Genomic DNA, 112,592 nt, shown 5'->3' on the forward strand with positions numbered 1-112,592 from the left:
CCGATGGTACTGCAGGGGGGACCCTGTGGGAGAGTAGGACACCGCCGGACTCCTTTTAGACAAAATGGCCACCCATCGATGGGTGGCCATTTTGCGTTTACACGAATAGAACAGGGAGCATCATGCCAGAAGAGGAAGAGCGCCGTCCGCGTCGCAACGACGACAGCGGATCGCGCGGTAATCGCGCTTCTGGCGGACGCCCCGGAAACAGCCGTGATGGTGGCGCCCCGCGTCGCGAGGGTGGCTACAACCGTGATGGTGCAGCTCCGCGCCGTGAGGGCGGTGGCTACAACCGTGACGGTGGTGCCCCGCGTCGCGAGGGTGGCTACAACCGTGACGGTGGTGCCCCGCGCCGTGAGGGCGGTGGCGGGTACAACCGTGAGGGTGCTGCTCCCCGTCGTGAGGGTGGCGGGTACGGCCGTGATGGTGCAGCCCCGCGCCGTGAGGGTGGCGGGTACAACCGTGACGGTGCAGCTCCCCGTCGTGAGGGTGGGTACAACCGTGATGGTGGAGCCCCGCGTCGTGAAGGTGGCGGGTACAACCGTGATGGTGGTGCCCCGCGCCGTGAAGGTGGTGGCTACAACCGTGACGGTGCCCCCCGTCGTGAGGGTGGCGGGTACAACCGTGATGGTGGTGCCCCGCGTCGCGAAGGTGGCTACAACCGTGATGGTGGTGCCCCGCGTCGCGAAGGTGGCTACAACCGTGATGGTGGTGCCCCGCGCCGTGAGGGCGGTGGCTACAACCGTGATGGTGGTGCCCCGCGTCGCGAAGGTGGCTATAACCGTGATGGTGGTGCCCCGCGTCGCGAAGGTGGCTACAACCGTGATGGTGGTGCCCCGCGCCGTGAGGGCGGTGGCTACAACCGGGATGGTGCCCCCCGTCGTGAGGGTGGCGGGTACAACCGTGATGGTGCAGCTCCGCGTCGTGAGGGCGGTGGGTACAACCGTGATGGTGCAGCTCCGCGTCGTGAGGGCGGTGGGTACAACCGTGACGGTGCAGCTCCGCGTCGTGAGGGCGGTGGGTACAACCGTGACGGTGGTGCCCCGCGTCGTGAGGGTGGTGGGTACAACCGTGACGGTGGTGCCCCGCGCCGCGATTCGGCGCCCCGCCGTGACGGTGGTGATCGCGACAAGTCCCGCTCGTTCCCGCAGCGCGGAGGCGCCGGTCGGGAGCGTCCGGCTCAGGCGGCGAATGAGCGTCCGCGGTTCGATGAGCCGCAGATTCCCGACGAGATCACTGCGCGCGACCTCAACGGGGGCGCTCGCAACGAGCTCAAGACCCTGAGCAAGGAGAACGCCGAGCACGTCGCGCGTCACCTGGCGATGGCGTCGAAGCTCATCGACGAGGACCCCGCGCTTGCGCACGAGCACGCGCTGGCGGCGTCTCGACGCGCCGGCCGTATCGCGATCGTCCGCGAGACTCTCGGCATCACCGCTTACGCGACGGGTGACTTCGCCCTTGCTCTCCGCGAACTCCGCACCTACCGACGCATCTCGGGCAAGGACGATCAGATCGCGCTGATGGTCGACAGCGAGCGTGGCATCGGACGTTCCGATCGCGCGCTCGAGACCGGCCGCGCTGTCGACCGGTCGGCCCTCGAGACTCCCGTGCGTGTCGCACTGGCGATCGCGATGTCGGGTGCTCGTCTGGATCAGGGCGATCTGGAGCTTGCGCTCGGCGAGCTCGAGATCCCCGAGCTCGACCCGGATCGGGCTTTCGAATGGAGCCCTGCTCTGTTCGCCGCTCGTGCCGCTGTTCTCGAAGACCTCGGACGCACCGAGGAAGCAGCGTTCTGGGCACACCGTGCCGAGGTCGCTGCCGAGGCACTCGGGATCGACGAGGCCGGTGACGAGGAGATCTTCATCGAGGACAGCATGATCGAGGGCGAGTTCCTCGACGACGAGGTCGCCGAACCGGCCGATGAAGCAGACGAGGCTGACGTCGTCGAGCCTGCTGCAGACTCCGACGAGTCGGAAGACGAAGCGGACGAGGAAGTGTCTGAAGAGCCCGCTGCGGACTCCGACGAGACCGACGCCGAAGAGCCCACGGTCGAGGACGAGGTCCGCGAGCTCCTGGGTGAGGACGAGACCGACGACGCGGACCCGGAGGCGTAGTGGCGCTGTTCTCACGCAAGCGCGCTCTGCGCACCCCCGTCGACGGGGTCGATACGATCCTCGCTGATCTCGACGGCGTGGTGTACGCAGGCCCCGGCGCATTGCCGCATGCGGTCGACAGCCTCAATGAGGCCGCGAAGTCGGCGCGACTCGGTTACATCACCAACAACGCGGCCCGCACTGACGCATCCGTCGCGGAGCACCTCAGCAGCCTGGGGCTCCGCGTCGATGCGGCCGATGTGGTCACGAGCCCGCAGGCGGCGATGCGGCTGCTGGCGAAGATCGTGCCCGCGCCGGCGACAATCCTCGTCGTCGGCGGCGACGGCCTCGTCGACGAGGTGCAGAAGGCCGGCTACACGGTCACGCGCAGCGCCGAGGATTCGCCGAGCGCCGTCGTCCAGGGGTTCGCCCCGGAGGTGGCGTGGACCGACCTCGCTGAAGCCGCATTCGCCCTCAAACTTCCCGAAGACGAGGGTGGGATCCCATGGATCGCCACGAACACGGATTGGACGATCCCGCGTGAGCGCGGTGTCGCACCGGGTAACGGCACTCTCGTCTCCGCGGTGCACACGGCCATCGGTCGGTTGGCTACCGTCGCCGGCAAGCCGGAGGCTCCCATCTTCGAAGAGGCGCTCGCCCGGTTCGGCGCACAGAAGGCGCTGTTCATCGGCGACCGGCTCGACACGGACATCATGGGTGCGAGCCGGGTCGGGATCGACTCAGTGCTCGTCCTCACCGGAATCGATCGACCCAAGCATGTGCTGGCGGCGCCCGAGGGATCGCGCCCGACGTACATCCTCGGCGACCTGCGTGAGCTGCATGTTCCGTATCCGGAGGTCACGGAACGGGACGGCGTGTTCGACGTGAACGGCGCCGCCGTGCGGGTCGTGGGGGCGGACGTCGAGATCGTGGCGGAGTCCGGATCGCAGATCGACCTGCTGCGCGCCGGCGCGGCCGCGATCTGGGCATCGGGGACACCCGTGTTCGTGCTGCGCGTTCCCGAGCGCCTCTACGACGACCCCTTCCACCGGCCCTGAGGCAGCTCGCGTCGCTCCGGCCGCCGTCGGAGGCGCCGCGTACAGTGGAACCGTGAGCGAAGAGACGACGAGTGCGCCGACCGATGGCCTGTGGAGTCGTCTGCGTCTGATCGAGGGGCAGCCCCTTCCGGCGAGAGCCGATGCGTACGCGAGCCTGCACGACGAGCTCTCCCGACGCCTCGAGAGCGGCGCGAAGCTCGACCAACGGGAGACTCCGGGATCCCGATGACGCGACTCGATGCTGCCCTCGCCGCCCGAGGACTCGCCCGTTCGCGCAGCCACGCCGCCACGCTCATCGCCGAAGGGCTCGTGAGCATCGATGGCCGCCAGGCGGTGAAGGCTTCGACCGCCGTCGACGATGAGGCGCAGATCACGATCGCGGGTGCCGACCACTATGTCGGCCGCGCGGCCCACAAGCTCATCGCCGGGCTCGACGGATTCGCGATCCCCGTCGAGGGGCGGCTCGCACTGGACATGGGGGCCTCCACGGGAGGTTTCACGCAGGTGCTCCGCGAGCGCGGCGCACGAAAGGTCCTGGCGGTCGACGTCGGGCACGGACAGCTCGCCGCGTCGATCGCGGCCGACCCCGGCGTCGTCGCCGTCGAGGGCTACAACGTGCGGCACATGACGCGTGAGAACCTCGCGGAGGCGACCGGCGAGAGCGACGCGCCCGACCTCATCGTCGGGGACCTGTCGTTCATCTCGCTAGAGCTCGTTCTGCCCGCAGTGGCGGTCATCGCCGAGCCGGGATCCGACGTCCTGCTGCTCGTGAAGCCGCAGTTCGAGGTCGGGCGAACCGCGGTGCGCGGCGGTCTGGTGACCGACCCCGCCACGCGTGCGGACGCCGTCGCCCGCACGGTGTGGACCGCCTGGGATCTCGGGTTCGGGATGCTCGGCATCCTGCCCTCCCCGATCCTCGGAACGCACGGGAATGCCGAGTATCTGGTGCACCTCGCGCCGGGTCGGGGCAGCAATCCGACAGAATGGTTGGACACCATCAACCGACTGGCAGGAGGACGATGAACGAGCGCAGCATCCTGGTCGTCGCCCACGCCGGCCGAGTGGACACGGTCGACGCGGCCCGTCGGGTGATCGGGGCGCTTCGCGAGGCCGGAGCCCGGCCGGTGCTGGCCGCCGACGACCATGAGGCCCTCGTCGCCGTGGACGAGTTCTTCGCCGACACCGAGGTGCTCGGCGTATCCGTCGATCCGGCCGACCTCGAACTGGCGATCGTGCTGGGTGGGGACGGGACCATCCTTCGTGCGGCCGAGCTCGTCCGTGACAGCGGCGCACCTGTGCTGGGCATCAACATGGGCCACGTCGGCTTCCTCGCCGAGATCGACCGCGACGACATGGACAAGGCCGTCCGCCGCGTGATCGATCGTGACTACGAGGTCGAGGAACGGCTCGCGCTTTCCGTGCGGGTGAAGGATGCCGCAGGGGCCGTCGTGTACGAGACCTGGGCCCTCAACGAGGCCACGGTCGAGAAGGCGAGCCGGGAGCGGATGATCGAAGTCGTCCTCGAGATCGACGGTCGCCCGCTGTCGAGCTTCGGCTGCGACGGCATGGTCATCTCCACTCCCACGGGCTCGACCGCCTACAACTTCTCCGCCGGGGGACCGGTCATCTGGCCCAGCGTCGAGGCGATCGCCGTGGTGCCGCTGTCGGCGCACGCGCTCTTCGCCAAACCCCTGGTCGTGAGCCCTGATGCCGCAGTCGCCATCGAGATGCTCGAGCGCACCGACGGCTCCGGCATCCTGTGGTGCGACGGGCGACGCTCGCACGACCTGCCTCCCGGCGCACGCGTCGTCGTCCGGCGGTCCTCACGCCCGGTCCGCCTCGCGCGGCTGCACCCCACGGCGTTCACGGATCGTCTCGTGCGCAAGTTCCAGCTGCCCGTCGAAGGATGGCGCGGTCAGACCCCGGGGGCGCCGTCATGATCGAGGAGATGCGGATGCAGGGCCTCGGCGTGATCGCCGACGCCGTGCTGCCCCTCGGTCCGGGATTCACGGCGATCACCGGCGAGACCGGTGCCGGCAAGACGATGGTGGTCACGGGACTCGGGCTGCTGCTGGGTCAGCGCGCCGATTCCGGCGCGGTGCGCGCCGGCGCTGCCCAGGCTTCGGTGGCAGGAGTCTGGATCGTCCCCGAGAGCGGCGACGTGGCCGAGATCGTCGCGGACGCCGGGGGAGAGCTGGAGCCCGCAGGGGCAGGCAACGCCGAACTCTACGTCTCGCGCACGCTGAGCGCCGAGGGCCGCAGCCGCGCGAGCGTCGGTGGCCGCGCGGCACCGGCAGGCGTGCTCTCGGCTCTGGCCGAGGAACTCGTCGTGGTCCACGGACAGTCCGAGCAGCTGCGTCTGCGCTCCGCGGCTGCGCAGCGCGACGCGCTCGACCGCTTCGGCGGTGCGCCGATCGCGAAGGCGCTCGAGGCGTACGCCGGCTCCTTCGTCCGGTGGCGGACACTCGACGCCGAGATCTCCGAGATCACCGAGAACCGCGACCGCCGTGCGGAAGAGGCAGCTCGACTGTGCGAAGCCCTCGCGCTGATCGAGGCGACCGCACCGGAACCCGGGGAGGATCAGGAGCTCGCCGAACGTGCCGAGCGGCTTGCGAACGCCGAAGAGCTGCGCCTCGCGGCCTCTCTCGCGCATGGCGCGCTCTCGAGCGAAGACGGTGAACCCGACGCATCGGCCCTCGTCGCCGAGGCGCGTCGCCTGCTCGAGCGCACCGCCGATGCGAAGCTCACCGAGATCGGCGAGAGCATCGCCGACATCGGATACCGGATCGCCGACACCGCTGGGCTTCTGTCCGCGTACCTGGCCGACCTCGACGAGACGGGCCCCCACGAGCTCGCCGCCGTCGAAGAGCGTCGAGCGGCGCTCGGAACACTGATCCGCGCGCATGGATCCCTCGACGAGGCTCTCGCGCTGTGGCAGACGGGTTCCGCGCGCCTGGCCGAACTCGACGACGACGGCGATCGCATCGAACGTCTCATCGCCGAACGTGACGCCGCACGCGCCGAACTCGATGCGCATGCCGCCGCGCTGACCGCGTCGCGCACCGACGCCGCCGTCCGTCTCGGCGAAGCCGTGACCGACGAGCTGCACGCCCTCGCGATGCCGGATGCGCGCCTCGAGGTCGCCGTCTCCGAGGGGGCCGAGAGCACCCACGGTCGAGATGACGTCGCCATCCTCCTCGCCCCGCATCCTGGTGCGGAGCCCCGCTCCGTCTCCAAGGGCGCCTCCGGCGGCGAGCTGTCTCGCGTGATGCTCGCGATCGAGGTCGTCATCGCGGCGACCGACCCGGTCCCGACGTTCGTCTTCGATGAGGTCGACGCCGGTATCGGAGGTGCGGCGGCCATCGAAGTGGGGCGGCGACTCGCCCGGCTCGCAGAGAAATCGCAAGTCATCGCGGTGACGCACCTCGCGCAGGTCGCAGCGTTCGCGAACAATCACCTGTCGGTCGTGAAGGCCAATGATGGCGCGGTCACGGCCTCGAGCGTGCGGCGTCTCGAGGGCGAAGACCGAGAGGCCGAGATGGCCCGTCTGCTGTCCGGACTCACCGATTCCGACGCCGCGCTGACCCATGCGCGTGAACTTCTCAGCCTCCGCGTCCCCACCGCCTGATAGGATCGAAGCCCGTGATGAACTCTTCTTCCGCGGCACCCAAGAACGACACGACCAAGCACATCTTCGTGACTGGTGGTGTCGTTTCGTCTTTGGGTAAGGGACTGACGGCGGCCAGCCTCGGCAACCTCCTCACGGCCCGCGGTCTGCGCGTCGTGATGCAGAAGCTCGACCCTTATCTGAACGTCGATCCCGGCACGATGAACCCGTTCCAGCACGGTGAGGTCTTCGTCACGGACGACGGCGCCGAGACCGACCTCGACATCGGCCACTACGAGCGGTTCCTCGACATCAACCTGTCCGAGGCCGCGAACGTCACCACCGGCCAGATCTACTCGCAGGTGATCGCGCGCGAGCGCCGCGGCGAGTACCTCGGCGACACGGTGCAGGTCATCCCGCACATCACCGACGAGATCAAGCGCCGCATGCGTCTTCAGGCCTCGGAGGACCCGCGCCCCGATGTGATCATCACTGAGGTCGGAGGCACGGTCGGCGACATCGAGTCGCAGCCCTTCCTCGAGTCCGCCCGCCAGCTGCGCCACGAGCTCGGCCGCGACAGCGTGTTCTTCGTGCACGTCTCGCTCGTCCCGTTCATGGGTGCGTCGGGGGAGCAGAAGACCAAGCCCACGCAGCACTCCGTCGCGGCGCTCCGTCAGGTGGGTATCCAGCCCGACGCGCTCGTGCTCCGCAGCGATCGCCCCGTGAGCGCGAGCAACCGCAACAAGATCGCCCTCATGTGCGACGTCGACGTCGAAGGCGTCATCAACACGGTCGACCTGCCGAGCATCTACGACATCCCGTCGACGCTCAACGACCAGGGTCTCGACTCGTACATCGTGCGCCGCCTCGGCCTCGACCAGAAGGCCGCGGAAGAGGTCGATTGGACGCGCTGGAGCAAGGTGCTGCATGCCGTGCACAACCCCAAGCACGAGGTCACGATCGGCCTGGTCGGCAAGTACATCGACCTGCCCGACGCGTACCTCTCCGTGACCGAGGCCCTCAAGGCCGGCGGTTTCGCGCAGGAGACCAAGGTCAACATCCGCTGGATCCCCTCGGACCTCTGCGAGACGCCGGAAGGCGCCCAGGAGCAGCTGGCCGAGCTCGACGGCATCTGCGTGCCCGGCGGCTTCGGCATCCGCGGCATCGAGGGCAAGCTCGGCGCGCTCAAGTTCGCACGTGAGCAGGGCATCCCGACGCTCGGCCTGTGCCTCGGCCTGCAGTGCATGGTCATCGAGTACGCACGCGATGTGGCCGGCATCGTCGGCGCCTCGTCGAGCGAGTTCGACCCGGAGACCGCCGAGCCCGTCATCGCCACGATGGCCGAGCAGATCGACATCCTCGACGGAGGCGACCTCGGCGGCACGATGCGCCTCGGTCTGTACCAGGCGACCCTCGCCGAAGGATCGCTCGCTCGTGAGCTGTACGGCGCGCCGGAGGCCTCCGAGCGGCACCGCCACCGCTACGAGGTCAACAACGCCTACCGCGACCGTCTGACGGACGCCGGCCTGGTCTTCTCGGGCCTCAACCCCGAGCTCGACCTGGTCGAGTACGTCGAGCTGCCGCGCGACGTGCACCCGTACTACATCGCCACGCAGGCGCACCCGGAACTGCGCTCGCGCCCGACCGCGCCGCACCCGCTGTTCCGCGGGCTCGTCGGCGCCGCGATCGAGCGTCACCGTGCGAGCGAACTGTTCGACGTGAGCGATGACGTCACGGCCGATGCCTGAGCCGATCGAGCCCCTCCGGGACGAGCCGTTCGAGCCGGAGGTGCTCCAGAGCGACCTCGTCTACGAAGGCAGGGTCTGGGACGTGCGCTCCGACCGCGTGCGCTACGGCGACGGCGAGATCGTGCGGCAGTACGTCGACCACACGGGCGCCGTGGCTATCCTCGCGCTCGACGACGACGGGCGTGTCCTGCTGATCCAGCAGTACCGGCATCCGATCCGTCATCGGGATTGGGAGCTGCCCGCGGGTCTGCTCGACGTCGAAGGGGAGGAGCCGCTCGCGGCCGCCCAGCGCGAGCTCGCGGAGGAGGCGGACCTGGTGGCCACCCACTGGGAGCCGCTGGTCTCCTCGTGGACCACCCCCGGCGGCAACGACGAGACGATCCACATCTTCCTCGCGACGGGCATCGCCTCGGCCGAGCGCCCGCACGACCGTGAGGACGAGGAAGCCGACATCCGCGTCGAGTGGGTGCCGCTGGACGATGCGGTGGAGGCCGTTCTCGGCGGCCGCATGCACAACGGCATCCTCACGATCGGCGTGCTGGCCGCGGCGCAGAGGCTCCGCGATCGGGGCTGAGGGATGCTGCTCGAGCGCGCCCGCGACGCGTACCTGCGTCATGTCACGATCGAGCGCGGTCTGAGCGAGCACACGATCGCCGCGTATCGGCGCGACCTCGGGGTCTACACGGAGTGGCTGGCGGCCGAAGGCATCACCGACACGTCGGCGGTCACGGCGGCGGTGATCGACCGCTTCATCGCGGAACGCGCCTCGGCCGAGCCGGCCCCGGCGTCGTCGAGTCTCGCGCGGCTGCAATCGTCGGTGCGGGGCTGGCATCGATTCCTCGCTCGGGAAGGAATCGAGATCGATGACCCGAGCGGACGGCTGCGTCCCCCCAAGGCCCCGCGTCGACTCCCGAAGGCGCTGACGATCGATCAGGTCGAGCGGCTGCTCGGTGCTCCGTCACCGGAGGATCCGATCGGCGTGCGCGACCGCGCGCTCCTGGAGCTTCTCTATGCCACGGGTGCCCGCGTGTCCGAGGCGATCGGGCTCGACGTCGACGACCTGGCACACGGCGATGTGCTGCGGCTGCGGGGCAAGGGGTCGAAGGAGCGCATCGTGCCGATCGGATCGTTCGCGCGCGCAGCCGTCGATGCGTATCTCACGCGCGTGCGTCCGGCGCTCGCGGCGAAGGGGCACGCGTCGGCCCGGCTCTTCCTCGGTGCACGCGGAGCACCGTTGTCGCGGCAGAGCGCCTGGCTCGTGATCCGGGCGGCCGCCGAGAAGGCGCAGATCACCTCCGAGGTATCGCCGCACACGCTGCGGCACTCCTTCGCGACGCATCTGCTGCAGGGCGGAGCCGACGTGCGCGTGGTGCAGGAGCTGCTCGGGCACTCGTCGGTCGCGACGACGCAGATCTACACGCACGTCTCGGTGGACACGCTGCGGGACATCTACGCCACCTCGCACCCGCGCGCGCGGTGACGTCCGCCGATGCGGGACAGGCGCCGTGCCGCGTGCCGAGGCGGCTGAGGAACGGGCCGACCGGTACAATCGACCAAGCACGAAGGAGCAGGAGAATCGGTGGCTGAGAAAGTGGCGAAGTCCAGGGCGAAGGCGCAGAAGGCCGACGAGACCCCCATGGGACCCACCGGCCGTCCGTATCACGGGTTCGCGATCCCGGAACCGCTGAAGTCCCACGGCCCTGCACGCATCATCGCGCTGTGCAATCAGAAGGGCGGCGTCGGCAAGACGACGACCTCCATCAACCTGGCCGCAGCTCTCGCGGAGTACGGCCGGAAGGTGCTCGCCGTCGACTTCGACCCGCAGGGCGCACTGTCCGCCGGTCTCGGCATCCCGACGCACGACGTGCCGACGATCTACGACCTCCTGCTCGACACGAAGCGCGACGCGCATGACGCGATCGTGCACTCCAGCGTCGAGGGCCTCGACGTGATGCCCGCGAACATCGACCTGTCGGCCGCCGAGGTGCACCTCGTCAACGAGGTCGCCCGCGAGACGATCCTCGCCCGGGTCCTGCGCCAGGTCGCGGGGGAGTACGACGTCATCCTCATCGACTGCCAGCCCTCGCTCGGCATCCTCACAGTCAACGCCCTGACGGCCGCACACGGCGTGATCATCCCGCTCGAGTGCGAGTTCTTCGCCCTGCGCGGTGTGGCACTGCTCATCGAGACGATCGACAAGGTGCGCGACCGGCTGAACCCCTCCATCACGATGGACGGTCTGCTGGCGACGATGTACGACCCGCGAACCCTGCACTCCCGCGAGGTCCTCGAGCGCGTGGTCGAGGCCTTCGGAGACGATGTGCTGGAGACCGTGATCGGCCGTACCGTGAAGTTCCCCGATGCCTCGGTGTCGGGTGTGCCCATCACCGAGTTCGCCCCCGAGCACGCGGCCGCTCAGGCATACCTGCGGCTGGCGCGGGAGCTGGTCGCCCGTGGCGCTGTCGCCTAGCGAGGGATCCGTCGACGCGACGCTCGAAGAGAGCGCGGGCGATACGGCCGAGCCGGGCTTCCGGGTCTCGCTGTCCAACTTCGACGGCCCGTTCGATCTGCTCCTGAACCTCATCTCGAAGCATGAGATGGACATCACCGAGGTCTCGCTGAGCGCGGTCACGAACGAGTTCATCGCCTACCTCGGTCAGCTCGAGAACGAGGAGGAGCTGGACCAGGCGTCCGAGTTCCTCGTCGTCGCGGCGACGCTCCTCGACATGAAGGTGGCCGGGCTTCTCCCGCAGGGCGAATTGGTGGATGCCGAGGCCGTCGCGCTGCTCGAGGCGCGCGACCTGCTGTTCGCCCGCCTGCTGCAGTACCGGGCCTTCAAGGAGGTCTCGGCGTGGTTCTCCCGCTGTCTGCAGCGTGAGGACCGTCGGCACGTGCGCGCGGCACGCCTCGACGAGAAGCACCGTAAACAGACGCCCGAGCTCGTGTGGTCCTTGACCGTCGACGACTTCGCGGCACTCGCGCTCCTGGCGTTCGCGCCCAAGGAGATCCCGCACGTCGGCCTCGATCATCTGCACGCGCCGCTGGTCAGCATCCGCGAGCAGGCGGCGATCGTCGTCACGTTGCTGCGCGGCACGGAGTCGCTGAGCTTCCGCGAGCTCGTCTCGGGGGTGAGCGAGCCCGGCATCGTCGTCGCGCGCTTCATCTCTGTGCTGGAGCTGTACCGCCACGCGGCCCTGTCCTTCGAACAACTGGAACCGCTCGGCGAGCTCACGCTGCGCTGGGCAGCCGACTCCTGGTCGGACGAGACTCTTGCGACCCTGGGGGCCGACTATGACCGATGACATGACCGAGACCGTCGACGAGGCGACCGAGGCGACCGAGATCCCGCTGTCCGAGCGCATCGAGGCCATCCTCCTCATCGTCGACGAGCCGCTCGGGCTGGTGGCGCTGGCCGCCGCGGTCGGCTCCCCGGTACCCGCCGTGCGGCAGACGCTCGAGATGCTGGTCGACGACTACGACGGGAAGGGCAAGGGCCCGCGCCGTGGTTTCGAGCTCCGCGAGGTCGGCGGCGGCTGGCGTCTCTATGTGCGCGAGGACCTCGATTCGCTGGTCGCCGAGTTCGTCGGCGGACAGGCTCCGGCTCGACTCTCGCAGGCGGCGCTCGAGACGTTGGCGGTCATCGCGTACAAGCAGCCGGTGACGCGCAGTCAGGTCGCCTCCATCCGTGCGGTGAACGTGGACTCCGTCGTGCGCACCCTCCTCGCCCGTGGTCTCATCACCGAGCTGTTCGCCGACTCCGAGACCGGCGCGATCAACTACGGCACCACCGACGCACTCCTGCAGCACCTGGGCATCAACTCGCTGGACGAGCTGCCCCCGATCTCCCCTCTGCTCGATGACGGTGCAGACGGTTTCGACGAAGGGACCATCCGATGAGCGGCTTCGAGGCCTCCACCGACTCCGAGGGCGCCCCCGAGGGCATCCGTCTGCAGAAGGTGCTCGCCGGCGCCGGGGTGGCTTCGCGCCGCGTCGTCGAGCAGTACATCACCGAGGGGCGCATCCGCGTCAACGGCATCGTCGTCTCGGAGCTCGGCCGGCGCATCGACCCGGAGCACGACCTCGTCGACGTCGACGGCACCGCCGTGCAGCTGGACGTCTCCAAGCGCTACGTCATGCTCAACAAGCCCACCGGCGTCGTCAGCAGCATGAAGGACGAGAGCGGTCGTCCCGACCTCCGTCGCTTCACCGAAGACTACGAGGAGCGTCTCTACAACGTGGGCCGCCTCGACGCGGAGACCAGCGGTCTGCTGATCCTCACCAACGACGGCGCGCTCGCGCACGTGCTCGCCCACCCGTCCTTCGGGGTGACCAAGGTCTACATCGCCAAGGTCGAGGGTACGGTGCTGGCCCAGACGATCTCGAAGCTCACGAAGGGCATCGAGCTCGAGGACGGTCCGATCGCGGCCGACAAGGCGCGCCTGCTGGACACCTCGCGCGGGTCGAGCCTGGTCGAGCTGACCCTGCACTCCGGGCGCAACCGCATCGTGCGCCGGATGCTCGCCGCGGTCGGCCACCCGGTCACCGAACTGGTGCGTCGGCAGTTCGGACCGCTCCACCTGGGAACCCTCCCGGCCGGGAAGACGCGGGAACTGACTAAAATCGAACTCGGCGCGCTTCTCACCCTGTCGCGCCGTGATTCCGGTGTCGCCGAGGCGCCAGGCGAGCAGGAGAACGAATGACCGATACGACGAGTGCGCCCACGGCGCGGAGGGCAGGCGCCGTCGCGCCGCGGCTCTCCGGCACCGTCCGCGTCGTCGGTGCCGGCCTGCTCGGGGCGAGCGTCGGACATGCGCTCCGGTCGAAGGGCATCGACGTCGTGCTGACGGATGCCTCGCCCGCGCAGCTCCGCCTCGCGGTCGACTACGGCGCCGGTCGCCTCGCCGCCGACGATGACGAGCCCGCCCTGATCGTGGTGGCCGTGCCGCCCGACGTCACGGCCGACGTGATCCAGGCCGAGTTGGAGCGCTTTCCGGAGGCCGTCGTCACCGACGTCGCCAGTGTGAAGCTCGAGCCGTTCCGCACTCTGCAGTCGCGGGGCGTGGACCTCACCCGCTACATCGGCTCGCATCCGCTCGCCGGGCGCGAGCGCGGGGGAGCGATCTCGGCGCGCGCCGACCTGTTCGTCGGTCGCCCCTGGGTCGTGTGCCGTGACGAAGACACGAAGGCCGCCGATCTCGCCCTGGTCGAAGCCCTCGCGCTCGACGTGGGGGCCATGCCGCTCGAGATGACGCCGGAGGAGCACGACCGCTCCGTCGCGCTCACCTCCCACGTGCCGCAGGTGGTGGCGAGCCTGCTCGCCGGCCGTCTCGCGGATGCCGAGGAGGGCGCTCTGCGCCTCGCCGGCCAGGGAGTGCGCGACACCACACGCATCGCCGCCTCCGCCCCCGAGCTCTGGGTGCAGATCCTCGGCGCCAACGCCGGTCCCGTCGTCGAGATCCTCGACGCTCTCGCGGGCGATCTCGCCGATGTCGCCGCCGCGCTGCGTGAGCCGGGCGCTCCCGGTGCCCGGCGCATCGTCGCGGAGACGATCCGTCAGGGGAACGACGGCGTCGACCGTCTTCCCGGAAAGCACGGACAGAACCAGCGCTTCGAGTCGCTCATCGTCATGATCGACGACACCGCCGGTCAGCTGGGTCGCCTGTTCGGCGAGCTCGGAGAACTCGGTGTGAACGTCGAGGACCTCCGACTCGAGCACTCGCCCGGGGCCCAGTTCGGCCTGGCCGAGATCAGCGTCGACCCCGCTGCACTGCACGGGGCGATCACCGGGCTCCAGGAACGCGGCTGGCGGATTGCGGGGAACACCAATGACTGACACCACCACCCCGTCCGCGGCACCGGCTTCCGCGACCGACGCGCACAAGTTCATCGCCATCGACGGCCCGGCCGGTTCGGGCAAGTCCAGCGTGTCGAAGGCCGTCGCCCGCACGCTCGGTTTCGGCTACCTCGACACGGGCTCCGCGTACCGCGCACTCGCCTGGCATGTACTGGACCGCGGCGCCGACACCTCCGATGCCGACGCGGTTCTCGCCGCCGCATCCGATTTCCCGGTGCGACTGGGGCTCGACCCCGACGACCGCACCGTCCGCGTCGGCGATGCCGATGTGACAGAAGCCATCCGGGACCCGCGGGTCTCCGGTGCCGTGAGCGGCGTGGCGCGCGTGCCCGCGGTGCGCGCCCAGGTGAACGAGCTGTTCCGCACGCTCGTCGCCGAGTCGTCGTACCCGGCCGTCGTGGTCGAAGGCCGCGACATCACGACCGTCGTCGCACCGGACGCCCCCGTGCGGATCCTCCTCACCGCGGCCCCCGAAGTACGGGCCGCTCGACGTGCCGGTGAACTCGCCGGCGAGAACGCGGCAGCTGTCGCCTCGGCGTTGCACAAGCGCGACGCCTCAGACAGCGCCGTCGTCGACTTCCTGAACGCCGCAGAAGGCGTCGAGGTCGTCGATTCGACGGAACTCGATTTCCCCCAGACCATCGACGCCGTCCTCACGGTGATCGAGCGAATCCAAGGAGCACACCGTGGCTGACGAAGAATACGAAGGCGGCCCCGACCAGCTCGCCGAGAAGATGGAACAGATCGACGAGCATCTCGCCGAGCAGCGGGCGGAGACGCTGCGCGCCGGGCTCGCCGACTACGACCTGGACGATGAGGACGCGGCGCTGCTCGCCGGCATCACGCTCGGCGAAGATGGCATCCTGTTCAGCCCGGCGCTTCCCGTCGTGGCGATCGTCGGGCGACCGAACGTGGGCAAGTCCGCGCTCGTGAACCGCATCCTCGGCCGTCGCGAAGCCGTCGTGGAGGACACCCCCGGTGTGACCCGCGACCGCGTGACGTACAAGGCCGAGTGGGGCGACCGGCGGTTCTCGCTCGTCGACACCGGTGGGTGGGAGCCCGACGCGCGCGGCATCGACCGTTCCGTCGCGATGCAGGCCGAGGTCGCGATCGACCTCGCCGACATGGTGCTGTTCGTCGTCGACGCGATGGTCGGCGCCACTTCGACCGACGAGCACGTCGTCAAGCTGCTCCGCAAGAGCGGCAAGCCGGTGTTCCTCGTCGCCAACAAGATCGACGATGCCCGTCAGGAGCCCGAGATCGCGGCTCTGTGGAGCCTCGGCCTCGGTGAGCCGCATCCGGTCTCCGCCATCCACGGACGTGGTGTCGCCGACCTGCTGGACGCCGTGCTGAAGAAGCTGCCCGAGGTCTCGGCCGTCGCGAAGCAGGAGATCGGCGGACCGCGTCGTGTCGCCATCCTCGGTCGCCCGAACGTGGGCAAGTCGTCGCTGCTGAACAAGGCGGCCGGCGAAGAGCGCGTGGTCGTGAACGACCTGGCCGGCACGACCCGCGACCCGGTGGACGAGGTCGTCGAGCTCGGCGGGAAGATGTGGCGCCTGGTCGATACCGCCGGCATCCGTCGTCGCGTGCACATGGCGCAGGGGGCGGACTTCTACGCTTCGCTCCGCACCTCCGCGGCACTGGAGAAGGCCGAAGTGGCCGTCGTCGTGCTCGACGTGTCGGAGACGATCAGCGAGCAGGACGTCCGCATCATCGACCTCGTGCTGGAGTCCGGCCGCTCGCTCGTGCTCGCGTTCAACAAGTGGGACCGTCTGAACGACGACGACCTCGAGAACGCCGACCGCCGTCGTTACCTGGAGCGTGAGATCGAGCAGGACCTCGCGCACGTCGCGTGGGCTCCGCGCGTGAACATCTCGGCCAAGACCGGTCGTCACCTCGACAAGCTGGTTCCCGCGCTGGAGACGGCGCTGGAGAACTGGGACCGTCGTATCCCGACGGGCAAGTTCAACGCTTTCCTCGCGGAGCTCGTGGCCGAGCACCCGCACCCGCTGCGTGGTGGCAAGCAGCCGCGCATCCTGTTCGGCACGCAGGCGTCGACGCGCCCGCCGACGTTCGTGCTGTTCACGACCGGTTTCCTCGACCCCGGGTACCGTCGGTTCATCCAGCGGCGTCTGCGCGAGCTCTACTCGTTCGAGGGCACGCCGATCGTCATCAACATGCGTGTGCGTGAGAAGCGCCAGCGCTGATCTGTTCCGGCGCATGTCGCGCCGTGGTGCCGATACCCCCATGCTGTGAAAGGCTGAGGGGGTGACTGTCGTACCTCCTGCCGCCGGTGAACCGCGTCGCCCCGAGGGGCCGCGGGACCCGGGCGACGCGTGGGTGGTCGCCGAGTCGGGGGAGCGGTACTGGGGGCGTTTCGGTGCTGCCGGTCTGCTGGCGTATGACCCCGCTCGCGGCATCCTGCTGCAGCATCGGGTCGCGTGGAGTCATTTCGGCGGCACGTGGGGCTTGCCCGGCGGTGCGCTGCATGAGGGCGAGAGTGCGATCGTTGGCGCCATCCGCGAGGCGCAGGAGGAAGCCGGTGTGCCGGACGGCGCCGTGCGGCCTCGCTTCACGAGCGTTCTCGATCTGGGCATCTGGTCGTACACGACGGTCGTCGCGGATGTGCGCGTGCCGTTCGACCCGGTGATCAGCGATCCGGAGAGTGTGGCGCTCGAGTGGGTGCCGGTCGACCAGGTCGCCGAGCTGCCGCTGCATCCGGGTTTCGGTGCGTCGTGGTCGGCGTTGCGCGCGCTGCTCGAGGTACGGCCCGTGGTCGTCGTCGACGCGGCGAACGTCGTCGGGTCGGTGCCGGACGGGTGGTGGAAGGACCGCGCGGGAGCGGCCCGGCGGTTGCGTGCACGGCTGGAGGGATTGACCGTGCCTGCCGCCGACCTGGAACTCGAGGGGTCGGTGTGGTTCCCGGAGGTGTCGATGGTGGTCGAGGGGCAGGCTCGCGGCATCGACTCCGATTCGAGTGTGGTCTCCGTCATCCGCGCCGACGCCGCGGGCGACGATGCGATCGTCGCAGAGGTCGAGCGTCTGGTGGCCGCGAAGCACACCGTGGTCGCGGTGACGAGTGACCGGGGCCTGCGCGAACGCGTCGAGCACGCCGGTGCCGAGCATGTGCGATCGGCCGGATGGCTGCGCGACCTGATCGATCACTGAGCCGGCCGAACCGGCGTCAGACGAACATGACTCGTCGGGGTGGCGGATCGGTGTAGGCGCGTCCGAGCGGGCTGTGCCAGGTGATGCTGCCGTCGCGTTCCTGCTGCGCCGCCCACCGATGCGGGTCGGGGATGTCGGGGTGCTTGAGAGTGTGGTGCGCGCGGCAGAGATACCCGAGGTTGTCGATGCGCGTCTTCCCACCCTTGGCATGGTCGTGCTGGTGGTCGATCTCGCAGCGGTGCACCGGCATGCGACAGCCGGGGAAGCGGCAGTGCTGGTCACGAGCACGCAGGAACCGTCGCATGCCCTCGGTCGGGGTGTACGTATCGGTCTCGACGAGCATTCCGGAGGCGTCAAGGAACAGGCGGGTCCATCCGCTGTTCCACCCCGCGAGAGCACGGGCGACGTCGGGGTGCAACGGGCCGTGCCCATCGAGCTCGGCCGGTCGGTCGTCCATGCCGGCGAGCGTGGTCGCGGCGACCGTGACCTGGACGCGTCCCTGGATGCGACCGAGGCCGTCGCCGTGCGCGAGGGACGGGTCGCCGGCGAGGAGGAGGTCGGTGAAGAGGTCTGCCTGGACCTGCGCCCACGTGCGCGTGTCGGCAGGGATGTGCTCGGTCTCCGGGTCGGTCGCGAACGTGTCGCCGTCGGCGCCGAAGATTCTCCCGTCGGCGCATGTCTCGGCGTAGGCGTCGAAGGCTGGGTCGTCGAGTGCGAAGTCTTCGGGGTGAAGAGCATCGATATCGTCGTTCGACCACCAGGGCAGGAACTCGGGTACATGATCCTCCCGCACTCGCACGACCTCCCGCGTCATCCGGCTCAGCCGGTCGGAGATGGCCGTCGCGATCCACTCGGGAAGCACAGCTGTGAGCAGGGCGAGGCCGTCGTCGAGCGACTTCACGGTCACGCAGCGCTCCTCGGCCGCTCGGCGATGCCGCTCGTCGACGCTCTCGCCGATGAGTGCGCTGGCGACCTGTCGGGCGTGCGCGCGGGTGCGGGCAGCCGTGTCTTGCTCGGCGACGACGAGGACGGCCGTCTCGAACAGGGCCATGACGCCGGCATCGACCTTCTTGTTGCGGATGGCTTCGGCCATGAGCGCACTCGCGCGGGCGATCTCGCGGACATGGCCGGCGCTCAGGTAACCCGCGGCGAACGCTGCACGGACCGCGGGGAGGTGGTCGTGAAGCGCCTGTGCGTCGGCGAATGCGAAGTCCATCGACCCACGGGAGACATGACCGGCGGCGGAGAACTCCGCGATCATGGAGCGGTGAATCGCGTCGCGGTGGAACGGGCTCGCTGACACCTCGGCATCGTGGAGAGCGATCTGCTCCACCAGCAGCTCTGCGGCCTCCGCTTCGAGCGCGGCGATGCGCCGTCGCTTCTCGGCCCAGGCATCGAGCACGCGGCGTCGCTCCGCGAGTTCGAGGTCGAGGTCGGTCCGAGTAGCCATAACCCTATTCTAGAACAAATCTTCGAAAGTATGACGCGAGGATGACGGCATATCAATCCTCTGGGTCGTGGCTCCGCCCGCGCAGCTTGTCGATGTCCCGACGCTCCCGCTTCGTGGGTCGCCCGGCCCCGCGGTCACGCAGACCGAGTACCGCCTGGGGTTCCCGTTCGGGCGTCTTGTCCTCGTAGGCGAGCGCCGCCACAGGAGCGCCGACTCGCTTGACGAGAAGCTGACGTACGAAGAGGATCCGGTCGAATCCGGCGATGCGGATACGCAGCTCGTCACCCACGCGGATCTGCTGGGCGGCCTTCACCTTGTCGCCGTTCACCCGTACATGCCCCGCGCGGCATGCGGTGGTCGCCGCCGACCGGGTCTTGTAGACGCGGATCGCCCAGAGCCAGCTGTCGACGCGTGCGGCATCCATCAGGAAGCTCGCTTTCGCAGCGTGACCAGCGCGCCCGCGACGATGAGGCCTTGGCCGAGCGTGTAGGTGAGCATCACGGCCGGGCTGCTCCACGCGGGGAGCCCATCGGGGAGGAAGAGGCGGAACGCGAGCAACGTGTCGCTGGCGAGGAAGAACGCTCCGCCGACCGCGATCAGCGGATGGCACCGCGCCGAGAATGCGGCCGTCCCGCCGAGCACGAGTCCGTAGACGGCGACCGCGATCAGCAGGCCGCCGGTGTGCGGGCCGAGGACGGCGATCATCGCCACCCACCAGAGCGCGTAGATCAGGGCCCACCAGGGCATCCGCCGCACGCCCAGCCGGCGGGCGAAGAGCAGGATGTATGCCACATGGGCGATGCCGAAGAACAGCAGCATGAGGGGGAGTTCCGGTGCCGCGGGGAAGAACGCGCCCACGCCATCCCCGAGCCAGGAGAAGAGCACCGCCGCGAGGAGCAGGACCAGGGTCATCGGCGGCTTGATCCACCGGGCAGCGGCCAGGACGGGGACGGCGAGCATCGGCATCAGCAAAAGCTTCGTCGGTCCGGCGAGCGGGCTTCCGACGGCGAGCAGGATGACGTGGAGAACGGAGACCGCGACGTAGGGGAGGAACGTCCAGGCGATGAGCGAGGACGGGGCGCGGCGCTGCATCTCCCCATCGTAGGCTCGGCCGATCGTCGGGCGCGCTGTCGGATGAGGCATACGCGGGCTCAGGATTCGACGGTGACCTGCTGGACGGCATCGTCGATGCCCAGGTGCACGGCCGGCCAGTATCCCTCGGGGAAGTGCTCGCCGCAGCTGTCGGTGAAGTGGAGGATGACCGTGCCGTCGGGGGTGGCCTCGATCGCCTCGAGCGCGAGATCGGAGGCGGCGTCATCGAGGTCCTGCGGGTCGGGCTCGCCCGTGGTGAAGTTCGTGACGACGGCATCCGTCGCGATCCGCCGCAGCGTGTGCAGCCGCTTGACGACCTCGCGCATGCGGGGGAGCAGCAGCGTGACTTCGTCGGGAGTCGTTCCCTCGAGCATGAGCTCGAGTTCCGTGCCCTCGACCGAGACCGTGCCGACGAACCAGTCGTGCGTGAGGACGGAGCCGTCGGTGAGCTCGGATGTGGCGCGGGTGAAGGTGCCGAGTTCGGGATCGTCGATGGTCGGGCTCGCGTCGCTCATGCCTTCACGCTAGTGGCTCGGGGGTATGGCGCGATCATGAGGCCAGGTCGAGGGCGACGAGGGTGCGCCCCGGCTTGAGTGCGATCTTCTCGGTGAAGCCGGCCGTGAGGAACGTGCCGAGCGTGCCGTGGAACAGATCGTTGGCCCGCTGCTTCTCGCCGCGTGTGTCGACCGGGTAGCCCTCGATCAGTCGAGCTCCGGATTCGCGGGCGTAGTCGACGGCGGCTTCCAGGAGCGCGCGGTTCAGCCCAGTGCCGCGGTGCTCCCGCCGCACGACGAAGCACGTGACTGCCCAGACCGACTCGTCGTCGAACGGCTCGTTGGTCGCCGCGGCGATGATGCGCGTCCGCGGGATACGCGCCTGGCGGGTGCGCGGCCCGATCCTGATCCAGCCGGCCGCCTCGCCGTCGACGTAGGCGATGATCCCGGGCGGCGGCCCCTCGTCGATCTCGGCGCGGAACATCTCGGTGCGCTGCGGAGTCGTCGTCGTGTTCCAGTCCTTGTTGCTCAGCACGGGCCAGATGCACTGGCAGCTCGCGCCGTCGCCGCCACCGGTGAGAGCGTGCTGCACATCGTCCCAGCGGTCGGTCGTCGCCACCTCGGTCGTGATCGTCACCATGCACGCGACGGTACGCGCGGCATCCGACAACCCGCAACGGCTCGGTTCGCGGAGGGGCTTGGGTTGCGGCTAAGATAGGGGAGTTGCCTGCGCGAGAGTGCAGAACAACGGGCTGTGGCGCAGCTTGGTATCGCACTTGACTGGGGGTTAAGTGCGGTAGCGGCTGTTTCAGCCTGAAAAGTGAACAACGGGATGTGGCGCAGCTTGGTAGCGCACCTGACTGGGGGTCAGGGGGTCGCAGGTTCAAATCCTGTCATCCCGACAGAAAAGCCCAGGTGAGAGCATTTTTCTCGCCTGGGCTTCGTCGTTTCCGTGATCCTCTTCGGAGGGGTTTATGAAAGCATCACACCAGTGAAGGCTGATGCCCTTCGAGACCCCCAGCTGCGGCTGTTGTGACGAGCCGGGACCTGGTCGGGACCTGGAGACCGATTTCGTCTCGATCCGCGACCGTTTTCATCGCCCGGGTGCGGCTGTCCGATGGGTCTTGGCGGGAGGTTCGCGGGTGGAGGTTTCCTGTCCGTTGAGGAACGCGTTCGCGCGGGCAGCGGCGTCGGTGAGGTGTCTGGTGTCGGGGTGCAGGTAGCCGCGGGTGGTCTCGATGGACTTATGTCCGAGGATGCCTTGGAGGACGTGAAGGGGGATGCCGGCGTCGGCGAGCCAGGTGGCTCCGGTGTGACGGAGGCCGTGCCGGGTGAGGCTCGTCAGTTCAAGGTCGTTGACGAGCTGATCCCATTTCGTTGCGTCCCGTACGGAGGCGGTAGTGAGCACGCCGCCGCGGGGTCCGGTCAGCAGCCGCTCCTCAGGCTCACGTCCTGCGGTGAGGCGCTCCAGCACGGGGGTGAGCGCTTGCAGGATGGGGACGTGCCGGATGTCTCGTCCCTTGGTTTGCTTGGTGACGAGGCCGCCGGCGCCTGGGTAGGTTTGGCGGCGGATCGTGACGATCCGTTGTTCCCAGTCGATGTCGCCGACTTGAAGACCGGAGATCTCGGAGCCGCGGGCAGCGAGGAGGGCGCAGAGCATCACGAAGTCGGAATAGCTCTGATGCACCTCTCCACACCGATCCGCCAACATCGTGAGCGTCGCGAGGTCTTTGAGCGCGTGCACACGCGGTGACAGATCGTCCTCCTTGAGGTTGAGAGCTGATTTCCCCAGAGAACGCCTGGACCGGTTGCGGGCGGGGTTGCTGGGGAGGAGGTCGTCTCGGACGGCTTCGTCTAGGACGCGGACGAGAGGTGCGATGGTGTTCTTGATGGTTGACGCGGAATGGCGGGTTTCCCACTGGTCGATGGTGCGATCGATCATCCCGGCAGTGATCCGTGACATTGGCAGGTGCCCGAGGGCGGGGAGGACACGGAGGCGGAGTCCAAGCTTGTAGCCGTCGACGGTGGACGTCGGGTCCAAGCCCCGCTGCCATCGGTCGCCGATCATCTCGACGTAGTCGGAGAGCGGGATGCGTTTGTCGATCCCGAGCTCCGCGGAGGCCTGCAGGTACTGGAAGAACTCGTCCGCGGCGTCCTCATCGGGGACGACGAGCGCGCGGGTGACTCTCTTACGGGTGTGCGGGTCGATCCAGCGGGCGCGAGCACGGATCCCGGAGGCCCGGTGTTCGAGATCGGTGGTGACCTTCACCCCGATCGGCGGCACCGGGGGAGGTGCGGTCGGTTCAGACGTGCTCATCAGTGCCGAGGGAGGCGAGCCACTGCTCGACTTGCTCGATGCGATACCGGGTCACACCACCGATCCGGATAAACGGCGGCCCTTTCTTCTCTGCCCGCCACCGCGAAAGCGTCGACTCCGAGACCCGCAAGAACGCGGCAACCTCATGGCTGTTCCGCAGCGGCGAGACGAGCACGTCGCCTGCCTGTTCGGTCATGGTTGGTCGCTCCAGTCGATGTTCACGATCTCCCGGATCGTCGCGTCCTGCTCCGCAGTCCTCGCCTTGACCTGCTCCTCAACGAACGCGAGGAAGTCCTTCGTGCGCTCAGTGACGAGCGTTTCCGTGGTGTCGGGCTCGGTCCAGCCCTCGGATTCGCCACCGGGCCAGGCGGTGACGCGGGTGGGGCGATCGCGGTCGAGGCGGGTGCCGGAGATCGTGACCCAGTCCCGCAACCGTTCGCGGGCGATGGAGAAGTCGTGGTGCCAGGCCAGGGCCTGGTTGCCTTTGGCTTGCGGGTCGAAGCAGAACAGCCAGTGCTGGCGCAGGGCGGACAGTTCCCAGAGGAGTTCGGGGTGGCGGTGCCACATCGGAGGCACCACCTGCGCGGGTAGTCCGTACGTGTGGCGGAGCCAGTCCACCCAGGCGTTGAGCTCGAGGATCTCGTGCTCGAGGTCACCGGCTGGAAGGGTGCGCCAGTTGATCGGACGTGCCACCGCGGTGAGGGACTTCGCCAGGTCCGCCACGAAGGTCTGCTTCGCGAACGCTCTCGCTTCCTCAGCGACGTCTGCGGGGAGCCCGGACAGGTCAATCCCATCGAAGTCAGGCCCCTGCACGATCGGATCCGCATCAGGCAGATCCGCATCAGGCAGATCAGGATCGGGCAGGTCGGGTCGTGTGGGATTGTCGGTCGTCATCAGAAGACTCCAGGAGCAAGGCGAGGCGAGAAAGAAGGAGGAGAGCCGCGAGGGACGCGGCGAAATGAAGGGGGCGGGTGCGGCGACCAGGCGGAGGTGATGGTGGGGCTGGTCGCCGCACCCGCGGCTTATCGGGCGACCGCCTCGCGCTGCACGGACGTGCTGCTGGTCGTCGCAGACGGCTCCGGGTCGAGCTGTGCTTCCCTCTCGGTGAGAGCCTGCTGCATCTGCTCCCGCACCGGCACCTCCTGCTGCGGGGCTTCTCGTTCGGGCGGGGTGCGGTCGACGGTGTAGCGGGTGATGTTGTTGTCGTGTCCGATCCGGGACGCGACGAACTGCTCGCGCTCGGTGCCGTCGCTGCCGGTGTAGGTGCGGGTTTCGCCTTCGGCGATGAAGTTGTCGTCCTTGCGGAACTGCTCATGCGCGAGCTCCGCGGACTTTCGGAACATCACCAGGTCCGTGAACGTCGGCTCCAGCTGGGTGAATGTCCCGTCGTCTTCGACCCGTGCCTGGGGCTGCCCGATCCGGGCGTAGAGGCGGGCGTCGCCCTTGCTGGTGAATGTCAGCTCTGGGTCAGTGGCGACGAACCCGGAGAGGGATTCCTTCGTACGGATGGTCATCGTGCTGTCTCCCAATGTGTCGATGTCAATCCCGCAGCCGCGGGCTCACCAGACAGGTACGAACCCCACGCGGCTACCGCGCCCCTGGGCTATCGGGCACCGCCTTGGAGGGTCTGCTCGATCTCACCCCGGTCAGCGCGGAGCTGCTTCGCGTCGGCCCGGGAGGGCCACGGGCGCAGATTCGTGATGATGGGGCGGGCGGTGCGGAGCATCACGACCCCTGTGCTGAACGGGAGCGTGCGCAACACGTCCGGAGGCAAGATCGGCACCCGCCGGATCGAGCGCTGCGATGAGTGCGCACCGTAGGCGTCCGTCGTGATGCTGTCGGTGGTTTCGTCGCGGTCGCCGATGAGGGTGGAGAGGTCTTGGAGGTCTCGGCTGTTGGAGGCTCCGCCGAGGATGATTTTGACGATGGAGGCGTCCCAGATCGCGTTCGCCTGGTTCTCGCCCCACTTCTCCCGCGCCTGGGCGAGGGACTGCAGCACCGGTAGCGGGGTGATTCCGGTGCCGCCGCCTTCCGCCATCAACGTCGGCAACGACGGGAGTGGGGCGAGGTTCCCAATCTCATCCAGCGCCAGCAGGAGCGGTGGATCCATGCGTGCTCCGGGCGAGCGCGCGGCGATCTTCCTCGCCGTTTCGACGAGGTCTTCGATAAACGTCGCCACCAACGCCGACGACGCCCCCGCCCCCGCACCCGTGGCCAGGAGGTAGAGAGTCCCGTTGAACGCGAACACCTCATGGTCCAACGCCTTAACGCTCTCACCACAGCAGCGCTCGAACAGCGTTTTCCCTGGACGGTAGGACTCGGCCTTCTCGACGCCGAGGCTCGCATCGTCGCGGTCCGTGCGGTTGCTGCGTACCGTGACCGATGGAGCATTGCCTCGACCAGCCCACTGGGGCCCGTATCCGCCGACGATGCGCAACGCATCGACTACGAACGCACCCGAGACACGCTCACCCGCCTTCAACAGGACGCTAACGCGCAACGCCGCGAGACCGTGCAGCGAGGGGTCGGGCGGACCCTCGGAACACTGTGACGCTGGAGCGCCTCAGAGTGTTCGCCCTTCCTTCTCGCTGAGCACTTGGGTATCCTGGCGGTGGCAGGAGCAATCGCGCGCCAACCCCTCAGAAGCAGGGAACGGCAGACCGTTCGAGAAGTACCTCGGGCACTGAACCACTCAGGACCAGCCACACCACCGTTGTCCTGCGTGCGAGAGTGAGGCCCACGTCATGTTCCTGAACCGACTCTGGAACGCCAGCGTCCACACCCGCGTCTTCCTCCGGAGATGGATGCCCACTAACATCCTCCTGGACGTGCTCCGCACCCGTCGCGGCCTTAAATGGGGCATCCCCGCGATGTTCCTCGGCGTCATCTACGTGCTGATCGCTGTGACCTGTACCGGACTCATCGAACACGGGTGGAGCACCTGGCTCTACCTCGTGTTCTTGCTCGCCCTGTGGAACGCACTCAAGTTCCTCCTCTTCGGGCCATGGAGTCTCGTGCTCCTTGCGCGATCCCGGTCGCAAGAACGAAGCGCTCGCTCAGCTGTCATCGTCCCGTACTAGCGGCCTGGAACGAATTCGTCGGAACACGCCCCACCGTCCGCAGAACCGGCTGCCGATCGCAGGCCGACCACGGCCGCGACTCAACTGATGGGACAACCAGAGCTCGGCGCGGCCGGCTGGGATCGAGCCTGGCTGCGTACCATCGAGCGCACAGACGGGATGCCCAATTCGCCGCTCCCGAAGGCACAAAGTCTCGCCCGCAAGCAGAAGGCCACGCTCACTAATACCTGGCTGCTCTACAGCCTCGTCCTAGTCGTCGATGAGCGACCCCCTCTGTTTCTCGAACTCCTCAGAGATCACGCCCAGACCGTAGAAGGTGGCGGTCGACGAACTGATCGATCTGGACGTGTCGCACTCGCCTCCGTCCGGACAGGCGAAGGACGCCGCGAACCTTGCCGAGATGATCGGGGCCAACTTCCTGGACGACACTCTCACTCTCTAGGACGCACTGAATCTTGATCAGGGACTACGGGAGGTGCTAGTTCTGGATGTGCGAAGTGCCGACGAAGTCGCGATCGGGCTCCTGCCCGACTCGGTACACGTCCCACATACCGAGCTGCGCGGCCGGCTCGATGAGGTCGCGGATGCGGCGGCGGGACGTTCCGTACGGGTGATGTGCGCGTCCGGAGTACGGTCCGTGATCGCGAATCGGGTGCTGTCGCAGGCCGGGTTCGATTCCGCGTTCCTGTCCGGCGGGATGCTCACCCTCCGTGCCGTGCCGTGCCGTGCCGTGCCGTGCCGTGCCGTGCCGTGCTCGGCGACCGCGCTGAGAGCATCTTGGTGACCTCGAAGCGGGGAAGCCGCGCCCATCTCTGACCGGATGAAGCGTCAAGCCGCTGTATGCGCAGCCGCGCCAGGTGAGCGCGTGCTGCGTGGGATCGTCGCAGTGTTCGCCATCAGCCTCGCTCACGGTTCCCCGCTATCGGGATCATTGCCGGCCTCGTCGCGTCCCTGCTTCACCGCGCTGTCCCGGCCACGAGAAGGAACCTTCGTCCGGAATCTTCGCTCGCCTGTTCCACCGATGACCACCCCAACGCCGAAAGGCACCCTCCTTCCCGGAGAGCAAACTGGTAGCGAACGTACAGAGGCGTGACAAAGCCAGCTTGGCGCGCTCGCCGTCGGGGAGAAACGCGAGGTCCGCCGGGAGGTCACCCTGAGCCGCCGAGACGGCCACGGCACCGACCGTCATCGTGGTCTGCTCGAAGGGCCACTCGCGGCTGACTGCCGTCTCTTGCCACCGCGGAGAGTGGTGCAGGCGGGCGTGGTCGGTGTCGGAGCCGAAAGTGGAGATTGGGTCCACGAGAGCCTCGAGCGGTCTTCGGTGAGTTGCACCTCCCAGATGAGCCCGCCCGCCGGTTAGACGAGCAGCAGCCGTCTCCAGTACTCAAGGCGTCCAGCCAGTCTCGGGCCAACTCTCCACCCAGCACGTGCGGGCGTGAGTGAACTCCGCGAACGGCGAGGTGCAGCTGGCGTCGGCCGACACGGCAGATCGCGGTTTTCGGAAGCGACGGGCGAGGTCGTGAGGTCTGTTTCCACGCTTCTGCACTCCGCGTCTATTGTCCGACGTAACTGTGAACAGTTGGTGTCAGTTCGCGGATGTCGTGGAATGGTCGCAATGACGAGAATGGTGGAGCGGCTGAGTGTCAGCTCGGCGTCGTCGAGCCGCAAGCCCGTCAAGATCCGCTGGTCGCCCGAGTTTGCTTCACGTCAGTGCGGCGCCGCCATGCGCGGCTGCGTCATCAGCGCCAGGAGTATTGGCCAGTCACTGGCCTGCCGAGCTTCGGATCTCGTCCAGGTTCTCCACGAGTGGGAAGGTAGCTGCCCACACGTTCATCGCGTCCAGCACCGGGCGCAGTCGCTCGCCGGACGGTGTCAGTTCGTAGACAACTCGTGGCGGCACCTCCGCGTACACGGTGCGGGTGACCAGGCGATGGGCCTCGAGGCGGCGCAGCCGGTTGGAGAGCGTGTGTGCGCTGATTCCCGTCAGCGAACTCTTGAACTCCGAGAATCGCGCCGGCACCCTGAGGAGCTCGCGAACGATGAGGGTAGCCCACGGCCCGTCCAGCAGTGTGAGGAACCTGGCAACACCGCACTCGGGCCGCGAGTCTTCGCAAAAAAGTCAATCTTCATCACACCCATTAGTGCATTTGACGTAACCGATGCACCATGTGCACTAATAGAAACATGACAATCATCGTTCACGGCGCCTCTGGCGCTCAAGGTTCTCCCGTTCTTGCTGCTCTGCGCGCGGCGGGCCACGACGGGACAGCAGCTGTTCGCGACACCTCCAAGGTGACCGGTCCTGCCGTCGCTATCGACAACACCTCCGTAGACTCTCTGGTCGAGGCCTACAGGGGCGCGGACGCAGTGTTCGTGCACCTGCCGCTGGGGACCCCGGATCAGCAGACCGCGTTCGCCAAGACCATCGCGGATGCCGTGACCCGGGCCCGCCCCGGGCGAGTCGTGTTCTCGACCAGCGGCTACCCGACAGCAATGCCGGACGGAACCCAGACGTCCGTCGGCGTGCTCGCAGACGCCTTGGCTGAGACGGACGTCTCGTTCGCGGTCATCATGCCCAAGCTCTTCCTGGAAAACCTGCTGCTCCCGGTCACACTCGCGCCCGTGCGTGAGGAGGGCGCGCTGCGCTACCCGATCCGCGAGGACTACGCAGTGTCCTGGGTCTCGCACCTCGACATGGCCGACATCGCGGTGCGGTTGCTCACGGATCATTCCGTCACGGGCGTGGTAACCGCCGGTGCATTGCCGGCACTGCTCGGAAGTGACATCGCCCAGGGCTTCTCACAGTATCTGGGCGCGCCGGTGGTGTTCGAGGCTCAGACCCCTGAGGCCTACGGCGAGCTCATTATCCCGATGTTCGGAGCGGGCGCGGCACAGCCAGTCGTAGACAGCTACCACTACCGCTGGACCATGCCCGGCGAGGTCATCGACGAGGAACGCTCCGCTCAGAGGCTGCTCGGGATCACCCCCCGCACGGTCGAGCAGTGGCTGCGAGACCTCGGAATCTAGCCTGAACGGTTCCCCGATGCGCGCTGTGTGAAGTGACGTGGTTCCGTCCTTCTGGATCACCCCCAGGAGGACGGAACCACAACTGTGACGCCGACCTGGGCCGGACTTCTCTTCGGCGTTTAAGTCGGCGCCTGCGTCCGCTCAGTCGTTGTTGATGGCGCTCAAGCAAGCCAAAGTCCATATGTAGCCCGTCAGGCCACTCTCTTGGCTTCTTGCGCGAACGCATGACGAATCACTATCGCCTGAACCGGACCACACCCCGCGTCAACGAGGGGTGGCCAAATGTCAGCGACATGGCGAGTCACTTCCTTGTTCGTCGAGACTATCGTCACGTGGGGGAGACCCGCAGCGTGATCCGCCCAGCTGCACGGTACTTGGCGTGGTACACCCGTGGACCGTGCCCGCGCGTGAATCCGAGCTTGGCACAGCCCGCGGCGAGCTTCTCGAAGCCAGCGACGGCCACGACAACCCCACCTGTCCGCGCGGTGCGCAGCAGGCCGCGGGCGAATAGGAGAGCTGTGAGCGTCGTGCACGGTCGCTGCGCGAGCCCGATGACCGTCCAGCGCGGCCTGCCCTTCTGGAGTCTCAACGGCCGCCGCCGTCGTGAACGACGAGGCATCCCCGTGGCCAAACCCCCGAAGCCACACACGCCCCACACCACCGCGACGATACGAAGTCCAAGGAGCCCGACGGTGACGCCCACAGCCACGAGGGCAATCACGCTTCCCCCATGAGGTGCGCGCCAGAGACGGCCAACAGCACGTCGAGCATCGGCCGGTAGTGGCCAAGATGACCATGCCGGTGCGGTCTGGAGATTCGTAGACGGCGCCACGAAGCAGGTGCGGTGGGAGCGAGGGAATCGGTCATCGCCCAGTTCGGCGCTGACTGGATCATGCTGCTGCTCGACAGCCTCGAGACTGTTATCGGCGAGGCGGGACATCCGCTCACCCTGGGCAGTCCGAGCATCTCGCCTTTTGTGCGCGTGGCGCTGTCAGAGGCATCCGTCGTGATCCTCGACGAAGCTACCCCCGAGGCCGGCTCTGCAGACGCCGAACTCCTCGACGAGGCAGCACTCGCCGCGATTGGAGAGTGCACGGGCATTGTGATCCCCCACCGATCGACGCCGGCAGTCATCGCCGACCGCATTCTCGTGGAGATTTCGTGCCCGAGAACCAAACCCGCCCGCCGATGTCGCGGCGGCGTACTTCGAATCCCTAGGTGCCGTAGTGATGTCCCTACGGCGATGGGGCAGCTGAGCCCGCAGTGGTCGGGCGCCAGCCGGGCGCCGACCGCTTCTCCGGAGACCACGTGGGCATTGACGGAGTCGGGGCTTTGCTCGACGGAATGGTGGAAACGAGCGAGGGCAGCTTCCATCTCGCCGTCACTGGCCCGGTGATGGTGAACGGCGAATTCGTCGCGGTTCTCGTTCGCTTCACCGGTGCGCGATCTGATGTGTCGATGGATATGGCAGGAGTGGATCTGCTGACCGTCCGCGACGGCAAGATCATCGCCGTGTACCTGTTCTCCGAAGACGGTTTCACCGAGGACGCCTTCTGGGTCCGCGGCTGAGTTCACACGAACCTGAAACGACAGCAGCCCCGCGAGGTGATGTTTCGCGGGACTGCTGCCATTTGCCTGATGGATGACCTTTGCCGGGGACCGCCACGCCGGCGCCTCGATGACCGTCTGCCGAGCCACAGGCGGTCGCCTAGGAGACTTTCATGCTCGGGAACAGCGGACCGAATACGGCCCACACCCCTTCAGGAATCACATCACGCCGAACACTCCGGTCTCGCCCCGGCGCGTACCAGGAGAGGTTTCGCAACAGGACCTAGAAGACTCGGTGATGCGCGACTGCCTCCAATCCACGACCACGTTGCCTGAATAAGGCGCGAAGAAATAGTCAAGCCCCGCGCCGCTTGGTTTTCGGAGCGAAGGTCACTGGCGCCCAACTGTTTGTCTAGCTCGTGCGGAGCATAACTGGGGTGAGGAAGCGGCCGGTGACGCTGTCAGGGTTAGCAGCGATGGCTTCGGGGGTGCCGGTGGCGACGATGTGTCCGCCGTCCACGCCGCCTCCGGGGCCTAGGTCGATGATGTGGTCCGCGTTGGCGATCATGTCCAGGTCGTGTTCGATGACGATCACGGTAGCTCCGGTGGACAGCAGCCTGTCCAGCACGTTCAGGAGCGTGCGGATGTCGAGAGGGTGCAGGCCGACAGAGGGCTCGTCGAACACGAACACGGTACCGGTGTGGGTGCGACCGAGCTCGGCGGCGAGCTTGAGACGCTGAGCTTCTCCTCCGGACAACGCGGGGGTGTCCTCGCCGAGGGTCAGGTAGCCCAGGCCGAGATCGATCAGCGTCGACAGCTTCTTGCGCACTCTCGTCCGCTCGCCGAGCAGCGTCGCGGCATCGGCGACGGTGGTGCCGAGCAGCTCGGGCAGGGACCGGTGCCCGTCGCTGGTGGGAAGCCAGTGCTCGGAGGCAGCGGGGTTGTAGCGGGTGCCGCCGCAGTCGGGGCAGGGGATATCGACGTCAGGGAGGAACTGCACGTCCAGGACGACCTGGCCGGTGCCCTCGCACCGCGGGCAGCGCAGCGACCCGGTGTTGTAGGAAAAGTCCCCGGCCTTCAGTCCGGCGTCCTTCGCGGACGGGAGCCCTGCGTAGGCGCGGCGCAGATCATCGAGGACCCCGCTGTAGGTCGCGACGGTGGAGCGGACGTTCGTGCCGATCGGGGTCGCGTCGACGACGTCTGCGCGTGTCACCCCTGCCGCGTCGAGGGAGATGACGTGCCCGGGAAGCGGAACACCGTCGTGGGCGGCGGCGAGGCCGGGTACGAGGCTCTCGAGCACGAGGGTGGTTTTCCCGGACCCGGACATGCCGGTGACAGCGGTGAGGCGGCCTTTCGGGAACTCGGCTTCGAGCGCGTGGACGGTGTGGATCGGGGCGGTCTTCAGACGGATCTCTCCGTGGGAGAACACGGTGTCTTCGCTTGCACGGTCGCGGACGACCACCGTCTCGTTGCCGGACAGGAACGGCCCGATGAGAGACGCTGGGTTTTCCTGGATGGCGTCAATGCTCCCTTCGGCGAGGACCGTGCCGCCGGAGGAACCGGAGCCGGGGCCGATCTCGATCATCCAGTCCGCCTCGCGCAGGACCTGCACGTCATGGTCGACGAGCACGACGGAGTTCCCTCCGTCGAGGAGATCCCGCATGACGCCGATCAGGCCCTCGATGTTCGAGGGGTGCAGCCCGATCGACGGTTCGTCGAGCACATAGAGCAGGCCGGTGGTCTCGTTGCGGACCGCTCGCGCGAGCTGCACGCGCTGCCGCTCTCCGGTCGACAGGGTGGAGCTGGCACGGTCGAGCGTGAGGTAGCCCAGGCCCAGCTCGATCAGGCGGCGACCCATCTCGGTGAACTGCCCGGCGATCATCTCCGCCATGGGGCGCATGTCCGCAGGTAGCGTGGCAGGAACCGTCGGCGTCCAGGCCATCGTCTCCGCGAGGGTGAGGGCGGAGGCCTCGGCGAGATCCTTGCCGTCCACCTGCGTTCCCCGCGCGGCTTCGGACAGGCGACTGCCGTGACAGCTCGGGCAGGTGTGCGCGGTGATGAACCGCTGCACACGGGCTAGGCCCTTCTCGCTGGTGGCATTGCTCATCGCCTCTCGCACGGCCTGGCGGGCGCTGCGGTAGGTGAAGTTCAGCTCGAACAGCTTCCCGGTCTTCGACGGGACTTCGATCTCGCGCTTCTCCGCGGGACCATCGAGCACGATTCCTCGCTCCTGCGGGGTGAGCTTGGCGTAGGGGACGTCGATGCGTACACCGAGCGCGGCGGCGACCTGTGGCATCACTGAGAGACCGAACATCCCCCACGGGGCGACCGCGCCCTCGGCGATCGACCGCGAGGGGTCGGGGATCAGCGTTGCGTCGTCGATGTCGCGCACCGTTCCAGTCCCCGCGCAGGTCGGACACGCCCCATCGGAGTTGAACGCCAGCGACTCCGCACCCGGCGGGTAGAACTCCGCGCCGCAGACCGGGCAGATCAGGTCCTTGTTCGCCGCGACATCGATCGTCGGAGACAGACGGTGACCGTTCGGGCACAGATGCGAACCGAGCCGCGAGTACATCACCCGCAGTACATTCAGCAGCTCCGTCGACGTTCCGAAGGTCGACCGCACACCGGGCACGCTGGGACGCTGTCGCAGCGCCAATGCCGCCGGAACGTGCCGCACCGAGTCGACGCTCGCGCGAGCCGAATGGGACATGCGCCGGCGCGTGTAGGTCGACAGCGCCTCGATGTACCGCCGGGACCCCTCCGCGTAGAGCACCCCCAAAGCCAGCGACGACTTCCCTGAACCGGACACCCCAGCGACTGCGACCAGCTGCCTCAGCGGGACATTCACATCGATGTCGCGCAGGTTGTGCACCCGAGCGCCCCTCACCTCGGTCACCAACGGAGCCCATGCTCCAGGGGCCTCGGAGTGTTCGCTGCCCATCAGACCTCCACGCGACCCGCAGGTCATTCGTTCCACCGATCTATCTTCCGTGTCAAGTATATGCGGTAGTCTGATGCGGCCGTCGTATGACTCGCGACGGGTCAATGAGTTCCCCCCCCACTGGGGAAGATGGGAGAAAGCCATGAGCGTGCCAGCAATCGGCTCGGTGTCCTGGTTTGAGATCGGCAGCGACAAGCCCGAAGAGGTGAAGAAGTTCTATAGCGAGCTATTCGGATGGCAGTTCAAGCTCAACACCGACCTCGAGGGTGTCGACTACCACGCCGCGATCACGCCGGGCTCGCCCGGCCCGACCGGCGGGATCTTCGACCACGCTGGCCGGTTCGAGGATTACGCCGTCTTCTACGTCCTCGTTGAGAACGTCACAGCCACCCTGGAGAAGGCCAAGACCCTGGGTGCGGAGGTCACGATGGAGCCCGTCGTCGATGCGTCCGGTGTCAGTTTTGCGCGCCTGCGCGACGCGAACGGTCATCACTTCGGCGTGTACTCCGCACCCGTCCCCGCCGCCTGAGCTGGATTCTGTGGGGCGGGAGACATCACTGATCCCCGATGTCTCCCGCCCCACATGCAGTTCGCCGCGCGCCGCGTTGTTGTCAGGCGGTCTTGCGGGGTGTACCTGCGGTCGCGGACCGCAGGAGCCGCAGCCCGGCCGCCATCCGGTCCAGCTCGGCCGGGCCCAGGACAGAGGAGAAGCGGTGGGTGAGTTCGTCCTCGAACACCGGTGCGGCCTCGTCGGCCCTCGTGGTCCCGGCAGCGGTCAGCACGATCAATGTGGACCGGCGATCGTGCGGGTTGGGGACCCGCCGGCAGTACCCGGCCTTCTCGATCCGGTCGATGACTTTGCTCGCCCCGCCCACGGTGATCACGAACTCCTCTGCCACGTCCTGGACACGCTGCCCCTCGCGATGGCGCAGTAGCTGCATGATCTCGAACCACGTGAGCGGCAGATCGCAGTCCAAGCGCAGCCGCGCGTCGACCGCCGCCCACAGCTCAGTCTCGAACCGCACCAGATCGTGGTACAGCATGCGCACGTCGGTCATCCCTCACCTCACCTGGCTGCGTCGACGCCGCAGTCCATCTCGAACCCCGCATCGTTTCCATGGAACTATCTGTACCCACCATATTCCAATCCTGAAAGAGAACCTCATGATCACCCAACCTGCCCCGATCGATGTCCCCGTCCGAGTGCTCAGCGGCCCGACAACGCTGATCGAGTACGCCGGGCTGCGCTTCCTCACCGACCCCACCTTCGACCCGCCGGGGGAGTACCCCGTCATGCCGGGCTACGCCATGACCAAGACCCTCGGGTCGCTGCTCAGTCCGGATGATGTGGGCCACATCGACGCGGTGCTGCTCTCTCACGACGAGCACGATGACAACCTCGATCGCGTCGGCCGCGCCTTCTTGCCCCGCGTTCCCGTCGTCTACACCACCGTCTCCGGCGCGGGACGTCTAGGCAACAACGCCCACGGCCTCGCGTTCTGGGAGAAGGTCACCCTCACTGCCCCAGGCGGCACCGAGGTGACGATCACTGGGCTGCCCGCACGCCATGGCCCCGAGGGCAGCGAACCTGTCTCCGGAGACGTCATCGGATTCCTCCTCACCGCCGACGGGCACCCGAGTGTCTATATCAGTGGCGACAACGCATCCCTGGACTACGTCCAGCAGATCGCGGACCGGTGCGCGCCTGTCGACACCGCGATCCTGTTCCTCGGCGGGGTCCGTCACAAACCCATGCTCGACGCGCAGCTAGTGACCCTCGACAACACCCAAGCAACGTGGGTGGCGCGCGCTCTGGACGCTCGCCGCGTGATCCCCGCACACTTCGAAGGATGGGCGCACTTTCAGGGAACTCGGGACGACCTCACAGAGGCGTTCAGTGCTGCTGGTCTCTCCGACAGGCTCGTGTACGCGTAGTCGATCGGCGCGCCGTGGCTCTCGCTCCAGCCGTGCGCGAGGTCGAGTCACTGACCCGGGACGCCCGGTGCGGGAGCTCGCACTGGGCGTCCCGGCGCTGATGATGAGCGTGTCGGGTCCCGCGACGTCGCTGCCGGGGCTCTCCTCGATCGCGTCGTCGATCGTGCCGACGGCAAAATGTGCCTCGGAGAGTTGCTCATCGGATGGCCGGGGGCGCGGGATCGGCGGCGGTGCTCGCGGATGGTCGCGTCCCGGGCCCGCTGGAGGAGTGCTGGTCGCTCATGCGCACCGGGGCCCATGCGTTTTATGCCGCGAACCTCCATCTCGAGTCCTCGCGCAAGAAAGGTGGTCCGTGCTCGAAGAGATCGTCACGGGTGCCCTGGACGATCATGCTCCCAGACGAGAGGACGGAACACATCGCGGGCATGGCCGCTGGCTACTCGTCCGGGCTGAAATGGAACGAAGAAGACAAGCTCAAAGCAGACATGACGAACCGTCCCGAACGGTGGGCGCTGATCTCGGTCGAGCAGGTACGTGCCAAGTGTCGTGAACTTGGGATGCGCCCGAACGACGTCGATACGGTGGCTGGGTACCTGCAACGACGCAAGGATGGCCGGCGTTTCAACGTTCGCAGCAGCTACCGCGACTTCCAGTTCAATTGACGTTGCTCGCACGCGATTGCCGCGAAAGAGACGTGGCGTCTCAGTATCGATGCGGATACTGCCGTTTCCATTCACGCCACTCCTCGTAGGTGAGCCCCGCCTGTGCCGGACGCACCCTGAATCACCATGAAAACAACCTCGCTACTCCTGCTTGTCGTGGCGGCAGCGTTGTCGGCCATCTTCGTCTTCCGAGGAGGACTCTTTGAACGCGACTGATTCCGCCAAGATTCAACAGATGTCGAACAAGAGGTCCCGCGATCGAGCGGAGCGTCGACCATTGAGTCCGGCTGGATGGATCGGCCGAGTGTTCATCATCGCCGTGATGGTGTTCTTCGCTCTGTTCTTCGTCGTGCCGATCGTATGGCTGCTACTTGCTCCGACGAAGACTTCGGGGGAGCTCCTGCTCAACGCGCCCTTCAGCTTCGGAGGTCTCGACGCTCTCATCGCGAACTGGAACTCGCTTGCGGCTTTCCAAGGCGGTGTCGTGTGGACGTGGCTCGGCAACTCGGTGCTCTACAGCGGGGTAGCGCTCGTGGTGACGCTGCTTGTCAGCATCCCTGCTGGCTATGCTCTCGCGCTGACCGAGTTTCGGGGACGCAAGGCACTGCTCATGATCACCCTCGTGGTGATGCTCATCCCGAATACGGCGCTGGTGTTGCCGATCTTCTTGGAACTCTCTGCGGTGCGCCTGATCGGAAACCCGCTCGCGGTGATCCTGCCCTTCTCGTTCTTCCCCTTCGGCGTGTATCTGACGTACATCTACTTCTCGACCAGCATCTCAAAGGACCTTCTCGACGCCGCACGCATCGACGGCGCTGGAGAGGTGCGTGTATTCGTGAAAATCGCGATGCCACTCGCCACTCCCGTCATCGCGCTGGTCGGTTTCTTCAACCTCGTGGGGAACTGGAACAACTACTTCCTCCCCTTCGTCACCGCACCAGGCCGGAAGTCCCCGATCCAGGTCGGACTCGTCGAACTCCTCTCCAATGTGCCGCTGTTCAACCCGACCAGTTCCGCATCGGTCACGATCAGCCTTCCCGTGCTCGCCCTGGCGACCATCGTCTCCGTGGCACCGGTCTTGGTGATCTTCCTCTTCTCTCAACGATTCCTGGTGAGCGGGATGACCGCAGGCGGGACGAAAGAATGACAGAGACGACGGTGCGACCACCGCGGCGCTTCGGCATGGCCGCACGGCTACGGCCGAACAAGCGAGACGAGTACCTGCAGCTCCATCGTGACGTCTGGTCGCATGTGGAGACGGTGATCTCTGCCTGCGGGATTCGCAATTACACGATCTTCGAACTCGACGGCGTCCTTCTGGCGTACTTCGAATATGTCGGCGACGACTTCGAAGCAGACCAGCGGACCATGGCCGCTGACGAGATCACACGGCGATGGTGGGCAGAGACCGGCCCGTGCCAGCTGCCATTCCGAGCCGATTCCTCCGCACAGAACTGGGAGGAGTTCGATGAGATCTGGCACCTCGATTGACGACGTGATGGGCCTGGGAACGAGATCTGTCGGCAGGGTCACGGTGACCGAACTCGGCTTCGGCGCCGCTCAACTGGGAAACCTCGGACGCCGGATCGATGATGTCGAGGCCAAAGCTGCAGTAGACGCAGCATGGAGTGCGGGTATCCGGTACTTCGACACAGCGCCGCACTACGGGCTAGGGCTGTCGGAGCGCCGTCTCGGCGAGGCGCTAGCGACGCGGCCTCGGAACGAGTACATCGTGTCGTCGAAGGTCGGCCGGATTCTTCTTCCGACGCCAGAGCGCGCCGCTGCCGGTGAGACGGACAGTGCCGACGGGTTCATCGTTCCGGCGAGCCACACACGACACTGGGACTTCTCTCGCGACGGGATCCTTCGCTCCGTCGAGGAGAGCCTCACCCGACTGCAGCTGGACCGGTTGGACATCGCCTACCTGCACGATCCGGATTCCCACTGGGAGCAGGCCTCGACCGCCGGCATTTCGGCGCTCATCGAGCTCCGCGATCAAGGAGTCGTGGGCGCGATCGGTGCGGGGATGAACCAAGCCGGGATGCTCGCCAGGTTCGTCCGCGAGTGCGATGTGGATGTCGTCATGGTCGCCGGACGCCTCACGCTTCTCGACCGGACAGCGGAAGAAGAGCTGCTGCCTCTTGCCGCCGAACGCAACGTCGCCGTGGTAGCGGCTGCGGTCTACAATTCGGGCCTTCTCAGTGCGCGATTCGTCCCCGATGATGCCAGCTTCGATTACCGCCAGGCGCCCACTGAGCTCATTCAGAGCGCTCGCTCTTTTTCGGAGGTATGCGAAGCAGCGGGGTGGGAGTTGCCGGACGCAGCGGTCAGGTTCCCGCTGAGAGATCCCGCGGTGGTATCCGTTGTGGTCGGTATGCGGACGCCAGAGCATGTCAACGCCGCCGTCCGCAGGCACGCCGCGCGCATTCCGGAGGACGTCTGGAAGCAGCTGAGCGCGCCAAGCACAGCCCCACACTCCCAATTCAATGCACAGTCAGGTTCGGCAGCACCATGAAGATCACCGGATACCGTACGCTCCGCACCCATCGAAACTGGGGGCGCCCCGTCGGCGACGTCAACGGGTTCATCGCCTCGGGAATCACTGAAGTGTCCGTCCTCATCCTCGAGACCGACGCGGGCCTCGAAGGCGTCGGCATCGGCTCGGACCACGGTGTCGCAGAACTGTTCCCCGCCATCGAAGGGCGGGACCCGCGGGCTGTCATCAGTCTGTACGACTCGCTGCTCGCGCGCTCCTTCAAGGCCGGTCACGTCGGAGCGACGTTCGGCGGTATCGCCATCCTCGATTCCGCGTTCTGGGACCTCAAAGCGAAAGCAGTCGACCAGCCGCTGTGGCGTTTGCTCGGTGCGGAGGACCGGTTCGTTCCCGGCTACGCCTCCGGCCTCGACATCGCTCTCGACGATGAGGCGTTGGTCGCTTTCTACCAGGAGATGGCGCAGCGCGGTTTCACCGCGGGCAAACTGAAAGGCGGACGAGACGCCGAGGCTGACATTCGGCGGCTATTGCTGATGCGGGATGCACTGGGGGAGCGGACGCGGCGACCGGCCCTCATGCTCGACGCCAACGAGTCATGGCACCTGAAGCAGGCCGTGCGTTATGTCGCAGAGGTTGAACAGGCTGTCGATCTGACGTGGATCGAGGAGCCCCTGCGTCGCTGGGACGTGGAGGGACACAAACGCCTCTCTGCGCAGGTGCGAGCGAGCGTGGCCACAGGTGAGAACCTCACCGGCCTGGAACAGTTTCGTGCGCTCCTCGCACGAGGAGCCGCCGACATCCTCCAGACGGGAGCTGTCTGGGGAATCACGCACTTCCTGCGCGTGGCAGGAGCAGCCCTCGCCCATGACGTACCGGTGAGTCCGGTCGGTCTCACCGCCAATCCTGCCGTCGCCCACGCGGCAGCAGCAACGCCGAACCACCTCTCTGCGGAGGTCCAGGATCTGGGCGCTCCTTTCGGCGTCACCGTGGATCAGGAGTACGACGGCGGAGGAATCGTCCTGGGAGATCACATCGGCGCCGGCATCACGATCGACGAAACGCTGATCCGAACAGAGGACGCCCATGGAAACTGGCGAGAAGCGGCGGGGCCACACGTCCGGCCCTCAAGAGCCGGATTCGCGCTGACCTTCCCCTCCCACCTCGCAACCGAGTCCGAACCCCGGAACTAGACTGCACACGATGACTGACGCACTGCCTCCCCCTCGCTCAGAACAGATATTCCCCGGAACCGCTCGCGAGCGAGCCGGTCGCTTGGGCGTCATCGTCGTCCACGACATCGTCACCGCGATCGTCACAGGCACCCTGCCGGAGAAGGCGCTGCTGCCCATCGAAGCGGAACTCAGCGTGCATTTCGGCGTCAGTCGCACGGTCATCCGCGAGGCCATCCGCAGCATCGAAGAAAAAGGCATGATCACCGTCGTCCGCAAGAGCGGCACAACAGTGCGCCACCGCGACCACTGGAACCTGCTCGACCCCGTCGTCCTTCAGGTGATGCTCGAGAACGACGCAACGCTCGGAGTGCTCGATGACCTGGCAATCGTTCGAAGCTCGCTCGAAGGGGCCATGGCCGCCGCGACCGCGCAACGACGAACACCCGACGAGATCGCCGAGCTCGAAGCAGCGCTTGATGCGATGGGGGCGACGGTCGATGACGTCGAGAAGTTTGCGGACGCGGACGGGGACTTCCACGCCGCGGTCATGTCCTTCTCGCACATCCCGCTCGCCGAGGGCATCACGAACACCCTGTACTCGCGTGCCAGGCAAAGCGCGAGATTCACTCGCAACGCGACCCGCGCCGCATTCGACGCGACGCTAGAAGAGCACGAGCGGGTGCTGGACGCCATCCGCGACGGGGACGGGGAGCGCGCCGAGGCGGCGATGCGCTATCACATCCTCGAAGCGTGGGAGCGTCGCCGGCCCCCGACTGAGCGCAAGCCGTAGCGAACTCGTCGTCACGATACCGGTGGGTGATGTCGGCGTCGTCGATGGGCTTCGGCGCGATCATCGGGTCCGTTGCTGTCGGTAAACCTCGTCGGATCAGCTCTGACGCCTGTGATCGGGGCTGGGATGGCGGGTAGCCTGAGCGGATGCCCGAGATCCCGCCTTTCAGCCCCACGATCGCGTTGCTCGCCGTCGCTGCGGGGTGGCAGGAGTCATTCGCTGACGCGTTGAAGCCGCTGGGTCTGACGTCGCGAAAATACGCACTGCTCGGACACATCCGCGTCACTCCGGGCATCTCCTTCAGCGAGCTGGCACGCCGGTCCCGCATCACGGCGCCGAGCGCCCACATCGCGGTCGCCGCGTTGAAGGATGCCGGATTGGTCGACGACGCCACGGCCCGCGCCGGCGCTGCCTCGCATCTGGAGGTCACCGATCAGGGTAGGCAGCTCCTGGAGGATGCCGCGGCGAGGATCGCCGCGCTGGACGAGGTATTCGCTGCAAGGCATCCGCAACTCACCGACGCTCTCCGCGCCCACATGATCGCGACGTTTGCGGGAACGGACAACCTTTAGGTAAACTAAAGGAGTGGAAAACGTCCTACTGTCCGTGCACGTTGTCGCGGGTATCCTCTTCATCGGTCCCGTCGCCGTCACCACGAGTCTCTTTCCACGGTTCGCCCTCTCGGCATCGACCGCGGATGGTGCGGCAGGCGGGCTCGATGCGGCGAAGCTGCTGCATCGGGTCACGCGCACCTACGGCATTCTGGCGCTGAGCGTTCCTCTGGTCGGCCTGGCTCTCGCCGCCGTGCAGGGAAGGCTCGGCGAGATATGGATCACCGCCGCGATGGTGCTCACCGCCGTCGCGGGCGCCCTGCTCGTGCTGAGGATCGTACCCGCGCAGCGTGATGCCCTCGGCTCCGCGCTCGATCGCCGTGCATTCACGAATCTGCGTGTGATGGCGGGGGGCTTCAACCTGCTGTGGGTCATTGTCGTCGTGCTCATGATCGTTCGGCCGGGTGCAGAATGAGACCCCTGCTGCGCGCCCTCGACGTGCTCTCCGTGCTCGAGCTTTTGAGCATCGCCGTTCTGCTTGTCAACCTGTTCCTCGTGCATGCCGACGGGGTGGCCCCGGCGATCGGTCCGATTCACGGTGCGCTTTACCTCGCAGTCGGGGTGACGGCACTGTTCGGGCGCGATCTTCTGCTGCGGACTCGTCTGATGGCGCTGATCCCTGTTCTCGGCGGCATTCTCACGCTCATCAACGTGCGCACGGAGAATCGGCGGTGACGCCTGCCCGGCACTTCTTCCGCCGACCACGCGCGGTCAGCGCTTTGGAGGCGCGGGCGCTCATGGAGAACGGTGCCCTCATCGTCGACGTGCGGCGTGCGCAGGAGTGGCGGCGGCATCACATCCCGAGGTCGGTGCTGATCCCGCTGGCGCAACTCGAGGACCGTGCCGATGAACTGCCCGAGGACCGGCTGCTCATCACGTTCTGCACGGGCGGCATGTTGTCGAGCGGTGCGGCGAACATGCTCGTGGAGCTCGGCTACGACGCGGTCAACATGAGCCGGGGTCTCATCGACTGGCGTGCAGCCGGAGGCGAACTCATCGCTGGGGAGTAAGCCTGCACGATGGGTCGCTCCGCTGACGCGAGATGGAACCCTTCCTCACGAGGCGCTGGCAGGCGCGCCGCCGGCCTCGACAAGGTCGCCGTGGGCCGGGCGCTTCCGATCTGGCCGGAGCGCTGATCGCGGAGTGCCGAAGGGTCCGGCGATCGTGTGATCGCCGGACCCCTCGAGGTATGTTCAGAACGCGTCGGGGTGCGCTGCGCGCGCGATCTTCTCGATCGCGGCGGCATTCGTCGGGCCGACGTAGACGCCGTCGGAGACGGTGACGTAGTTGTTGTTCTTCGCGGCATCCCACTGCGGGTACTCAGCGAAGAGCGCGGCGGCTTCGGCGTCGAGATCCTCACCCGGCATGAACCCACCGACGACAAGAACGTCGACGTCTGCCGTGGCCAGGTGCTCCGCGTCAATGGTTGACGTGAATGTCAGGTCGCTGTCCTGGAACGACCCGACGACTCCGGCCCGGTTCAGAACATCGTCGAAGATGCCGCCGAGGAAGACCGCAGGCATGCCGTTGGTCGTCATCATGGACATGCTGGGGAAGACGATGAGACCGGTCGGCGTCTCCTGGCCTTCCACGGCAGACGATACGGCGTCGATCTGAGAGCGGAGGTCGCTGACGAGCGCTTCAGCTTCGTCCTGGCGATCGAAGACGTTGCCGACGAGGTTGAGGAACCCGAACGACGACTCGACCGTGGCGTTGTCGAAGGCGGAGAGCTCTTCTTCCGTGGGGTCTTCCTTGCCCATGGCGCAGTTCGCCGGATTGACGATCGTGTTGATGCCCTCGGCGGCGAGTTCGTCGCGTGACGCTTGGCCGTTGGCCGAGTCGAAACCGCCCGACGTCGTCGCGATCACCAGGTCGGGCTTGAGGGCGAGCAACTGCTCGGCGGGGATCTCGAAGCTCCCGGCCATGTCCAGATCGCCTGTGGGCAGCGCGTCGATCTGCGCGACCAGCTCTGGCTGATCGGACATCCCGTAGTTCTGCATGTTCGCGAGGATGGTGTCGTCGAGTCCGAGCAGTAGGAGGGACTCGACCTCGGCGACGGACGCGCCATTCATGAGCACTACGCGCTCGGGCTTTTCCGTGAAGGTCTGCTCGAAGCCGCAGTTGTCGATCGTGAGGGGGTATTCGGTGCTCCCGCCCATCAGGGCGGTTCCATCGACGGTCGGCGATTCGGTCTTGGTCGCATCGGACGGGCTGGCGGCGCACCCGGCCAGGACGCTGAGAACGACGAGTGAAGTGAGCGCGGTCGCAGCTCGGGATTTCGTGATGTGCATCGGACGAACCTTCCTGGGTGTCAAGTGGCTCAACTCTACAATAAGTAGTGTTAAGGATTCGCCCGGCAGGTTCGAATGGCCCTGTTAACTCTACGTACCGTAGAATAAGACCGAGCCGTGCATCCCGATCCCGTCCTCCGGTCGGCAAGCGGGAGCCGCTCATACTTGCCCTGACGGCCCGGTCTCCCGTTCGTCGCCCCATTCTCTCCAGGCCCAGGAGGCCGCATGTCTGCCGTCGATACTGGTCCGATCGAGATTCCGGCCACCACGTCAGGGATGATCCGGCGCTCTGACATGCGTGTGATCTGGCTGCTGTTGGTCGCCGCGTTCGTCTCGATCCTGAACGAGACCACGATGGGGATCGCGATCCCTGACCTCAACACCGATCTCGGCATCCCGCCCGAGCTGGGTCAGTGGCTGACAAGCGCCTTCATGCTGACCATGGCCGTCGTCATCCCGACGACCGGATTCATCCTCCAGCGTTTCACGACCCGTCAGGTCTTCATCGCCGCGATGATTGCCTTCTCCCTGGGCACGCTGGTGGCGCTCATCGCTCCGGGCTTCGCGACACTGCTCGTCGGACGCGTGATCCAGGCGGCCGGTACCGGCGTCATGATCCCGTTGCTGATGACGACCATCATGAACGTCGTGCCCCCGCAGTCGCGCGGACGCATGATGGGCCGCGTCGGCCTGGTCATCTCCCTCGCCCCCGCGATCGGCCCGACGCTCGCCGGGGCAGTGCTGAACTTCGCGAGCTGGCGCGCACTCTTCGCCATCATCCTCCCGATCGCGCTGATCGCTCTCGCGATGGGGGCGAAGTGGATGACGAACCTCGGCGAGACCCGCAACGTGCCGCTCGACGTGCTCTCGATCCCGCTCGCCGCGCTTGGCTTCGGCGGCATCGTGTTCGGTCTCAGCCAGTTCGGCGGCGAGGGCGGATCCGGCGAGACGGTCGGCATCCTCTCGCTCGTCGTCGGTGGCGTGTCGCTCGGCCTGTTCGTCTGGCGTCAGCTCCTGCTGCAGCGCAACGACGACGCGCTGCTCGATCTGCGCGTGTTTCGTTCGGGGAACTTCACCGTCTCGGTGATCATCATGGCGATACTCGCGCTGTCGATGTTCGGCACGCTGACCCTGCTACCGCAGTATCTGCAGAACGTTGCAGGGCTCGACCCGCTCCAGGCCGGTCTGATCCTGCTCCCCGGCTCGTTGCTGATGGGTCTGCTCGGTCCGGTCATGGGGCGCTTCTACGACGCACGCGGCACGCGCCCGCTGCTCATCCCTGGCACGGTCCTCGTGTCCGCGGCGCTTTTCTACTACTCGACGGTCGGCGAGCACACCGTGTGGTGGGTGCTGATCATCGTGCAGGCGGCGATGTCGGTCGGGCTGGCGATGTCGTTCACCCCGCTGTTCTCCGCATCGCTGGGCTCCCTTCCCCGCCGGCTGTATTCGCACGGTACCGCGGTGTTGAACACGTTGCAGCAGGTCGGCGGCGCGGCCGGAGTCGCAGTGTTGCTGGTGACGTACTCATTGATCCTGCATGCGGGCGAGAGTGACGGCCTCACGGCTGCAGCGGCGGGAGCGACGGGAGCACGTGCGGCGTTCCTGATCGCCGCGCTCATCTCCCTCGCGACCGTCGCTCTCAGCCCGTTCGTGTACAGACCCGCGGACGACGCCGGCGGAGAGCTCGTCCCGCCCACGAGCTCTTGACGCTCTCGAAGACGGCACTCGTTCGAGGCCGCCGACCTCGTATCGCCGCAGTGGTGTCGTTGCCGCTGTGGGTGATGGTTATGGCCGCGGTGATTCTGGTCACTGCAGTGGTCGCTGTCTGCTTCGGGAGCGTCAACGTCGGCATCGATCGCGTGATCGGAGTGGTGTGGGCGAACGTGACAGGCGAGTCCAGCGCTGTAGATTCGATCTATCAGAAGATCGTCTGGGAGCTGCGCGTCCCGCGGGTGCTGATGGCGGGCGTGGTCGGCGCGGCGCTGGCGCTGGCCGGCGCAGCTCTGCAGGGTCTGCTTCGGAATCCGCTGGCGGATCCGTACATCGTCGGGGTCTCGTCAGGAGCATCTCTCGGCGCGGTGCTGGTGATGACCTTCGGCTCGAGTGTGATCTTCGGGCTCACCACTCCGGCGGCAGCGTTCGTCGGCGCACTGGTCATCCTCGTTCTGGTCTTCGCGTTCGCGCAACGATCGGGAAACTTCACCGACATGCGACTCGTTCTCTCCGGTGTGGCGCTCGGATACGTCGCGATGGCGGGAACCAGCTTCGCTCAGCTGCAGGCCGAGCCGGGGCAGGTGCGAGGGATCCTCTTCTGGATGATGGGGAGCGTCGCGGGAGCACGATGGGAAGGCCTTCTACTGCCCACCATCGTCATGGTCCTCGCGGGAGCCTGGCTGCTGAGCCAGGCGCGAGGGTTGAACGCCCTGGCGCTCGGCGACGATGACGCCGTCGCGGTCGGCGTGAATCTGCGCCGTTTCCGACTCGGACTCCTCATCGTCGCCGCGCTCCTCACGGCCGTGACCGTCGCGGTCGCGGGCGGCGTCGGCTTCGTCGGTCTGATCATTCCGCACGCTGTGCGCATGATCGTCGGGGCGGACTATCGGCGATTGCTCCCGGTCGCCGCGCTCGCGGGGGCGATCTTCCTGATCGCCGTCGACCTGGTGGCCCGAACCGTGGGCAGCCCGAACGAGTATCCGTTGACGATCTTCACCGCGCTCGTGGGAGGACCGTTCTTTCTCTGGCTGATGAGATCACCGGAAGGCCGTACATGAAGATCGCCATCACGGACCTCGACCTCAGTGTCGGAGGCACGCGCTTCATCGAGGAGCTCTCGCTCGAGATCACCTCGGGTGAGTTCGTCGCGATCGTCGGTCCGAATGGTTCGGGAAAGTCCACGCTCCTGCGCGCGATGTATCGCGCGCTCAAGCCGGATGCCGGCTGCATCCTCATCGGGAGCGTGAACGTCTGGGATGTCGCGCCACGGCGGGCTGCGCAGCTGCGCGCGGTGGTGACGCAGCATCAGACGAGCAATGACAGCATGCTGGTTCGCGACATCGTCGCGACCGGGCGTCATGCCCACCAGTCCTGGTATCGCGGTGAGACGAAAGCTGACCGCGACCATGCTGACGCCGCACTGGTGAGATGCGGGGCCGCGCACATGGCCGACCGCAAGTACGCCACGCTCTCCGGGGGTGAGCGGCAGCGGGTGCTCCTCGCGCGGGCTCTCACTCAGGATGCGCCGGTTCTGATGCTCGACGAGCCAACGAACCACCTCGACATCACGGCGCAGCACGATCTGCTGAGCCTTCTGGAATCCGTCGATCTCACGCGCGTGGTCGTTCTGCACGATCTCAATCACGCGGTCGCCCATGCCGATCGGATCATCGTGATGCATGAGGGGCGCATCAAGGCGGCCGGTATCCCGTCCGAGGCACTGACATCGGAGCTGACGCGAGAGGTCTTCGCCGTCGACTCGCGACTCATCGAGCATCCGATCACCGGGCGGCCGCATCTGCTCACTGCGCCGATGCGTTGATCCGCATGTGTGCGGAGGTGCGAAGTGGAGAGACGGCTGACTCAAGTACGCGCATCGAAGCGATGGCGGTAACTGGACGGTGTGCTGCCGAATGCGGCCATGAAGTTCTGACGCAACGTGATGGGACTTCCGAATCCGCAGGATGCCGCGATCTGATCGATCGAGAGGCTCGTGACCTCGAGGAGCCGTCGTGCTTCATCAAGCCGTCGAGATCGGACCCACGCAGCAGGGGTGGAGCCGGTTGAATCGCGGAAGGAGCGCACGAAGGAGCGGCGACTCATGTGCGCGGCGGCGGCGAGTCTCTCGACGGTGAGCTCGTCATCGAGGTGCGCGAGAGCCCAGGTGCGTGCTTTCGCGATCGGGTCATCCGCCTCGCGAACCGCGATCGGACGTTCGATGTACTGGGCCTGCCCGCCCTCGCGGTGGGGTGCAACCACCAGGCTGCGAGCAACACGATTCGCCGCGTCGGAGCCGAGCCTCTGGCGGACTACATGCAGGCATGCGTCGAGGCCCGAGGCGGTGCCTGCCGAGGTCAGAACATCGCCGTGATCGATGTAGAGCACATCGGCATCGATGTCGATCTCCGGGTGCCGCTCGGCGAGATTGCCCAGCGAATGCCAGTGCGTAACCGCGCTTCGGTCTCGAAGAAGGCCGATATCGGCGACTGCGATCGCGCCAAGGCAGAGGCCGGCGACGACGGTGCCGTCGGCATGCGCGGCGAGGACGGCTTTGCGAAGAGCGGTACTCGGCAAGCGCCCGTCATCCACCCACGACGGGATGACGATCAGATCGGCATCCGTCACCGCGGACAGCGCCTGAATGCCGCCGATCGAATAGCCCTCGGCGGTGCGGATGGATCCGCCCCGCTCGGAGAAGAGGACGGATGACCACTCGCCAAGACCCAGCCGGGCGACCTCGTCGAAGACCATCTGCGGCACGGAGAGATGGAACATCGTCACGCCGGTGAAAGCGTAGATCGCGATCCTCATCTTGTTCCTCTCGGGTGACCCGTTCTCATCGTATATTGGCTCATGAGCCAACGGCGTACCATACCCCACGGGGTATATTGTCGGGACATGGCTACTCAAACGATCACCGCGACGAACTTCGATGAGACCCTGGACGGCGGGGGGATCGTCCTGCTCGACTTCTGGGCGGAGTGGTGCGGTCCGTGTCGCATGTTCGGGCCGATCTTCGAGGCTGCGTCCGAGAAGCACCCCGACATCGTGTTCGGCAAGGTCGACACCGAGGTGGAGCGAGAACTCGCCTCCGGTTTTCAGATCACCTCCATTCCCACGCTGATGGCATTCCGTGACGGAATCTTGGTGTTCTCGCAGCCGGGCGCGCTGCCGGCGGCCGGTCTGCAGCAGGTCGTCGATGCGGTCCAGGGACTCGACATGGATGATGTGAGGGCGCAGATCGCCGCGCAGTCGGACGCATCCACGTGAGGATCGTCGTCGTCGGGGGTGTCGCAGGCGGTATGAGTTGCGCGGCGCGAGCCCGTCGTCTCGACGAGTCTGCGGAGATCGTCGTGCTCGAGCGCGGCGCGAATGTATCGTTCGCGAACTGCGGACTTCCCTATTTCGTGGGAGGTGAGATCGAGGACGAGAGCTCGCTGCTGGTGCAGACGCCGGAGATGCTGCGTGCGTCGTTGAACCTCGATGTGCGCACGGGGCACGACGTGGTGGGTGTGGATGCAGACGCGCAGACGCTCGTCGTGCGCACCTCCGCGGGTGAGGAGCGCATCGGATATGACGCCCTGGTCCTGGCGCCGGGCGCGCGAGCAGTGAGACCGGACATCTCCGGCATCGACTCGCCGCGGGTGCGGACGCTGCGCAGCGTCGAGGATGCAGTGCACCTGCGCGCACACCTCGAGGCAGGCGTAAGGCGAGCCGTCGTCCTCGGGGCCGGATTCATCGGCGTCGAAGCGGCAGAGGCATTGGCGCTGCAGGGCGTCGAGACCACTCTGATTCAGCTCGCCGACCAGGTGCTCACGCCGGTCGATACCGAATTCGGCTGGCTGGCAGCGGAAGAGCTGCGCCGGTTAGGTGTGGATGTGCGAACAGGGGTCGCCGCCGAGGCGATCCTCGCCGGCGAGGATGCCGACGTCATCACCCTGTCGGACGGCACGGAGGTGAGCGCCGAACTCGTCGTGCTCTCGATCGGAGTCCGGCCCGATACCGCTGTCTTCGAAGCTGCGGGGGTCGCCTGCGAGCGCGGCGCGATGATCGTCGATGAACACGGACGCACGTCCGTGCCGCGGGTCTGGGCTGTGGGGGATGCCGTGCTGAGCCAGGATCCCGTGACCGGCGTCCGCCGACCGGTGGCGCTCGCCGGACCAGCCAATCGTGCGGGGCGCCTGGTGGCCGACGCCATCCTCCGCCCCGAAGGTGCGAGGCCGATGCCAGCACCGCTGGGAACAGCCGTCGTCCGGGTCGGCCGATTGACGGTCGCATTGACCGGCGCGAGCCGCGCATCGCTGTCTCGCTCGGGGATCGATTTTCGGACGATCAGTCTGCATCCGAATCAGCACGCCGGATACTTTCCCGGAGCCGTTCCGGTCCACCTTAACGTGCACTTCAGCGAAGAGGACGGGCGGATTCTCGGCGCGCAGGCGTGCGGAACCGACGGCGTCGACAAGAGGATCGATGTGCTGGCGACAGCGCTTCGGGAAGGCATGTCGGTGGACGATCTGATCGATCTGGATCTTGCGTACTCCCCGCCGTACGGTCAAGCGAAGGATCCTGTGAACCTCGCGGGCATGCTCGGCGCCAACGTTCTCGACGGCACGATGCGACTGTGGGATGCGCAGGATCTCGACCTCGTGCGGGAGACGTCTCTCGTCCTTGACGTGAGACGTGACACCGAAGTCGCGGAGGGCATGATCCCCGAAGCGCTTCACATCCCGCATACGCAGCTGCGTGAGCGTCTGGGGGAGGTGCGCCTGGCCGCGGCCGGCAGGCCGGTACGGGTGCTGTGCGCATCCGGCGTCCGATCGGCGATCGCGCACCGGATCCTCGCTCAGTCGGGGTTCGATTCCGCATCGCTCTCCGGGGGAATGACGACGCTCCGCATGGTGCTCGCGGACCGAGAAGATCAGGTGCTGACAAGGCCGAGACCGGCACGTGATGTCTGATCGATCCACGCGCGTCGTCTGCCGCGCGACATGGGGCGAGCGGCTCGCCTACCTCGCTGCTGCCGTCTTCATCGCCGCGTTCGCCGCGTCGATGTTCCCATCGTCGCCGGTGGTCGCGGTCGTGGCAGGAGTGATCGCGATCGCGGTCGCGGCCATGGCGGCGACGGGACGCTGCGCCTCCTCTTGGGTGCAGCAGGCCGAGCATTCACCGACGAGTGCGCACCCGCTGACGGGCCAGGCCGATCTTCCTGTTCCACTGCCAGAGAAGGAGAGAAATTCCGATGGATAGTGCAGATCTCGACGCACAGCGGCGCGTCGTCAACCGGCTCCGCCGGGCAAGAGGCCAGCTGGACGCCGTGATCGCCGCGGTGGAGACCGAGGCGTCGTGCCGCGACATCGTGACGCAGTTGGCCGCGGTGACGCACGCACTCAACAGGGCCGGCTTCGTCATCGTTGCGGCGGCGCTGCAGGAGTGCGTCGGTCGCGATGACGACGCCGAGGGGCCGACCGTTGATGAGCTCGAGAAGGTCTTCCTCAGCCTCGCGTGACGCCTCGTCCACACACCCACCCCCCTATGAGAGGACCTCGCTCATGTGTAGAGCAGTCACCTGCAAGACCTGCGGAAAGACGACCTGGGCCGGATGCGGCCAGCACGTCGCGGATGTCATGCGTCACGTGCCGTCCGCTCAGCGTTGCACCGGACACGAGAAGGTTCCAGCGACAGGGTTCTTCGGGCGTCTATTCGGCCGGTGATCCATGGTCGCGCCGGTGAAGGATACCGGCGCGACCATCGGGCAGGGGTGATCAGGAGTGTCGGGCGTCGCCCGCACCGTAGTGGTCGGCGATCAACTCGAGCGTGGTGGACCTGGCTCCCACTCCGTGGCTGCCGGTGACCAGCATCAACTCGTCGGCATCGGTGATCGAGTGGAGTTCCTCCAGCTGAACGGAAACTTCTGCTGCGGTGCCGTGGAACGTGCGATCCGTCCAGTCGTCGAGGAACTGTCGTTGTGCGGCGGACGACGGGTGGTCACGCACGGCATCCGGGGAAGGCAGCGCGAACGTCTCGCCCTGGAACATCCGCATCATCCCCATCGCGTTGGTCGTGGACTCTCGACGGGCCTCTGCCGGGTCTTCTTCGGCGACGCCACCGACGCTGACGATGGCGTACGGTTCGCTCAGCGCACGGGAGGGCCGGAAGCGCTGGCGGTAGATGCGGAGGGCGTTGACGACGTCGGGACTGCCGAACTGCAGCGCGAAAGCGTAGGGACGCCCGAGTGCAGCGGCGAGTTGCGCCGAGTAGAGCGACGATCCCAGAATCCACAGTTCGGGTGGCAGGGCCGGCGCATCGGTGGCGTTCTGCTGTTCCTGCCACGGGCCCGGAACCGCATGCACGTTCACAGGCGCAGCGGAGGGATCGTCGTTCAGGAAGGCGATCAGTTCCTGCACCTGCTGCGGGAACTCCTCGTTGGCGGATCCGTGGCGCCGCAACGCCGCCGCTGTGGTGTGGTCAGTGCCGGGTGCCCGCCCTACGCCGAGATCGATGCGCCCAGGAGCCAGGGCCTCGAGCATGCCGAACTGCTCGGCGACCAGCAGCGGTGCATGGTTGGGCAGCATGACTCCTCCTGCGCCGAGGCGAATCCGGTGCGTCTCGCCGACCAGGCGCGCGGCCATGAGTGGGGGCGAGGCGATCGATGCTCCGGGCATCGCATGGTGTTCGGACATCCAGAACCGTGCGTAACCGCGCGCATCCGCGATGCGCGCGGCAGTGATCACCTCATCGAGCACGATGGCGGCGGAGGAGCCGACACCGGTGAGGCCGCCGTCGAGAACCGACAGGGCGAACGGGGCAGTTCCGAATGACTCTGGATAAAACACGAGGGACCTCCAAAAGTGAGACCGGGCACCATGCGCGCATGGTGCCCGGCCGAATGATGAGAATCAGGCGTGTGCGGCGGCACCCATAGCGGCCGACTCACCCAGGTTGCTCTTGTCGAGCGCCGTACCCGACTCGACGGCGCCGACCCAGGCCGAGGTCGGCGCGACGGCCGCCCAGTTCGAGTTCAGCAGCGCCATCAGCGTGGTGTGCACGGTCTTGGCATCGACGGATCCTGCCCCGTTGGTGATGTCGATCGCGCCGGTGGCATCGGCGAGAACCTCCGCGGCGATGCCCCGTGTCTCGGCATCGGCGGCGGTGGCGATGACGCAGTTGTTCGTCATGTAACCCGCCAGCGTGATGGTGTCGATCTCCTTCTCACGCAGCCACTCGTGCATGCCGGTCTCGGGGAAGACGGAGCTGTACTGCTTGACGACGTGCTTCCACGCGCTCGAGTCGCGTTCCTCGAGCGCCGGGTGGAGCCGGAACTCCGGCTTCGTCGGGTTGAACACCGGGGCGCTGTCCCCGGCCGTGTGCTGCACCATGACGACGGGGATGCCGGCGCGCTCCGCGGCATCGATCGCGTCGGTGATCCGCTGGATCGACTCGTCGCGCGGCGGGTACTGGATGGATAGGAGGCCGGTGAAGTATTCCTGCTGGGGGTCGATGACGATCAGGGCGCGGCGGGGAGTAGACATGTGTCCTCCTGGAGACGGAAGTGTGGTGTGAGCTTCCAGCATCCTCGAAGATGAAGCCGATGACCACTGGCGTGAATGCGTTTTAACGATGGTTTCGGGCCACCGATATGATCCGTCGCGGCCCGTTCCCAGGGCAGCGCTGATAGTGGACCCGGCATGGGAATCATGGTGGGTGAGCATGCGGTACTCGCACGAACTCGCTGGACCATTGAGAATCTCAATGCAGTGCGCTACGGTTGTACCGACCGAGTGCTCGGTCTGTATAACCCACTCAACGAGGAGCGCCATGATCGACGACACCGCTGTCGGTGACTCACCCCAGCCCCCAACTTTCGCCGCACCCACCATGCGCGCCCGGCCCGCCGTGGTCACCACGATGGTGCTCGCCCGCCTGGGGCTCATGCTTCCGCTGTCGACCGTCATCTCGGCGGCGCTCGTTCTCAAGCTGCAGTCGCTGATGCCGCAGGAAGAGGTGATCGGCACGCTCGGCCTGATCACGTCCATCGGCGCGCTGTCCGCGCTGTTCTTCGACCCGGTGTTCGGGCGAATCAGTGACCGGACGATGAGTCGGTTCGGGCGGCGTCGACCTTGGATGATCGTCGGCATGGCGGGTCTCCTGGTCGCATTGCTGATCATGGCCATCGCGCCTACGGCTCTGGTCGTCGGCGCGGGGTGGATCCTCGCGCAGATCACGGCGAATGCGGCAATCGCCGCGCACACCGCCTCCATCGCTGATCAGCTCCCCTCCTCGCAACGCGGCAAGGTCGCCGGAGCCATCGGCATCGCCCAGCAGGCCGCGACCCTCGGCGCCGCCTACGCCGCGCAGTTCTTCGCCACGCAACTGCTGCTCCTCTTCCTGATCCCCGGAGTGGTCGGTTTCATCCTGGTGCTCATCTACGCGATCCTGCTGCCTGACAAGCCGCGCCCCTTCCGCGCTCAGTCTGGCGGAGGCGTCCGCACCGTGCTCAAGACGTTCTGGGTGAACCCGATCAAGAACCCCGACTTCGGACTCGCCTGGTGGTCGCGCTTCCTGGTCGTGCTGGCAAATTTCATGTTCATCACCTTCCGGCTGCTCTGGATCCAACACGAGATGAACCTCGAGCCTGCCGAGGCGGTGCGCATCATGGCGACGGGCGTCCTGGTCTTCACGATCGCCCTGATCGTCAGCGGCCAGATCGCCGGATGGCTCTCGGACAAGCTCGGACGGCGCAAGGTCTTCATCATCGTCGCAGCGCTCATCTTCGCCGCCGGTACGATCCTTCTCACGCAGACGACGGAGCCCACGATGTTCTTCGTGGCCGAGGCAATTATCGGGGTCGGCTTCGGGGCGTACGTGGCCGTCGACCTGGCGCTCGTGCTGGATGTGCTGCCCGACCCCGAAGAGACGGCGAAAGATCTCGGTGTATTCAACATCGCCATGGCGGGGCCCCAGGTGGTTGCACCCGCGCTCGCTGCTTGGATCGTCGGCTTGAGCAGTGGAGCCAACTACGACATCATGCTCATCATCGCCGGCGCGATCGCCGTCATCGGTGCCGTCCTGATCATTCCCGTCCGAAGCGTGAGGTGAGCCGATGACGATCCATGAGGAAAATGACGCTGGGACGGGCGCACTCGCGCCGGCCATCGAGGATCTCGTTCGACGGCTGACGCTGGGAGCAAAGCTGCGGCTGCTCTCCGGGGCCGACAACTTCTCGCTGCACGCCGACGAGTCGATCGGCCTCGAAGGCCTCGTGCTCTCGGACGGCCCGACGGGTGTTCGCGGTGAGATCGTCGTCGGAGGACGTGAGAGCTGCCTGCTGCCCAACGCGAGTCTGCTCGCGCAGACCTGGAATCCGGAGGCGCTCGCCGAGGCCGGGGGCATCTTGGCCGAGGAAGCAGAGGCGCAGCGCACCCACGTCGTTCTGGGCCCGACCATCAATCTCCACAGGTCGCCCCTGGGCGGCAGGCTCTTCGAGGCTTTCAGTGAGGATCCGCTGCTCACCGGACGGTTGGCGAGCGCATACATCAACGCCCTTCAGGAGCGCGGCGTCGGTGCCAGCGCCAAGCACTTCCTCGGCAATGAATCCGAGACCGAACGGACGACGGTTGATGTGCGGATGACGGCCAAAACGCTCAGGGAGGTGTACCTGACACCCTTCGAGATCGCGATCGACGATGCGAATCCGTGGACCGTGATGGCCGCGTACAACAGCGTCAACGGTGTTCCCTCCACGGAGCATCACGAGCTCATCACCCAGGTGCTGAAAGACGAGTGGGGCTACGACGGACTGGTCTTGTCGGACTGGTACGCCACCAAAACGGCCGCCGAGAGCGCTGCCGCGGGGCTCGACCTCGTGATGCCCGGCCCGATGACACCCTGGACGGAATCGCTCGAGGAAGAAGTGCGTGAGGGGGCCGTCTCTGAAGAAGCCATCGACGATCATGTGCGGCGTCTGCTCCTGCTCGCCCATCGTGTGGGCGGCCTCGCCGTACCCCGCAGTTGGCCCGAAGCCGTCGAGGTACCGGCCGGCGCTCTGCGGCGGGCGCAACTCCGGCGGCTTGCGGCGGCCGGCATGGTCGTCATCAAGAACGTCGATGACACCCTTCCCCTCCGTGAGGATGCCACCCACGCGCTCATCGGTCGCCATGCCACGGACACGATCGGACAGGGCGGCGGATCCGCTCAGGTTCGCGCTCCGCACGTCGTCTCGATCGTCGAAGGGATGACAGCGCGCCTCGGCGCCGACCACGTCATCTTCACCGACGGCGTCGAGACGCGTAAGACGCTGCCCACCGTGAAGCCCACGCTCGTGCGTGATCCCGAAACGGGGGAGCGCGGCATCCGTGTTCGGGTCTTCGACGATGCCGGCGATCTCGTGCACAGCCGCCATCTCGAGGTGGCGGAGCTCGAGGACAGCCAGATCGGATGGCTCGAGGGGGCCGCCCGCATCGAGCTGAGCGCGACTCTGGAACTCCGGGAGGGCCGGATGGTGCAGCTCGGAACCCGGGGCCCAGGGAACTGGCATCTGGTCACGGAGGGGCATGACAGCAGCTACCGGATCGACTATCACCCCGGCCCCGGCGGCGGCTTCTTCCGACCCAAGAGCCAGGCCACCGCAGTGCGCGTGGAGCCGGGGCAGCTCGTCACCGCGACGGTGGAGAGGGAAGAGCTGCCGCGCATCCTCGGCCTGGTGGTCAGTCAGGCGGTGCGATCATCGGCCTCCGCGATCGCCGCAGCCTCTGCCGCGGCCCGGACCGCCGACGTGGCTGTCGTCGTCGTCGGCTTCACTCCCGACCAGGAGACGGAGGGCGAGGACAAGACCACGCTGTCGCTACCCGGTGATCAAGATGCCCTCGTCGCGGCGGTCGCGAACGTCGCGCCGCGCACTGTGGTCGTCGTCAACGCCGCCACTCCGGTGCTGATGCCCTGGATCGCCGATGTCGACGCTGTGCTGTTCACCGGCCTCCCCGGTCAGGAAGCGGGGGATGCCGTCGCCGCTGCGCTCCTGGGCGATGTGCTTCCGGAGGGCCGTCTGGTCACCACCTTCCCTGCGAGCAATCACCGCGGGCCGGCCTGGAGTACCACGCCTCGACGGGGAGTCCTGGAGTACGCCGAGGGAAGTTCGATCGGCCACCGCGGCTGGTTCGGGAGCGGGGAGGCGCCGGCCTTCTGGTTCGGGCACGGGCTGGGGCTCACCACCTGGGAATACTCGGACGCGGATATCGTGCGATCGTCAGACGGACGGATCGATGCGGTTGACGTCACGGTGCGCAACTCCGGCCGGCTCGACGGTCGTGAGACCGTGCAGATCTACTTCGACCCGGAGAGCGATGACGAGCCGATCCGCCTGATCGGCTGGGGGCAGTCTGATGTGCTTCCCGGCCAGGAAGTCAGGATTCGAGCCGCGTGCGACCTTCGGCTCCAGCGTCGCTGGGACCAGGACGCGCAGGGGTGGGTGCCGATCCACACGGGAACGGTGCTCATCGGTCGAGGCTTGGGAGACGTCCGCGTTACGATTCCTTGAGGCTGGACTGATAGCGCATCGTCAGTCGGTTTCGACCCCCATCGAGAGAGGTATCCTTGTCCTTCCCGCCGAGATACGCCCCTGACACCCGCAAACGGCGTGTGAGACGATCTGCCGCTGAGACGCAGCAGCAGATCGTCGGCACCGCTGTGGAACAGATCGCCGAGGTCGGTTTTCACAAGATGTCGATCGCGGATGTCGCGGCCGCCAGCGGAATCTCCCAGTCGGGGCTGCTGCATCACTTCCCCTCGAAGGTGGCATTGCTGGCCGCGATTCTGGAGCAGCGGGAGCGGGACGACAACGCATTCCTGTTCGGCGACGGCACGGTTCCACTCGGGTGGGACGCGTTCGAGGCTCTCGTGCCTCTGACGGCCCGCAACTCGACGCGCCCGGAATGGGTGGGCGTGTTCGTCCGCGTTTCCGCGGAGGCCACAGAGCCCGATCACCCGGCAAATGAGTGGCTGCGAGATCACTACGCCAGCGCACGTGCGTGGTTGGGTGATGCCGTGCAGCAGGGGAAGGAGTCGGGCGTGATCCGCGCGGATGCCCCGACGGAGCTGTTGGTCGGGAACACGATCGCCGTGCTCGACGGCATCCAGCAGCAGTGGTTGGTCGACCGGCGCATCGACATGGTGAGTCAGGTATCCGCGCACATCTCCGGTCTCCGCGTGTGCTGGGAGCTCGCTCCTTCGCTTCCTTGAGGGCCCGGCTCCACTGCTTCCGTCAGCTCAGCTGGCGTCGACGTGCAGTCGATGAGCGCCGCAACTCAGACATTGGAACAGGTAGCCGGCGAGGTCTCCGCCCGCCGTCAGATGTGTGCGGAGCAGAGGCGGATCCCATCCCAGGCCACCATCGACGTCGGCCGCGAAATCGGGCTCATCCTGGTAGCGGGGGAGATCCGACGCGCCGATGTCACCCATGAAGGCGCAGGGGCGGCCGCAGTGCGACGGCCACTGCTCCTGCTGCCACGAAGGGTAGGACGGCGTGCGTGTGCACACTTCAATCGCCTCGTCGAGGTCAACCGTTGCTGGCGAGCCGGGTTCGGGCGGGATGCCTTCAATGCCCGCGTAGTCCGAGAACTCACCATCGAACAAACGAGCGGCCGTTCCGTCGGCCACGCACCACGGGCAGATGTATTCCACTTCGTCGACTGCATAGAACGATCCCGTGTATCGCAGCGTGCGGTCGCTCCGGCAGGCGTCACATCTACCGACAACACTTTCGAACGCCCCCAAGTCATAGGCATTGGGGTGAAACCGGAACTTTGGAAGCTCTTCAGAATCTGCTGGTGCCTGCATCTGACGATCTTCGCATCCGACAGCTCCGTTGCGCACGATCAGCATGAAACCCGACCACCCGGGCTTCAGCAACACGGTCTAGGGCAGAAGCACCTGCGCAACCGTGATCGCGGCGACCGTCAGGACCATGACGGCGAAGGCCTTTTGCAGGAACGCGTTGCTGACGCGCTTCGCGACAAGCGCTGTCAAGAACGATGCGGCCATCGAGGGGATGACGAAGGCCATGATCAGCCCCCAGTCGAGGTTCGAGACCCCCGCGTGCGCAGCGATACCTGCCAGCGAGTTGATCATGGCGACGACCAGCGAAGTGCCGATCGCCAGCCTCATGGACATTCCGAGGAGGAAGACCAGAGCGGGGACGGTGATGAAGCCGCCGCCGATGCCGAGCAGGCCGGTCAGGAACCCCACGAGCAGCCCGACAGCGATTCCCCGCAGGGCCCACAGCTTCGGTCGGCGGTCGTTCCCTGTGGCGCGAGGTCGTCCGCGCAGCATCTGTACGCCGGAGGTCACCATCAGAAGGGCGAAGAGCAGGAGGAGCATCTCCTCCGAGATGAGTCGGCCGACGAGTGTGCCGCCGAATGCCGCTACCACGCCCGCGCCGGCGACAGGCAACACCATCTTCCAGTCCACGCCGCCTCGCAGGCGTGGGGCCAATGCGGCCAGAGGGCCGATCGCTCCCACGACGAGGGAGGTCGATATCGCTGAGGAGACGGGGAGTCCCACGAGGTACACCAGTGCGGGGACGGTCAGAATCCCACCGCCGGCGCCCAACAGCCCGGTCAGTGCCCCGATGACTACTCCGAGAGCGATGATCACGATGAGCACGCCGGTGCCTCCCTCTGTCAGCGCCACGACAGCCAGTGCGGCATCCTCGCGGCATTGCATCGATCACAATCTAGCATACAGACCGTGCGCTCGGTCGGTAAAATGATCCGGGGAGGTAAAGAAGCGAATTCGCGTGCTCACCCCCTCGTGATTCCTCGGGGGCTGCGAGCCGTGTACGCGCTGGGGGCGACGCCGAAGTGTCGCCGGAACGCACGTGAAAACGTATCGGGGTCGCCGAAACCTGACTCGTACGCGGCCACGCGGGGTGGCATTCCTCTGCGGAGCAGCTCCGCTGCGTGCCGCAGCCTCTCCGATCGGATCAGCGAGGCCGGCGAGATGCCGTCGCCGGCCAGGATGCTCTGGAGGGCCCGCACGGACATGTGATTGGTCGCGGCGATGCGCAGCGGAGTCAGGTCGGGGTCCCGGAAACTCGCGGCGATCTGCGAGCGAATGTCGGCGGCAGACGGAAGCCGTCGGGCGAGTACTGCGCCCCCGGCAATAGCTGCGTGAAAAGAGAGGAGCTTGTAGGAGGCATCGGGAAGTGCCGACACGGTCCAGGTCACGGGGACCGCGTGTCCCGACCGGTCGATGAAGATCTCCCGCGCCGGCGTCCGTGAGCGCCCCGGTGAGGCACGGACGATCGGGCACTCGTGGGCGGGATACAGCGTCCCGTCTTCCCGGTGACGGTGGAGGGCGTCGTGACTGGTTCGCCCTTTCAACTCCCGTGGATCCGGGTACCCCAGGATGCGGGTCGCGGCACGGTTGACCTGCGCGACCCCTCCGCTCGCGTCGATGACCAGCATCGGATGGGGCACGGCGTCGAGCACCGCACCCGTCCACGGGTCGCGCGCCGAGGTCATCGTTCACCCATGCGTTCACGCTAGAGGAGTGGTTTTGCCCCGTCGGGTCGCGCATGTGACCGTCGTGTTACAGAACCGACGAAACGCGAAGACATGAAGGGCGTGCGCGTTCTTCCTTCTTCGACGGGGGCCGCGATGATGTGATCGGAGCATTCACTGGACATGGCGCAAGCCGACGGAAGGATCACGACATGACGTACAACACGGCGATGCAGAAGGCCACTCTCGCAGACATTCCGGCGGACGGTCACGGGCTCATCTCGAAGCGCACCGCGACTCTGGACGGCGTCGAGGTGACGCAGGTGACGTTCGGCGTCGGGGCGAAATGGTCGAACGACCTCAAGGAGTACGCGGGAACGGAGGACTGCGAACTTCCGCACGTCGCCCTCGTGATCGCGGGAACGCTCGCGGTCCTGATGGCGGACGGTGAGCAGGAAGAGTTCTCCGCGGGAGACGTCATGTTGCTCCCGCCCGGGCATGACGCCTGGTCCGTGGGCGACATCGCGTGCACGTTCGTGGAGTTCTCGCGCGGCAACGACTACTACGCGGCAGGGCACGCGGAGTGATCAGCAAGGAGGATGCCGGATACCTGGTCGATGAGCGTCGTCGGCGACAGCGGCTGTCCTGGCGTGATCTCGCCCAGCTTCTGGGGCGGCCGCCCGTGTGGACCGCCGCGGCCGCACTCGGGGCGCATCCGATCCCCGAACGGGAGGCCGAGCAGCTGGGGGATGCCTTGGCGCTGGACGATGACGTCGTTGACGCGCTCGTCCGGCAGCCCACGCGGGTCCCGAGCCACGACGTCTCGCAGGATCCGACCATCTATCGCTTCCATGAGCTCGTGCAGGTGTACGGTCCGGCTCTCAAATCGCTCATCCACGATGAGTTCGGCGATGGCATCATGAGCGCGATCAACTGCAGCATCACTCTGGATCGGGTGGCGCATCCTGATGGAGATCGTGTGGTGGTGAGGATCGACGGGAAGTTCCTTCCCTATGCGTGGACATCATCGACGCAGGAGGACCGGCGGCAGGCCGTAGCGGAGTAGTCCGCCGGTCGGGGGAGTGCAGAGATCAGATGTCGGGTCTAAGTTGACAACCTGGTCAAGAAAAGTCTAAGTTCTTGCCCATGAAGTCAAGTACTCAGCAGGTGCATCAGGAGACGTCGGCCGTAGAGGAGGCTCCCGAGATCGTTCTGATCGACGACGGAGCGTATGGCGTGTGCGACATCAACGGATACTGCGCATGAACGCTTCGCCGCAGAACTCGCGCCCGGTCCTCACCGTCGAGGTGTGGAGTGACATCATGTGCCCCTTCTGCTATCTCGGACACTCTCTGTTGCAGCAGGCGATCGCCGATTCGCCGCACGCAGATCGCATCAGCGTCCGTCACCGGAGTTTCCTGCTGATGCCCGACCTTCCGGCCGACCACCCGACCGATCTCGAATCGCTGATGAGGGAGAGGGGCGTCCCGACCGAACAGATGCAGGCTGGCCGCCGGGAGTTGGCGACACGCGGAGCGGAGGCGGGCATCGAGTACGACTTCGAGAACGTGCTGACCATCAGCACGCGCAGCGCGCACCGGGTCATCCACTACGCGGCTGCTCATGGAGCCGGTGATGCGATGGTCGAGGCGCTGTTCCGGGCGCACTTCTCCGAGGGTCGCGATGTCGCGGATGCGGCGGTGCTGGCGGAACTTGCCGGCGGGGTGGGCTTGAGCGAGATCGACGTTCGTGCGGTCGTCGAAGGGACGGACTACGACGACGAGGTGACCGAGGACATCTCGCGTGCCCGATCGCTCGGGGTTCAGGGCGTGCCCTACTTCCTGTTCGACGGTCGACTCGCGCTCTCGGGCGCGCAGCCGAAGGCGGCATTCGAGCGCGCTCTGGCGTCGACGTGGCAGACGATCGACGATGCCGTCGTGCCTTCTTGATGAGGGTGGTGGGCGGCGATGCGGGCTGACGCGCGGCACAACGTCGAGGTCATTCGCCAGGCTGCTTTGGAGGTGTTCCGTGCGAACGGTTTGACCTCGCCTTTAGAAGAGGTCGCTCGGGTCGCAGGCAAGGCCAAGGGGACGATCTATCACCGCTTCGGCAGCCGGGCGGGTTTGATCGATTCCGTGATCGACGAACTCGTCGCTACTCAGGTCGATGAGATCATCCGAGATGTAGGTGCTTTGGAGGCCGCTCCCGCGGAGCGGTTCGAGCAGTATCTGCTGCGGGTGTGGTCGCTGCAGTTCGATGAACCGGCGGCGAATGATGTGCTCCTGCGGGTATCACCCGACTCCGAGGTTCTCATCGCGCTGTGTGATCGTGCACGTACGTTCGCGCTGGAACTCCTCGAGGGTGCACAGTCCTCGGGAAGAATCCGCCGCGACCTCACCGAGGATGATCTCCACGGCGTGATCTGGGAACGCGGTGTGATCGCGCGACAGACCGATTCTTCCCGGGCCGAGTACCTTCGGCGCTGCGAATTCGTCCTCCGGGGGCTCCGGGCACACGAGGATGAGCGCTAGCGAGGTCGAACGCGCAATTCGTGCGGATGATCCGACAGATCATGAGCCTGTTCCTGGGGGTGAGCGCCCACTTGCTTGACTGCTCAGATGTCCCGCACCCTTACTCGACGTTGGCACGACTTCGCCCTCGCCCGACCCACATGGTCACAGCTGATCATCTTCTCTGCGCTCAACGTCGGAATGACGGTCCTGCAGCTCGTGATGATGCCGCTCGTGCGAATCTGGCTCGGAACCACGACGCTCGAAGACGTGACGTTTCGTGCGCTGCCACTCGGCGACTACTTCATCTTCGACTATCCGGCCGGCCCCATTCCCGAGGGTGGGGGTGGTCTGGCGTACTTCCTCGCAGTCCAGATCACTCTTGCCGTGGCGCAGATCCTGAACTTCTTCGCCCAGCGGAACATCACGTTCAAGTCCAACAGCAACCCCTGGTGGGCGGCGTTCTGGTACCTGATCGCCTTCGTCGTGATCACCTTCGGTGCCGCCGCATTCCAGGGCCTTTACAAGGGGCCGATCTACAGTCTGTTCATCACGTCCTGGGGAATGGGCGCAGCGGGGGAGGCCACAGCAGACGCCGTCACAATGTTGATCAACGCACTCATCTCGTGCGCGGTGTTCTTCCCGATCTTCAAGCTCATCTTCCGCCGTGAGGACGCTGTCGTGGTGGTTCCCGCACGTGAGTACTCCATCGTCTCGTGAGGCCGTGCATGGCGCACGAGCGTCATCGCGCGGTGCCGCTCGGACAGGATATGCGCCGAAACCGACCGAATATGCGGTGAGACGGGTGCGGTCCGCGCCGCGATGTGAATCTGAATAAGGCGATAAATCCCCTCTGATGCATTCCTCGGCCTCGGCCATGGAATGGATCACGGGCGGGGTGCTACGGCTCCAGAGGCGGGGTCGAGGTTCGGGAGTGCCACCTCGTGAGGAGCATCCCCATGACGAAGGGACAGGCCAATGAAGGCCGAGTCAAAAAAGGGAATTGCTGCAATCACCGGGATAGGTCTTGCCGTCACGCTCATAGGTTGCTCGGTGGCAGAACCGTCCGAGTACTCGACTCGTGAGGTGAACGACGGCACCACGACTTTCACGGTCGTGGAGAACCCTCGCGGTGGAAAGACGCTGTCTTTCGCCGCCGATGGGCCGGTCGAACTCATCGAGGTCGAGGACGATGGCGCGACGTTGGCCTTCAAGGACATGAACGCCAACGGCAAGCTCGACAAGTGGGAAGACTGGCGTCTCGACGACCGTGAACGTGCGGACGATATCGCGGCTGGCATGTCCATCGAGCAGATCGCCGGACTGATGCTCGTGAGCACGCATGAACGCTCCCCGGGTGACGGCCTGACCGATCCTCAGAAGACGTATCTCGAAGACGGCAACGTGCGCAACGTGCTCAACGCCGCAGGCAGCGTCATCGATGAGACGGTTCCGTGGGTGAACGAGATGCAGGCCCACGTGGAGGGTCTCGCCTCCGCCGACATGCCCTATGTCCCCGTGAACTTCAGCACCGACCCCCGCTCCACAGCAGGAACGGGTGGATACAACGCCAAGGGAAGCGACATCTCCCGCTGGCCGTCGAACCTCGGATTGGCGGCGACCTTCGACCCGGAGTACGTGCGTCAGTTCGGCGAGATGACCGCTGCGGAGTATCGCGCTCTGGGCATCGCCACGGCGCTCAGCCCGCAGATCGACCTCGCGACTGAGCCACGTTGGCTTCGCGTCGGAGGTACGTTCGGCGAGGACGTCGATCAGGTCACCGAGCTCGCATCTGCGTATGTGGATGGATTCCAGGGCTCCGTCGATCCGGAGTCGGGCACCAACAATTTCGTCAACGCCATGATCAAGCACTGGTCAGGTGACGGGCCCGGCGAGGGTGGGCGCGAGGCGCACACCGACCAGGGCAAGTACGGGGTCTACCCGGGTGACAACTTCGACGAGCAGATCGCTCCGTTCCTCGGTGCGCTCGACGCGGCCGCCGTCATGACGGCCTACGGGGTTGCGCTGGATGCCAACGGCGACGCGCTGTTCGACGACCGCACGGGATCGGCGTACGACGCCGGCCGTCTGTCGGTGCTGCGCGACGACAACGGCTATGACGGCGTCGTGGTCACCGACTGGGGTGTCATGGACTCAGTGGAGGACGGGGAGGGGACGATCGGTATGGCCTGGGGGGCCGAAGCGATGTCGTTGCCCGAGCGCTACCTCACCGTGCTCACGACCGGGCACGACATGTTCGGAGGGGTCAACGACTCCACTCACATTCTCGAAGCAGCCGATCTCTGGCAGCAGGAGTTCGAGGCCGGTGAGCGCGAGATCGACGCCGAGACGCGGTTCCGCGAGTCGGCATCGCGGATTCTGATGATGATGTTCACGCCAGGACTGTACGAGAACGCGTTCGTCGACCCCGAGGTCTCGAAGAAGGAGCTCGCGAGCAAGGACAAGGTGGATGCCGGCTACGCAGCCCAGCTCGACTCGGTCGTCATGCTCAAGAACGAAGATGAGACCATCGCCGCAGCGAAGGCGGATGACTGGTCGGACAAGACCGTCTACATCCCGCGTTCGTACAACATCGGGTTGCCCGGAGTCTTCGGTCCCGCCGAGTACAAGGAGTACGCAGGCATCGATCTCGAGATCGCGGAAGAATACTTCGGCACCGTGGTCACAGATGAAGCCGTGATGGATGCTGACGGGGTCGTCACCAGCTACACGGCGCCCGACCTCTCGGATGTCGATCTCGTACTGGTCGGAATGAACAGCCCTGACAACGGCGAAGAGTTCGATGGCCCGGGCATGGACCCCGACACGGGAGCGTACTACCCACTGTCGCTGCAATACCGTCCCTATGTCGCTGACGGCGAGAGCGTACGTAAGACGTCTATCAGCGGTGACATCCTCGCGGATGGCTCGAAGGAGAACCGCGGGTACTTCGGTGCCGAGTCGAAGGTTCTCAACAGCGCCGACCTCGACGCCTTCGAGCGTGCGGTCGCTGCCGTCGAGGCCTCGGGCAAGGAGATCCCGGTGGTCACGGTGCTCAAGGCCGTCAATGCGACCATCCCGGCCGAGTTCGAGCCGAACGCGGACGCGATCCTGGTCGGCTTCGGGACGAGCGATCGTTCGCTCATCGAAGTCGCGATCGGAATGCACGAGCCGAAGGGGCGTCTGCCCATTCAGTTCCCCGCTGACATGGAGACGGTCGAGGCCCAGTTCGAGGACGTCCCGAAGGACATGACGCCGTACACCGACACCGTCGGCAGCATCTACGACTACGGGTTCGGCCTGAACTATGGCGGAGTCATCTCCGACTGAACGTGAATACCAGGGTGTCGTGGCCGGCAGATGTCCCGTCGGCCACGACACCCGCGCAGAGCGCGACGGTCAACTCGGGTCTGCGCTTGGCTATGGACTCCACGGGTTGATTCGATTCTCCATTAATGCAGTTGACAGAACCAATGCGTCGTATGCATTAATGGAGGTATGGCAATTATCGTGCATGGCGCCACCGGCGCCCAAGGTTCCCCTGTTCTCGCTGCTCTTCGGGCGGCGGGGCATCACCCGACAGCTGCAGTTCGAGACAGCACGAAGGTGACGGGGCCGGCACTGTCCATCGACAACGACTCGGTGGAATCGTTGGTTCGGGCGTACGCGGGCGCTGAGGCGGTCTTCGTGCACCTGCCACTCGCGAGTCCCGATCAGCAGGTCTCTTACGCCCAGAAGATCGGTGAAGCCGTCGTCCAGGCGCGTCCTGGTCGAGTCGTGTTCTCGACCAGCGGCTACCCGACCGAGCTTCGCGATGGAACGTTGACGGCGCACGGCATGCTGGCGGCGGCTTTGGCGGAGTCTGGCGTCTCGTACGCGGTCATCGCGCCCCGCATCTTCCTGGAGAACCTCTTGCTTCCGGTCACGCTGGGCCCAGCTCGTGAAGACGGAGCGCTGCGCTACCCGATTCGCGATGACTACCCGGTGTCGTGGGTTTCGCACCTGGACATGGCCGATATCGCCGTCGCGCTGTTGACGGATAACTCTGTGACGGGCGTGGTCACTGCCGGCGCCCTTCCGCCTCAGTTCGGCGCGGATCTCGCGGAGGGCTTCGCCCGGTACTTCGGCAAGCCTGTCGTGTTCGAGGCGCAGGAGCCTGAGGCTTACGGTGAGCTGATCATCCCGATGTTCGGTGCGGATGCGGCCAGGCCTGTGGTCGACTCGTATCACTTCCGGTGGACCCAGCCCGGAGAAGTGATCGACGAGGAGCGCTCGGCGCAGAAGCTCCTCGGAATCACTCCGCGCACCGTTGAGGCCTGGTTGCGAGACCTCGCCGTCTGATCGCGCTCTGCCCGCCACAAATCACCACTACTTGTTGTAGAGTTATTTCGAACCGCAACTGAATAGACAACGGCGGGCCATGGTCGTCACCAGGGCCCGCCGTCGTCGTTGCGATCCATCAGAAGTAGGCGGTGGTCATGCCGCAGTCGGGAGAGAGGAGTCGAGAGATGAAACGTTTCTCGGCATTGCGCAAACGGGACCGCACCCAGGATCGGCGGGCTTCGTCGCCACGGATGGAGGTGGTAGTCGCTGATCGGACACTCGTCTCTGACCGCGCGGTGCTGCTGAGCCTGCGCCTGGTGGACACCGGACGAGCGATCGCGCCCGACCCGGGCGCGCACGTCGATCTGCATCTGACGGAGACGCTGATTCGTCAGTACTCCCTCGTGGATGTGGCACCGGATGAGGGAATCATCTCGGTCTGCGTGCAGAAGGAAGATGATGGGCGTGGCGCGTCGCGTCACGTGCATGAGAACGTCCGCGTCGGCGATCGCCTTCACATCTCGCCGCCACGCAACACCTTCGCGATGGCGTCGGGGGTATCGACATCGCTTCTTCTGTCCGGCGGGGTGGGCATCACACCGCTCGTGTCGATGGCCGCGTCGCTGTACCGAGCAGGAAGTGCTTTCGAGCTGCACGCGTACGCCGCGAGCGCCGCCGCCCTCCCGCTTCATGAACAACTGCGATCGCACCCCTATGCGTCATCGATTTTCACGCACTTCAGTTACGACGGTGACTCCTTCCGAGCCAGCGGGCCTCAGGGTCTCTTCGAACCGACTGTCGAGGGCATGATCTATGCGTGCGGGCCGGATGGATTCATCACGCTCGCGAGAGAGCGGGCACTCGAGGCGGGCTGGCGCGCGGACCAGTTCGTGACAGAGCGCTTCTCGTCCGACGCCGCGCCTTCCGCGTCGGATGCCGATGAAGCGTTCACGGTGGTCGCCGCATCGACCGGGCAGACCATGAGGGTGGAGGCCACCGAGTCGATCGCTGAGGTGCTCGAGCGCCACGGCTATGAGACCTACCGGTCGTGCGGGCAGGGGATCTGCGGATCGTGTGTTACGACGGTGCTGCGGGGGACTCCCGACCACCGAGACCACACGCAGAGTGGGCAGGGCCCTGATGCGCATTCCCGTATCAACGTGTGCTGCTCGCGATCTCTCACGCCGGAGCTCGAACTCGACATCTGAAACAGCGGAACCAGTGATCTGGAAACAGTGATGGTCTCGGGCGCACAGGGCGACCGAGACCATCACTGTTTCATGCGGTGCTGTCTCACACGGTGCCGAAGAACTTCCGCCAGGCGGGGATGCGACGGATGAGCAGCTGATCGACGGCCAGGATCACAAGCACCGACAAGCCGAACATCGGCAGGAAGATGCCCAGGGCGACCACGCCGACGAGCAGAGCGATGTTGCCGAAGAGGGGGAGTCGCGCGCGCGGCGCTGCCATGCCGCTCGCGGTGCCGCGGCGACGCCACCACATGATGGGCGCGGAGATGCACATGAAGATCACGGCGAGGCAGAAGAGCGTCGTCAGGATCGTGTTGATGGGGCCGAAGTGCCGCCCTTCGTGGATCGCGATTCCGTGGGAGACGACCTGGGCGAGCGGGCTGTAGTCGTCGTAGCCGTACTGTGCGACGACCTCGCCGGAGTACTGATCGACGTGGACCGTCTGCTCGAGGGTGACATCGGACTCCGCCGGGTTGCCCTGCTGGTACCACTGGCTGCTCATCACGCTGAAGACGCCGGCGTCGTCCACGGGATAGATCACGTAGTACGGGCTCGGTGCACCCTCGGCCTCGGCGGCCGAGATGGCAGCGTCGATCGAGACGCCTGCGCCCTGGCCCGTGCTCTGTCCTGTCGGGCCCATGCCCACTGCCCAGCCTGCGGGCGCGCTAGAGCCGTCCGTCTGCTCGATGAGGTCTTTCATGGTGGACTCCGCGCCCGGATCGGCTCCCCAGAAGGAAGACCCGCCGGTTGCCGCGACCTCTTCGGACACGCTGCCCCACAGTCCGGTCCAGGGGAGTCCGGAGGTGACGAGCATCAGGATCCCCAGACCGACCGGCAGGCCGACGAGGGCGTGGGCGCTGCGCAGTCGCGATCCTTTCACCTTCTTCTGCGTTGCGAGCTTTCGCGGTTTGCGCCCCAGGAAGAAGATCAGGAATCCGGTGATCGTCAGCACGATCGCCCAACTGGCGCCGAGCTCCATCAGCCGATCGCCGAAGTCTCCTGCCAGGAGATTCCCGTGGATGCGGATGAACACGTCTGAGATGAGCTGGTCGTCGGTCAGCGAACCCGTGACCACGGCCCGGTACGGGTCCACGTAGACGTTCTGGGTGGTGCCGTCGGCAAGCTCGGTGACGAAGACGGTCGATCGGTCACCGAGACTGTCGAACAGCGAGACGACCGAACGGTCGGGGAACTCCGCCACGACCGCCTCCTGCTGGGCGGAGAGGGGGAGTCGTTCCGCTCCGTCCGGGACGGCGACCGTGATGACGCCCGGGTGCATCGCGGCGTCGATCTGCGCGCGGAACAGGTACGTCATGCCGGTCACGGCGAGGACGAAGAGCACGGGTATCACCAGGAGTGCGCCATAGAAGTGCCAGCGCCAGAAGGCGCCGAACCAGTTGATCTTCAGGGTGCGGGGACTCGGTGCCTTCGCCGGCGTGCCCGTCGACTCGATCTCGGTCGTGGTCATCATCGCGGCCTTTCAATGGGCGGAATCGGATATCTACATAATGTAGTACTAAACTGGCTTCGTGATCGCCGCACCCTGGAATGTCATCCTCACTCTGCTCTTCGTCGTGACCGCCGTCATCTGCTTCGCAGGTCTCGCCGACCGGTCGAGGAGAAGACGCGACGCCGGTCTCACGGACTCCGACCTGATCGACATCACGCACGGCATCATGAGCGTCGCGATGATCGTCATGACCTGGTGGACGGTGTGGGACGCCGTGACGTGGGCGCAGGTCGCCATCTTCGCCGTCCTGGCGCTGGCGCTCCTGCCCTCTTTCCGCGGAGCGAAGGGCGCGCAGGCTGTCGATCTCGTCGGCCACATCGTGCTCGACGTCGCCATGATCTGGATGCTCGCCGCGATGCCGCTCCTCATGGCGGGGATGGATATGTCCGACGACGCCGGTGGAGCCCATGCGGGGCACCACGGCGGCGGCGGGCTCATGATCGAGACGACACCGGCGTGGGCGGACATCGCGAACGTCGGCTTCATCGTGCTGTGCGCGGCGGCCACCGTCTGGTGGATCTGGCGTCTGTTCCGTTCGCCGCATCACCGCATCCACTCTGTCTGCCATATCGCCATGGCTGCCGGCATGGGATGGATGCTGGTACTGATGAACGGATGATGCGTCGATTCGACGGATCGGTTCGGGGGATCTCGATGGCGGCGGCCCCGCTCCTCCGTCGGCACGCGAGACTGGTCTTATGAATGACATGTTCGTCCGGCCCGCTGGTGCCGCGGGTGAGAGAGGCCTGCGCACAATGGCGCAGGCAGGGCGCGGAATGGCGTTGGAGGCGGTGGCGCTGCTGGGCATCAATGACCCCCGGGCGCGGGTGCTCGAGATCGGGTTCGGTCCCGGCGTCGGACTCGAGGTGTTGCTGAGCACCTACTCCCAGGGAGAGATCGTCGGAGTAGATCCCTCGAAGGTGAGCCACCGGCATGCCGCCATGCGGAATGCCACAGCCATCGAAGGCGGACGCCTGCACCTGCTCGCGGGCACAGCTGGCACGCTCCCGTTGCCGGACGAGCAGTTCGATGCCGCGATCTTCGTCGACAACCTGCACTTCTGGCCCGACCCCCTTGCGGGTCTGGCTGAGGTGCGACGAGTATTGCGAGACGGCGCTCCTGTGGTCTGCGCCTTCACACCCCCGTCCGGGGGGCCGCCGTCAAGCCTGCGTCAACTGTTCGAGACTGCCGGGTTCAGTGAGATCGCGGAGCAGAGATCCGTTCACGGGTCATTGCTGAGTGCTGTGCATCGCGCGTCCGATCCCCGTGGATACTAGCCGCATCATGGTGTGAGATGGGAGACTACGATGCTGCTCGGCGCTGATGTCGCCGGGCGGCATCGTAGCGTCGCCTGGGGTCAGGCCTGACCCCAGAATGCGTCTTCGCTGGCGCCGTCTTCGGAGAACAGGTGTACGGCGATGATCTTCCCGTCGCGGACCGTGAGCAGGTCGACGCCGGCCATGTCCATCGAGGCGCCCGTGCGGGTGCCGGAGAAGCGCACGGGAAGCGCGACCATCTCGCCGTTGACCATCGCCGGACCGGTGACGACGAGGGCGAAGCTTCCTTCGCTCGCCTCCATCATGCCGCCGAGGAGGGCGCCAACGCCGTCGACGCCCGCGTGCAGGCCTGAGAACTGGTGTCCGCCGGGCTGGTGCCAGACGACGTCAGGGCTGAACTGCGCCATCACAGTGGGAATGTCTCCCTGGGCGAGCGCATCGAAGTAGGTGGTGGCGATGCCGGTGGGGGTGGTGTCAGTCATGATTCTCTCCTTAGCTGAGCGGTATGTGCTAATAGTTACATATGGTAAGCTGTTACCTCAACGTAACTAAGGGAGTGGGTTTCCGAAATGCCTGATCCCGTCTGGAATGTGATGCTGGCGACGTGTCCTTCACGCACATCGTTGGCGCGGGTAGCCAACAAGTGGACCGCGATGATCATGATCGCCTTGAGCGAGGGGCCGGCGCGATTCGGAACGATCCGAGACCGCGTCGGCGGCATCAGCGCGAAGGTACTCGCCGAGACCCTTCGCGATCTGGAGCGCGATGGCCTTCTCACGCGGACGGCCTATGACGAGATGCCGCCCCGCGTCGAGTACGACCTGACGCCCCTGGGGCTCACGCTCCGCGAGCCTTTGACGGCCCTCGGACGTTGGGCTGAACAGCACATCGAGGAGGTGCTCGTGGCGCGCGAGGCGTACGACCTGCGGTAGGAGGAAGGGTTCAGTGCGAGCCGCGTACCTTCTGGATACGGAGGCTGTTGTAGACCACGAACACCGAGGACAACGACATAGCGGCGGCGGCGATCAGCGGGTTGAGCAGGCCCGCGGCGGCGATCGGTATCGCCGCGACGTTGTAGCCGAACGCCCAGACGAGGTTCGTCTTGATCGTCCGCAGCGTCTTACGGGAGATCGCGATCGCGTCGGGAATGACGAGCAGGTCATCCCGGACCAGGATGATGTCGGCCGCCTTGAGGGCGATGTCCGTGCCGGTGACGATCGCGAGGCCGAGGTCGGCGGTGGCCAGTGCGACGGCGTCATTGACTCCGTCGCCGATCATCGCAACCCGCTTGCCCGACGTCTGAAGGTCCCTGATCACATCTGCCTTCTGTGGGGGAAGGACCCCGGCATGGACCCCATCCACACCGAGCTCGGCGGCGATGCGCGCCGCGGCCGCCGGAGAGTCGCCGGTGAGCAGCAGGATATCCAGCCCCTGCTCGCGGAGGGCCTTGACGGCCTCGGCTGCACGCGGCTTGAGGGAATCCGACAGCGCGAGCACGCCGATGACGACATCGGCGGCGGCGACGATCACGGTCGTGTGGCCGTCGTTCTCGAAACGCTCGACGGCCGCGCGGGCCTCGGCCGGGAAGCGCACCGACTCGCTTTCGATTAGGGAGACATTGCCGATGACTACGCGGATGCCGTCGATCGTGGCCACGGCGCCAAGTCCTGGTTTCGCCGTGAACTCGCCGAGCGGGCGCAGATCGGTCGAGAACGGTGCGGCCGCACGCTCGATGGCGCGTGCGATCGCATGCTCCGAGCCGCGTTCGGCGGATGCTGCAAGAATCCACATGTCGTGCGGGGCCACATCGAACACCGCGGAATCCTGCACCGTCATCGTGCCCGTTGTCAGCGTGCCGGTCTTGTCGAGCACCACGGTGGTCACGGCTTCGGATGCCTCCAAGGCGTCATGTCCCTTGATGAGGATGCCGAGCGTCGCGGCGCGTCCGATGCCGACCATCAGTGCAGTGGGTGTGGCCAGTCCGAGTGCGCACGGGCAGGCGATGATCAGCACGCTGATGGCGACGCCGATGGCCTTGTCGTCGGGGGCGCCGCTCAGTGCCCACGCGATTCCGACGACGATCGCGAGTCCGATCACGACGGGAACGAACCAGGTCACCACGCGGTCGACCAGCTTCTGCACATCGGCCTTGCGCGCCTGCGCCTGCTCGGTGAGTGCGGCCATCTGGGCGAGCTGGGTGTGGGCGCCGACTGACGTCGCCTGCACCTCGAGCCGGCCATCGGTGCTGATGGTACCGCCCGTGACGGTGTCTCCGCTCGTGACCGAGATCGGCATCGGCTCGCCGGTCATCATGCTCGCGTCGACGGCTGCGCTGCCGCTCAGGACGACGCCATCCGCGGGCACGGTCTCGCCCGGCAGGAGCACGAACACGTCACCGGAGCGCAGCTGGCCGGCGGGTTCCACCGTCTCGACCCCATCGCGCAGCACGCGCACATGCGTGGCAGCGAGTGCGCTGAGGGCGCCGAGCACGTCGCCGGCCTTCCGGCGGGAGCGTGTCTCGAAGTACCGGCCCGCGAGCTGGAACGTCGTCATGCCCGCGGCCACGTCGAGGTAGATGGAGTCGGCGCCTTCCGGCGTGGAGCCGAAGCCGAGCCAGTAGCCCTCCGACCCGGCACCCACGCCGAAGAGCAGTGTCGCCACCGCCCAGCCGAACGACGCCGCGATGCCGAGGGACACCAGCGTGTCCATGCTCACCATGCCGTGGCGGAGGTTGCGGAAGGTGGCGCGGTGGAAAGGCCACGCGGCCCAGGTGACGATCGGCAGTGCGAGCAGGACGCAGACCCACTCCCAGCCGGGGAATCGCCATCCGGGGACGAGGGCCAGGACCAGGGTGATGTCCATCAGCGGCACGGTCAGGAGTGCGGCCACCGCCAGCCGTCGCCGGAGCGAGGAGATCCGGAACTCGGTGGCACGCTGCGACCAGGCATCATCCGATCCGTCTCGCAGATGGGCGCCATAGCCGGCACTCTCGATCTGCGCGATCGCGCGTGCCGACTCCTCGGTCGAGATGCCGGTCAGCACCGCCCGCTCCGTCGCGTAGTTGACGGTTGCGGTGACGCCGTCGAGCTTGTTCAGAGCGCGTTCGACACGGCCGGCGCACGCTGCGCAGGTCATCCCTGAGACGTCGAGCTCGAGTGGGGTTTCGAGCAGCTGCGCGGTCTGAGTGTTCATCGCTGTGGCTCCTTTTCGGGCTGCATGCCCGGGCGTAGTTCATCGCTTGCTGCGGAGCGGGCGGACAGCTGACGCAACATCTCGTTGTACGCGTCGAACTCCATGTCCCTCCCCGTGTCGAGGTGCCGGTCCTTGCGTCGTGCTTCTTTCGAATCCTGGCGACCCCATTGGATCAGAAGCACGATGATGACGATAAGGAGCGGGATCTCTCCTCCGGCCCATGCGACGCCGCCCGCGAGGTACTGCTGTGCGGGGAGGTCGGCCCAGGGGAGCTTGAGATAGAGGTAGAAGTTCTCGGCGATCAATGTCGTGCTCGTCATCAGGATGATGCCGAAGAACGCGTGGAAGGGCATTGCGGCCAGCGCATACCCCAGCTTTCCCACGTGGGGGAGCGGGCGGGGTGGGCGATCGACGCCGATGATGAGGCTGTAGTACAGGTAGCCGACGATCAGAAAGTGGAGATTCATCAGCTGATGCGCCCAGTGGAAGCGCATGTACTCGCCGAAGATCCCCGTGAGGTACAGCCCGTAGTAGGAGCCGATGAACACCACGAACACGATCAGGGGGTTGTAGAGGAACTGGAGGACTCGCCAGTGCAGGACCCAGGTGATCCAGCCGTGGGGTCCCGCTGGTGAGCCGGGCGCCGAGCGCGTGGCGCGCAGCAGGAGTGTGACGATCCCGCCGAGCACGAGCATCCCTGGTGCCAGCATGTTGAGGCTCATGTGCACGATCATGTGGATGCCGAAGTCCGGCGCCGAGTACTTACCGAAGCCTGAGCTGGTCGCGAAGATGATGATCGCCCACCCCAGCAGCCAGGCGACGGTTCTGCCGGTGGGCCAGTGGTCGCCGCGCCGGTGGAGCGCGCGTACCGCGAGCAGGTACACGACGACCGCCGCCGTCGCGATCGTCAGGAACAGCACGTTGGGTCGCCAATGCCCGAACAGCACCTCGATACTCGGCGCATCCGCGACCTCGAAACCCATTAAGGTCTGCGAGATGGTCGTGGGCACGAAGTACTGCGGCGGGGGCTGCCGGGTCATCGCGGCGGTGATGCCTATCCACGCGATGACGCCGAAGGATGCGACCGAGAGGTGGGAGACGATATGTTCCGCGCGGACGCGTGCGCGACGCCAGAGAGAGCGAAGCGCGATCAGGGGGATCGCGACGATGAGGAGGGCTGCCCATCGCCCGACGATCAGCCAGCCGGTCAGAGACCCGAGGAGGGGTGTCCCGGCGAGCTTGAACAAGGTGATGATGACGTCGGACGCGGCGATGACCGGCAGCAGGATCGCCGCCAGGAGGAAGAGGCGCCGAAGGGACTCGGGGTCGATGAACCGACCGGAGCACACCCGCAGCCAGTAGACCGCGACGACGCCGAAGAGCAGATTGACCGCGAGCGATTGGAAGACAGCGGCATCGCCGCCGAAGTCGTGGTCGGGCCCGACGAGGATCTGCCCCGACACGACCGGAGCGAGTGAGGCGAGGAAAGATGCCCACAGCGGGATCAGCATCCCCGTCCAGCGATCGACGAAGAACGATGCGAACAGGACCACGAGCGCACCCGCAAAGCTGATCATCCAGGCGGCGGGCGCGTAGCTCGCTTCGAACAGGAACGCGAGGGTTCCCGGTTCGAGAATGCGGGACAGCGGCACGCCGCTGGTGTCGAATGCTTCGAACACGGTCAGCCCGGCGGCACTCGCTGCCCAGACCGATGCGGTGACTCGGAGAGCGCGGAGTTCGAAGCCGTACTCGAGGTGCATCGCGCGCTTCGCAGGCGTGGCGCGCAAGAACAGCAGGTAGGCGAGGATGCCCATGCTGAGCAGAATCCCGGTGTCGGCCGCCACCAGGAGCGCGGTGGTCACTACCCCGACATCAAGGCCGGGGAATGACTGGAAGAGCTTCTTGTAGGGCGCCTCCCCGAGTATGACAGTTATGCCGACGGGCAGACCGACTCCGAAGATGGCCGCAGCAAGGCCGCCCCCGATCAGGAGGCGACGGGACGGGCGCAGCAGAGCGGGATCGCTGGGGGCCTTCGAGGCAGAATCTTCAGGCATCGTGGCTTACAGGCCACGATCCCACCTTGTACCCGGCCTCACCGACCGCGGCTTCCCAGGAACTCCGGTCCACCGGGAGATCGTGGGTGACACTCACGCGTCCGGTCGTCGCATCCGCGACGACGTTCTGGACACCGGGAAGTTGGGACAGTTCTGATCCCACCGCGTGCTCGCAGTGCTCGCACGTCATTCCGGTGACCTCGAATGTGAACTCCGACATTTCCACTCCACTCTTTACTGCATTCAAGTCTACATCCTGTAGTTTTATCAGCGCGCCGCGATGGCGGGGATAACTACCGAATGTAGCGTTAACACTACCTGCTTCGGATCTTGATGAGGCCCGTATCGCCGATCTCCTGAGAGGCGGAATCGAAGAGGTGAGTCAGATGACGGAGTCGCGAAAGTGAGCATGATCTCCGCCGTCATGCTGCTGGTGGCGCTCCTGGTGCTGATCCTGGTCATCGGACTCACTGCGCCCCCGAGGGATGAGGATGACCGCCCGTCCACTCTCGCTGAGGAATGGGATGCGACGAGATTTCTCTTCCATCGGATCCGTCGACGGGTGCGCGCGGCATGGTCATGGGTGATCCGTGCGTGCGGCTGGAAGCCTCGGGCCTGAACAGCCACGATGCGAGAGCAGGGTCGATCCAGGGCCGCCTCACGCCGAGGAATCGCTGGCGAAGGCCGCGGGGGGCCGGCGACGCTTGACGGCGCCCGGCCATCGTTTGTCCACGAGCCTCTCGGCGCGAAGCTCCAGACCGACATCGTTCCATGCTGCAGCGAGCGTTGAGAGAGCGTTCGCCAGATGCGCGGGTCCGGCGAGGCGCGCTGCATGGTCGTCCGCAGCCAGTTCGACGAGAAGCGTGGTGGCTCTTCGCAGCGCGCGCGCGGAGTGTGTTCGGGGGAGGCAGAGAGCGTTGATGCGAGCGATTCGGGTGGCCCACGCATGGTGTTGCCTCAGGTGCGCGTACTCATGAGCGAGGACGGCTTGCAACTGAGCGGAGGGGAGCAGCGACTCCATTCCCGTCGAAAGCAGGATCTCGGGCGGTCTGCCCGGTGCGGCGAAGGCGATCGGCTGATCCGATTCGAACCGGACCAGAGTGAACCCGCGCCGCTGTTCGCGGCTGATGGCGATCGGTGCCAGTGAATGCAGTGCCCCTGTCTCGGAGGAGAGCACCGGCTCGGCGGACACAGCGACAAAAGCGGCGATCGCGCCGAAGGCTCCCAAGCCCACCCAGCCGAGGATCGTCATCAGCAGCGTCTCTGAACCGATTGGGGTGTGCGAGGCGGCGACGGCACCAGCAACGCCGATGATCAGTCCCGCGAGGGCCAGTCCGATGCCTATGAAGAAAGCCCCGAACCACACTGAGAGAGCTGTACGCGGGTGCAGAAGTTGCCAGCGTCCCACGGTGAGCAGAAGGGGTGCGAGGAGTGCGACCGTGATCGATGCGATGCCGCAGGCCAGCACAACCCAGAAGAGCATGTGCTAGCGCTTCGACGACTTTCGACCGAAGGCGGATTTCAGCAGCGCGACGTCGTCGTCGTCAAGCGTTCCGGCGAAGGCGAGCAGTGCCGCGTGGCGGTCTCCCGCGCGATCCAAGGCGGAGAGCATAGAATCGCTCGTGAAATCTTCTCCCGAGCGCGCGGCCTGAAAGCGCACCTTGCGGGGAGAGTCTCCCGAGCGGATGACCTGGCCCTTCTTCTCCAAACGGGTGAGCGCTGTGAGAAGGGTCGTGTACGCGGGCACCGGTCCCGTGAAGAGGTCCTGCAGGTCGCGTGCGCTCATGGGATCCACGTGCTTCCAGAGCAGCCGCATGACCTCGCCCTCGAGCTCGCCTCGCTCTCGAGTTCTCTCTCCGGCCATGGCTCCTCCTTCCGACTGGGGTATGAGGTCCGAAACGGATTACTCTACAAACCTGATAGCTACTGTATTACACCCTGGAGGATGTGCGCTCCTCCGGGGTGTACGGTTCGTCAAGGATCGAGCTCCTCGTTGCCGGAGTGATTCCCAGGGACGTCTGGATGTGATGATCCAGCTGTGCGGGGAGATCCATGTCGTCAGGACTCAGGATCAGTTGATACTGCAGTCCGTCCCATAGGGCGACGAGCCACACGGCATCGAGCCGTGGATCCGGAGACCCGGAGTCGCTGTTCGCGATGAGGCCCTCGAAGTAGTCGATCGTGCGGGAGAAGCGATCGGTGAAGTACGCGTGCGCCGGATGGTCGGGGTGAATGGCCTCGGTGGAGAGGACGGCGTACATATCCACAAGCCCTCGCTCCACGTTCAGATCTCGGCGCGCTTCATCGCCGAGCTCTGCGAGCTCGGTACGCGCATCCATGTCGCGCTGCGCGCGTCGATGAACGAGCTGCTCGTCCCTGTGGCGAAGCACTTCCGCGAGCAGGCCCGCCTTGTGTCCGAAGTGGTGGAGAAGTGTGGATGCGGAGATGCCCACCTCGGATGCAAGCTGTCGGATGGTGGTCCCGTGGTACCCGTTGCGGGCGAAGAGAATGGTGGCGTCCTCGACGATCTGCCGCCGACGGGAGCGACCACGCGCATAACCGAACTCGGCGGGTATCAGCGATGCCGGAGATACCGGGGCCGTGCGGGAGGAAGGGGCGGACGGCCGCGCTCGCGCGGGATCGAGGCGCGCCTGGATGATTCGTGCGGGATCGAGCGACGGGAAGTAGGACTGCAGCACGAGCAGCCCCTCCCACGTGGCGACGAGCCCCTGGGGGGTCAGCGCGGTCGAGTCGGAGTGCTCGGTGAGGATGCTCTCGGCTGATTCGAGGAGCTGCCGATGATGGCAGGCCGTGGACGGTGACGGAGAATCGGCCGTCATGGCGAGGCTCAAGAACTGCACGGACATCGAGCGGTAGTCGGGGATCTCCAGCAGGTTCGCCCAGGAGCTGATCCCGAGCGTCATCTGGCGCCCACTCTCCGCACAGAACTCGGCTTCCACTGTTGTCATCAGTGCATCCATCGAGCGGAAGTGGCCGAGGAGGCCGGGTCGGGTGATCTCCGACGCGGCCGCGATGTCCTCGAGCGAGACCTGAGCGCCGCCGCGCGTGCCGATCAGCGCTCTGGCCGAGGCGAGGATCCGCTGCCGCGTCAGTGCGGTCGATGCGGTGCGGGACGAAGCGTGCTCGGAAGATCTCACCGTCTCATGATCGCACGCACGATTCAGCTACAAATAGATCGGTATTGACTTACATTTTGTTCGAGTTTGCGTTACTCTTTTGCGAGCCCACCCCCTTCGGGCGCGACCAAGGAGTCGACGATGACTGAACCCTCCACCACCACACCTCTCACCCGGTCCCTGCCGGCCGGCCCTGTCTCTCCGGCGTATCTGCCGACACTGGGTCTCGCCAACTTCGGCGTGTACCTGGCGCTGCTCACGCCCGTGTTCGTCTCGCTGGCCTTCAAGCTCGAACACATCACCGCGAACCGCGGCGAATCGGTGGCTGCGCTCAGCCTCGTCATGGGCGTCGGCACGCTCTTCGCGATCATCTTCAATCCGCTCGTCGGGCGGTTGTCGGACCGCACCATGTCGCGCTTCGGCATGCGGCGCCCTTGGCTCATCGCGGGCGCAGTGGTCGGATTCGCGGCTCTCGTGACGATCGGTCTGGCGAGCGAGGTCTGGATGGTCCTCGTGGGATGGTGCGTCGCGCAGGCCGCCCTCAATGGCACGCTGGCAGCGTTGAACGCCACCATCGCGGATCGTATGCCGGTATGGAAGCGCGGCCTCGCGTCAGGAATCATCGGGATCACCACGTCGCTCGGCATCCTGGGCGGAACGTTCGCGGTCAACTTCCTCGACTCGGATCTCTCGCGATTTGCGGTACCCGCGCTCATCGGTCTGGTGTTGACGGTGCTGTTCGCGATGCTGCTGAAGGATGGGGTGCGTCTCGCGCCGCCGTCGACGAGCTACGGCTGGAAGGACTTCGCCGGATCCTTCGTCTTCAACCCTCGCAAGAACCCCGACTTCGGTTGGACCTGGCTCACGACATTCCTGGTGATGTTCGGTTACGCCGGTATCGCCACGTATCTGCCGCTCTATCTGACCGACAAGTTCCTCCTGACGGAAGCGGAGGCCATCACGGCCGTCCTGATCTGCAACCTCGCGGCAGTCGGCGCGCAGGCGATCTCCGGGCCGCTCGCGGGGTACCTCTCCGACAAGCTCGGGCGCCGGAAGCCGTTCGTCCTCGCCGCCGGCATCATCATGGTGGCCGGGCTCGTCGTTCTCGCGTTCGCGCCGACCGTCGAGATGGTGATCGTCGGTCAGGGACTGATCGGACTCGGCATCGGGTCCTTCCTCTCGGTCTCGCTCGCCCTGGCGACGCAGGTGCTCCCCGATGTCGAAGATACGGCCAAGGACCTCGGCGTGATCAACATCGCCAATGCGCTGCCGCAGTCCATCGCTCCGGCCATCGCACCGGGAGTCATCGCGCTGGGCGCGGCGACCGCGATCGGCGGCTACTCGTTGTTCTACCTGGTGGGCGCGGCTGCCGCTTTGGCGGGCGCAGTTCTCATCTTCCGAGTCAAGGGCACGAAGTAAGGCGCACTCATGGATTCCGACAATCTGAGCATCGACGTACGCTTCCGCGACAGCAGTCTTCCAGTTGAGGAGCGGGTGGAGATCCTCCTCGCGCAGATGACGCTGGAGGAGAAGGCCGGCCTGTTCTTCCACGCCATGATCTCGATGGGGGAGGACGGTGCTCTCTCCGATGGTGATGAAGAGTTCGACCTCCCATCGAACGCGGAGTATGTGTCACATCGGCACATGAGTCACTTCAACCTCCTCACCGGAGGGTCGCCGGAGGCGATGGCGCGCTGGAACAATCACATCCAAGACCTGGCGCTCACCACGCGGCTTGGGATTCCGGTGACGGTGTCGACCGACCCTCGGAATTCCTACAGCGACAATCCGCTCGCCGGACTTCTCGCCGGGGCGTTCTCCGTGTGGCCGGAAGCCCTGGGGCTCGCCGCGATCCGAGACGAGGGCGTCGTTCGGCAGTTCGCTGACATCGCTCGCCAGGAATATCTCGCCGTCGGCATCCGTGTTGCTCTGCACCCGCAGATCGATCTCGCCACCGAGCCGCGCTGGGCGCGCCAGCTCGACACTTTCGGTGAGGACGTCGAACTGACGAGTCGGCTCGGTGTCGCGTACATCCAGGGCTTCCAGGGCGAGGCGCTCGGAAGGGACTCGGTCGCGACGATGGCCAAGCACTTCCCGGGCGGCGGGCCGCAGAAGGATGGTGAGGACCCGCACTTCGCCTACGGACGCGAGCAGGTGTACCCCGGCGGTCGGTTCGATCTGCACTTGGAGCCGTTCCGTGCGGCGATCGCCGCAGGCGCGTCGCAGATGATGCCGTACTACGGCATGCCGGTCGGCACGGAGTACGAAGAAGTGGGCTTCGGGTTCAACCGCTCGATCATCACGGAACTTCTTCGCGAACAGCTTGGTTTCGACGGAATCGTCTGCACGGATTGGGGTCTGATCAACGACGCCACGGTCGAGGGAGAACCGTTCCCCGCGCGGGCCTGGGGTGTGGAAGACCTCACTCCGCGGCAGCGGATGCGCAAGGCCATCGATGCGGGCGTGGATCAGTTCGGCGGAGAAGCATGTCCCGAGATGTTGGTCGAGTTGGTTGAGGCGGGTGAAATCTCGGAAGCTCGGCTCGATGTCTCGGCGCGCAGGCTCCTCGCCGAGAAATTCGTGCTCGGTCTCTTCGACGACCCGTACGTCGATCCGGTGGAGGCCTCTCGTGTGGTCGGTGCGTCAGCATTCATCGCCGCGGGCCTCGCGGCTCAGCGTGCGTCGTTGACGCTGCTCACGAACCGTTCCGAGGGCGGGCGCTCCACTTTGCCCGCCGCGGAGGGACGGCGCCTGTACGTCGAGGGCATTCCCGAGGAGGTCGCTGCAGAGTACGGCACTGTCGTCGCCGATCCGCTCGAGGCCGACCTCGCCATCGTGCGTATCCATGCACCGTATGAGAAGCGGTCGACGGCCTTCGAGAACTACTTCCATGCGGGTTCGCTCGAGATGGATGACGAGACTGTGTCGCACATCGCACAGCTGAGCACATCGACAACCACGGTCGTCGATGTCTTCCTCGATCGTCCGGCGATCCTCACCCCGATCCTGGAATCGGCGGATGCTGTCATCGCCAACTACGGGGCTCACCCGCGTGCGGTGCTCGACGTGCTGTTCGGTCGCGATGAGCCACGTGGGCGTCTCCCCTTCGATCTCCCATCCAGCATGGCGGCAGTGGAGGCTTCGCGCTCAGATGTGCCGTTCGACACTGCCGATCCGCTGCTGCGCTACGGGCACGGGCTGAGCTACGGGGCGCGCTGACCCCGCCCCGCACGACGACCCTGTCCGCGTGATCAGATCACGCGGACAGGGTGCCAGCGAGAAGAAGCAGGAGCGGGATCGTCACGATGGCGAGCACGGTCTGGACGCCGGTGATCGCCGCCATGAGCCGAGTGTCACCGCCCATGCGCGATGCGAGGACGGTGGCGCTGGGTGCAGTCGGAACCGCTGTGATGAGAATGATGCTCGTGAGAGTCGCGCCGGTGATTCCGAACGCCAGCGCGATGGACAATGCCGCGAGCGGCAGCACGACCAGCTTGAGGACAGCAGCGGTGCCGACATCGATCAGGTCTCGCAGGCGGAAAGTGAATCGCAGTGCGGCACCGGCGACCATGGTGCCGACGACGAGGGCGGGGGCCGCGATCATCTCGATCGTCGTCTGCAGGAGCGCAGGCATCGCGATGCCGCCCAGGCTGAGCGCCACTCCGGCCAGACAGGAGAGGATGAGGGGATTCGATGCGAGGTCTCTCCACAGCGCGAAACTCCGTCGCTCGGTGTCGTGCTGGCCGAAGAGCGAGAGCGTCGTGACGCAGATCAGGTTCACCAGCGGCACGACGACGGCGCTGGCGAGTGCGAACGTCGCCACTCCTTCTCGCCCCTGCAGCGCGGATGCGAAGACCAGCCCGACGTAGGTGTTGATGCGGATGGATCCCTGGATCAGGGATGTGAGCTGGGGGCCATCCGCCCGGGTGAGGAGCGCCGCGCCGAACGACAGTGCGGCCACCACCAGTGTGGGAATGCCGACGCTGAGCGCAAGTGGACCCGCGGCCACGGCCGTGAGATCTGCGCCGCCGATCGACGTGAGGAAGAGCGCGGGAGTGAAGACCCAGTAGCTCACCCACGACAGTCCCGACCAGAATCCGACGTCTGTCAGCACGCGTCGCCGAAGGATCAGGCCGCCCCCGAGGAGCAGGATGATCGGGGCGATCCCCGCGGTGATGACGTCCATCCCCCCACTGTGATGCAATGTGTCAATGCAGTTCAACCATGACAATATGACCGGCCCGCTGCTCGCCGCGGATCTCGTGACCCTCGTGCGGCGGGGCTGGGACGTCGGCGCCGCGACCGCAGTCCTGGACGCCCACGAGATCCGGCGGGCAGAGCTGAACGAACGGGGCGGCGAGCAGCTGCGGGCATGGGCGGATCAGATCGTCCCGGTGTTCCTAGCAGTCACCGTCGACGAGCGCTGCGGCGCCATCAATCGCCTTCTCGCGGCCGGCGCATCTCGTCCGTATCTCACGACGCACGACGGACTCCGTCCGCACCTGCACTTCGCCCCTGATGCCCAGGATGTCGTCGCACGGGTGCGTGCTGTCACCGCGGGCGGACTCGCGCTCTTCATCGTCGAGTCGGACGGGGCTCGGCTGGGCGCCTGCCAGCGGGATCGCTGCCCTGTCGTGTACGTGGACACCAGTCGCAATGGGCGGCGCTCTTACTGCTCGGCGAAGTGCGGCAACTACGACGCCGTTCGCCGTCACCGGGCCCAGGTCAGTCGACGGTGACCGGGGACACAGACTCCTCTTCGAGGCCGAAGAGGTGGGGCGGGACGGTCATCGCCCAGGCATTCATCGCGTCGAGCACCGGACGCAGCTGCATCCCCACCGGCGTCAGCTCATAGACGACGCGAGGAGGGATCTCGGCGTAGGCGGTGCGGGTCACCAGCTCGTGCGCTTCGAACTTGCGCAGTCGGCTCGAGAGGGTGTGCGCACTGATTCCCGGCAGTGCAGAGAGGAGCTCGTTGAACCGATGCGGCTTCTTGAGAAGCTCGCGCACGATGAGTGTCGCCCAGGGGCCGTCGAGCAGACTGAGGAACCGCGCGACGCCGCACTCCTGCAGCGAGCAATGATCGAATCTCATGGCCTCAGGATACGGCCTTCAGTGCATGATCTGTACTTGATGCTTTCCGTGCAGCAACGGACTCTACGCCTGAGAGGTGCCGGCGGTATGACGCGCAAACGCTGCGGCGAGATAGCGACCGGTCATGCTGTCCGCGGCAGCGGCGATCCGTTCGGGAGTTCCGGTGGCCACGATGCGTCCCCCGGCGACGCCGCCGCCCGGACCCATGTCTATGACGTGGTCGGCATTCGCGATCACGTCGAGGTCATGTTCGATCACGATCACCGTTGCTCCGCGTTCGAGTAGCCGATCAAGCACGCTCAGGAGCACGCGCGTGTCCAGCGGATGCAGGCCGACACTGGGCTCGTCCAGCACGAAGAGCGAATCGGACTGATCGCGTCCGAGTTCTGTGGAGAGTTTCAGCCGCTGCGCCTCTCCGCCGGACAGCGCGGGGGTGTCTTCGCCGAGCGTGAGATATCCGAGTCCGAGGTCGAGGAGGGTCTGCAACTTCTTCCGCACCTTGGGAAGGTCCGTCACGTAGGGCAGTGCCTGCGCAACCGAGAGCTCGAGCAGCGCCGGAAGCGAGATCGGGGGAGCATCGGATGGGGTTCGCCGGATCGCATGGCCCTCGGCGCCGTACCTGCTGCCGGCGCAGTCGGGGCAGGGAATGTCCACGTCAGGAAGGAACTGCACATCCAGGACGACTTGGCCAGTGCCCTCGCAACGTGAACAGCGCAGAGACCCGGTGTTGTAGGAGAAGTCGGCCGCCTTCAGCCCGCGCGACTGAGCATCGGGTGACGCTGCATAGGCCTTGCGAAGATCGTCCAGAGCTCCGCTGTACGTGGCGATGGTGGAGCGCACGTTCGTGCCGATCGGCGCGGCATCCACGACGTGTACGTGCGCGATGCCCGCTGCGATGAGGTCGAGGACATGTGCAGGGCGGCTCGTGTCGCCGATGAGCGACTGGAGCGCCGGCACCAGACTGTCCAACACCAGAGTGGTCTTGCCCGAGCCGGACATCCCCGTCACTGCGGTCAAGCGACCGCGAGGGATCGCAGTTTCCAGGGCTCGCACGGTGTGCAGAGCCCGCGTGCGCAGCTCCATTCGGCCACGAGCGAAGACATTCTCTTCTTCGGCGCGGTCGCGCACTAACAGCGGCTCACGATCGGCGAGGAATCCGCCGATGAGCGACTCAGGCAGTGTGCCGAGCTCTGACACAGTGCCTGCGGCGAGAACAGTTCCGCCGGCAGCCCCTGACCCCGGGCCGATCTCGATCATCCAATCCGCCTCGCGGAGCACCTGCACATCGTGGTCGACGAGTACCACCGAGTTGCCGTTCGACAGGAGATCGCGCATCACCCCGATCAGACCGTCGACATTCGCCGGGTGGAGTCCCACGGACGGCTCGTCGAGGACGTAGAGGACGCCAGTGGTCTCGTTGCGCACGGCTCTGGCCAGTTGCACTCGCTGTCGTTCCCCTGTCGAGAGGCTCGAGCTGGAGCGATCAAGGCTCAGGTAACCCAGACCGAGTTCGAGCAGTCGTGTCGCCATCTGCGTGAACTGACCGATGATCGACATGGTCATCGTCTGCATCTCCTGCGGGAGAGTCGCGGGGATGGCCTGCAGCCACGGCATGATGTCGTCGAGAGACATCGCGGTCACCTCGGCCAGATTCCTGTCGGCGACGCGGGGGAGTCTCGCTGCGTCGCTCAAGCGCGTGCCCTGGCACGCCGAGCACGTCTGCGAAGTGATGAACCTGTTGACCCGGGCCAGCCCCTTCTCGCTCGCCGCATTGTCGAGCGCCTCCTGCACCGCGAGTCGCGCGTTGCGGTAGGTGAAGTCCAGCTCGAAGAGCTTGCCGTTCTTGGAGCGCACGGCGATGTGCTTCTTCTCTTCTGGACCGTGCAGAACGATCTCCCGCTCAGCATCGGAGAGCTCTGAGTAAGGCACGTCGGTACGTACGCCGAACTCGGCGACGACCTGCGGCATCACGGTGAGGCCGAACATTCCCCAGGGCGCCACTGCACCCGAGCTGATCGTCAGCGACGTGTCGGGCACGAGAGAACTGTCATCGACCGCACGTACGATGCCTGTTCCTGCGCAGGTCGGGCAGGCGCCTTCCGAGTTGAACGCCAGGGATTCCGCGCCAGGTGGGTAGAACACCGCCCCGCACTCGGGGCAGACCAGGTCGAGGTTCGCGGCGACATCGATGGTCGGCTCCAGTCGATGTCCGTTCGGGCACACATGTGTGCCGAGCCGGGAGAACATCACCCGGATCACGTTCAGCAGTTCGGTCGACGTACCGAAGGTCGACCGAACTCCCGGTATGCCGGGTCGCTGGCGGAGGGCAAGCGCGGCGGGAACGTGGCGCACCGAGTCGACATCCGCGCGTGCTGCCTGGGACATCCGTCGCCGGGTATAGGTAGAGAGCGCTTCAATATAGCGGCGCGAGCCCTCCGCGTAGAGCACCCCCATCGCCAGCGACGATTTGCCTGAGCCGGACACCCCGGCGATCGCGACCAGACCGCGCAGCGGTACGTCGACGTCGATGTTCTTGAGATTGTGGACCCGTGCCCCCCGGATCTGCACGACATCGGGTGATTCGGATCGGGTTCCGTCATGACCGGCGATGCTCATCTGTGTCTCCCTCGGTTCGGTTCCCTGTCGCCAGGGGTCCAGGAGAACTGTATCGCCGGAGCCGATGTGGCCGTCGAGCACTCACGCGGCCCGGAGCACCCCGGTGGAGGTGAAGTCCTCGAGGGTGCGTTCGAACGGAGCGATGTCGATGTTCTGCGCCGCAAGCCACTCATCGTTGTAGTAGGTGGAGGCGTACCGGTCGCCCGTGTCGCAGATGAGGCTCACGATGCTCCCGGTGCGTCGGCCGGAGCCGAGACGTTGGGCAAGTTGGAGAGTGCCCCAGATGTTCGTGCCGGTGGAGGCTCCGACGCGTCTCCCGATGATGCGGGATGCCCATCGCATGGTGGCGATCGACGCCGCATCGGGCACGGGAAGGACCTCATCGATCAGGTTCGGGACGAACGATCTTTCGACGCGGGTGCGCCCGATACCTTCGATCCGCGACGGTGTCGATGTCACGTAGGAGATATCGTTCCGGCGCCAACCCTCATAGAAGGCTGAACCCTCCGGATCCACGACGGCGATGCGCGTAGCGAGACCGGCGAATCGGGCGTATCGCGCGATCGACGTGCTCGTTCCACCGGTGCCAGCGCCGACCACGATCCACTCCGGCACAGGGTGCTTCTCTCGGCGCATCTGATGGAAGAGCTCACTGGCGATATTGCCCTCGCGCCAGTTCGTCGCCTGGCTCGCGAATGTGAACTGATCCATGAAGTGTCCGCCGCGCTGGACCGTGATTCTTTGAGCCGTGCGGACCACATCTGCGGGATCGTCGACAATGAGCACCTGGCCCCCATGCCGCTCGATCAGCGCGATCTTCTCGCGACTCGTGGCGGTAGGGATGACGGCGATGAAGTCCAGCCCCAGTATTTGAGCGAAATAAGCTTCGCTGACCGCGGTGGAACCGCTCGATGCTTCAACGATCGTGGTCTGCGGGCCGATGTCGCCGTTGCAGAGACCGTGTGTGAAAAGTGATCGGGCGAGGCGGTGTTTGAGACTGCCGGTCGGATGCAGGGACTCATCCTTCAGGTAGATGTCGATCTCTCGAACCCCGGGAGCGTGGAAAGGGATGAGTGGTGTCCATCCGCTGCGCCCTGCTTCGGCGGTGAGGAGTTCGAGGGCATGAGTCACCCACCGTCGATCTGTTCGACGTGGTCGGATGACATCGCTCGCATCAGTCGCACTAGTGATCGGGGACTCGCTGTACATCATGGTCTCGCTTCTCGCTTCTCGCTGTCGACGCGCCACGCACTCACGCTGCGCGCACATTCACAGTGTGAGCGCGGCGAGAACAAACGAGAAGCTAGAGAAGATGTGACATCCCAAAGCTGAGCTTATGTATGGGCGGCAAGAGCCATGGATTCGGCCGCCGCCCTCAGCGACTCGAGCACCCGCAGCACCGCTGGCTTCTGCCGCTGCGAGCGCAGGACGGTCGCAGTCACGTGACGGTGGCGCTCAGGCAGCAAGGGGCGGGTGCGCAGCTTGGGATGCTTTACGAAGGACTGGGTCATCCTCGGCATCATCGCGAGGCCAAGGCCGGCGACGACGTAGCTCTGAACAGCGAGATTGTCGTCGGTGGTGATGTCGATGCGAGGCTCGAAGCCGGCGACGGCGCAGGCGCTGACGAACTCTTGGCGGCAACGCACACAGCCGGCCACCCAACGCTCGTCCTGAAGTTCGGCGAGTTCGATCTGCTTCCGACGTGCGAGCGGATGGTCATCCCACAGCATCAAGACCATCGGCTCGTCGATCAGCTCGATCGACACGACGCTGTCTCCGATGTCGGGGGCAGGCTGATCGTCGTATCGAAATGCCACCACCACGTCGTACTCGCCGCTTTCCAGACCGTCGAGCGATTCAGGCGGCTCCGCCTCGAACAGTTCGATCTCGATGCCGAGATGGCGAGCCCGCAGCCGTGAGATCGCCGAGGGGATCAGGGTCGCATTCGCGCTCGGGAATGCGCACACGCGGACGCGGGCCTCCTTGAGGCGAGCGACCGCAGCGACTCGCTCCTCTGTGGCCCGAAGGTCGGTGATGAGGGATTCGGCGCGCGACGCGAGTACCTCACCCTGTTCGCTCAGTTTCAGACCGCGGCCCTCGCGTGAAAAGAGTGTCGTCTTGAGTTCGCGTTCGAGAGTCTTCATCTGCTGGCTTACGCCGGGCTGGGTATACCCGAGTTCACGTGCCGCGGCAGCAAAGCTGCCGAGCCGAACGACCGCGGCAAACGTGAGGAGCTTCTGTGTGTCGAGCATGGCTGAAGTATAAGCAGATGTTTGACTAGCGCAAGCGAACCATGGTTTGCATTTGACTCTCATCTCGTGATGATGAGAGAACCGCATCGCCCGAGCGGTATCAGGAGCCCAGCGATCAGTTGTGCGAACGCAGGCCCGAGCTTTTCCAAGGAGAACGGAAAGATGGCTTCACAGACAACGACCCGCTCACACGACCGCGGCATCCGGAGACGCGCCATCGGCGGCAGCGTCATCGGTACGGCCCTCGAGTGGTACGACTTCTTCCTCTACGGCACCGCCGCAGCCCTCGTCTTCAACACGGTGTTCTTCCCCACGCTGGACCCGCTCACAGGCACGCTTCTCGCCTTCGGCAGCTTCGCGGTGGGGTTCGTAGCTCGCCCGATCGGGGCGATCGTGTTCGGGAACTACGGTGACCGGATCGGCCGCAAGCGCATCCTCGTGATCACATTGATGATCATGGGTATCTCGACCATGCTCATCGGCCTGCTTCCGGGCTACGATACGGTCGGCATCCTCGCCCCGATCGCTTTGACTGTCCTGCGGTTCGTGCAGGGATTCGGTCTCGGTGGCGAGTGGGGCGGTGCCGTCCTGATGTCTCTCGAGCACGGTGACCCGAAGCGCCGTGGTCTCGCGGCCAGCTGGCCGCAGATCGGTGTGCCGCTGGGACTGCTGCTTGCCAACGGCGCGCTCACCCTCATGCTCTGGCTGACTGATGATGAGGCGTTCCTGGCATGGGGATGGCGCGTGCCGTTCCTTCTCAGCGCCGTCCTCATCGCGATCGGTCTCTGGATCCGGCTCAACGTCACAGAGTCGCCGGAGTTCGAGAAACTGGCCGCCGAAGGACACCGGGTCAAGCACCCCATCCTCGAGGTGCTGCGCACCCAGCGTCGTGAACTGCTCATCGCGACGGGCTCGCGCATCGGCACTGATGTGGCGTTCTACATCTTCGTTCTCTTCGTCGTCACCTACCTGACTCAGATGGTCGGCATCGAGCAGACCACGGCGACTCTCGTCGTATTGGTCAGCGCGGCCACCATGATCCTCTTCATCCCGTTGTTCGGCGCGTTGTCGGACCGGGTCGGCCGGCGGCCCGTGTACATCGGCGGCGCGGTAGGCGCGATGCTCTGGGTATTCGCGTTCTTCCCGCTCCTCGAGACCCAGAACATCGCGCTGATCCTGCTGGCGGACTTCGTCGGGATGCTGTGCTGGGCAGCGATGTACGGGCCGCTGGCGGCGTTCACCACGGAGTTGTTCCCCGCGAACGTGCGCTACAGCGGCGCCTCCCTCGGGTTCCAGCTCTCGGGCATTCTCGGTGGCGCCCTCGCGCCGATCATCGCGGTCGCGCTTTACGGCCGCTTCGAGAGCTGGGTTCCGATCGCGGCTTATGTCGCCGTCATGCTGATCATCACCATCGTCTCGGTGATGATCGCGCGGGAGTCCTCCCGTGACACTCCGACGCTCTCTGCGACGGAGGCTCGCGAATGATCTCCCCCCGGCATGCGATGATCATCGAGCGTCTCCGGAACGGGGGATACGATCTCCCCGAGGCGCCGCCCGCACCGATTGGTGCATACACCGGAGCACTCACCGCGGGACACCTGATCTTCACCTCGGGTCAGCTTCCGCTTCGCGATGGAGTCATCTCCCTGACCGGAAAGGTCGGGGAGGGAAGCGGGCTCGTCAGCCTCGACGCTGCTGCCGGCCTCGCCGCCCAGTGTGCGGTGAACGCGATCGCTGCACTCCGGGGTGAGATCGGCGATCTGGGCCGTATCGCTCGCATCGTCAAGGTCACTGGTTTCGTCGCCAGCGACCCTGACTTCTCCGACCACTCCAGGGTGGTCGACGGCGCCAGCTCGCTCTTGAAAGCCGTGTTCGGAGACGCGGGAGCGCACACACGCTCGGCGGTCGGGGTGGCCTCGCTCCCCAGAGACAGCCCCGTGGAGGTCGAGGTCATCGCCCTCCTGCGCGCAGATCCGGCCTGACAATCGACACTCTGACAGACACGACAGATACACACCGCTTGCGACAGAGCGCGGGCGCCGACACAGATAGGTGGAATACAGATGACGTGGGATGAGACTTACCCGGAGAAGTTCTTCGGACCGACAGAGGGAACGCTCCTCATCAAGAATCTGCGTGGCGTCGTCACAGGGCGATTGGGAGAAGCGCTGCGCGAAGTCGAGACGGTGCTCATCAAGGGCGACCGCATCGTCGAGATCGGTGGTTCCGCTGACGCGGATGCCGACGTCGTGATCGACGCGAAGGGCGCGGTCGCACTTCCGGGACTGTTCGACACGCACACTCACTTCTCGATCGGCGACTTCAACCCGAAGCAGAACACGATCGGCTTCATCGAGAGCTACATGCACGGTGGGGTGACGTCGATGATGTCTGCCGGCGAAGTGCACTTCCCCGGGCGGCCGATGGATCGCCATGGAGTGAAAGCGGTTGCCGTCGCAGCGAACCGCTCGTTCACCAACAACCGCCCCGGTGGCGTGCGCATCCACGGCGGGTCCCTGATGACGGGTCCCTACATGGAGCAGGAGGACTACGCCGAGCTCGCAAGTCAGGGAATCTGGCTGATGAAGGTCGGATTCGGCGGATTCAACGTCCCGAAGGATGCCGTTCCGCATGTGCGCTGGGCCCAGGAGGCCGGGTTCGTGGTGATGTCGCACTCGGGTGGAGCATCCTCGGTTCCCGGTGTCGCGCCGATCACGGTCGACGACCTGATCGCGATGCGTCCGGACATCGCCGGTCACATCAACGGCGGAACGACCAGCCTTCCGGAGGCCGACGTCGAGCGACTCGTGAAGGAGTCGGATGCTGCGCTGCAGCTCGTGCAGGCCGGAAATCTCTCGGCAAGCCTGAACATTCAGCGCATGGCGGCGGAACATGGCGCGCTGGACCGGGTCATTCTCGGCTCCGACACCCCGTCAGGCACCGGCGTGATGCCGCTGGCGATCATCAAGACGATCGCCGAGCTGTCGTCGATTGGTGGCGTACCTGCGACTGACGTCATCGCCTACGCCACCAGTAATGCCGCCCGCGTTCTGCGCCGGGAGGAGGGCGTGCTGGAAGAAGGACGTCCGGCCGACCTGGTGCTGGTGCAGCAGCCCGTGGGCGGCCCGGCGGATCACCCGATCAAGGCCCTCAACCGTGGTGACATCACCGGAATCGCCAGCGTGATCATCAACGGGCAGATTCGTGCCCTCCGCAGTCGGAACTCGCCCGCTCCGATTCGCGAAGTCGAGGTCCAGTCGCACCGTTGACCTCACCGCTGAGATGAAAAGGCCGCTACAGCCCTCCTTCGGGGGTGCTGTAGCGGCCTCGCTTCTGCTCATCGGAGGGGGTGGCGGGAAGACCGGTCGTCGACGCGCAACCGCGTCCTTCGCAGTCCTAGACGAGGGGTCGCAGCACGAGAGCGATGAGCGATGAGCGATCCGACCGAGACCGACAGCGCCGTGCGCCGCCACGCGAGTTCTGTGCGTTCCGGTTGCAGCCCGGGATCGAACAGGCTCACCGCAGCGCGATGGCGGTAGTCAGCAGACGGGCCGGCATATACCTCGTGATGCCCGGCTACTCGATGACTAAGACACGCGCGTCCCCGCTCGCCCGGGGCGACGTCACCCTCACCGCGCCTGATTCCTGCTGACCGCGCCGGGGCGTCCTAGCTTTTAGATCAGCGGTGACAAAGCATCGATGGACTATGTCCAGTAGATACCCGACGGTGCGCTCCGATCGATACGACGATGCTGTTCCTCGGCGGGGTCCGTCACAAGCCCATACTTGACGCACAGCTCGTGACCCTCGGCAATGACCGAGCGACGTGGCTGGCATGCGCTTTGGGTGCTCGCGCGTGGTCCCCGCGCCCTTCGACGGCTGGGCACACTTCCTGGGAACTCGGGACGACCTCACCGACGCGTTCCGTGCTGCGGGCCTCTCCGACAGGCTCGTGTACGCCTAGCGCAACGATGCACCGTTGCCGTCGTGACACTACTGAAGGCCCGGCGACGGTGGTCACGATTGGCTGTGTCCAGGCGACGCCGGTAGGGAGACTCGCCGATCCAGCGTTGCGTCCTCGATTTGTACCCATGCGAACGGATCCACGGTGAACGTGCGGTCAGCGTGAGTGAAGGTGTGCGGGATGTCCCCATGGTTGAGGACGGTCAGCATGCCTCCTCGACGTGCGGCTTCGAGCCACGTAGACCCGTGAGAGATCTCCGGATCTATGCCTGCGATGCCTGCCGCATAGCGCACCAGTCCGGTCATGCCTGCGTCATCCGGGATAGTAGCGATATACAGGGCATTTCCCCGGCCTGCCTTGTTGGCGGTCAACGCGGCTCTGCCCTCATTTCTTCCTGCTATGAACCGTCCGATCACCGATGCTGTGGTGGGGTGGATGACCTCGGCGAGGTACTGGCCCTTGCCGCCTCCGCTGGGGCCGTTGAAGGGAGCTTCACGCTCGCCGACGGCCTCGGAGCCAGTGGCAGAGGCGGGCTCTCCGGCAGACTTCGAAGAGACCGCCGCGGGTGGTGGCACCAGGGCGCCGAACTCTTCCAGGCGGATGCCGAGCGTGCTGCTGAGGCGAGTCAGGAACCCGCCGCCGATGAACGCGTCGTCCTCGTCGACGACGTCCGAGAACGCGGAGACGAGAAGGGTCCCACCGCTGCGCGCGAAAGCGGCGAGGTTCTCTGCGCCGAGATCGTCGAGCAAGTACACGGTCGGCGCGATGACCAGCGCGTACGCGCCGAGATCGCTGTGCGGATGGACGAAGTCGATGGAGTAATGCAGGCGATGCAGAGCGTTGTACCATCGCTGCACCACCTCGTCATATCGGATGCTGACAGGGTGATGGCCGGAACCGAGAGCCCACCACGACTCCCAGTCGAAGACGAGCGCGATCCGCGCATGGCTGTCGGGAGCCGTCTCGGGGAGGGCGCGGAGCTGGGCGCCGAGCGCCACGACATCGCGCCATACCTGCGAGTCCGTTCCCACCTGCGGAACCATCGCCGAATGGAACTTCTCGACGCCTCGCTGCGATTGCCGCCATTGGAAGAACATGATGCCATCGGCGCCGTGCGCCACTGCCTGCATCGACAATGCCGCCATCTGGCCGGGCTTCTTCGGTGCGTTGGTCGGACGCCAGTTGACGGCGTTCGTGCTCTGTTCCATCAGAATCCATGGCACCCCGGGCTTGAGCGAGCGCATCAGGTCGCGAGCGAAAGCGGAATCCCTGAACGATTCCGGGACATTCGGGTCGGGATAGTTGTCATCAGCGATGACGTCCATCTCTTTCGCCCACTTCCAATAATTGGCCGGGGGGAATGCGCCCATGAAGTTCGTGGTCACGGGTTGCATCGCGCCAGCGCTGCGGATGATGTCGCGCTGCATCGTGAACAGCCCGAGCAGAGCATCCGAGGTGAAACGCTTGAAATCGAGCAGGTGCGCGGGGTTCACGCCGTACGTGGCCTTGCGCGGGGGGAGTATCTGCTCGAAGTCCGTGTAGATCTGCGACCAGAACGTCGTCCCCCATGCTCGGTTCAGTGCGTCGATGGTGCCGAAGCGCTCTTGCAACCACTCTCGGAACGCGCGCGCAGCGTGATCCGAGTAGTCGTAATGCAGGTGGCACCCCAACTCGTTGTCGACGTGCCAGAGCTTGACGGCGGGATGGGTGGCGTAGCGCGTCGCGATGGCCTCGACGAGCTCTGAGGCCAATCGCCGGTAGTCCGGAGACGTCGGGGAGAAGTGTTGGCGTGCACCGGGGGAGAACACGGTGCCGTCGGCATCGCGGGGGAGCATCTCCGGGTACGCAGCTGTAGCCCAGGGGGGCGGCGACGCGGTCGCCGTCGCAAGGCCCGCGCCGATGCCGTTGCGGTGAAGCAGATCGAGGATGCGGTCGAGCCACCCCCAGTCGTAGTGGCCTTCGGCTGACTGGATGCGTGACCACGCGAAGATGCCGACGTTGACGAGGTTGACGCCCGCTTCTCGCATGAGTGTGACGTCTTCTTCCCACACCTCCTCCGGCCATTGCTCCGGGTAGTAGTCAGCGCCGTAGTACACGGTTTCCTCTCGAGTCGGTGGTGTTCAGCGGAGGGGAGCGAGGTCCCACTCGTCGAGCATGAGCCACATGACCAGGTGCCAGTCCTGGTCGTTGGCCAGAGGATCGGCCGTGTGAGCAGGCTCGGAGTCGACCGTGGACGGGAAGATGAAGGCGCATGTCGCCCACCCGTCTCGGCCGAAGTTCGCCATGTTCGCTGCCAGGATGTTGTCTGCATGACGTCTGCGGTCGGGTGTCACCATGTGCTCGGGTAGTCGAAGAAGGGCGACTGCGGTGAGTGTGCTCCAGTAGTGAGGGAAGATGTCGCCCCACTGTCGGCGCTGTCCGAACCAGTATCCGTCCCAGTGGCGAATGCTGATGTCTCGAAGCCTCGCGTGAGGCTGCGGGCCGCCGAAGGCCATCATCCAATCAATGCGCTCCTCGAGGGCCGGGAGGAAGACCTCATCACCTGTGAGCCGATAGGCGCTGGCAAGGAGGCTCGTGAGCGGGGCGACGATGGATTGCTCGTAGTGGACTTCATGGGCAGGCAGATCCCGGCCCGCGGCGACAAAACTACGGGCACTTACCACCAGAAGGTCGCGCAACGAGGCCGCGCGGTGAGAGTCTCCGGTCTGCTCCAGATCGTTCGCGACGCGCTCGACGGCGTCGCTCTGCAGAATGGCGAGGAACCGCTCGGCGCCGAGCTCGTAGGCGCGTTCGAGGATGCATGCTGCCAGATCGAGTTCTGAGGCGGCCCTGTCGTGCGCCCCTTGGGAGCGAAGGTGCTCAGCGCGCATCGCGAAGAACAGCGCCAGCCATGGTGCGTCGTAGAGACGAGGACCGGTGTGGTGATCCTGAGAGCCCCGCCGCGGGGCAGCGGTGGAATCGAGAAGATGCTGTCGAGCGAATGCGGCCCACCCGTCCAACGCAGCATCCGCGTCGTCTCCGACCAGTCCGCGCAGACGGGCCTGCTGAATGAGGATCGCCATGCTGATGCGTTCGGACCCATCGGTCCAGTCACTCCACCCGTTGGTGAGCTGTGTGAGGAACGTTTCTGTGTTCACAGGCACGAACGCGTGGGACAGCGTGCCAGACCGCTCGATAGCGGTCTGATGGGTGAGGATGTAGCGCACTCGGTCGCTGACGACTTCGGAGACCGGAGCATGGAAGAGCAGCTCTGTGGCTGAGTCACCGATTCTCACTGTGTGCAGGCCGGGCGTCGCCGCACGAAGGACCACACCGTCGTCGGTGAAGGCAACCTCGCCCGATTCGAAGACGACGGGTTGCGAGGTCGTGATCAAGAGTGGCTCGGTCCACGGGACGGCGACATCGTCGAGAAGTGCGGGCGGGGCAGTGTCCTCGATGAACGCCTCGGTGTGTTCATACCAGCCGACCGTCCATTCGATCGTCCATGATTCGCTGGGTGCGAGAAGGATCGGTGTCTGTCCACCGAATGCTGAGGGGTTCCGCCCGGCGTCGGTGGGGTGGAGGACGATGTGACCGCGTGCGTTGGACAGCGTATTGGGGTTCCGCGATTCTATCGAGTACGCGGATAGCGCACCTCGTCGCACGATCAGCCCGAGAGTGCGGCCTTGACCGCTCATAGGTTCAGCGAGAACCCAGGCCCATGATCCGCCTGTCCACACGTGGGCGTGAACCGCTTGGGCCAGTGCGTCGCTCGCGCCTTCGTAGACATCGTTGAACGGGGTCTGGATCCCCACGGAGCGGAGAGACATCGGGCTTTCAGAGATGTTTCGGAATGTGTAGCGCTCGCGCAGTTGCTCGTTCTCCCAGTCGCGTTCGACGACGATGCGCAGGTCTTGGGACGCGGTGTGGATTGCGCGGTTGGAGGTCTGTGTCCATTCCAGGTCTGACGGTGCGTTCCATCGGACGGCGCCCTTGTCGGTGATGACGAATCCGGAGCCCCACTGGTGCTCGTCCGAGTGCCACGAAGAGGTCAACTCGAGAAGGAAGCGTCGGTCTGGCGACTCTGCATCGATGAACTGGACGGGAGCTCCTGTGCTCTCGTCGAGAGTGAAACTGCCGGCGCCGAGGGTGAACGGGCGGGTTGCGACTGTACGGTCGGCCATGAGCGTCATTTGACGGCACCTCCTGTGGCGCCGGCAGCGATGAATTTCTGGGCGGCGACGAGCATTGCGATAGCGGGGATGGAAGCGAGCACGGCGGTCGCCATGACAGCGCTCCAATCGTTGACGTACGACCCGAGGTATGAGTACAGCCCGAGCGTGACGGGACGAACGTCCGCGGTCGTGGTGAGTGTGAGGGCGAAGAGGAAATCGCCCCAGGTGAAGAGGAAGGTGAACATCGCTGCGGTGATGAGCGCGTTGCGGCTCACCGGCAGCACGATGGACCAGAACGTGCGGATGATCCCCGCGCCGTCGACGCGCGCTGCTTCGACGATGGATTGCGGGATGTTCATCATGAACGCGCGCATCACGAGGATTCCGAAGGGTATGCCGGCGCTCGAGTCGGCGATGATGAGCCCGACGACGGAGTTCAGCAGTCCGAGCTGGTTGTACATCGAGTAAAGAGCATTGGCGACCACGATGCCTGGCACCATCTGGCTGACGAGGATCGCGAACAGCAGGCCTGTCAGCCAGCGTGAGCGGAACTTGGCGAGTGCGTAGGCCGCGGGCGCGGCGACGGCGAGAGAGAAGACGACGCTGCCCAACGACACGATGATGCTGGTGATCAGGTTCGCGCCTTGTTCTTCGAGTGCCTGAACGTAGCCGCCGATGTCTGGGTTGAGCGGAAACCACGGGGTGCCGACTGCGCGGCCTCCGGGCTGTAGCGAGACGTTCACCATCCAGTACACGGGGAAGAGCAGCACCGCGAGGATGAGTATGCCGACGACTGCGTCGACGGGGCGGCGCCAACCGCGGCTGGCACCGATGAGTCCGGCGGAGCTCATTCGTCCACCGCCTTCCTGTTTGCTCGCAGATACAGGACCGCGAAGATGAGAGAGATGACGATGAGGATGTTGCCGACAGCGGCACCCGCACCGAAGTCGAACTGGCCGAACGACAGACGGTAGGCCTCTGTGGCCAGCGTCTCTGTCGAACCGGCGGGGCCGCCGCCTGTGAGACCGAGGATGATGTCGAGGGCCTTCAACGTGTAGACGACACCAAGGAGCACGACCACTCCCGTGACCGGACGCAGCATGGGCCAGGTGATGGCCCAGAAAGCTCGCCATCCGGTCGCGCCATCGAGCGCCGCTGCCTCATACAGCTCCTCGGGGATGTCCTGCAGACCCGAGTAAAGGATCGTCATGTTGAACGGGATGCCCAGCCAGACGTTCACGAGGATGACCGCGGGCAGGGCGATGTTCACGTCCGTCAGCCATCCGATGGACACGTCTGATCCCGTGAGACCGGACAGCACCTGGTTGATGACCCCTGAGTCCTTATCGAGCATCCAGCGCCAGATCGCGCTCGACACGATGAGAGGTATGAGCCAGGGAAGCAGGAGGAGCGAGCGCACGACACCGCTGAGCGGAAAGCGTCGTCGGAAGAAGACGGCGAGTGCGAGGCCGATGACGAACTGAGCGACGATGGAGACGACAGTGAAGATCGCGGTGTTCAGCATGACTCGGCCGAAGCCGGGGGAAGAGATCACCTCGACGTAGTTGTACCATCCCACCCACGGCGCTTCACCGGTGAAGAACGTGCGAGTGGTGAACTCCTGAAAGCTCATCACGCCGTTCTGCACGATGGGGTAGCCGAAGAACAGAACGAGATAGAGCGCTGCCGGGACGACGAAAGCCAACTGAAGCCATCGTTCGGCGCGTAGTGTCATTCGTCTGCGGCGCGGGGGCGTCGAGGACGCGGTTGTCGAGGTCACGGGGTCTCCCTGCATACTGCAGGCAGGGGCCGCATGGCCCCTGCCTGCAGGTAGGTCACTTGTTCGGTGCAGACTGCTGCAGCGCGGTCAAAGGGTCTGCGCCACCCGTCAGGGCCGTCTGGATGGCGGTGTAGATGCCTTCGCTGGCTGCGGTGTAATCCGCGCCGAGCTGGGCGGTGCGCGCGCGCAGGCCGGGGACCTGCTCGGCGAAACCGGCCATCTTCGGGTTCTCAGCGATGAACTGATCCACGAGGTCAGTGTTGGTGGGAACCAGATCGCGACCAGAGGCGAGCGCCATCTGGCTCTCGTCGCTGCCGAGGCACTCGACGACCGAGGCTGCTGCGGTCATCTTGGCCTCATTGCCGGTCTGCGGAATCGTCCAGACTTCTCCGCCCAAAGGAGAGATGATCTCGTCGCCATCTTGCGGGGCGGGGATCGAGACGACCTCGTAGGGGACGCCGGATTCGTCGAGCGACGGGAACTGCCAGGGGCCGTTGACCATCATCGCGGTGTTGCCGGCGACGAACTGATCGTTGACGTCAGCCTGCGTCCAGGTGAGCACCGACTCAGAGGCCGAACCGCTGTCGACGAGGTCTACCCACAGCTGCAGCGCTTCCGCTCCGGCCTCGGTGGCGATGTCCGTCTCGTCGCCGCCGTTGGACCAGAAGAACGGCAGGAACTGGAACGTCCCCTCCTCGGTGGCGGTGGCGGAGAACGCCATGCCGTACTTGCCATCCCCGCTGAGCGCCGCGGCCGCGGTCTTCAGCTCGTCCCACGTGGTCGGGACGTCGACACCTGCCGCAGCGAGCATGTCCGTGTTCACGAACAAGGCGATGGTGTTCGCGACCGGCTGCACGGCATAGAGATCGCCCTCGTAACTGGATGCCTCGATGACGCCGTCGGCGTATCCGTCGACGGCGATGTCGAAGTCTGACAGCGGGGCGAGAGCGCCGGATGAGGCGATCTGCGGGAGGTCCCCGTTGTCCAGCATCAGAACATCGGGCATCGTCTTGGAGGACACCTGCTGGAGCACCTTCGCCAGGTATCCGTCGTAGGGGACGTCCTGCATTTCGATGGTGACGCCGGTGGTCTCCTCGCAGGCGGCGAGAACGTCGTCGTAGACCTTCTTGTCGTTGGTCGAGCCGGCGGGACGCTCCAGCAGGACGCTGTCGGCGTCGTCGCCTGGTGCGGCGGCGTTACTACCGCTGCAACCGGACAGAGCGAGTGCTCCAATGGTGAAAAGGGCAAGTGGGACAGCGGTCCATGCTGCTCGCCGTTGAGTCATTTCGGGTCCTCCAGAGTCAACTTCGACTGTCGATGCGCATCGATTCGATGCGCATCGACAGTAACACATCGCTTCTTTGCCTAGCGAGCGTTTGTTGCTTATTCGTGACCGCGCGTGGTGGCGCGTCTGGTCAGCCGAGGAGGCAGGAGAGTGGCCCGAGGGGTGCGCGCCGGCTCGATGCCCGCCAGGCGCTGCACCAATCGCTCGACTGCCGCTCGCGATACGGCTCGCGGCTCCGGGGAGACATTGGTCACTGCCTCGGTGAACGCAGTCGCGGCCTCGTCCGTGCATAGACCAACCAACCCGACGTCGACTCCAGGCGTCACTCCGAGGGAACTCAGGTGATGAAGCGTCCAGCTCACCACCTGCGGAGCGCGCGCGATGATCCCTGCCCTGCCCGGCGCGGAAAGCAGCTGATCGGCGACTGCGTGAAAGCCGGCGACTCCCGGTACGGGAGGCCGGACGATGTGCAGGGGTAGGCCGGCAGAGTCCGCCGCGCGCTGCGCGGACTCTTCGAATCCGCGAATGAACCCGTAGCCTTCAGATGAGACAGCTGGAGGTTCTCCGACAAGAGTGATGTGGTCGGTGCCATCTCGTACCAGCTCCTCGACCGCCAGCTCTGCGGCGGCCGTCACGTCGAAGTCGAAGGCATCGAACAGAGTCGTCTCGCGGGGGACGCCGATGAGGACCACCGGTACGCCGAGGTCCAATGCGGCATCGAGACGTGGATCCACATCACGAATGTCCATGAGTATCATCGCGTCGACCGCCGAGCGGCCGGCGAGACGTTCCATCTCTGCCGCCCCATCCTCGCCGGTGACCAGCACCACGTCGTAGTCGAACTCTCGGGCCACGCGCGTGATGGTGTCGATGAACGGGAGGGTGCCTTCCATGTCGGTGGTCGTGTCCAGTCGGATCAGCAGTCCGATCACGTTGCTGCGACGCCCGGCCAGTGCGCGCGCACCGGCGTTCGGCTGAAAGCCGAGCTTCTTCATGGCGGCGAGCACGCGCTCTCGGGTGTCGTCCGAGATGGTTCGCTTTCCTGTCATCACGTACGAGACCGTGCTCTGGGACACGCCTGCGAGTGCCGCAACGTCCGCGCTGGTGACACGAGGTTTCCCGATGCTGCCATAGTCCATGTCTCGACGCTATACGCAGTTGAAGCGCCTCGACGGTCTTGGTGACAACCGCTGTGGTCGCGAAAAGGTGGCCGATTCAAGAATGGGCGAGTCGTGTCGGCTCCACGGCGATTGCTTGATTGAGGTGCCATTGGGCTCGTTGCCTGCCGACCGAATATCAGAACACCCCCGCCGATGTCGCGGCCACCTGCTTCGATGCCCTGGGGAGCGGCCACGTCCCTATCGCAATGGCCCAGCTGAGCCCGGAGGTGGTGTGGCACCAGCCGGGGGCGAACCAGTTCTCCGGGGAGGACGTCGGTGTCGGGGGTGTTGGTGCGCTGTTCGGAAGCATGATGGAGGCCAGTGAGGGCAGCTTACAGCTCGCCGTGACCGGCCCCGCAATGGTCAACGGGTAGTTCGTCGCCGTCCCGGTCCGTTTCACCGGCGTAGGCTCCGTGCGGTCTCAGGCAGAGGCATCCGAGAACATACCCCCCAAGGGTATGGCTGCCGGCTCGCCGAGCCAGCCTGCTGATCGAATCCCGCGCTGGGTGGTCAACGGATACATCCTCACCTTCGGTGCGCTGCTCCTCCTGGGAGGGCGGATCGGTGACTTGTGGGGTCAAAAGCGCACGCTTAAGGTCGGGCTCGCCGTCTTCGTCGTCGCCTCCCTCGTAGGCGGTCTCGGTCAGAGCCTCGAGATGCTCATCGCCGCCCGTGCTGTGCAGGGGCTCGGGGCGGCGTTGGCGGCTCAATGCGCTTGCGCTCATCGCCACGACCTTCGCCGACCGCAAGGGCCGCGACAACGCCCTCTCGCTCTACGGTGCGATGAGCGGCTTCGGGGTCATCCTCGGCCTCCTCCTCGGCGGCGTGCTCGCCGGGACGCTGGGCTGGTGGTGGGTGTTCTGATCAACGTGCCGATCGGTGGTAACCTCCACCCCGATCGGCGGCACCGGCAGCGGTCCGGTCGGTTCAGGCGTGCTCATCGGTGCCGAGGGAGGCGAGCCAGTGCTCGACCTGTTCGAAGCGGTACCGGGTCACCCCACCGATCCGGATGAACGGGGGCCCTTTCATCTCGGCCCGCCACCTCGACAGCGTCGATTCCGACACCCGCAAGGACGCCGCAATTTCGCGGCTATCCCGCAACGGTGAAACGAGGACGTCACCGGTCTATTCGGTCATGACTGCTCGCTCCAATCGATGTTCACGATCTCCCGGATCGTCGCGTCCTGCTCCACAATCCGGGCCTTGACCTGCTCCTCGACGAACGCGAGGAAATCGTCCGTGCGCTTCGCGACGGGGCGCTCGGTGGTGTCGGGTTCTGTCCCGTCTTCGGCTTCGCCTCCGGGCCACACTGTGATGCGGGTGGGGCGGTCGCGGTCCAGGCGTGTGCCGGAGATCGTGACCCAGTCCCGCAATCGTTCGCGGGCGACGCTGAAGTCGTGGTGCCAGGCGAGGGCCTGATTGCCTTTCGCTTGTGGATCGAAGCAGAACAGCCAGTGCTGACGCAGGGCGGACAGCTCCCAGAGGAGCTCGGAGTGGCGATGTCATATCGGCAGCACAACTTGTGCGGGGAGGCCGTAGGCGTGGCGGAGCCAGTCGACCCATCCGTTCAGCTCGAGAAGCTCGTGCTCGAGGCCGGTGGGTGGGAGGGTGCGCCAGTTGATCGGTCGCGCCACCGCGGTGAGCGACTTCGCCAGATTCGCCTGAAACGTTTGCTTCGCGAACTGCTTCGCTTTCTCAGCGACGTCTGCGGGGAGCTCGGTCAGATCAATCCCATCGAAGTCAGGCTCCGACACATAGTTGGATGCCCGGCATGCAATTCCACAGCGAGCTCAACCCGCCGCAAGGTTCTGACCCAACCGCGGGAGGGCTGTTCCTGTTCGTGCGGAATGCGGGAAGTTCCTCTTTACTCCCCGCCGAAGGGCTCAGCGCACTCCCGCACACACCTCACCGCGCACAGATCGCAGGTCCAGCGGACGTCGGAACTCACTGACCAGCGAGATAAACGGGGGGCGCAGACCTGAACGGCCTTGCTATCCGGAAGATCCCGGACGAGATGTTCATCGCCTATCAGCGTCCGCGGGTCAACATGATCCGTGCGCCGGCCATGATCGCCATCTCGAGCACAGGCAGCGACGACTGAAACATCCTCGCCCGACGGGCAGCAGCAGCCTCGTTCGCGATGAACTGCTTGTTTTCGCGACTGCTCTCGACCCGCTTGTCCTGCAATTTCATGAGGTAGTCGAAGAGGAAACGTTCGTGTTCCTCGCTGATGCCATCGCGGTCAAGACGGCCTTTCGCGATGGCCTGCAACTCGCTGAACGAGGCGCTCAACTCCGCCTGATCCTGTGCGTTCGCGGCGAGGGTCGTCTTGAGCGTCTCCTCCGCCGCTTTCATTGCATCGAGCGAGAACTGCAGGAGTCCCGGAATCAACTCGAACAACTCGGCGTGTAGCTCGTCCGACATTTCTGGAATCAAGGCCACGACGTCGGGGTACTTGGATTCCTGGATGCTCTCAACGCTCGACTCACCAACCGTGTCGGCCAGCTCATCACCGCTGCTAATAGCCACGCTACCCCCTCCTCTTCTCGACGTCCGGATTCGCCTCCTAGGTGTACCCGGTCAGGACGTTGGTTGCAGTCGGCTGATCGGGGGTTTGCCTCCGAGGGCTGAGTGGCGTCGTCCAGTGTTGTAGTGCTCGAGCCAGGGGTCAAGGGCTGCGGTGCGATCGTCGTTCGAGGTGAATGGTTGCCGGTAGGCCCACTCGGTCTGCAGGGTCCTGTTGAACCTCTCCACTTTCCCGTTCTGCCAGGGGCAGTGCGGTTTGATGAACTTCTGCCGGATGTCGTGCGTGGCGCAGAGATCGCGTAGCGAGTACCGGTATGCCCAGGCGTTGTCGGTGATCAACCGCTCGATCCTGCGGATGCCGTGCGCGGCGAAGTAGCCGATCGCGCGTTCGAAGAACGCGGCGCATGTCGGCCCCTTCTCATCGGGGAGAACCTCACTGTAGGCGAGGCGGGAGTGGTCATCGACGACGGAATGGACGTAGTCGTAACCGGCGCCCGCGCGCTTGTTCTTCTCGGTCTGTGTTGAGTCTCGGCCGCGTGCTCGCCATCCGCCGCCGTCCGGGATGCGGCCGAGCTTTTTCACGTCCATGTGCACCAGCTCGCCGGGACGTTCGCGTTCGTATCGGACCGCTGTGGTCTTCGACGCGCGGATCCGCTCGCCGGTCATGGGGTCCAGATCGGCAAGCGGAGGCCACCCCGACCTGGCGATGATGCGTGACACCGTCCGCGCCGGCACCCCGGTCCGGGCCGCGACCTCGTCACGCCCTATGCGTTCCTTCTTCCGGATCGCGATCACAGCTGCCGCCTTGGTGTCGGGAGTGCGATTGGCGACGCGATGCGGGCGGGAGGACCGGTCGTGGAGACCGGCCTCGCCCTCGGCGCGGTAGCGGTCCAACCACCGCTTCACGCAGCGTCGAGACACCCCCATCGCCGCAGCGATATGCGCCTGTTTCCACCCCGAACGGGCGCGTTGAACGATGAGCAACCTGCCATGCACGGTCAGGCGGGCGTTACGGTGGGACACGAGAACCTCCGAGTTCGTGAAGACGTCAGATATCTCCACTAAGCCCGGAGGTTCTCCCCTTTCACAAGACCCAAACCACAACCAACCTCATGGCCGGGTACACCTAGACGCGCTGGAGTTCACTGCCTTGCTCACGCTGCACTCCTTCGGGCTGCATCTGAATACACAAACCCCGAACACCACCGCCGTGCTGACCGTCCTCCGTGATCGGTTTAATTTCGGCGTGGACGACGCGCGGCACGACGACCTCCTTGCGGTACCGCCCGGCGACGGGGACGCTGCCTAGTGCTTGCGGGAGCCGGGGCTATCGAACGACCGATTGACTTTTCCCGCCAACGCCACATGCTCTGCGCGAAATGCAGCCACCAGTGGGTGACCGACCTCGACTGGATCGACCGGTGGGACCAAGCCCTCGAGAGTTGTCCAGGATGCGGCGTCAACTGCGAAGCGGAAACCGCGCCACGGGTCACCGTTGACCGAGAAGATCTTTCCTTGACAGACGAGAAGGTCGCACAGCTTGTCTGGTATCACACCAGCACTCACCCGGATTGGCCCACGCACGACTTCGATCCCGCCGGAGAGCTGACCCAAGAGACTCGGCAGAGGATGGGCGGAGACGGTCATGTAGCCCGCTGGGCCGAACGACAGAGAGCAAAGGCGCTGCATGTCGGAACCTACGAAGCAGCAATCCACAACATGCTGCGACGAATCGATGACCAGGGCGACCATAGCACCCAGTTCTACCTCTACCGCGTTCAACTCGTACCCACGATCTCCGTGCGGGAAGGGTGGCTCATCGACCCGAGCAACTTCGTTGGCGACGTCGTTCTCAACGAGGTCTGCCCACCAGGTGTTGACGTCGCTCGCTACCTCAACTACCACGAGGACCCCGGTGCGATCTCGCTAGCGCTTGGCCGAACCGCAATCGGCTCCACTCAACGCGTTGCGATTCCACTGGCCTCCAAGGAGGAGCCTCCCTGGATGGTCGAAGCGATTCGCGAGCTCGACAGCGCAAGTGTGACAACATCCGCTTCGAGTGGCTCTCGTCCGCTCGGAAGACGCCGCGCGCCCTCTCAACGGACCAGCAGAGCGCGTGAACTCACGACATCACTCGCCGAACGGTTACCGGTGAACTTGCGCTGGCATTTCGAGTCTGCCGCTGCCTTCAGTGATGACACGGCGCCCGACGACTGGGCCTTTTACGTCCGTGATGTGATGGACCTCATCCTGCAGCCTGCGCGAATTCTAGAAGCGCTCGACAATGAGCCGGTTCGGCACCTTTGAGTCCGGCACCGGCGGTCTCGATACCCCTCATCCGGTCTGAAGTCGGGGAGCGGCACTCGCGGCAAGTAATGCGACGCGAACGAGCAGAACGTCCCTTCGCATGATCGGTGAACTGAGCGCGCCACCATCTGCGGGAGGAATAGTAAGGCGCGATGGTCGGCCGCCGTGTGGGCTTGAGTTGCAAAGTACGCACTCTTTAAAGGGTCAGGCGCCACCATCGCTGGACGCCTCAGCCCCATTGGGCTATGTCAGGGGCGGCGAACGATGAAGTCGCGGCCCCGGCAGCTGTCGCACTCGCACATCGGCCAACCGAACCTCGTCCAGAAGGACATCGATTCAGATGTGGGGCCAACGTAGATTTCTTCATCATCGAACTCGTGCTCGAACTGTTCGATGATCCGGGTGCCAATGTGGTCGCCGCTGCAGCGCAGGTCTCCGCGTACCTCGAAACTCCAGATCATGAGGGCAGGGGTCAGGTTGGTTGGTAGATGACTGGAGAACCGGCAGGCGAGGAGCAGACGTGCGACCTCTTCGCCCCGCCAAACATAGGAGCGCCATTGGTGTTCGGGTGGGCCGAAGTTCGCATTCCGCCGCCACCATGTCGGATTGAACCCATCGTCATCGGCAAAGGCTGGACCCCTCCCGCCACTCAGGGACTCCATCAGCGGTTCCGTCCATGTGATCTCGTTATGCACGGCTTCAGTCTCCCAGGCGGCCCGCCACCACTCCCTCGACCGGTGACGTGACGTGTGCGCCGAGAATCACCGCCGTATCGTTGCTACATGCGAAACAGATTCCCCGGCCAGACATGCGTGTTCTGCCCGAACCCGAGCTTTGGGGTGGGGGAGCATGTCTGGCCGAGTTGGTTCATCAGCGAGTTCCACGGGCAAGGTCCCTTCACGACGTCTCGTGCGGGCGATCCGTACACGAAGCGCGATAAGGTCACTCCGATGACCTCAGATGCTCTCCTCGGGGTTCACGTCCCGGCGTGCGAGGAGTGCAACGCTGTCTTGGACACGACGATCGAGAAGCCAGCGAAGCCCGTCGTCCGGCGGCTGCTCGCACATCAGAGCTCGCCCGACGAACTCATCCTGACCGACGACGAATGCGGTGCCTTGGCCCGGTGGCTGCTCAAGGTCGGGTCGCTGTCAGCGCATCCCGCTGCCGAGCACGATCATCCAGGAGTTCAGCGCGACCAGGACCTACCGCAGCTCGCGGCCGTTCGAGCGGAGTGGCTCGACTGGATGCGAACCGGAAGCGCACCGCCGACAGGGTTCTCCGTGTTCATCACAAGGAGGGACCTTCGGGGCGAGGACGCAGAGCCCTCGCAAAAGCAGCACATCGTGCTGCCGAGGCTGATCGTGGATGGGAACGACCGCAACTTCATGAGCCGGTCTTTCGGATTCGCCGGCGTGAACACCACCATCGTGTGGCACCCAGGGTGGCCGATCGAGCACGCTCAGGTGGACGCCGGGCGCGCAGCACGCTTATGGCCCGACCCCGATGAGGTCGACTTCGGCGCACTTCCACCGGTGCATCCGAAAGAGCTGGCGTTTTGGGATGGCTCCATCGGCGTCGTGGCCGTGTCCGCCGAGCAACTCGAAAGGCTCGCGGAGCACCCGCTGAGTGTGGACTCTGACCCCGCCGCGGCGTTCTTCGGGAACGTCTACGCACCACACGAGTGAGCACACCGCGCGCAGACACCGACGTACCGAGTCGGAGCGGCCCTGATCTGTGCTGCGCGAGGCGCCTAGAGGCTCGGGAGGATCTCGTTCGAGCGCCGATACAGTGGACGGCTTCAGATCCTCCAGGTGGCCTAACGCCCCAGGTCATTCTCGGTGATAAGAGCCGGCTCGAAGGCAGAGCTCAAGAGCCTAATGCGAGCGGCTTTGCGGCACAGCGAGGTGTGTTCGACGAGGATGATGAGGGCGGACTTGCCGAGGCTGCGCCCGGACCTGTTGCAGGCTGGGTTGCTTGCGAGCACGTCGTCCCCGAGCCCGTACCGCATTCGTTGCCGCCCGCGAAGCGCCACCCGACTCCGCAGCCCCCCGCCGGAGTTTCATGCGGGACGCACGCTGCCGGCTCGCGCTCTTCCGGTCGCCCGTCGGGTGCGGAAGCCGACGTCTAGGCTCTGCTTAGTCCTCGAGCTCGGCGATCAGTTCGTCGAATGTCGTTGGGGTGGTTGGATCTTGATCGGGCGGGGTTGAGTCGAGAAGTGAGTTTAGGTCGGCAACCGTCTCTAGCTGTTCCGACTCTTCCCACCGTGACTTGATAGCGACGATCGCGCTTCGTCCTGAGGCGCTGAGGTCGCCTATCACGCTGACCAGATCGGCGGACTGTGTCGACATCGTTCCGATAAGTCCACGTCGGATTAGTTCGGAGAAGGTCGCACGTGTAAGGCGCTTGACATTGTCGTAGCTGACGCGGAACCCTCCCTGCGGCCCGGTGCGCAACGAACCGTCGTCGAGTGCAAGACGTAGATAGTCGGCGGGCACATAGATTCCCTTGAGAAGTCTCGTGTCCTGGAATCGCGCAGCGTCTCGTCTGACGAACTTGAACCAGTAAGGCGACGTCATCCGCCAGTCGGCGGCGGATTTGACGACCGACGACGGCGTGACCATGAGCCCGAGTTGACGCCGAAGTTCCGCTTCGTTCTTATAGACCCAGTCCTTGACTCCGCCTTGCGGCTGGTCCGCGTCGAGGCGCTTGTACTGGACGAGCGTGAAGATGTTGTGGACTGTGTCCCAGTAAATGAGATCGACCCCGAGAGCCACTTCGAACGGTTTCTTGTTCACGTTGAACACGGTGAGCTCGTAGTCTCTTCCTCGGAACTGTGCCACATGCCCGGCCACGAGGGTGGTGTTGGTGTCCTTCTGAAATCGTCGCAAGTCTTCGGGGATGAGGTCTTCTTCGTTGTCGGCAAGATGTGCGCTCTTGATAACAGAGGCGATCACGTCCTCCGGCGCGAGACCCTGACCCTGACGAGAGAACACGGCTTGATCCAGACCCGGCAGGGCAGCGATCTCCAAGGCGAGGCCGATCGCGTCTCGGGACTCTTGGATTTCCTGTAATCGCTCTCCAGCAGCGGGCTGTGCATCGTCGAGGGATGCAAGCCATTCGCGAACAAGCTCGTCCTTTCGGAGCAATGTTAGGACTGCGTCAGCTGCGGTAGCGGGCAGCTTCGTCGGTCGAAGCTCCAGCGGCCACCCCGCCCGATCGATGCGTCCGCGGATCTTCTTGTCGAGCTGACTGAGAAGATCGTCGACCGGCAACGCATCCATAAGGAGGAGAGGCTCGATTCGGATTCGACGCCGCCCCTGTGCTACCCGCGTGACGGACTTGACTACGCCGAGCGCTTCCACGGCGAGCTCGCGTCTTGAGACGTCGACGATTCCAACGAGGAGGGCGCCAACGGGCGGCGCATAGTCTGCGTTGACGATTTCTGTGACGTAGTCGCGTCCACGTTCGCGACACTCATCGAGCCGGTCATTGGCATCCCATAGGTACACCTTGTTCATCCCGAAGCTCCTTCCGTTCCAATGACGTTACCCGTAGCCCTTCGCGCAGGCGGAAAAGCGAGTCCCGTGCGCCTGCTGGCGGAGCTGAGCCGCCCGGTGCGATCACGGGTCACGAGAAGCGCGGACCGATCGTGATCTTGTGCGAGCGGCCTCGCAACGGGGGCACGCAAAGGGGGTAACGATGCACATCGAATCCGTCACGATCCGCAATTTCTGGTGTTTCGGTTCTGGCAGAACGCGCATAGACCTTGACCCCGCGCTGACCGCGCTCATCGGCAACAACGGGTCGGGGAAGACAGCTGCATGTCAGGCTCTTCAGTGCGTCTTCGGAATCAGCACAGATGAGCGCAGCGTACGGGTGGACGATTTCCATATACCCGCCGATGAGAACGTCGACGCAGCGGTGAGCGATCGCGACTAACGGAGAGCCTCAGTGAGTCCCTCTCCCCGGAAGAGCTCGCACCGCTTATGACGGCAGCTCGAGAGAAAGGCTACTTGCTTCCCGAACTCTGACAGCCCCCTGTTGCACAGCCCGCCAACGATCAGTCCATCAGTCCACCGAACGATCGTTTGGGAAGGGTCCCCTGAGGTAAAGGTAGGTGACATCGCCCCCGAACTGGTGAGGCGAGGTTTATCGACGTTGAAGCTTCCACCGGCGCGTCGCAGCAGTCCACTCCGACCGGGCATCTCTGAGTCTCTGCTCGGGCACCGAGATACCGCTTCGTTCGATCACCCGTAGGCCATGGATGGAAATGCCGGCTGGTGGCCATTGAAGCGGGTGGGGATCCCTCATCATCATCCACTGGCCTGCGACAACTCCGGTTGCCATCGAGATCGCGTTCGTGATCGAGGTCAGGTTTGACCAGTAACTAGCGGCTACCTCAGTCCAGCCCCAGATCTCACGCGGGGTGACGGGACTGTCGCTTTGGCGATAGAAGTGGAGTCGCCCTCCGCCATCACTCGGAGTTCGATGCGCAACCTGATTTCGGAACTCGCGTAGGGCGTTCGTCGTGGCAAACATCCGATCCAGCGCGGCGGAGTTCTCGGTCAACTCAGGTTCTGTGCGAGCGAAGGCTTCCGAGGCGGTGCGGATGATTTTGCGCGAAAGTCCGTCGACACGGCTCCACGAGAAGTACTCCTCCTCCATGCCGGCGGCTCGACGCTCTTCTCGATTGTGCTCGCTCGTGAAGCGCTCTAGAGAGTCCAGGTCTCGGCCGGTGAGAACCTGCTTGCCCTTGCCGTGAAGCATCTCCAGGTACCGCCGGGACTCGTCTTCTGCACTTGAGGTCTCGTATACGAAGTCCCCCAGGATGGCGGCCAAGCGCCTGTTGCTCAGCCCGAGGGGACGGGTTCGTCGGGATCGGGCGTACTGGGCATATGCGTCCATAGATCTCAGCATCCCATCTCACCGCCGAGCAGCTCGTTCAGCGGGCAGATCGCACGGGCGTGGGCATGGGGCTTCGGCACCGGCGTTCGAGTCGTGCGCGGGTCTTAGCGTCCGCGTGCGGGGCGACTTCGCCCTGTGAACGGTCGCTGAGCGGCGTGGACTCGCTGGCTTCGGCTTCCAGCTTGTAACAGGACCTCTGAGGAAGAGTGCTGAGCGCGTCAAATGCCCGTATGCGCCGCCCGATGCTTTGAGCGATGGTCGTGTCCCACGCGCGCGCCGACCGGCGCTTCACCAGCCGAGGCTTCGCGCGGGTGCCCACGGCAGACAAGCTGTCTCCGCTACCAGTGGTACTGAGCTCAGCGTCCTCGATCGCCAGTGGCACACGCTCCGTTCGTTCGACGACGGACCGACCGTCGACACATACGTCGCGGGGCTCTCCGCACTGTTGCGGGCGAAGGCGCACGTGATCCACGAGCGGCTCGACCCGGCCAAGCTGTGCCGCAACGCAGACCGGCTGTGATCCAAGAACTTCGCCGACCCTACCGACTCCTCCTCGTCATGACCCCTGAGGACTCGGCTAGCCGTCTTCGCCCAAGGGATCGCGGCCCCGAGGATCAGCGGCGCCAGGTGACGGGGTCACCGTCCGTGGAGAGGCTCGGGCCGGCAGATGCGCCCTGGTGCCCAGGTCTCCCCTCGGCCTGCAGGCCGCCAACGCCGCCACGCACCTCAATGGGATAAGAGGACACCTCCATAAACCCCGCGTATACCCCAGACGACTACGAGTCGGGACCTGGCCGGGACCTGACACATGCAAACCATGCAAGCCAGGACGTGAAATGAGGCCATTAGAGGGGCAGAGGGGCCCGGAAAATCAAGGATCTGAGCTCATCCGTCTACCTGGGGGTCAAGGGGTCGCAGGTTCAAATCCTGTCAGCCCGACCACATAGAGGCCCGGAAACTCGTAAGAGTCTCCGGGCCTTCTGTATGTCTGCGAAACGCCAAGGGCTCCAAAAGGGCCCCAGTTACCAATCGCCTCTGCCACGATGAGCGCATGCACATGTTCATGGTTGACGAGACGAACCGTGACTACGTTGAGGGCCACTTCTTCATCGTGGGCGGCTTGGTGTTTACTCCCGAGCACGCTCTCGCGGTTGATCGCGCGGTATCGGCCCGCAGAGCAGAGTTTGGATATCGCCCTGGGGACAACTTCAAGTTCAACACCAATGAGCGACCCGCATACGTGACGCCTGATCAGCACCGCGAAGTCAAGCGACTGGTCATCGCCGACCTCAAGGAGATTGGCGTGCGGATGATCGTGTCAGTAGTTCTACACGACTTGTGTCGTGACCAGCCGTACGACACGAGGATGGACTGGGGACTCAACACCCTTGCGGGGGCCTACCGCAAACTGCTGGTGGCTGACCGGGCACACGGGATCATGCTGATCGATCGCGACAACGATCGCTTCGACCATCTCGAGTACCTTTTCCAGCATGGTCTGCGGATGTTCTCGGGAGACCACATCCGAGTACACGACAGGATCAAGCTGTTTGGCATGACCAACGACAACGCGTCGAACCTCAGCTCGGCGGCGGATATCGCACTCGGGGCGTTTCGGTACTGCGTTAATACCGCCGTTGGAGCGGGGCGGGA

At 65.6% G+C, this 112,592-nt stretch carries 115 protein-coding genes, 1 tRNA gene and 3 pseudogenes (1 of these 119 running past the window's edge); 69 read left to right on the forward strand and 50 right to left on the reverse strand.

The annotated features are described in order from the left end of the window. On the reverse strand, positions 1-1,316 hold a 1,316-nt coding region (locus ACIOTO_RS12925; protein ID WP_400858130.1), incomplete at its 3' end, for a hypothetical protein. Between the two features lie 6 nt (positions 1,317-1,322). Between ACIOTO_RS12925 and ACIOTO_RS12930 the strand changes: the two genes are divergently transcribed. From ACIOTO_RS12930 to ACIOTO_RS13010, 17 genes are all read left to right on the forward strand, one after another. Beyond that, entirely contained in the window at positions 1,323-2,114 is a 792-nt protein-coding gene (locus ACIOTO_RS12930) for a hypothetical protein (protein WP_400858132.1), read from the forward strand. Beyond that, the gene (locus ACIOTO_RS12935) at positions 2,114-3,151 is read left to right on the forward strand and encodes an HAD-IIA family hydrolase (protein ID WP_400858134.1); all 1,038 of its coding nucleotides are present in this window, start codon (positions 2,114-2,116) and stop codon (positions 3,149-3,151) included. Before ACIOTO_RS12930 ends, ACIOTO_RS12935 begins: the two co-directional genes overlap by 1 nt. 52 nt (positions 3,152-3,203) lie before the next feature. Further along, on the forward strand, positions 3,204-3,380 hold the full coding sequence (locus ACIOTO_RS12940) for a hypothetical protein (RefSeq protein ID WP_167381665.1): 177 nt from the start codon (positions 3,204-3,206) through the stop codon (positions 3,378-3,380). Beyond that, positions 3,377-4,174 carry a TlyA family RNA methyltransferase gene (locus ACIOTO_RS12945; protein ID WP_372466489.1) on the forward strand — a complete coding sequence of 266 codons (798 nt, stop codon included), beginning with the start codon at positions 3,377-3,379 and terminating at the stop codon, positions 4,172-4,174. The genes ACIOTO_RS12940 and ACIOTO_RS12945 overlap by 4 nt, the downstream gene beginning before the upstream one ends. Next, positions 4,171-5,091 carry an NAD kinase gene (locus ACIOTO_RS12950; RefSeq protein WP_029261482.1) on the forward strand — a complete coding sequence of 307 codons (921 nt, stop codon included), beginning with the start codon at positions 4,171-4,173 and terminating at the stop codon, positions 5,089-5,091. Before ACIOTO_RS12945 ends, ACIOTO_RS12950 begins: the two co-directional genes overlap by 4 nt. Next, positions 5,088-6,779 (forward strand): DNA repair protein RecN, encoded by a 1,692-nt coding sequence (gene recN, locus ACIOTO_RS12955; RefSeq protein WP_400858136.1) that lies wholly within the window; start codon positions 5,088-5,090, stop codon positions 6,777-6,779. Before ACIOTO_RS12950 ends, recN begins: the two co-directional genes overlap by 4 nt. 17 nt (positions 6,780-6,796) lie before the next feature. Then, positions 6,797-8,506: a CTP synthase gene (locus tag ACIOTO_RS12960; protein WP_105710298.1), complete on the forward strand. Its 1,710-nt coding sequence runs from the start codon at positions 6,797-6,799 to the stop codon at positions 8,504-8,506. Beyond that, positions 8,499-9,080: an NUDIX domain-containing protein gene (locus ACIOTO_RS12965; protein WP_400858138.1), complete on the forward strand. Its 582-nt coding sequence runs from the start codon at positions 8,499-8,501 to the stop codon at positions 9,078-9,080. Before ACIOTO_RS12960 ends, ACIOTO_RS12965 begins: the two co-directional genes overlap by 8 nt. A 3-nt stretch (positions 9,081-9,083) precedes the next feature. Beyond that, a complete protein-coding gene (xerD, locus tag ACIOTO_RS12970; RefSeq protein WP_029261486.1) occupies positions 9,084-9,986 on the forward strand; it encodes a site-specific tyrosine recombinase XerD in 903 nt (300 codons plus the stop codon). Between the two features lie 156 nt (positions 9,987-10,142). After that, positions 10,143-10,976, forward strand: coding sequence for a ParA family protein (locus ACIOTO_RS12975; RefSeq protein ID WP_167381670.1), 834 nt, complete (start codon positions 10,143-10,145; stop codon positions 10,974-10,976). Continuing rightward, the gene (locus ACIOTO_RS12980; RefSeq protein WP_400858141.1) at positions 10,960-11,808 is read left to right on the forward strand and encodes a segregation and condensation protein A; all 849 of its coding nucleotides are present in this window, start codon (positions 10,960-10,962) and stop codon (positions 11,806-11,808) included. Before ACIOTO_RS12975 ends, ACIOTO_RS12980 begins: the two co-directional genes overlap by 17 nt. After that, positions 11,798-12,403: an SMC-Scp complex subunit ScpB gene (gene scpB, locus ACIOTO_RS12985; protein ID WP_400858142.1), complete on the forward strand. Its 606-nt coding sequence runs from the start codon at positions 11,798-11,800 to the stop codon at positions 12,401-12,403. The genes ACIOTO_RS12980 and scpB overlap by 11 nt, the downstream gene beginning before the upstream one ends. Then, positions 12,400-13,206, forward strand: a complete 807-nt coding sequence (locus ACIOTO_RS12990; protein WP_262001203.1) for a pseudouridine synthase — start codon at positions 12,400-12,402, stop codon at positions 13,204-13,206. Before scpB ends, ACIOTO_RS12990 begins: the two co-directional genes overlap by 4 nt. Continuing rightward, on the forward strand, positions 13,203-14,339 hold the full coding sequence (locus tag ACIOTO_RS12995) for a prephenate dehydrogenase (protein WP_400858145.1): 1,137 nt from the start codon (positions 13,203-13,205) through the stop codon (positions 14,337-14,339). The genes ACIOTO_RS12990 and ACIOTO_RS12995 overlap by 4 nt, the downstream gene beginning before the upstream one ends. Continuing rightward, positions 14,332-15,054, forward strand: coding sequence for a (d)CMP kinase (gene cmk, locus ACIOTO_RS13000; protein WP_400858147.1), 723 nt, complete (start codon positions 14,332-14,334; stop codon positions 15,052-15,054). The genes ACIOTO_RS12995 and cmk overlap by 8 nt, the downstream gene beginning before the upstream one ends. Before the next feature lie 40 nt (positions 15,055-15,094). Continuing rightward, on the forward strand, positions 15,095-16,567 hold the full coding sequence (gene der, locus ACIOTO_RS13005; protein ID WP_262001238.1) for a ribosome biogenesis GTPase Der: 1,473 nt from the start codon (positions 15,095-15,097) through the stop codon (positions 16,565-16,567). Between the two features lie 61 nt (positions 16,568-16,628). Then, complete coding sequence (locus tag ACIOTO_RS13010) at positions 16,629-17,528, forward strand: NUDIX domain-containing protein (RefSeq protein ID WP_400858149.1); 900 nt, start codon at positions 16,629-16,631, stop codon at positions 17,526-17,528. Positions 17,529-17,544: 16 nt separating this feature from the next. Here ACIOTO_RS13010 and ACIOTO_RS13015 read toward each other — a convergent pair whose 3' ends face one another. The 5 genes from ACIOTO_RS13015 to ACIOTO_RS13035 are packed head-to-tail and all read right to left on the reverse strand — an operon-like array spanning position 17,545 to position 21,204. Next, positions 17,545-18,978 (reverse strand): DUF222 domain-containing protein, encoded by a 1,434-nt coding sequence (locus tag ACIOTO_RS13015; RefSeq protein WP_400858151.1) that lies wholly within the window; start codon positions 18,976-18,978, stop codon positions 17,545-17,547. A 52-nt stretch (positions 18,979-19,030) separates the two neighbouring features. Then, entirely contained in the window at positions 19,031-19,402 is a 372-nt protein-coding gene (locus tag ACIOTO_RS13020) for an RNA-binding S4 domain-containing protein (RefSeq protein ID WP_400858153.1), read from the reverse strand. Next, on the reverse strand, positions 19,402-20,070 hold the full coding sequence (locus ACIOTO_RS13025) for a lysoplasmalogenase family protein (protein WP_400858155.1): 669 nt from the start codon (positions 20,068-20,070) through the stop codon (positions 19,402-19,404). Before ACIOTO_RS13025 ends, ACIOTO_RS13020 begins: the two co-directional genes overlap by 1 nt. Positions 20,071-20,129: 59 nt before the next feature. Continuing rightward, positions 20,130-20,585 carry a hypothetical protein gene (locus ACIOTO_RS13030; protein WP_400858157.1) on the reverse strand — a complete coding sequence of 152 codons (456 nt, stop codon included), beginning with the start codon at positions 20,583-20,585 and terminating at the stop codon, positions 20,130-20,132. A 34-nt stretch (positions 20,586-20,619) separates the two neighbouring features. Then, positions 20,620-21,204 carry a GNAT family N-acetyltransferase gene (locus ACIOTO_RS13035; RefSeq protein ID WP_400858158.1) on the reverse strand — a complete coding sequence of 195 codons (585 nt, stop codon included), beginning with the start codon at positions 21,202-21,204 and terminating at the stop codon, positions 20,620-20,622. Between the two features lie 188 nt (positions 21,205-21,392). On the opposite strand from ACIOTO_RS13035, the gene ACIOTO_RS13040 reads away from it, so the two are divergent. Then, a tRNA-Pro gene (locus ACIOTO_RS13040) sits at positions 21,393-21,466 on the forward strand. A 191-nt stretch (positions 21,467-21,657) separates the two neighbouring features. Here the strand turns inward: ACIOTO_RS13040 and ACIOTO_RS13045 are convergent. The 5 genes and pseudogenes from ACIOTO_RS13045 to ACIOTO_RS13065 form a co-directional block, all read right to left on the reverse strand. Continuing rightward, positions 21,658-22,881, reverse strand: coding sequence for a tyrosine-type recombinase/integrase (locus tag ACIOTO_RS13045; RefSeq protein ID WP_400858159.1), 1,224 nt, complete (start codon positions 22,879-22,881; stop codon positions 21,658-21,660). Beyond that, a complete protein-coding gene (locus ACIOTO_RS13050; protein WP_400858160.1) occupies positions 22,868-23,077 on the reverse strand; it encodes a helix-turn-helix transcriptional regulator in 210 nt (69 codons plus the stop codon). Before ACIOTO_RS13050 ends, ACIOTO_RS13045 begins: the two co-directional genes overlap by 14 nt. Beyond that, on the reverse strand, positions 23,074-23,775 hold the full coding sequence (locus tag ACIOTO_RS13055; RefSeq protein ID WP_400858161.1) for a hypothetical protein: 702 nt from the start codon (positions 23,773-23,775) through the stop codon (positions 23,074-23,076). Before ACIOTO_RS13055 ends, ACIOTO_RS13050 begins: the two co-directional genes overlap by 4 nt. 128 nt (positions 23,776-23,903) lie before the next feature. Then, positions 23,904-24,395: a single-stranded DNA-binding protein gene (locus tag ACIOTO_RS13060; protein WP_400858163.1), complete on the reverse strand. Its 492-nt coding sequence runs from the start codon at positions 24,393-24,395 to the stop codon at positions 23,904-23,906. Positions 24,396-24,484: 89 nt separating this feature from the next. Continuing rightward, positions 24,485-25,117: pseudogene (locus ACIOTO_RS13065) on the reverse strand (type IV secretory system conjugative DNA transfer family protein); the annotation flags it as partial. Positions 25,118-25,685: 568 nt separating this feature from the next. Between ACIOTO_RS13065 and ACIOTO_RS13070 the strand changes: the two are divergent. From ACIOTO_RS13070 to ACIOTO_RS13080, 3 genes are all read left to right on the forward strand, one after another. Next, positions 25,686-25,961 (forward strand): hypothetical protein, encoded by a 276-nt coding sequence (locus ACIOTO_RS13070; protein ID WP_400858165.1) that lies wholly within the window; start codon positions 25,686-25,688, stop codon positions 25,959-25,961. 316 nt (positions 25,962-26,277) lie between these two features. Further along, positions 26,278-26,403 (forward strand): hypothetical protein, encoded by a 126-nt coding sequence (locus tag ACIOTO_RS13075; RefSeq protein WP_400858166.1) that lies wholly within the window; start codon positions 26,278-26,280, stop codon positions 26,401-26,403. A gap of 33 nt (positions 26,404-26,436) precedes the next feature. Next, on the forward strand, positions 26,437-26,745 hold the full coding sequence (locus ACIOTO_RS13080) for a rhodanese-like domain-containing protein (RefSeq protein WP_400858168.1): 309 nt from the start codon (positions 26,437-26,439) through the stop codon (positions 26,743-26,745). A gap of 978 nt (positions 26,746-27,723) precedes the next feature. Here ACIOTO_RS13080 and ACIOTO_RS13085 read toward each other — a convergent pair. Beyond that, positions 27,724-28,029 carry a winged helix-turn-helix transcriptional regulator gene (locus ACIOTO_RS13085; RefSeq protein WP_400858584.1) on the reverse strand — a complete coding sequence of 102 codons (306 nt, stop codon included), beginning with the start codon at positions 28,027-28,029 and terminating at the stop codon, positions 27,724-27,726. A gap of 116 nt (positions 28,030-28,145) precedes the next feature. Here ACIOTO_RS13085 and ACIOTO_RS13090 point away from each other — a divergent pair, with 116 nt between their 5' ends. Then, a complete protein-coding gene (locus ACIOTO_RS13090) occupies positions 28,146-28,988 on the forward strand; it encodes an SDR family oxidoreductase (RefSeq protein WP_400858170.1) in 843 nt (280 codons plus the stop codon). Positions 28,989-29,316: 328 nt separating this feature from the next. On the opposite strand, the gene ACIOTO_RS13095 is transcribed toward ACIOTO_RS13090, so the two are convergent. After that, a complete protein-coding gene (locus ACIOTO_RS13095) occupies positions 29,317-29,577 on the reverse strand; it encodes a hypothetical protein (protein WP_400858171.1) in 261 nt (86 codons plus the stop codon). A 674-nt stretch (positions 29,578-30,251) separates the two neighbouring features. On the opposite strand from ACIOTO_RS13095, the gene ACIOTO_RS13100 reads away from it, so the two are divergent. Next, positions 30,252-30,557, forward strand: coding sequence for a nuclear transport factor 2 family protein (locus ACIOTO_RS13100; protein ID WP_400858173.1), 306 nt, complete (start codon positions 30,252-30,254; stop codon positions 30,555-30,557). A 391-nt stretch (positions 30,558-30,948) separates the two neighbouring features. Here the strand turns inward: ACIOTO_RS13100 and ACIOTO_RS13105 are convergent, their stop codons facing one another. Then, entirely contained in the window at positions 30,949-33,435 is a 2,487-nt protein-coding gene (locus tag ACIOTO_RS13105) for an excinuclease ABC subunit UvrA (RefSeq protein WP_400858174.1), read from the reverse strand. A gap of 187 nt (positions 33,436-33,622) precedes the next feature. Here ACIOTO_RS13105 and ACIOTO_RS13110 point away from each other — a divergent pair, with 187 nt between their 5' ends. Next, on the forward strand, positions 33,623-34,009 hold the full coding sequence (locus ACIOTO_RS13110) for a VOC family protein (protein WP_400858176.1): 387 nt from the start codon (positions 33,623-33,625) through the stop codon (positions 34,007-34,009). Positions 34,010-34,091: 82 nt separating this feature from the next. Here the strand turns inward: ACIOTO_RS13110 and ACIOTO_RS13115 are convergent, their stop codons facing one another. After that, a complete protein-coding gene (locus tag ACIOTO_RS13115) occupies positions 34,092-34,538 on the reverse strand; it encodes a MarR family winged helix-turn-helix transcriptional regulator (RefSeq protein WP_400858177.1) in 447 nt (148 codons plus the stop codon). Positions 34,539-34,644: 106 nt separating this feature from the next. On the opposite strand from ACIOTO_RS13115, the gene ACIOTO_RS13120 reads away from it, so the two are divergent. The 11 genes from ACIOTO_RS13120 to ACIOTO_RS13170 all read left to right on the forward strand — a co-directional run bounded on the left by ACIOTO_RS13120 (position 34,645) and on the right by ACIOTO_RS13170 (position 42,154). Next, complete coding sequence (locus ACIOTO_RS13120) at positions 34,645-35,415, forward strand: MBL fold metallo-hydrolase (protein WP_400858179.1); 771 nt, start codon at positions 34,645-34,647, stop codon at positions 35,413-35,415. 203 nt (positions 35,416-35,618) lie between these two features. Continuing rightward, on the forward strand, positions 35,619-36,077 hold the full coding sequence (locus tag ACIOTO_RS13125; RefSeq protein ID WP_400858181.1) for a hypothetical protein: 459 nt from the start codon (positions 35,619-35,621) through the stop codon (positions 36,075-36,077). A gap of 277 nt (positions 36,078-36,354) precedes the next feature. Continuing rightward, on the forward strand, positions 36,355-37,224 hold the full coding sequence (locus tag ACIOTO_RS13130; protein WP_400858182.1) for a carbohydrate ABC transporter permease: 870 nt from the start codon (positions 36,355-36,357) through the stop codon (positions 37,222-37,224). Next, entirely contained in the window at positions 37,221-37,568 is a 348-nt protein-coding gene (locus ACIOTO_RS13135; RefSeq protein WP_400858184.1) for an L-rhamnose mutarotase, read from the forward strand. The genes ACIOTO_RS13130 and ACIOTO_RS13135 overlap by 4 nt, the downstream gene beginning before the upstream one ends. Further along, on the forward strand, positions 37,546-38,592 hold the full coding sequence (locus ACIOTO_RS13140) for an aldo/keto reductase (RefSeq protein WP_228528584.1): 1,047 nt from the start codon (positions 37,546-37,548) through the stop codon (positions 38,590-38,592). Before ACIOTO_RS13135 ends, ACIOTO_RS13140 begins: the two co-directional genes overlap by 23 nt. After that, on the forward strand, positions 38,589-39,761 hold the full coding sequence (locus ACIOTO_RS13145) for a mandelate racemase/muconate lactonizing enzyme family protein (RefSeq protein WP_400858185.1): 1,173 nt from the start codon (positions 38,589-38,591) through the stop codon (positions 39,759-39,761). Before ACIOTO_RS13140 ends, ACIOTO_RS13145 begins: the two co-directional genes overlap by 4 nt. 82 nt (positions 39,762-39,843) lie before the next feature. Further along, the gene (locus tag ACIOTO_RS13150; protein ID WP_400858186.1) at positions 39,844-40,533 is read left to right on the forward strand and encodes a FadR/GntR family transcriptional regulator; all 690 of its coding nucleotides are present in this window, start codon (positions 39,844-39,846) and stop codon (positions 40,531-40,533) included. 146 nt (positions 40,534-40,679) lie between these two features. Beyond that, on the forward strand, positions 40,680-41,105 hold the full coding sequence (locus tag ACIOTO_RS13155; protein ID WP_400858187.1) for a MarR family winged helix-turn-helix transcriptional regulator: 426 nt from the start codon (positions 40,680-40,682) through the stop codon (positions 41,103-41,105). A 13-nt stretch (positions 41,106-41,118) separates the two neighbouring features. Further along, positions 41,119-41,559, forward strand: a complete 441-nt coding sequence (locus ACIOTO_RS13160; protein WP_400858188.1) for a hypothetical protein — start codon at positions 41,119-41,121, stop codon at positions 41,557-41,559. Next, positions 41,556-41,819 carry a hypothetical protein gene (locus ACIOTO_RS13165; RefSeq protein ID WP_091030081.1) on the forward strand — a complete coding sequence of 88 codons (264 nt, stop codon included), beginning with the start codon at positions 41,556-41,558 and terminating at the stop codon, positions 41,817-41,819. The genes ACIOTO_RS13160 and ACIOTO_RS13165 overlap by 4 nt, the downstream gene beginning before the upstream one ends. Then, positions 41,816-42,154 (forward strand): rhodanese-like domain-containing protein, encoded by a 339-nt coding sequence (locus ACIOTO_RS13170; protein WP_400858190.1) that lies wholly within the window; start codon positions 41,816-41,818, stop codon positions 42,152-42,154. Before ACIOTO_RS13165 ends, ACIOTO_RS13170 begins: the two co-directional genes overlap by 4 nt. A 183-nt stretch (positions 42,155-42,337) precedes the next feature. Here the strand turns inward: ACIOTO_RS13170 and ACIOTO_RS13175 are convergent, their stop codons facing one another. Next, the gene (locus ACIOTO_RS13175; protein WP_400858191.1) at positions 42,338-43,435 is read right to left on the reverse strand and encodes an ABC transporter substrate-binding protein; all 1,098 of its coding nucleotides are present in this window, start codon (positions 43,433-43,435) and stop codon (positions 42,338-42,340) included. Positions 43,436-43,660: 225 nt separating this feature from the next. Between ACIOTO_RS13175 and ACIOTO_RS13180 the strand changes: the two genes are divergently transcribed. From ACIOTO_RS13180 to ACIOTO_RS13190, 3 genes are all read left to right on the forward strand, one after another. Then, on the forward strand, positions 43,661-45,142 hold the full coding sequence (locus tag ACIOTO_RS13180; protein WP_400858192.1) for a DHA2 family efflux MFS transporter permease subunit: 1,482 nt from the start codon (positions 43,661-43,663) through the stop codon (positions 45,140-45,142). An 80-nt stretch (positions 45,143-45,222) separates the two neighbouring features. Beyond that, positions 45,223-46,206, forward strand: a complete 984-nt coding sequence (locus tag ACIOTO_RS13185; protein ID WP_400858194.1) for a FecCD family ABC transporter permease — start codon at positions 45,223-45,225, stop codon at positions 46,204-46,206. Further along, positions 46,203-46,970, forward strand: a complete 768-nt coding sequence (locus tag ACIOTO_RS13190; RefSeq protein WP_400858196.1) for an ABC transporter ATP-binding protein — start codon at positions 46,203-46,205, stop codon at positions 46,968-46,970. The genes ACIOTO_RS13185 and ACIOTO_RS13190 overlap by 4 nt, the downstream gene beginning before the upstream one ends. 41 nt (positions 46,971-47,011) lie before the next feature. On the opposite strand, the gene ACIOTO_RS13195 is transcribed toward ACIOTO_RS13190, so the two are convergent. Beyond that, entirely contained in the window at positions 47,012-47,959 is a 948-nt protein-coding gene (locus ACIOTO_RS13195; RefSeq protein WP_400858198.1) for a GlxA family transcriptional regulator, read from the reverse strand. 87 nt (positions 47,960-48,046) lie between these two features. Between ACIOTO_RS13195 and trxA the strand changes: the two genes are divergently transcribed. Genes trxA through ACIOTO_RS13215 form a run of 4 tightly spaced genes read left to right on the forward strand, consistent with a single transcriptional unit; the run spans position 48,047 to position 50,654 of the window. Further along, positions 48,047-48,418: a thioredoxin gene (gene trxA, locus ACIOTO_RS13200; RefSeq protein ID WP_194764969.1), complete on the forward strand. Its 372-nt coding sequence runs from the start codon at positions 48,047-48,049 to the stop codon at positions 48,416-48,418. Then, on the forward strand, positions 48,415-50,106 hold the full coding sequence (locus ACIOTO_RS13205) for an FAD-dependent oxidoreductase (protein WP_400858201.1): 1,692 nt from the start codon (positions 48,415-48,417) through the stop codon (positions 50,104-50,106). The genes trxA and ACIOTO_RS13205 overlap by 4 nt, the downstream gene beginning before the upstream one ends. Continuing rightward, entirely contained in the window at positions 50,099-50,395 is a 297-nt protein-coding gene (locus ACIOTO_RS13210; RefSeq protein WP_400858203.1) for a hypothetical protein, read from the forward strand. The genes ACIOTO_RS13205 and ACIOTO_RS13210 overlap by 8 nt, the downstream gene beginning before the upstream one ends. Further along, complete coding sequence (locus ACIOTO_RS13215) at positions 50,388-50,654, forward strand: metal-sensitive transcriptional regulator (protein WP_091030047.1); 267 nt, start codon at positions 50,388-50,390, stop codon at positions 50,652-50,654. The genes ACIOTO_RS13210 and ACIOTO_RS13215 overlap by 8 nt, the downstream gene beginning before the upstream one ends. 256 nt (positions 50,655-50,910) lie before the next feature. Here the strand turns inward: ACIOTO_RS13215 and ACIOTO_RS13220 are convergent, their stop codons facing one another. Both ACIOTO_RS13220 and ACIOTO_RS13225 read right to left on the reverse strand, forming a co-directional pair. Further along, positions 50,911-51,981: an LLM class flavin-dependent oxidoreductase gene (locus ACIOTO_RS13220; RefSeq protein WP_400858205.1), complete on the reverse strand. Its 1,071-nt coding sequence runs from the start codon at positions 51,979-51,981 to the stop codon at positions 50,911-50,913. A 63-nt stretch (positions 51,982-52,044) separates the two neighbouring features. Beyond that, on the reverse strand, positions 52,045-52,677 hold the full coding sequence (locus tag ACIOTO_RS13225; protein WP_194764965.1) for an isochorismatase family protein: 633 nt from the start codon (positions 52,675-52,677) through the stop codon (positions 52,045-52,047). Positions 52,678-52,963: 286 nt separating this feature from the next. Between ACIOTO_RS13225 and ACIOTO_RS13230 the strand changes: the two genes are divergently transcribed. From ACIOTO_RS13230 to ACIOTO_RS13240, 3 genes are all read left to right on the forward strand, one after another. Further along, entirely contained in the window at positions 52,964-54,244 is a 1,281-nt protein-coding gene (locus ACIOTO_RS13230; protein WP_400858208.1) for an MFS transporter, read from the forward strand. Positions 54,245-54,248: 4 nt separating this feature from the next. Continuing rightward, positions 54,249-56,681, forward strand: a complete 2,433-nt coding sequence (locus tag ACIOTO_RS13235; RefSeq protein ID WP_400858209.1) for a glycoside hydrolase family 3 protein — start codon at positions 54,249-54,251, stop codon at positions 56,679-56,681. A 101-nt stretch (positions 56,682-56,782) separates the two neighbouring features. Next, positions 56,783-57,382 (forward strand): TetR/AcrR family transcriptional regulator, encoded by a 600-nt coding sequence (locus ACIOTO_RS13240; protein ID WP_400858211.1) that lies wholly within the window; start codon positions 56,783-56,785, stop codon positions 57,380-57,382. A 27-nt stretch (positions 57,383-57,409) separates the two neighbouring features. Here ACIOTO_RS13240 and ACIOTO_RS13245 read toward each other — a convergent pair whose 3' ends face one another. The 3 genes from ACIOTO_RS13245 to ACIOTO_RS13255 form a co-directional block, all read right to left on the reverse strand. Then, entirely contained in the window at positions 57,410-58,024 is a 615-nt protein-coding gene (locus ACIOTO_RS13245; RefSeq protein WP_400858213.1) for a CbrC family protein, read from the reverse strand. A gap of 33 nt (positions 58,025-58,057) precedes the next feature. Continuing rightward, a complete protein-coding gene (locus ACIOTO_RS13250; protein ID WP_400858215.1) occupies positions 58,058-58,864 on the reverse strand; it encodes a sulfite exporter TauE/SafE family protein in 807 nt (268 codons plus the stop codon). 77 nt (positions 58,865-58,941) lie between these two features. After that, complete coding sequence (locus ACIOTO_RS13255; RefSeq protein WP_400858217.1) at positions 58,942-59,664, reverse strand: helix-turn-helix domain-containing protein; 723 nt, start codon at positions 59,662-59,664, stop codon at positions 58,942-58,944. Positions 59,665-59,855: 191 nt separating this feature from the next. Here ACIOTO_RS13255 and ACIOTO_RS13260 point away from each other — a divergent pair, with 191 nt between their 5' ends. From ACIOTO_RS13260 to ACIOTO_RS13295, 8 genes are all read left to right on the forward strand, one after another. Next, positions 59,856-60,230 carry a hypothetical protein gene (locus tag ACIOTO_RS13260; protein ID WP_400858219.1) on the forward strand — a complete coding sequence of 125 codons (375 nt, stop codon included), beginning with the start codon at positions 59,856-59,858 and terminating at the stop codon, positions 60,228-60,230. Next, complete coding sequence (gene cynS / locus ACIOTO_RS13265; protein WP_400858220.1) at positions 60,227-60,709, forward strand: cyanase; 483 nt, start codon at positions 60,227-60,229, stop codon at positions 60,707-60,709. Before ACIOTO_RS13260 ends, cynS begins: the two co-directional genes overlap by 4 nt. Before the next feature lie 196 nt (positions 60,710-60,905). Further along, positions 60,906-61,592 (forward strand): DsbA family oxidoreductase, encoded by a 687-nt coding sequence (locus ACIOTO_RS13270; protein ID WP_400858222.1) that lies wholly within the window; start codon positions 60,906-60,908, stop codon positions 61,590-61,592. A gap of 18 nt (positions 61,593-61,610) precedes the next feature. Further along, positions 61,611-62,174 (forward strand): TetR/AcrR family transcriptional regulator, encoded by a 564-nt coding sequence (locus ACIOTO_RS13275; protein WP_311243628.1) that lies wholly within the window; start codon positions 61,611-61,613, stop codon positions 62,172-62,174. Between the two features lie 87 nt (positions 62,175-62,261). Then, positions 62,262-62,873: a hypothetical protein gene (locus ACIOTO_RS13280; RefSeq protein WP_400858224.1), complete on the forward strand. Its 612-nt coding sequence runs from the start codon at positions 62,262-62,264 to the stop codon at positions 62,871-62,873. A 333-nt stretch (positions 62,874-63,206) separates the two neighbouring features. Further along, complete coding sequence (locus tag ACIOTO_RS13285) at positions 63,207-65,483, forward strand: glycoside hydrolase family 3 N-terminal domain-containing protein (RefSeq protein WP_400858225.1); 2,277 nt, start codon at positions 63,207-63,209, stop codon at positions 65,481-65,483. Between the two features lie 168 nt (positions 65,484-65,651). Continuing rightward, complete coding sequence (locus tag ACIOTO_RS13290; RefSeq protein WP_400858227.1) at positions 65,652-66,494, forward strand: SDR family oxidoreductase; 843 nt, start codon at positions 65,652-65,654, stop codon at positions 66,492-66,494. A gap of 167 nt (positions 66,495-66,661) precedes the next feature. Next, positions 66,662-67,684 (forward strand): PDR/VanB family oxidoreductase, encoded by a 1,023-nt coding sequence (locus tag ACIOTO_RS13295; protein ID WP_400858229.1) that lies wholly within the window; start codon positions 66,662-66,664, stop codon positions 67,682-67,684. Positions 67,685-67,769: 85 nt separating this feature from the next. On the opposite strand, the gene ACIOTO_RS13300 is transcribed toward ACIOTO_RS13295, so the two are convergent. Then, complete coding sequence (locus ACIOTO_RS13300; protein ID WP_400858231.1) at positions 67,770-69,194, reverse strand: PepSY-associated TM helix domain-containing protein; 1,425 nt, start codon at positions 69,192-69,194, stop codon at positions 67,770-67,772. A gap of 61 nt (positions 69,195-69,255) precedes the next feature. Between ACIOTO_RS13300 and ACIOTO_RS13305 the strand changes: the two genes are divergently transcribed. Together ACIOTO_RS13305 and ACIOTO_RS13310 are read left to right on the forward strand one after the other, a co-directional pair. Then, entirely contained in the window at positions 69,256-69,855 is a 600-nt protein-coding gene (locus ACIOTO_RS13305; RefSeq protein WP_400858233.1) for a DUF5134 domain-containing protein, read from the forward strand. A 79-nt stretch (positions 69,856-69,934) separates the two neighbouring features. Further along, complete coding sequence (locus tag ACIOTO_RS13310; RefSeq protein WP_400858235.1) at positions 69,935-70,513, forward strand: class I SAM-dependent methyltransferase; 579 nt, start codon at positions 69,935-69,937, stop codon at positions 70,511-70,513. 80 nt (positions 70,514-70,593) lie between these two features. Here the strand turns inward: ACIOTO_RS13310 and ACIOTO_RS13315 are convergent, their stop codons facing one another. Beyond that, on the reverse strand, positions 70,594-70,995 hold the full coding sequence (locus ACIOTO_RS13315; RefSeq protein WP_400858237.1) for a nuclear transport factor 2 family protein: 402 nt from the start codon (positions 70,993-70,995) through the stop codon (positions 70,594-70,596). A gap of 111 nt (positions 70,996-71,106) precedes the next feature. Between ACIOTO_RS13315 and ACIOTO_RS13320 the strand changes: the two genes are divergently transcribed. Beyond that, positions 71,107-71,445 (forward strand): winged helix-turn-helix transcriptional regulator, encoded by a 339-nt coding sequence (locus ACIOTO_RS13320; RefSeq protein ID WP_400858585.1) that lies wholly within the window; start codon positions 71,107-71,109, stop codon positions 71,443-71,445. A gap of 10 nt (positions 71,446-71,455) precedes the next feature. On the opposite strand, the gene ACIOTO_RS13325 is transcribed toward ACIOTO_RS13320, so the two are convergent. The 3 genes from ACIOTO_RS13325 to ACIOTO_RS13335 are packed head-to-tail and all read right to left on the reverse strand — an operon-like array spanning position 71,456 to position 75,979. Next, on the reverse strand, positions 71,456-73,705 hold the full coding sequence (locus tag ACIOTO_RS13325) for a heavy metal translocating P-type ATPase (protein WP_400858239.1): 2,250 nt from the start codon (positions 73,703-73,705) through the stop codon (positions 71,456-71,458). Beyond that, positions 73,702-75,759, reverse strand: a complete 2,058-nt coding sequence (locus ACIOTO_RS13330; RefSeq protein ID WP_400858241.1) for a cytochrome c oxidase assembly protein — start codon at positions 75,757-75,759, stop codon at positions 73,702-73,704. The genes ACIOTO_RS13325 and ACIOTO_RS13330 overlap by 4 nt, the downstream gene beginning before the upstream one ends. Further along, on the reverse strand, positions 75,752-75,979 hold the full coding sequence (locus ACIOTO_RS13335) for a heavy-metal-associated domain-containing protein (RefSeq protein WP_400858242.1): 228 nt from the start codon (positions 75,977-75,979) through the stop codon (positions 75,752-75,754). The genes ACIOTO_RS13330 and ACIOTO_RS13335 overlap by 8 nt, the downstream gene beginning before the upstream one ends. A 183-nt stretch (positions 75,980-76,162) precedes the next feature. Here ACIOTO_RS13335 and ACIOTO_RS13340 point away from each other — a divergent pair, with 183 nt between their 5' ends. Beyond that, positions 76,163-76,378, forward strand: coding sequence for a hypothetical protein (locus ACIOTO_RS13340; RefSeq protein WP_400858244.1), 216 nt, complete (start codon positions 76,163-76,165; stop codon positions 76,376-76,378). Positions 76,379-76,417: 39 nt separating this feature from the next. On the opposite strand, the gene ACIOTO_RS13345 is transcribed toward ACIOTO_RS13340, so the two are convergent. The 3 genes from ACIOTO_RS13345 to ACIOTO_RS13355 all read right to left on the reverse strand — a co-directional run bounded on the left by ACIOTO_RS13345 (position 76,418) and on the right by ACIOTO_RS13355 (position 78,917). Beyond that, positions 76,418-77,011 (reverse strand): M56 family metallopeptidase, encoded by a 594-nt coding sequence (locus ACIOTO_RS13345; protein ID WP_400858245.1) that lies wholly within the window; start codon positions 77,009-77,011, stop codon positions 76,418-76,420. A gap of 234 nt (positions 77,012-77,245) precedes the next feature. After that, a complete protein-coding gene (locus ACIOTO_RS13350; protein ID WP_091030000.1) occupies positions 77,246-77,623 on the reverse strand; it encodes a BlaI/MecI/CopY family transcriptional regulator in 378 nt (125 codons plus the stop codon). A 67-nt stretch (positions 77,624-77,690) separates the two neighbouring features. Beyond that, the gene (locus tag ACIOTO_RS13355; RefSeq protein WP_400858246.1) at positions 77,691-78,917 is read right to left on the reverse strand and encodes a TetR/AcrR family transcriptional regulator; all 1,227 of its coding nucleotides are present in this window, start codon (positions 78,915-78,917) and stop codon (positions 77,691-77,693) included. A 120-nt stretch (positions 78,918-79,037) separates the two neighbouring features. On the opposite strand from ACIOTO_RS13355, the gene ACIOTO_RS13360 reads away from it, so the two are divergent. Continuing rightward, positions 79,038-80,315 (forward strand): MFS transporter, encoded by a 1,278-nt coding sequence (locus ACIOTO_RS13360; RefSeq protein WP_400858247.1) that lies wholly within the window; start codon positions 79,038-79,040, stop codon positions 80,313-80,315. Between the two features lie 9 nt (positions 80,316-80,324). Next, positions 80,325-82,115 (forward strand): glycoside hydrolase family 3 protein, encoded by a 1,791-nt coding sequence (locus ACIOTO_RS13365; protein ID WP_400858248.1) that lies wholly within the window; start codon positions 80,325-80,327, stop codon positions 82,113-82,115. A 37-nt stretch (positions 82,116-82,152) separates the two neighbouring features. On the opposite strand, the gene ACIOTO_RS13370 is transcribed toward ACIOTO_RS13365, so the two are convergent. Next, positions 82,153-83,082 (reverse strand): AEC family transporter, encoded by a 930-nt coding sequence (locus tag ACIOTO_RS13370; RefSeq protein WP_400858250.1) that lies wholly within the window; start codon positions 83,080-83,082, stop codon positions 82,153-82,155. Between the two features lie 46 nt (positions 83,083-83,128). Here ACIOTO_RS13370 and ACIOTO_RS13375 point away from each other — a divergent pair, with 46 nt between their 5' ends. Further along, positions 83,129-83,635, forward strand: a complete 507-nt coding sequence (locus ACIOTO_RS13375) for a CGNR zinc finger domain-containing protein (protein WP_400858251.1) — start codon at positions 83,129-83,131, stop codon at positions 83,633-83,635. Here ACIOTO_RS13375 and ACIOTO_RS13380 read toward each other — a convergent pair. From ACIOTO_RS13380 to ACIOTO_RS13395, 4 genes are all read right to left on the reverse strand, one after another. After that, positions 83,622-83,990 carry a helix-turn-helix domain-containing protein gene (locus ACIOTO_RS13380; RefSeq protein WP_091029980.1) on the reverse strand — a complete coding sequence of 123 codons (369 nt, stop codon included), beginning with the start codon at positions 83,988-83,990 and terminating at the stop codon, positions 83,622-83,624. The genes ACIOTO_RS13375 and ACIOTO_RS13380 overlap by 14 nt on opposite strands. 63 nt (positions 83,991-84,053) lie before the next feature. Beyond that, entirely contained in the window at positions 84,054-86,606 is a 2,553-nt protein-coding gene (locus tag ACIOTO_RS13385; RefSeq protein WP_400858253.1) for an excinuclease ABC subunit UvrA, read from the reverse strand. 81 nt (positions 86,607-86,687) lie between these two features. Further along, a complete protein-coding gene (locus ACIOTO_RS13390) occupies positions 86,688-87,737 on the reverse strand; it encodes a PLP-dependent cysteine synthase family protein (protein ID WP_400858254.1) in 1,050 nt (349 codons plus the stop codon). Between the two features lie 203 nt (positions 87,738-87,940). Then, on the reverse strand, positions 87,941-88,858 hold the full coding sequence (locus tag ACIOTO_RS13395; RefSeq protein WP_400858255.1) for a LysR family transcriptional regulator: 918 nt from the start codon (positions 88,856-88,858) through the stop codon (positions 87,941-87,943). A 162-nt stretch (positions 88,859-89,020) separates the two neighbouring features. Between ACIOTO_RS13395 and ACIOTO_RS13400 the strand changes: the two genes are divergently transcribed. The 3 genes from ACIOTO_RS13400 to ACIOTO_RS13410 all read left to right on the forward strand — a co-directional run bounded on the left by ACIOTO_RS13400 (position 89,021) and on the right by ACIOTO_RS13410 (position 92,127). Next, entirely contained in the window at positions 89,021-90,343 is a 1,323-nt protein-coding gene (locus ACIOTO_RS13400) for an MFS transporter (RefSeq protein ID WP_400858257.1), read from the forward strand. Further along, positions 90,340-90,840, forward strand: coding sequence for a RidA family protein (locus ACIOTO_RS13405; RefSeq protein WP_400858258.1), 501 nt, complete (start codon positions 90,340-90,342; stop codon positions 90,838-90,840). The genes ACIOTO_RS13400 and ACIOTO_RS13405 overlap by 4 nt, the downstream gene beginning before the upstream one ends. Positions 90,841-90,921: 81 nt before the next feature. After that, positions 90,922-92,127, forward strand: coding sequence for an amidohydrolase family protein (locus ACIOTO_RS13410; protein WP_400858259.1), 1,206 nt, complete (start codon positions 90,922-90,924; stop codon positions 92,125-92,127). Positions 92,128-92,279: 152 nt separating this feature from the next. Here the strand turns inward: ACIOTO_RS13410 and ACIOTO_RS13415 are convergent. The 7 genes and pseudogenes from ACIOTO_RS13415 to ACIOTO_RS13445 all read right to left on the reverse strand — a co-directional run. Next, a pseudogene (locus ACIOTO_RS13415) lies at positions 92,280-92,378 on the reverse strand (DUF202 domain-containing protein); the annotation flags it as partial. A 497-nt stretch (positions 92,379-92,875) separates the two neighbouring features. Next, positions 92,876-94,918 carry a beta-galactosidase gene (locus tag ACIOTO_RS13420; RefSeq protein WP_400858260.1) on the reverse strand — a complete coding sequence of 681 codons (2,043 nt, stop codon included), beginning with the start codon at positions 94,916-94,918 and terminating at the stop codon, positions 92,876-92,878. A 24-nt stretch (positions 94,919-94,942) separates the two neighbouring features. After that, positions 94,943-96,985 (reverse strand): hypothetical protein, encoded by a 2,043-nt coding sequence (locus ACIOTO_RS13425; RefSeq protein WP_400858261.1) that lies wholly within the window; start codon positions 96,983-96,985, stop codon positions 94,943-94,945. Between the two features lie 5 nt (positions 96,986-96,990). After that, positions 96,991-97,827 carry a carbohydrate ABC transporter permease gene (locus ACIOTO_RS13430; protein WP_400858262.1) on the reverse strand — a complete coding sequence of 279 codons (837 nt, stop codon included), beginning with the start codon at positions 97,825-97,827 and terminating at the stop codon, positions 96,991-96,993. Beyond that, positions 97,824-98,828, reverse strand: coding sequence for a carbohydrate ABC transporter permease (locus ACIOTO_RS13435; protein ID WP_400858586.1), 1,005 nt, complete (start codon positions 98,826-98,828; stop codon positions 97,824-97,826). The genes ACIOTO_RS13430 and ACIOTO_RS13435 overlap by 4 nt, the downstream gene beginning before the upstream one ends. Then, positions 98,812-100,041 carry an extracellular solute-binding protein gene (locus ACIOTO_RS13440; RefSeq protein WP_400858263.1) on the reverse strand — a complete coding sequence of 410 codons (1,230 nt, stop codon included), beginning with the start codon at positions 100,039-100,041 and terminating at the stop codon, positions 98,812-98,814. The genes ACIOTO_RS13435 and ACIOTO_RS13440 overlap by 17 nt, the downstream gene beginning before the upstream one ends. Before the next feature lie 98 nt (positions 100,042-100,139). Next, complete coding sequence (locus ACIOTO_RS13445) at positions 100,140-101,180, reverse strand: LacI family DNA-binding transcriptional regulator (RefSeq protein WP_400858264.1); 1,041 nt, start codon at positions 101,178-101,180, stop codon at positions 100,140-100,142. A 479-nt stretch (positions 101,181-101,659) separates the two neighbouring features. Between ACIOTO_RS13445 and ACIOTO_RS13450 the strand changes: the two are divergent. Together ACIOTO_RS13450 and ACIOTO_RS13455 are read left to right on the forward strand one after the other, a co-directional pair. After that, positions 101,660-101,863 (forward strand): annotated as a pseudogene (locus ACIOTO_RS13450) (hypothetical protein); the annotation flags it as partial. A 10-nt stretch (positions 101,864-101,873) separates the two neighbouring features. Next, positions 101,874-102,065 carry a hypothetical protein gene (locus tag ACIOTO_RS13455; protein ID WP_400858604.1) on the forward strand — a complete coding sequence of 64 codons (192 nt, stop codon included), beginning with the start codon at positions 101,874-101,876 and terminating at the stop codon, positions 102,063-102,065. A gap of 63 nt (positions 102,066-102,128) precedes the next feature. Here the strand turns inward: ACIOTO_RS13455 and ACIOTO_RS13460 are convergent, their stop codons facing one another. From ACIOTO_RS13460 to ACIOTO_RS13480, 5 genes are all read right to left on the reverse strand, one after another. Then, positions 102,129-102,302: a helix-turn-helix transcriptional regulator gene (locus ACIOTO_RS13460; protein ID WP_400858265.1), complete on the reverse strand. Its 174-nt coding sequence runs from the start codon at positions 102,300-102,302 to the stop codon at positions 102,129-102,131. 32 nt (positions 102,303-102,334) lie between these two features. After that, positions 102,335-102,574: a hypothetical protein gene (locus ACIOTO_RS13465; RefSeq protein WP_400858266.1), complete on the reverse strand. Its 240-nt coding sequence runs from the start codon at positions 102,572-102,574 to the stop codon at positions 102,335-102,337. Positions 102,575-102,703: 129 nt separating this feature from the next. Beyond that, positions 102,704-102,955, reverse strand: coding sequence for a hypothetical protein (locus ACIOTO_RS13470; RefSeq protein WP_400858268.1), 252 nt, complete (start codon positions 102,953-102,955; stop codon positions 102,704-102,706). A gap of 274 nt (positions 102,956-103,229) precedes the next feature. Beyond that, on the reverse strand, positions 103,230-103,730 hold the full coding sequence (locus ACIOTO_RS13475) for a hypothetical protein (protein WP_400858269.1): 501 nt from the start codon (positions 103,728-103,730) through the stop codon (positions 103,230-103,232). A 51-nt stretch (positions 103,731-103,781) separates the two neighbouring features. Continuing rightward, on the reverse strand, positions 103,782-104,750 hold the full coding sequence (locus tag ACIOTO_RS13480) for an IS481 family transposase (protein WP_400858587.1): 969 nt from the start codon (positions 104,748-104,750) through the stop codon (positions 103,782-103,784). 372 nt (positions 104,751-105,122) lie between these two features. On the opposite strand from ACIOTO_RS13480, the gene ACIOTO_RS13485 reads away from it, so the two are divergent. Next, positions 105,123-106,034 carry a hypothetical protein gene (locus tag ACIOTO_RS13485; RefSeq protein ID WP_400858270.1) on the forward strand — a complete coding sequence of 304 codons (912 nt, stop codon included), beginning with the start codon at positions 105,123-105,125 and terminating at the stop codon, positions 106,032-106,034. A 248-nt stretch (positions 106,035-106,282) separates the two neighbouring features. On the opposite strand, the gene ACIOTO_RS13490 is transcribed toward ACIOTO_RS13485, so the two are convergent. Continuing rightward, complete coding sequence (locus ACIOTO_RS13490) at positions 106,283-106,729, reverse strand: hypothetical protein (RefSeq protein ID WP_400858271.1); 447 nt, start codon at positions 106,727-106,729, stop codon at positions 106,283-106,285. 255 nt (positions 106,730-106,984) lie between these two features. Here ACIOTO_RS13490 and ACIOTO_RS13495 point away from each other — a divergent pair, with 255 nt between their 5' ends. Beyond that, a complete protein-coding gene (locus ACIOTO_RS13495) occupies positions 106,985-107,719 on the forward strand; it encodes a hypothetical protein (RefSeq protein ID WP_400858272.1) in 735 nt (244 codons plus the stop codon). A gap of 450 nt (positions 107,720-108,169) precedes the next feature. On the opposite strand, the gene ACIOTO_RS13500 is transcribed toward ACIOTO_RS13495, so the two are convergent. Next, positions 108,170-109,552, reverse strand: a complete 1,383-nt coding sequence (locus ACIOTO_RS13500) for a hypothetical protein (protein WP_400858273.1) — start codon at positions 109,550-109,552, stop codon at positions 108,170-108,172. A 181-nt stretch (positions 109,553-109,733) separates the two neighbouring features. Between ACIOTO_RS13500 and ACIOTO_RS13505 the strand changes: the two genes are divergently transcribed. Continuing rightward, positions 109,734-109,973, forward strand: coding sequence for an AAA family ATPase (locus ACIOTO_RS13505; RefSeq protein WP_400858274.1), 240 nt, complete (start codon positions 109,734-109,736; stop codon positions 109,971-109,973). A 210-nt stretch (positions 109,974-110,183) separates the two neighbouring features. On the opposite strand, the gene ACIOTO_RS13510 is transcribed toward ACIOTO_RS13505, so the two are convergent. Next, complete coding sequence (locus ACIOTO_RS13510; protein WP_400858275.1) at positions 110,184-110,873, reverse strand: hypothetical protein; 690 nt, start codon at positions 110,871-110,873, stop codon at positions 110,184-110,186. Between the two features lie 1,117 nt (positions 110,874-111,990). Between ACIOTO_RS13510 and ACIOTO_RS13515 the strand changes: the two genes are divergently transcribed. Beyond that, on the forward strand, positions 111,991-112,592 hold the 5' portion of the coding sequence (locus ACIOTO_RS13515; RefSeq protein ID WP_400858276.1) for a hypothetical protein. 238 nt of this gene lie beyond the right edge of the window; the window shows 602 of its 840 coding nt (coding positions 1-602); it begins with the start codon at positions 111,991-111,993; its stop codon lies beyond the right edge, outside the window.

The organism is Microbacterium sp. NPDC087592 (assembly GCF_044743585.1).
In the GTDB taxonomy this organism is placed as follows: domain Bacteria; phylum Actinomycetota; class Actinomycetes; order Actinomycetales; family Microbacteriaceae; genus Microbacterium.

Coding starts and splice junctions, on each gene's coding strand:
- ACIOTO_RS13225 (WP_194764965.1), bottom strand. CDS start 52,677: ATGTCTACTCCCCGCCGCGCCCTGATCGTCATCGACCCCCAGCAGGAA.
- ACIOTO_RS13255 (WP_400858217.1), bottom strand. CDS start 59,664: ATGACCTCGGCGCGCGACCCGTGGACGGGTGCGGTGCTCGACGCCGTG.
- ACIOTO_RS13185 (WP_400858194.1), top strand. CDS start 45,223: ATGGCCGCGGTGATTCTGGTCACTGCAGTGGTCGCTGTCTGCTTCGGG.
- ACIOTO_RS13190 (WP_400858196.1), top strand. CDS start 46,203: ATGAAGATCGCCATCACGGACCTCGACCTCAGTGTCGGAGGCACGCGC.
- ACIOTO_RS13405 (WP_400858258.1), top strand. CDS start 90,340: ATGATCTCCCCCCGGCATGCGATGATCATCGAGCGTCTCCGGAACGGG.
- ACIOTO_RS13395 (WP_400858255.1), bottom strand. CDS start 88,858: ATGCTCGACACACAGAAGCTCCTCACGTTTGCCGCGGTCGTTCGGCTC.
- ACIOTO_RS12990 (WP_262001203.1), top strand. CDS start 12,400: ATGAGCGGCTTCGAGGCCTCCACCGACTCCGAGGGCGCCCCCGAGGGC.
- ACIOTO_RS13290 (WP_400858227.1), top strand. CDS start 65,652: ATGGCAATTATCGTGCATGGCGCCACCGGCGCCCAAGGTTCCCCTGTT.
- ACIOTO_RS13135 (WP_400858184.1), top strand. CDS start 37,221: ATGACAGAGACGACGGTGCGACCACCGCGGCGCTTCGGCATGGCCGCA.
- ACIOTO_RS13025 (WP_400858155.1), bottom strand. CDS start 20,070: ATGCAGCGCCGCGCCCCGTCCTCGCTCATCGCCTGGACGTTCCTCCCC.
- ACIOTO_RS13215 (WP_091030047.1), top strand. CDS start 50,388: ATGGATAGTGCAGATCTCGACGCACAGCGGCGCGTCGTCAACCGGCTC.
- ACIOTO_RS13015 (WP_400858151.1), bottom strand. CDS start 18,978: ATGGCTACTCGGACCGACCTCGACCTCGAACTCGCGGAGCGACGCCGC.
- ACIOTO_RS13350 (WP_091030000.1), bottom strand. CDS start 77,623: ATGGCCGGAGAGAGAACTCGAGAGCGAGGCGAGCTCGAGGGCGAGGTC.
- ACIOTO_RS13210 (WP_400858203.1), top strand. CDS start 50,099: ATGTCTGATCGATCCACGCGCGTCGTCTGCCGCGCGACATGGGGCGAG.
- ACIOTO_RS13315 (WP_400858237.1), bottom strand. CDS start 70,995: ATGACTGACACCACCCCCACCGGCATCGCCACCACCTACTTCGATGCG.
- ACIOTO_RS13295 (WP_400858229.1), top strand. CDS start 66,662: ATGAAACGTTTCTCGGCATTGCGCAAACGGGACCGCACCCAGGATCGG.
- ACIOTO_RS13360 (WP_400858247.1), top strand. CDS start 79,038: ATGACTGAACCCTCCACCACCACACCTCTCACCCGGTCCCTGCCGGCC.
- ACIOTO_RS13125 (WP_400858181.1), top strand. CDS start 35,619: ATGGCCGGGGGCGCGGGATCGGCGGCGGTGCTCGCGGATGGTCGCGTC.
- ACIOTO_RS13115 (WP_400858177.1), bottom strand. CDS start 34,538: ATGACCGACGTGCGCATGCTGTACCACGATCTGGTGCGGTTCGAGACT.
- ACIOTO_RS13030 (WP_400858157.1), bottom strand. CDS start 20,585: ATGAGCGACGCGAGCCCGACCATCGACGATCCCGAACTCGGCACCTTC.
- ACIOTO_RS13055 (WP_400858161.1), bottom strand. CDS start 23,775: ATGACGACCGACAATCCCACACGACCCGACCTGCCCGATCCTGATCTG.
- ACIOTO_RS13180 (WP_400858192.1), top strand. CDS start 43,661: ATGTCTGCCGTCGATACTGGTCCGATCGAGATTCCGGCCACCACGTCA.
- ACIOTO_RS13195 (WP_400858198.1), bottom strand. CDS start 47,959: ATGAGGATCGCGATCTACGCTTTCACCGGCGTGACGATGTTCCATCTC.
- ACIOTO_RS13375 (WP_400858251.1), top strand. CDS start 83,129: ATGACCGGCCCGCTGCTCGCCGCGGATCTCGTGACCCTCGTGCGGCGG.
- ACIOTO_RS12945 (WP_372466489.1), top strand. CDS start 3,377: ATGACGCGACTCGATGCTGCCCTCGCCGCCCGAGGACTCGCCCGTTCG.
- ACIOTO_RS13440 (WP_400858263.1), bottom strand. CDS start 100,041: ATGACTCAACGGCGAGCAGCATGGACCGCTGTCCCACTTGCCCTTTTC.
- ACIOTO_RS13335 (WP_400858242.1), bottom strand. CDS start 75,979: ATGTCGGAGTTCACATTCGAGGTCACCGGAATGACGTGCGAGCACTGC.
- ACIOTO_RS13310 (WP_400858235.1), top strand. CDS start 69,935: ATGAATGACATGTTCGTCCGGCCCGCTGGTGCCGCGGGTGAGAGAGGC.
- ACIOTO_RS13045 (WP_400858159.1), bottom strand. CDS start 22,881: ATGAGCACGTCTGAACCGACCGCACCTCCCCCGGTGCCGCCGATCGGG.
- scpB (WP_400858142.1), top strand. CDS start 11,798: ATGACCGATGACATGACCGAGACCGTCGACGAGGCGACCGAGGCGACC.
- ACIOTO_RS13060 (WP_400858163.1), bottom strand. CDS start 24,395: ATGACCATCCGTACGAAGGAATCCCTCTCCGGGTTCGTCGCCACTGAC.
- ACIOTO_RS13230 (WP_400858208.1), top strand. CDS start 52,964: ATGATCGACGACACCGCTGTCGGTGACTCACCCCAGCCCCCAACTTTC.
- ACIOTO_RS13280 (WP_400858224.1), top strand. CDS start 62,262: ATGTCCCGCACCCTTACTCGACGTTGGCACGACTTCGCCCTCGCCCGA.
- ACIOTO_RS13155 (WP_400858187.1), top strand. CDS start 40,680: ATGCCCGAGATCCCGCCTTTCAGCCCCACGATCGCGTTGCTCGCCGTC.
- ACIOTO_RS13410 (WP_400858259.1), top strand. CDS start 90,922: ATGACGTGGGATGAGACTTACCCGGAGAAGTTCTTCGGACCGACAGAG.
- ACIOTO_RS12965 (WP_400858138.1), top strand. CDS start 8,499: ATGCCTGAGCCGATCGAGCCCCTCCGGGACGAGCCGTTCGAGCCGGAG.
- ACIOTO_RS13495 (WP_400858272.1), top strand. CDS start 106,985: ATGACCTCAGATGCTCTCCTCGGGGTTCACGTCCCGGCGTGCGAGGAG.
- ACIOTO_RS13110 (WP_400858176.1), top strand. CDS start 33,623: ATGAGCGTGCCAGCAATCGGCTCGGTGTCCTGGTTTGAGATCGGCAGC.
- ACIOTO_RS13300 (WP_400858231.1), bottom strand. CDS start 69,194: ATGACCACGACCGAGATCGAGTCGACGGGCACGCCGGCGAAGGCACCG.
- ACIOTO_RS13270 (WP_400858222.1), top strand. CDS start 60,906: ATGAACGCTTCGCCGCAGAACTCGCGCCCGGTCCTCACCGTCGAGGTG.
- ACIOTO_RS13050 (WP_400858160.1), bottom strand. CDS start 23,077: ATGACCGAACAGGCAGGCGACGTGCTCGTCTCGCCGCTGCGGAACAGC.
- ACIOTO_RS13250 (WP_400858215.1), bottom strand. CDS start 58,864: ATGCAATGCCGCGAGGATGCCGCACTGGCTGTCGTGGCGCTGACAGAG.
- ACIOTO_RS13120 (WP_400858179.1), top strand. CDS start 34,645: ATGATCACCCAACCTGCCCCGATCGATGTCCCCGTCCGAGTGCTCAGC.
- ACIOTO_RS12995 (WP_400858145.1), top strand. CDS start 13,203: ATGACCGATACGACGAGTGCGCCCACGGCGCGGAGGGCAGGCGCCGTC.
- ACIOTO_RS13330 (WP_400858241.1), bottom strand. CDS start 75,759: ATGCCTGAAGATTCTGCCTCGAAGGCCCCCAGCGATCCCGCTCTGCTG.
- trxA (WP_194764969.1), top strand. CDS start 48,047: ATGGCTACTCAAACGATCACCGCGACGAACTTCGATGAGACCCTGGAC.
- xerD (WP_029261486.1), top strand. CDS start 9,084: ATGCTGCTCGAGCGCGCCCGCGACGCGTACCTGCGTCATGTCACGATC.
- ACIOTO_RS12975 (WP_167381670.1), top strand. CDS start 10,143: ATGGGACCCACCGGCCGTCCGTATCACGGGTTCGCGATCCCGGAACCG.
- ACIOTO_RS13380 (WP_091029980.1), bottom strand. CDS start 83,990: ATGAGATTCGATCATTGCTCGCTGCAGGAGTGCGGCGTCGCGCGGTTC.
- ACIOTO_RS13035 (WP_400858158.1), bottom strand. CDS start 21,204: ATGGTGACGATCACGACCGAGGTGGCGACGACCGACCGCTGGGACGAT.
- ACIOTO_RS13400 (WP_400858257.1), top strand. CDS start 89,021: ATGGCTTCACAGACAACGACCCGCTCACACGACCGCGGCATCCGGAGA.
- ACIOTO_RS13500 (WP_400858273.1), bottom strand. CDS start 109,552: ATGAACAAGGTGTACCTATGGGATGCCAATGACCGGCTCGATGAGTGT.
- ACIOTO_RS12960 (WP_105710298.1), top strand. CDS start 6,797: ATGAACTCTTCTTCCGCGGCACCCAAGAACGACACGACCAAGCACATC.
- ACIOTO_RS13505 (WP_400858274.1), top strand. CDS start 109,734: ATGCACATCGAATCCGTCACGATCCGCAATTTCTGGTGTTTCGGTTCT.
- ACIOTO_RS13165 (WP_091030081.1), top strand. CDS start 41,556: ATGAGACCCCTGCTGCGCGCCCTCGACGTGCTCTCCGTGCTCGAGCTT.
- ACIOTO_RS13260 (WP_400858219.1), top strand. CDS start 59,856: ATGACGTACAACACGGCGATGCAGAAGGCCACTCTCGCAGACATTCCG.
- der (WP_262001238.1), top strand. CDS start 15,095: ATGGAACAGATCGACGAGCATCTCGCCGAGCAGCGGGCGGAGACGCTG.
- ACIOTO_RS13385 (WP_400858253.1), bottom strand. CDS start 86,606: ATGAGCATCGCCGGTCATGACGGAACCCGATCCGAATCACCCGATGTC.
- ACIOTO_RS13445 (WP_400858264.1), bottom strand. CDS start 101,180: ATGGACTATGGCAGCATCGGGAAACCTCGTGTCACCAGCGCGGACGTT.
- ACIOTO_RS12930 (WP_400858132.1), top strand. CDS start 1,323: ATGGCGTCGAAGCTCATCGACGAGGACCCCGCGCTTGCGCACGAGCAC.
- ACIOTO_RS13140 (WP_228528584.1), top strand. CDS start 37,546: ATGAGATCTGGCACCTCGATTGACGACGTGATGGGCCTGGGAACGAGA.
- ACIOTO_RS13235 (WP_400858209.1), top strand. CDS start 54,249: ATGACGATCCATGAGGAAAATGACGCTGGGACGGGCGCACTCGCGCCG.
- ACIOTO_RS13425 (WP_400858261.1), bottom strand. CDS start 96,985: ATGGCCGACCGTACAGTCGCAACCCGCCCGTTCACCCTCGGCGCCGGC.
- ACIOTO_RS12950 (WP_029261482.1), top strand. CDS start 4,171: ATGAACGAGCGCAGCATCCTGGTCGTCGCCCACGCCGGCCGAGTGGAC.
- ACIOTO_RS13245 (WP_400858213.1), bottom strand. CDS start 58,024: ATGCTGATCGTGCGCAACGGAGCTGTCGGATGCGAAGATCGTCAGATG.
- ACIOTO_RS13430 (WP_400858262.1), bottom strand. CDS start 97,827: ATGAGCTCCGCCGGACTCATCGGTGCCAGCCGCGGTTGGCGCCGCCCC.
- ACIOTO_RS13325 (WP_400858239.1), bottom strand. CDS start 73,705: ATGAACACTCAGACCGCGCAGCTGCTCGAAACCCCACTCGAGCTCGAC.
- ACIOTO_RS13275 (WP_311243628.1), top strand. CDS start 61,611: ATGCGGGCTGACGCGCGGCACAACGTCGAGGTCATTCGCCAGGCTGCT.
- ACIOTO_RS13145 (WP_400858185.1), top strand. CDS start 38,589: ATGAAGATCACCGGATACCGTACGCTCCGCACCCATCGAAACTGGGGG.
- ACIOTO_RS13020 (WP_400858153.1), bottom strand. CDS start 19,402: ATGGATGCCGCACGCGTCGACAGCTGGCTCTGGGCGATCCGCGTCTAC.
- ACIOTO_RS13370 (WP_400858250.1), bottom strand. CDS start 83,082: ATGGACGTCATCACCGCGGGGATCGCCCCGATCATCCTGCTCCTCGGG.
- ACIOTO_RS13070 (WP_400858165.1), top strand. CDS start 25,686: ATGCCCACTAACATCCTCCTGGACGTGCTCCGCACCCGTCGCGGCCTT.
- ACIOTO_RS13345 (WP_400858245.1), bottom strand. CDS start 77,011: ATGACGATCCTCGGCTGGGTGGGCTTGGGAGCCTTCGGCGCGATCGCC.
- ACIOTO_RS13320 (WP_400858585.1), top strand. CDS start 71,107: ATGCTGGCGACGTGTCCTTCACGCACATCGTTGGCGCGGGTAGCCAAC.
- cmk (WP_400858147.1), top strand. CDS start 14,332: ATGACTGACACCACCACCCCGTCCGCGGCACCGGCTTCCGCGACCGAC.
- recN (WP_400858136.1), top strand. CDS start 5,088: ATGATCGAGGAGATGCGGATGCAGGGCCTCGGCGTGATCGCCGACGCC.
- ACIOTO_RS13090 (WP_400858170.1), top strand. CDS start 28,146: ATGACAATCATCGTTCACGGCGCCTCTGGCGCTCAAGGTTCTCCCGTT.
- ACIOTO_RS13175 (WP_400858191.1), bottom strand. CDS start 43,435: ATGCACATCACGAAATCCCGAGCTGCGACCGCGCTCACTTCACTCGTC.
- ACIOTO_RS13365 (WP_400858248.1), top strand. CDS start 80,325: ATGGATTCCGACAATCTGAGCATCGACGTACGCTTCCGCGACAGCAGT.